Origin of the sequence: Cytobacillus oceanisediminis, from assembly GCF_007830235.1 — a bacterium.
Lineage (GTDB): Bacteria > Bacillota > Bacilli > Bacillales > Cytobacillaceae > Cytobacillus > Cytobacillus oceanisediminis.
This window is the reverse complement of sequence record NZ_VLKI01000006.1, coordinates 152,015-244,190: the sequence shown is the minus strand read 5'-3', so window position 1 is coordinate 244,190 and position 92,176 is coordinate 152,015. Positions and strand designations below refer to the sequence as shown.

Genomic DNA, 92,176 nt, shown 5'->3' with positions numbered 1-92,176 from the left:
GGAAGCGTCTATTCTTCCTATGCCTATCAAAATCGAATAAAAGAGAAGGATTTAGTCAGTAGTATGTCGCGCAGAGGAAACTGTTGGGACAACGCAGTAATTGAGTCTTTTCATTCGAACCTAAAATCAGAGGAATTTCAGTATGTTAAATTTAATTCTTTATCTTTAGAAGAAGTAAGAGAACGTGTAGATCAATTTATGAGGTATTATAACGAAGAGCGTATCCAAGAAAAATTAGGCTACCACACACCAATAGAGTTTGGTGATATGGCAGCCTAAGAAGGTGTTTTATTACTGTCTCAAATGACTAGGTCAGTCTAAACGGATGGCTTTTTACTTTTTGCTGCCTGGTTAAAATACAGAGTAAAAGCATTTACAAGTTGCTTATGGAATAATCTTGTATTCAAAGAATTAGGGTGGAATAACTTTGAGTGCAATCGGCAGCTTAATTAAGAGCAGCCTTTTTTTTACTGGCTTTTTTTATTTATAAACAAACTGTCCCCGGTGATTCTGTTATTTTAATAGCTCTATTGGTACATCAAGCATATTCCATAGGAAAAAGATCCATAAAAAACCGATTCCGAGAGCCACCAGAGGCCTTTTGTAATGTACCCTAAAAATAATAAACATAAATATATTAAAGAGAAGGGACCATCCCATCGTCCATCCATTTGAATGTTCTATTAAATTTAAATAATGAAGATTGACAAATTCTATCGAGCTGTAGAAAAACACCCATAAAGCAATCCATATAGCCTGTTGGCGGCATCCCTTGGGATAATGGCCAAGAAAGATTAGGATTGTAGCAGGATAAACGATTGCCATGATCATTAAGTTAATAACAGGGTGCCCGAACAAAATATTTTCCGCAAAAACAGTCTCTTTGTATTGCCACATAGGATAATTCCGAAATAGAAAGTTTTTTAACAAGTCTCCGCCAATAAAAAATAAAATGGTTGGATAGTATTCACGCCAGTTCTTCCAGTCACCCCATTTCCATCCCGCCAATAAAAAGAGAAAATTAAATAGTAAGTGCATCAAATCCCTCTTTCTTTGTGGCTGCCCGATTGGCAGCATCAGTACACTTCCCTAAAATTCCTTTTAAGTAGTTTGCCTAATCGGCTTCCTTCTATGAATAAAAATAAGAAGGTATTTAATTAAGAAAGCTGCGGGATAATAATTTATTAAAAGACTAAAACATTTAGGTGATTCAATGGCGCTTCCGGCAGCAATCGTTATATCCTTATACACGGTACTTGTTTTTTATTTCCAAAAAAAACCTTTATCATTCCTGCAAAACTCAATAGTTTTTATGATCATAACTATAGCAGCAAAAAATTATACAACCATTATGACTTTGCAGCTGAAATTGTTTAAACTTACAGAAGATTCTTTGTTATTTCTGTTTTTTTTACTGCATCGGGATATAATTGGACCTGTAATTGTACTTATTTTTATAAATGTTTTTTTGGGGACAGCAACATGGAAAAAGAAAGTTTTTATCTTCATTGGTATGTTTTTGTCCCTGCAGCTAATGGATATTTTAAGTTTGTTATTTGCGGTCGTTACGTATACAAAGTGGAAATTATTATACGCCGGGATTGCCAATAGTGCTTTTCTGATATTTGGCCTGGGATTGGCCGGGGGAGTAAAGTATCTTAATCGGGAGCATTCTGTATGATAACAGTATATGAAAAAACTTTTGATGCTAATGAATGGTTTGTCATTGCTAATCTTATTTTGTCTGGAATCCTTATTTGGAAACTGCCTAAGGTTATATCTGCAATAGAGTCAGCAGCCCACTTCACATACGGAATATTTATAGGGATGTTTTTCGATCATACAATCAGTATAAAACCATGGGATTTTTATGATGTAAATGATACTTCTGCATACCAATTTATAGATTTTCTTAGTTACGTTATGTATGGGCCCTATAGTTATTTTTTTATCTACCTTTATGTAAAATTCCGTATAGCAGGGTATAAAAACATCTTTTACGTCACTGCCTGGACATTGTTTGCTGTGCTAATAGAATGGTTTGCAGTTAAAATCGGCGTGTTTCATTACGATAAAGGGTATCATATGGCATGGTCTTTTCCGGTCTATATGTCTATGCAAACAATACAGATCATTTTTTATCATGTTCATATTAAATTAGAAAAAAGCCGCTGAATAACGGCTTTTCTTCGTCAATATTTTGTTATGTCCATTGTATTAACGACTTCAGTCAGGTTGTTTTTATATTCTTGGCCTTTTTGAACATAAGTATTGATGGAAAGCTGGATGAGTTCCAGATCCTTCTCGGCCAGTTCCCTGACCACTTTTCCCGGCGAGCCGACAAGAAGTGATCGGGCAGGGATTTTTTTGCCTGCTGGTATAAGGGTGTTTGCACCGATTATGCACTCTTCGCCGATTTCGGCGCCATCTAGTATGGTTGACCCCATTCCGACAATGGTTCGCTTTTTTATCGTACAGCCGTGCAGAATTGCATTATGGCCAACTGTCACCTCATCTTCAATAACTAATGGAGAGCCTTCATACAAGTGGCATGTCACATTATCCTGAATGCTGCAGCGGTTTCCGATTTTGATTGCATCTTCATCGCCTCTTAAAACCGCATTGAACCAGATGCTCGATTCTTCGCCAATTTCCACATCCCCAATTACATAACAGCCTGGAGCCAAAAACACAGTTTGCCCAACCCGCGGCTTCTTGTCATTGTAAGCTAAAAGCATAAACATCCCCCTAACAATAAATTAAAAAGAACTGAACCTTTTCTTAATTGTCAAACTATTAAAATTAGTATAACATTATTTTTACGAAGGGGGAATTTTATTGAATATATTAACAAGCATTTTAAATATTAAATATCCGATCATTCAGGGCGGGATGGGGAATATAAGCAATGCGATTTTAACAGCAGCCGTTTCTGAAGCTGGCGGGCTGGGGACAATAGGAGCGGGAACTATGGTACCCCAGGAAGTCGAGGAGATTATCGTTGAGACAAAAAGGCGTACTGAAAAACCATTCGCTGTGAATGTGGCCTTAAGTGTCTCTCCATATGTTAAGGAAATACTTTCGCTTGTTATCAAGCATAAGGTTCCCGTTGTTTCCCTTTCGGCAGGCAATCCGGCTCCTTTTATACCAAAGCTGCATGAAAACGGTTTAAGGGTTATAACAGTTGCAGCATCTGTTAGACAGGCAATAAAAGCAGAGGCTGCCGGTACGGATATCATTGTAGCCGAGGGATACGAGGCTGCCGGGATAAATTCTTCACTTGAAACGACAACGCTTGTACTGATCCCGCAAATCGTTAATAAGGTGTCAGTTCCTGTGGCTGCAGCAGGAGGAATTGGCGATGGAAAAGGGCTAGCTGCCATGCTGGCCCTTGGGGCTAGCGGCGTGCAAATGGGTACGAGATTTATTGCCACGAAAGAGGCGCCATTTCATACAGAATATAAAAAGAAAATTATTGAAGCGACCGACCATGAAACAGTTATAATTGGGCGTTCCGTTGGAAGAATCAGAAGGGTGCTTTCAACAGGATACGCCCAAAAGCTTTTGAATAATGAAAAAGAAGGCATTAGTTTAGAGAAATATAATACTTTGACTTCAGAGGATTATCATAAGAAAGGTGCGTTAGAAGGCAACGGAGAAGAAGGGTTTATGAATAGCGGGCAAATTTCCGGACTGATTGCCGATTTGCCAACTGTAAAGGAACTGCTGGATAAGGTGATGGGGGACGCTAACCTTCAGTTGCAAAACGCTGCAAAGTTATTAAACTAGCATGCAGGTTCTATAATCTGCATGCTTTTTTTATAAATAAAAGCATGAGGGGCAATCAGAGAAATAGGTAAATCTCCACTTATCAAAATATATTAAATTTTTGGAATATTATTGACACTCGCTTAACTCTGGTGATAATATAACGTTGTATTTACGATAATGAATGTAAATATCATATAAATGTTAAAAAACAGGTTAGGCAGGCTATTTCCCAGTTTTTATTACCACAACATGTAAGCGCATACATAATAGGGTTTTGCTATCAGATCTAACTGATAGTTAACATTTTAATTCAGGGGGTTTTTCAATGAAAAAATCGTTAAAGGCTTTCTCCTTAATAATGGCTGCAGGGATGCTTGTTATGAGTGGCTGCGGAAAGGAGACTTCTAAAGGTTCCTCTGCGGAGGCAGATGAAAAGAAGCAATATACCATAGGGATCACTCAATTTGTGGAACATCCGTCACTAGACGCAGCTACTGATGGATTTAAGAAAGCCTTGGAGGATGAGGGGTTTAAGGAAGGCGAAAATGTAAAGTTTGATTTTCAAAATGCCCAAGCAGATATGAACAACACACAAACTATTGCTAATAATTTCGTTGGCGACAAAGTGGATATGATTTTTGCCAATGCAACCCCTAGCGCTGTCAGTGCCTTAAATGCGACAAAGGATATTCCCATTTTATTTACTTCTGTAACAGATCCTGTTGGAGCAGGGCTGGTAGAGTCATTTGATAAACCAGGTGATAATATCACCGGCACTACAGATAACCATCCGGAAGGAACAGCTAAAACAATTGACTTTATGATTGATGAAGTTGGTGTTCAGAACATTGGAATCATTTATAACTCTGGAGAACAGAATTCTGAAGTGCAGGTACAACAGGTAAAAGAATTAGCTGAGCCAAAAGGCGCCAAGATTGTAGAAGCATCTGTTTCAACTTCTGCAGAAGTAAAACAGGCTGCTGATTCCCTTGTAGGCAGGGTGGATGCCATCTATATTCCTACTGATAATACAGTTGTTTCGGCACTGGAATCTGTTATTTCAGTAGCTAACAGTAAAAAAATCCCTCTATTTGTAGGAGAGTTGGACTCTATGAAGCGCGGGGCAATCGCAGCCAGCGGATTCAGCTATTTTGACCTGGGATACCAAACCGGGAAAATGGCTGCCGAGGTTTTAAAAGGGAATAAAAAACCGTCTGAAATTCCAGTTGAGCTTCCAGGCAGCCTTAAGCTGGTCATCAACAAAAAAGCAGCTGAAGAACAGGGGCTGGAAGTAAAAGATGCATGGTCAGAAATTGCAGAATTCCATGAGGAATAAATATAGGGCTAAGGATTTGCCGGCTGAGTATGGCATATTCAAGAAAAGTTATAACTGGCCGGCTGCCTTTGATTTAAAAAACTGCTTAGAAGCCTTCTGTTACTGCTTAATAAAAAAAAGGGTGTGATTCTTAGTGTTTACAGCCATATTCGGTGCGTTCGAATCAGGGATCATTTACGCAATCATGGCACTTGGCGTGTATTTATCATTCAGAGTACTGGATTTTCCCGATTTAACGGTTGATGGAAGCTTCGTAACCGGTGCTGCCGTAGCAGCAACCATGATTGTCAGCGGGGTTAATCCTTTCGCTGCCACGATCATGGCGATGTTCGCCGGGTTTATTGCCGGCTGTCTTACAGGCATAATTCATACTTTTGGAAAAATCAATGCCTTGCTCTCAGGGATATTGATGATGATTGCTTTGTATTCTATTAATCTCCGGATTATGGGCAAGTCAAATGTTCCGCTATTAAATACAGAAACGGCTATGACACATGTTAGGGATTTCTGGGACAAAACAGGAATTGATGCCTTTTTCAACAGTATTTTATCAATAATTGGACTTGGAGACAGTCTCCCAAGAACCTGGGGAATCATTCTGTTTATGGTCCTTGTGACCTTTACGATTAAATTCCTAGCGGACCGCTTCCTGCAGACAGAGGTTGGCTTAGCTTTACGGGCTACAGGAGACAATAAAAGGATGATCCGGAGCCTTTCAGCCAATACCAATTTAATGGTCATATTGGGTTTGGGATTGTCTAATGCAATGGTTGCTTTTTCGGGAGCGCTTATTGCCCAGCAAGGCGGATTTGCCGATGTTGGGATGGGGATAGGAATGATTATTATTGGGCTCGCGTCTGTCATCATTGGAGAAGCTTTATTTGGCACCAAGACGATTTCCAGAACAACCCTTGCTGTAATTGGCGGCGCAATTATCTACCGAATTGTGGTGACAATGGCACTACGCGTAGAATTTCTTGAACCGGGCGATATGAAGCTGATCACAGCAACAATCGTCATACTTGCCTTAATTATGCCAAAAGTGATCGACCGGACAAAAGAGAAAAAGCGCAAAGCGAAAAGGCTGGCAGAAAACATGACTCTAAGCGAATTGCCTTCAGGCGGAAAGGGGGAAGCTGGTGCTGCAATTAAATCAGATTCATAAAGTTTTTAATGAAGGGACACCGGATGAAAAAATTGCACTTGATACGATTAATCTTACTTTAAATGAAGGTGACTTTGTCACTGTAATTGGAAGCAATGGAGCAGGGAAGTCGACTTTGATGAATATCATTTCGGGCGTTATGATTCCTGATGTAGGGTCTGTTTATATTGACAGCCAAAATGTAACGGCCATGTCAGAATATAAACGGGCAAAGCTTATTGGACGTGTGTTCCAGGATCCAATGGCAGGTACCGCTCCTTCGATGACAATTGAAGAGAATCTTGCAATGGCCTATTCAAGGAATAAATCAAGAACGTTAAGAAAAGGGGTTACGAAGAAGCGTAAGGAATATTTCCGTGAAGTACTCGAAACCCTTCACCTGGGTCTTGAAAATCGCTTGAATGCAAAGGTTGGATTATTATCGGGAGGGGAAAGGCAGGCGCTTTCTTTATTAATGGCGACTTTCACAGAGCCTTCCATTCTATTATTGGATGAACATACGGCAGCCCTTGACCCGGCCCGTGCAGAGCTCATTACGAACTTGACAAAGGAAATTGTAGAAAAATATAATTTAACAACCTTAATGGTTACCCACAATATGCAACAGGCCTTGGACTTGGGAAACAGGCTGATTATGATGGACAAAGGCCAGATTATCCTTGAGGTAGACGAGGATCAGAAGCAGCATCTAACAATTGAACAGCTGCTGAATGAGTTCCAGCGCATTCGCGGAACAAAAATGGCAAGTGACCGTGCACTTCTTTCATAGACTAATAGAAAAAGGATTAACCAAAAAAGGCAGATGGTTAATCCTTTTTTCGCGCTAAGAATACCCAAAGAATTTTTGAACTCTTCACAATTTATTGACTATTCATTTAACGTAATGATATTATATCGTTAAATATACGTCATACATATTACTGTAAGAACGGGGAGGAATGTTATGAAACCTGGGCTGAATACTGGACATCAGGCTGTCATCCATGCCGTAGTAACCCCTGAAATGTTTGCTCAATTTGATGGGGAAATCGTCCACCGGGCGTATTCAACCGTGACCATGATCTATCATATGGAATGGGCATCACGCTTGCTGATCCTGCCGTTCCTGGAAGAAGAGGAGGAGGGAATGGGAGGGGCAGTTTCTGCCACGCATCTTTCTCCTTCAGCAGAAGGATCTTCCTTAACCATCACAGCAACAGTTGATAAGCTTGATGGGAAATCGGTTCACACCTTTGTGACAGTTCATAATGGAACTAAACTAATAGGCCAGGGAGAAGTCAAACAGGTAATCCTGCCTAAAAGCAAAATTTCCCAAATGCTAAAAAAAGAATAAAAGATTCATATTGATTAGTGAAAGATCAGCCTTTAAATCAAGGCATTTTTAATAAAGTTTTTTGTAAGCGCTATCATTAGTAAAGGGGAGAAGGAAATGGCTGATATGTTTCAAAAAATAAAAGACCATGAACAAGTTGTCTTCTGCAATGATGAGTCTACAGGATTGAAGGCGATCATTGCTATTCATAGCACAAGGCTTGGACCTGCATTGGGAGGCTGCCGTATGTTTCCTTATAACAGTGTCGATGATGCACTTGAAGATGTCCTCCGATTATCTAAAGGCATGACCTATAAATGCGCGGCGGCAGATGTTGACTTTGGCGGCGGGAAAGCCGTCATTATTGGAGATCCGGCAAGGGATAAGACGCCTGAATTGTTCCGTGCATTTGGGCAATTTGTTGAATCATTGAATGGGCGTTTCTATACCGGGACGGACATGGGCACATCAACAGAAGATTTTGTACATGCGCTAAAAGAAACCAATTGCATTGTAGGTGTTGATGAGGTGTACGGGGGCAGCGGAGACTCTTCTGTTCCGACTGCACAAGGCGTTATTTACGGGCTGCAGGCCACAAATAAAGCGTTGACAGGATCTGAAGACCTTTCAGGGAAAAGTTATTCGATTCAGGGGCTTGGCAAAGTTGGTTATAAGGTTGCAGAAAGATTGCTTGAAGAAGGTGCTGATTTATTTGTAACAGATATTAACCAGAATGCGATTGACCAGCTGCTCACAAAAGCGAAAGAACTAGGTGCGGGAGTTAAGGTATTATCCAGTAATGAAATTTATGGTGCCAACGCTGATGTTTTTGTTCCATGTGCGATGGGAGGAATTATTAATGATGAAACAATTGGGCAATTAAAAGTAAAAGCAATCGTTGGTTCTGCCAACAATCAGCTCCTTGAAATGCGCCATGGACAAATCCTGAGGGACAAAGGCATCTTGTTTGCTCCCGATTATATTGTTAACGCAGGCGGTTTAATACAGGTGGCTGACGAACTATATACACCTAACAAAGAAAGGGTACTCCGCAAAACAAAGGCTATCTACAATTCTCTTCTAAACATCTATGAACATGCCGAAGCAAATGGAATTACAACAGTTGAAGCATCCAATCAGTTCTGCGAAAGCCGGATAGAAGCACGGACACGCAGAAACAGCTTCTTTTCTCATATGAAGCGCCCGAAGTGGGCAGTAAGAACATAATTTTTTTGGCGGATTAACTACATTTGTACCTTATTTAAGTTCTTTAACAATATTAAAAAATCATAGCCAAAGGGTGAGAAAATGGAAAATCACTTTCCGATCCAGCGTATACTGGACGAAAACGGAAATATCGTTTCCCCTGAGTACAAAGGAAAGCTAACTGAAAAACTTGTACAAGAATTTTACAAACAGATGACGAGAATACGCATTTTTGACCGCAAAGCCATCTCGCTTCAGCGGCAGGGCAGGATTGGAACTTATGCGCCTTTTGAAGGCCAGGAGGCTTCACAGGTCGGGACTGCTGCGGCACTTGAGCCAAATGACTGGATGTTCCCGACCTATCGCGACCATGGAGCGGCCATGACATTCGGCCACTCATTAAGGAACATCCTGCTGTTTTGGAACGGCCGGAATGAGGGCTGTATCCCCCCGGATGGAAAAAAAATCTTTCCGCCGGGCATTCCGATTGCAACACAAATCCCTCATGCCGCCGGCGCTGCTTTTGCTGAAAGGAAAAAAGGCACAGCTAATGCAGCTATTGCTTATTTTGGGGATGGAGCTACATCAGAAGGGGACTTCCATGAAGGCCTGAACTTTGCAAGTGTATTCAAGGCGCCTGTTGTCTTTTTTAATCAAAATAATCAGTATGCCATTTCCGTGCCAATCCATAAACAAATGAATTCAAAAACAATAGCTCAAAAAGCGCTTGCATATGATATGCCGGGTGTAAGGATAGACGGCAATGACATCTTTATCGTTTACTTTGAAACGTTAAAAGCCTTGGAAAGGGCAAGAAACGGAGAGGGTCCGACTCTTATAGAAGCTGTTACCTGGAGATACGGTGCCCATACAACAGCTGATGATCCATCGAAATATCGTGATCAAGCGGAAAGCATCAACAGAAGGCAGGAGACCGATCCGATTCTAAGACTGGAAAGATGGATGAAAAACGAAGGAATCTATAATGAAAAATGGATGCAGGCAGCAGAGGAGGAAGCCTCTGCAGAAATAGATCAAGCTGTAGCTGAAATGGAGAACTTTCCACCTGCAGATCCTGCAGCTATATTTGACCATGTCTTTGCTGAGCCGACCTGGCAAATTCAACAGCAAAAAGAAGAGTATCTAAAGCAGATTGGAGGAGGCAAATAATGAAAACCGCAGTTGGAACAAAGACATTGACGCTGGTTCAGGCCATTACAGATGCTCTCGATACAATGCTTGAAAAGAGAGAAGAAGTTTTGCTGCTTGGTGAAGATATCGGGAAAAACGGCGGAGTGTTTCGTGCCACGGACGGACTCCAGGCAAAGTTTGGAGAAAACCGGGTCATTGATACTCCATTAAGCGAGGCAGGGTTTGTTGGAGCAGGGATAGGCATGGCAGTGAACGGCTTTTTGCCTGTAATCGAGATTCAGTTTCTTGGATTTATTTATCCCGCTTATGAACAAATAATGACACATGCTTCAAGGCTGCGGATGAGGACGATGGGCCATTTTACAGTTCCGTTGGTTATCCGCGCCCCTTATGGTGCAGGAGTCAGGGCTCCGGAAATCCACTGTGACTCAACGGAATCTATTTTTACCCATATGCCGGGCATTAAGGTTGTTTGTCCTGCAAGCCCCTATGATGCCAAGGGTCTGCTAATTGCAGCCATAGAAGACCCGGATCCGGTTCTGTTCCTTGAGCCGATGCGCTGCTACCGCTCCATGAAGGAAGAAGTGCCGGAAGGAAAATATACCGTTGAAATTGGAAAGGGCAAAAAGATCATGGAGGGCGATGATGTTACGGTTATTACTTGGGGCGCGATGGTTCCCGAGGCGATGAAAGCTGCCAAGATGATGGAGGAAAAGGGAATCCATTGTGATGTAATTGACCTAAGGACGTTATTTCCAATCGATAAGGATATTATTGCAGAATCTGTGCAAAAAACAGGCAGAACTGTTATTGTCCATGAAGCGCATGCTACTGGGGGAGTAGGAAATGATGTACTTGCCATTATCAATGATACATCCTTTTTATATCAAAAAGCCCCTGTAGAGCGAGTGACAGGCTTTGATGCCCCAGTGCCGTATTTCGGTTTTGAGGACCATTATTTGCCCACCCCAAAGCGAATCCAGCATAGCATTGAAAAAGTAATGAAGTTTTAGGAGGGTAAGCCGTGGAAGTTAAACTGCATGATATTGGAGAAGGCATGACAGAGGCAGAAATAAATTGTTTTTTAGTCAAACCAGGAGAGGCAGTTAAAGCTGATGACCCTCTCGTCGAAGTACAGACCGATAAAATGACTGCAGAAATTCCGGCACCCAGAGCTGGAATAATAAAGGAGTTTACAGTCCAGCCCGGCGATACGGTTTCGGTAGGGTCCACATTATTAATTTTGGAGGTGGGTGAGCAAGCCGGTGTCCCAGTTAAAATCGAGAAAAACCTCCCTAAGCCTGCTGTTGCTGAATTACAAGCCGAACGGCTGCAATCTTTTGCAGCAGTAAAACGAAAAAGGGTTCTCGCTTCCCCATTTACAAGAAAGATTGCCCGTGAGAATGGAATTACTATAGAAAATGTAGCAGGAACTGGCCCTGCAGGCCGCATTTTGGATGAAGATATCTATAAATTTATGGCGGCTGCACAGCAAAAGCCTAAACTGCCTGCTCAGCCGGCTCCTAAGGAACCGGCAAAAAGGAATGATAAGGTAACGAGTACAATTCCTTTAAGAGGCAGAAGAAAGCAGATTGCCAAAAAAATGGTACACTCACTTAATACGATTCCTCATTGCACCCACTTTGAAGAAATTGATGTTACAGAGCTGATTACTTTCAGAAATGAGCTGAAAGACCAAAACCAGACCATATCTGCAACGGCATTTTTCCTTAAGGCACTATCTATTTGCCTGAAGGAATTTCCTGTGTTCAATGCGGAGCTTGATGAAGAAAAGGAAGCAATCCATTTGCTTAAGGATCATCATATTGGCATCGCGGTGGATACCGAGGAGGGGTTAATCGTTCCGGTCATCCAAAATATTGAGAAGAAATCCATCCGTGATATCCACAAAGAAATGAAGCAGCTGACAGATAAAGCTCTTGAAAACATGCTGACAGTAAAAGAAATAACCGGCGGCACTTTTACCATCAGCAATGTGGGACCGCTTGGAGGAAGCTTCGGTGCTACACCGATCATCCAGCATCCGCAGACAGCTCTTGTGTCTTTCCATAAGACTAAGAAAATGCCTGTGGTTACGGAAGATGACCAAATTGTCATCCGGTCGATGATGAATATTTCAATGTCCTTTGACCATAGAGTGGCAGACGGGGCGACAGCAGTACGCTTTACAAACCGCTTTGCCGAACTGATTCAAAATCCGAAAATGCTTGTTCTGGAGATGGTATAGATGGTAGTTGGCGAACTTGCACATGAACGCGATGTCATGATTATTGGCGGGGGCCCTGGGGGATACCATGCGGCGATCCGTGCTGCGCAGCTCGGACGTACTGTTACGTTAATTGAACGTGGACAACTGGGCGGTGTTTGTTTAAACAAAGGCTGTATTCCATCAAAGATTCTTACACAGTCTGCTGAGAAATTAGTTTCCTATCAGGAGGATGAAAACTGGGGAATTGAACGAGAAGCCGTCTCTTTTAACATGAAAAAACTTCAGCAATACAAACAGAAGACGATTGAGCAGCTTCGGACAGGAATCGAGGGACTCTGCAAAGCAAATAAGGTCGAGATGGTTGTGGGGTCGGGATTTTTTTTGGCTGAGGATAAAATAGGCGTAGAGAATGGGGAGAAATATGAGGTTTTTCGATTTAAGGATGCAATCATTGCAACGGGAAGCTCTCCGGTTCTCCCTACATGGCTGCAAGAAAAAAGTGAAAGGCTCCTGGATACTCATACCATTGCAAATTTAAATGAAATTCCCGAAAAGCTGCTGGTTTACGGAAGTGACTATATCGCCCTGGAGATGGGGATGGCTTATCAGGCACTTGGTTCGGATGTGACGCTCATCCTTGATGAAGGAAAAGCAGAGTTTGAATTTGATCAATCTATCTGCCGGGAGCTGAAAAGAATTTTAAAAAAGAAAGGACTAAATGTTGTAAGGAATGTGGATGTATTGGAATTACAGCTCTATGAGAACAATGTATCACTAATTCTTGAAGCAAAGGGAAAGACAGAAACCCTTTCAGGAACATACTTATTTTCATCCACATCCATAAAGCCAAATACAGACCAGCTCGGTCTTAACCGCATAGGAGTAGAAACAAGCACAGCTGGTTTTATCAAGGTGGATCATCAAAGCCGGACTTCCCGGGAGCATATATATGCGATCGGCGATGTTACAGAGGGACCAGCTCTTGCAGTAAAAGCCATTAAACAAGGGAAAACAGCTGCTGAAGCGATTGCTGGAATCGCATCGGAATCTGACTTTCGTTTTATTCCGGTAGTAGCCCACACGCAGCCTCCTATTGCAAGTACTGGTTTGACGGAAGAAGAAGCTAGTGATCTGGGGTATGAAATTGAAATTGGTCATTATCCATTATCCTCTAATGGTTATAGCACTTTAACCGGGAAAAAAGATGGGTTTATCAAAGTCATTAGTGATAAGGAACAATGTGTGCTGCTTGGTATCCATATGGTAGGCCCTGGTGCGGTTGAATTGATTTCAAGCGGAATCACAGCTTTGGAAATGGCAGCCAGGGATGAGGATTTAATTTTCCCTAACTATCCGCACCCAAGCATGAATGAAGGGCTGCTAGAAGCAGTAGAGGCACTGAAAAAACAGGCTATCCACATCCCGCCGAGCTTGAAAAAAGAGAGATTAAAAGTGTAGGAAATTTACCCCGTCTTAACGCCAAAAAACGCTTGCTGGAAGAAGTTTCGCTTTACCGCAGAAGTGCATTATAGCTTTAACTTGAACTCTTGAGAACGTTTACAAGTTTAATATATTATAAATTCAAAATATTAATAATTTTATTAATGGAGGGGTTCGCGTGCATGAAGAAAAAGTGCTGAAAGAACAAAAGGCAGAGGATTTCTTCCCTGTTAAGGAAGTGGACTATTTAGAAATATACTCCGGCAATGCGAAGCAGTCATGCCATTATTTTTGTACAGCATTCGGATTCAAACCAGTTGCATATTCTGGTCTTGAAACAGGCAGCAGAGAAACTGTTTCATATGTGCTCCAGCAAAGAAAAATACGCCTGGTAATCACAGGAACATTGAATGATAGCTCGAGAGTATCAGCTTTTATTAAAAAGCACGGTGATGGAGTTAAAGATATTGCTTTAACGGTTGATAATGTTGAAAAGGCTTATCAAGAGGCAGTAAAAAGAGGCGCTATTGATATTCAGCCGCCATATGAAATAAAGGATGAGCATGGAACTGTGAAAAAAGCCGTAATCGGAACATATGGAGATACGATCCACACACTAGTTGAGCGCAATAATTACAAAGGTATTTTCATGCCTGGATTTGAGCCTTACGAAACAACCGTTCCGTTTGAAGATGCAGGGTTTATTGGCATTGACCATGTTGTCGGCAATGTGGAAAGAATGGAAGAATGGGTGAACTATTATGCGAATGTAATGGGCTTTAAAGAAATGAAGCACTTCACTGATAAAGATATTACAACAGAATATTCCGCTTTAATGTCTAAAGTAATGCATAATGGCGGCAGAATTAAATTCCCTATCAACGAGCCTGCTGAAGGAAAGCGCAAGTCACAGATTGAGGAATACCTCGAATACTATAACGGGGCTGGCGTGCAGCATCTGGCCATCCTGACTGAAGATATCGTCAAAACGGTCAGCGTTCTGCGTAAGAATGGAGTAGAGTTTTTAAACACACCTGATTCTTATTATGACATGCTTTCAGAACGTGTAGGAGAAATTGATGAAGAGATTGATAAGCTAAAAGAGTTAAGCATATTAGTAGACCGTGACGATGAAGGCTATTTGCTGCAAATCTTCACGAAACCAATTGTTGACCGGCCAACCCTTTTCATCGAAGTGATTCAGCGTAAAGGGGCAAGAGGATTTGGTGAAGGAAACTTCAAGGCACTATTTGAATCGATTGAGCGCGAGCAGGAAAGACGCGGAAATCTATAAGACCGAAAAAGGGAGATGCTTTCTCCCTTTTTTAATAAGTGTAATAATCAACAAGAACCTTGGCGTAAAGGAGGCAAAGGCTATGGCTAAAATCCAGACGAGAAGTGCTGTCGAGAAAATTGTATCTTATCCGCTTGGCGATTCCCCGGAGGAGATTAAAACAAAATTCAATCTAAAAGCTATCAGGAAAATGTCTGATAATGAAAATGTATACGGCTGTTCCGCAGAAGTAAAGGATAGCATCACCAAAGCGATGAACAGCCTATATTTTTATCCGGATGGCACTGTTTCCCTATTAATTCGCAAAATAGCGGATTTTTACAACTTAAGCGAAGACAGAATTCTGGCTAGCAACGGATCAGAAGAAATAATCCGTCTTTTGACTAGAGCATACATAAGCCCTGGCGATGAAGCTGTGATGGCGCAGATTACCTTTCCAAGATATGAAACAAATGTAGTTATTGAAGGCGGCAAAGCTGTTTCCGTCCCACTCCGAAATGGAACCCATGATTTGGATGCTATGTATGAGAAGATTGGCCATAAAACAAAAATGGTGTTTGTCTGTAATCCCAACAATCCAACAGGTACGATTGTCGGGAAAGATGAGCTTTACCGGTTCATAGGAAAAATCCCTCCGGACATCCTGATCATTTTGGATGAAGCCTATTACGAATACGTTACCTCAAAGGAATATTTGGAATCTCTTCCGCTGCTCAAACAGTATCCAAATCTGATCGTCCTAAGAACTTTTTCAAAGATTTATGGCCTTGCCGGGCTTCGCGTCGGTTATGGAATAATGGACCCTGAAATCGTTAAGGAGCTTCATAAAGTGAAAGATGTTTTTAATGTAAACCATCTTGCCCAGGCAGCTGCGGCAACCGCTTTGGCTGATCAAGAATTTGTAAAAAATTGTTCGAAAAAGAATGCTGTCGAACGGGAATTTGTTTGTGAAAAACTCGCAGAACTGAACATTGGTTTCTTTCCTTCGCAAACCAACTTTGTTTATGTTTTCAGCCAGCATCCAATCGCGGCGAGTCTCATTGCGAACGGGTTGGTTGTTCGCCAAATGAAGCTACCGGGATATGCAGATGCTTTTAGGATGACTCTTGGAACAAGAGGGGATAACGAACCGGTTATAAGCGTGATCAGCGAGCTTTTAAATAATAAGGGCGGTGTAAGATAAATGGAAATTAATCCTGGAAGTCTTGAATGGAAGGACGCATATAAGTTAATGGTCGGTTCAATCCTCCCCCGTCCCATTGCGTTTGTCACAACTGTTGATGAAAGCGGCAATGTAAATGCTGCACCATTCAGCTTTTTTACAGCGGTTTGTGCAGACCCGATGCTAATCTGCTTCTCTCCTATGAGAAAAGGGACGGATGGATCGAAAAAAGATACCCTTGCTAATATTGAATTGACAAAAGAATTCGTCATCAATATTGTCAGTGAGGATTTTACCGAAAAAATGAACATTTGCGCAGCTGATTACCCTGCTGGCACAGACGAGATGAAGGCTGCCGGGCTGGAGAAAGAAAAAAGTGCAGCCGTAAAGCCGCCAAGGGTGAAGGAATCAAAAGTTCATCTGGAATGCAGCTTATATCAGGTTCTGCATTTTGGAGAACATGCCGGTTCCGGAAGCCTGGTGATTGGAAAAGTCGAACACGTGCATATTGCTGAAGAGCTTTATGAAAATGGCCGGATCAATTCTGAAAAGCTTAAACCGGTAGGACGTATGGCAGGACATATCTATACAAGGCCAATGTCGGATGTCTTTGAATTAATCCGAAAAACGGAACCGAGGTGATGCTATGAAATTTATAACCTTTCAAAAACAAGATGGATCCATTAGAGCTGGTTGGCTGAAAAATAATGAGTATGCTGTGGATATGCATGAAGCCACAAACGGAGTGCTGCCCAAAACCATGCTTGCATTTCTGGAAAATCATGCGTTTTTTATGGAGTTTTTATCAACAGGCAAAAAGCTGAAAAACACAGATAAAGGTGTATATCCGCTGTCAGAAGTAATCTTAAAAGCCCCTCTGCCAAATCCGAAAAGCTTCAGGGATTTCTATGCATTTGAAGAGCATGTAAAAACCGCCAGAGGAAACCGCGGACTTGATATGATACCTGAATGGTATGACATTCCCGTTTTCTATTTTTCAAATCATCTCAGCATAAAGGGGCCTGAAGAAGAGATTTCCCGTCCGAAAAATTGTGAGTGGCTTGATTATGAATTGGAAATAGCATGTGTGATCGGGAAGGAAGGCAAGGATATCAAAGCTTCGGAAGCAGAAGATTATATTTTTGGCTATTGTATCCTGAATGACTGGAGTGCAAGGGATATTCAAAGGAAAGAGATGAAGGTTGGCCTTGGACCTGCAAAAGGGAAGGATTTCGCAACCACGATTGGTCCTTATATTCTTACAAAAGATGAATTGGAAGATTATCGCGTTGAAAATGGCTATGACTTACCGATGACTGCGAAGGTTAATGGCACCCTTCTATCAGAAGGGAATATGCAGGATATCTATTATTCTTTTTACGAGATGATTGAACGTGCTTCGGATGGTGCAACTTTATGCCCTGGCGAATTAATTGGTTCAGGAACAGTTGGGAGCGGCTGCATTTTGGAACTTGGCACAGATGTACACCGCTGGCTTGAGCCCGGGGATGAAGTGGAGCTTGAAATAGGCTGTCTAGGTACTTTAAAAAATAAGATTGCTATAGAGTGAGGTGGAAATATGTATTATCGCCAAATGGGTAAAATCCCGCATAAACGCCATACAACTTTTAGAAAGCCTGATGGCACCCTTTTCAGGGAGCAAGTTATGGGCACAAAAGGCTTTTCCGGGACACAATCGATTCTGTATCACCATTATATGCCTACAGAAGTGGCGCGTACGGAGCTGATTGGTAAATATCTTCCAGAATATGAGGATCAGGAAAGTTTGAAGCACCGCCATCTGCTGACTGACCGAATTGAAAAAAAAGGCGATGCACTAAAGGCAAGAGAGTACTTGCTTGGAAATGATGATCTATTGATAGGAACCGCTAATATTTCCGAGCCCATGAAAAGTTTTTACCGGAATGGCGATGGAGATGAAATGATCTACATCCATTATGGAAGCGGAAAAGTTGAAACCATGTTTGGAACACTAACCTATGGCCCTGGTGATTACGTGATCATTCCAATAGGTACCATTTACCGGGTCATTCCAGATGAACATAAAACGACGAAAGTGCTGTTTGTTGAGTCTTTTAGCCAGATCACCACTCCGAGGAGATATCGCAATGAATATGGCCAGTTATTGGAACATAGCCCCTTCTGTGAGAGAGATATCCGCGGTCCGGAAACATTGGAAACTTACGATCAAAAAGGGGAATTTGAAGTTATTACGAAAACAAGGGGATACTTGCATTCTCATATTCTCAATCATCATCCGCTAGATGTGGAAGGCTGGGATGGCTATCTTTATCCTTGGGCATTTAATATAGAAGATTTTGAACCTATTACCGGCAGGGTCCATCAGCCGCCTCCAGTCCATCAGACTTTTGAAGGGCATAATTTCGTAGTGTGTTCATTTGTGCCAAGACTGTATGACTACCATCCGGAGGCGATTCCGGCACCTTACTACCATAGCAATGTAAACAGTGATGAACTTCTCTATTATGTAGAGGGGAATTTTATGAGCCGCAAGGGAATCAAGGAAGGTTCGATAACCCTTCACCCGAGCGGAATCCCGCATGGCCCTCATCCTGGTAAAACCGAAGCGAGCATCGGAAAAAAGGAAACGCTTGAACTTGCTGTGATGATTGATACCTTTAAGCCTTTAAAACTGGTTAAGCAGGCAAAAGCAATTGAAGACGAAAAGTATATGTATACATGGGTTGAATAGAAAAAAAGCACTTTCCTCTACGGAAGGTGCTTTTTTATTACTTTTCATTATGCCAAATGACCGCAAGCGTGCCTTCACCGGCATGTGCAGCAATCGTGGAACTGATTTCCCCGATAAAAATGTCGAGGCGAGGATAAACAGATTTAATCTCTTCTGCCAGTTCATTAGCTTTTTCCAGTACATTTCCATGCATAATCTGTACCTGTGGAATGGTATGCTTGCTATAGGAATCTCCCAGCAGTTCAATCATTCTTTTAATTGCTTTCTTTTCAGAACGAACTTTATCAAATAACTCAAATGCACCATCCCGGTTAATGCGGATAATCGGCTTGATCTTTAAAATGCTTCCAAGCAAATACTGTGTACCTGACATTCTCCCGCCTTTGTAAAATTGCTCAAGGCTCCCAAGCAGAATGTAATTCTCTGACTTGTCGGCTTCTTTCTGCAGGATTTCAGCTATTTTACGAGAAGGCATGTCATTATTGGCCAACATGAATCCTTTTTGGATCAGTGTTGTTATAGCATACGACATACACTTGGAATCCACAGCCTCAACAGGGAATCCGGCAAGTTCTGCCCCAGCAAGGCAGCTGTTGAGTGTACCGCTCAATTTGCTTGAAATATGGACAGCAATCGCTGAATCATATTCTGATTTTAACTTTTCAAACAATTCAGCAAATCTTCCCGCTGAAGGCTGAGATGTTTTCGGTACTTCTTTTTCAGCACGTATGCGGCTATAGAGCTGATCTGTTGTCAAATCAATTCCATCTTCAAAAGACTCCTCACCGAAAGTGATTGTAAGAGGGACCACATAAACATCGGGGTGGTCCAGCAATTCATGGGTCAAAAAAGCTGTGCTGTCTGTAATCCAGGCAATCTTTTTATTAATCATGTATATATTAGTCCTTCTTTTCAATATTTTTGGTAATAATAAACCGTTTCCATTTCTGCAAATTCATCTTATTATACACTATGTAACCCTAACCCGTATTGCTTTTTATGAAGCCATTTAAAGGAAATAGGGGAGAACTCTAAAAAAAGGTGATTAAATGGCACTGTTTTCATTTAGAAAAAGAAAAGAGAAATATGAACATTTTGTGAACAAAGCTTTTAAATACGATAAACCATCTTCAAGAGACATAGCGATTGCAATCATGAAGGAAGCTGTCCAACAGCCTTTTCCTGTTAAAGAAATTGCCAGCGGCTATTTTTACCTGGGAATCCTTTATGAGAACAGCAGAAATTAGATTTGGCAGCCTCTCATTTTGAAAAAGCATTTCAGCTAGTTGCTGATGAAGATATACCCTATGACAGCGGTTATAAACGTGCTATTAGTGTATTTATTAAGAATGGGGATAAGGAACAAAGGAAGAGACTAATGGGCTGACCTTAACAATCTATAATGGAGGATTTGCTCTTGTAAAAGAGAATCGTTCAGTCAACAGCAATGAAGCTATTGATCACATTCAATACATGGACGTGGCTGAAAAAATAGAAACAGATTCCATCATTATTTCAGGAGTCAATATCCTGGAAACGAATTATGAATAAGATTTGGTCAGCAAAGAAAAATTGATGGAAAAGTATATAGGTTCCAATGTGTATCTTTATGATAAACAAAAGAATACACGGGAGGAATACCGGCTTTTAAGCAGCATGAATGGAATTGTCCTTGAACATACAGAAACGAAAGAGATAATGATTAATCCTGAGGGCGAAATCATTTTGCCAAAGCTGCCCGGCGGTTTGCTTGTCCGGCCGGCTCTTGTTTGGAAGGTAAAACCCGGACCTGTGAAAGATATGACAGTATCTTATCTGACAAAGGGCATATCTTGGGGTGCCAATTATGTAATGGAATTGACAGACGAAGGCTTTCAATTGGCAGGGTGGGTGAAAATCGATAACCATTCCGGTGCGACTTATCAAGATGCTCAGATAAAAGTGATTGCTGGAGAGGTTAACCGGATAGAGGACAACTGGAGGATCGAAGAAGATGACATGATTTTGTACACCAATACAGAAAAAGCTTCCCCGGAATTTACGGAAAAGAGCTTTGCCGATTACCATCTATACAAACTGGAAAGGCTGGCCACTTTGAAAAATAATCAGACCAAGCAAATTAACTTTCTTCAAGTTGAAAAGGCTAATTTAAAAAGATACTTTGAATGCACCAAATGGTCTGAGGATGTTAAGATATTAATAGAATTTGAAAACAGCCAGGAAAATAGGCTTAGCCTTCCACTGCCTAAAGGAAAAGTTAAGGTTTATCAGAAAGACAGCGAAGACAGCTCACTCGAATTCATCGGTGAAGATTCAATTAGCCACACTTCTAAAAACGAAAAGGTAAAGCTCCAGCTTGGTACAGCTTTTGATATCAAATGTACTCATATTGAAAAGAACAGCTACCGAAAAGGAAGATATGAATATAAGGAGCATAAATACATCATCCGAAACCATAAAGAAGAAGCACTTATTAGGATTAGCCATTATATTCATGAACCCAATTGGGAGATTATTGAGAGCAGCTACCAATATACAAAGGCAAGCAGCTCGGAGGTTGTCTTCTGGTTTTATGCTGAACCTGACAGCTTTGAAAAAGTAACATTTACGTATCGTGTCGATAGAGGCTTACATGTAAAAGTGGAAAAAGAATAGAATTTATAAGGCCTCATCCTTTTGGTGCGGCTTTTTTGCATTTTTTGAAGCAAAGATGCAGAAAAGCAATAAAATTTCTAAAATAACGATCTAATTAGCAATAATTTCCCTGAGAAAATGTGGGTATTCAAATTTATCGGCCAAAAAAAATACCCTGCAAGGCAGGGGATCATCTTAGTTAATTAGGATTCAGCTGCTGTGACCATTCTTCGACATTCCAAACTTTTGTTACCCAATCTTCATAAAAGTCCGGTTCGTGGCAAACGAGTACAATGGTACCTTTATAGGCTTTCAGTGCACGCTTTAATTCTTCTTTCGCCACAACATCAAGGTGGTTAGTCGGTTCATCGAATAACAGCCAATTGCTTTCATTCATTAGTAGCTTGCAGAGACGGACTTTGGCCTGCTCTCCACCGCTTAGCTGGTTCATCGGACGAGAAATATGTTCGTTTTTCAAACCGCATTTTGCCAGAGCTGCACGAACCTGATGCTGGTCCAATCCAGGGAATTCACTCCATACGTCATCGATCGGCGTAATGTTTTCGGCTTTTACTTCCTGTTCGAAGTAGGAAGGGTATAGGAAATCACCTTGTTCAACTTTGCCGCTGATTGGCTTGATTTTGCCCAGCATCGTTTTTAACAGAGTTGATTTTCCGACACCATTGCAGCCGACAATGGCGATCTTTTCCCCGCGCTCAATGGTCATTGACATCTTTGGCAATAGAGCATTTGTATACCCAATTTCGAAATCTTCGCCCTGGAACACATACCGGCTGCTGCCGCGAGATTCTTTGAAGTCGAATGTCGGTTTCATTGCTGTTTCAGGACGGTCAATTCTTTCCATGCGGTCAAGCTGCTTTTGGCGGCTTTTCGCACGGCCAGTCGTTGAGTAACGAGCTTTGTTTTTGGCAATGAAATCTTCCTGCTTTTTAATGAATTCTTTCTGTTTTTCATAAGCATTGATATGCTGGTTCTTATTAATTTCTGCCAGCTCAAGGAATTTATCATAGCTAGCCGTATAGCGGGTTAGCTTTGAAAATTCCAAGTGGAAAATCGTGTTTGAGACCTGGTTCATGAATTCAGTATCATGGGAAATCAGCATAAAGGCGTAAGGATACTCTTTTAGATAGTTTGTCAGCCAGCGGATATGCTCGACATCCAAATAGTTGGTCGGCTCATCGAGCAGCAATACCTGCGGCTGCTCCAAAAGAAGTTTGGCCAAAAGAACCTTTGTACGCTGTCCGCCGCTTAGGGCTGCAACGTCACGGTCAAGCCCTATTGCATCCAGGCCAAGCCCGCGAGCCGCTTCTTCAATTTTTATATCAAGGGAATAGAATCCGCCAGCATCAAGGCGGTCCTGTATCTCACCCATTTTTTCAAGAAGCTCTTCCAGTTCTTCCGGTGTGGCATCTGCCATTTTCGCTGTTACTTCGTTTAATTCCTTTTCCTGTTCAAAAAGAGGAAGGAACGCATCCTTAAGGACATCACGCATCGTTTTGCCAGGTGTAAGCACAGTATGCTGATCAAGATAACCATATTGCACGGTCGGCGTCCAATCGACGCGGCCGGAATCATGGATAAGCTGGCCCGTGATAATATTCATAAGAGTTGATTTTCCAACCCCATTGGCTCCTACAAGCCCTACATGATCTTCTGCCAGCAGACGGAACGAAACATCTTTGAAAAGTGTCCGGTCACCGAATGTATGGCTCAATTTATCTACAGTTAATAAACTCATTGTTTTTAATCCTCACTTTGTCCATAAATAATCCATCTCTACATGATACTAGATTTTTACCAGTTAGACTAGACGGAAACCGCTGGAGGGAGGGGGAATTTTTACGAGATCATGTATCCATATCAGAAAGCGCAGTCCTGCCCGGAAAAAATCTTGTGTTTTCATTCAGTTCATTTTTTTTAGCAGTTACACTTTCGGGAACTATTTTAAAAACTGCTGTCTTACTTCCCAGTGAAGAACGGTATTTTTCAACATGCGTGCTTGCAAGCTTATTCGCATAATATCCGGGCACATATTTATCCAGCATGCTCTGCATAGCTGTTGTTGCTTCATCCAGATCTTCCACTCTTTCTGTTCTTCCAAAAACCATGACGCTCATATAGGCTGTGTCTGTTTTGGCCGGGACCGGATTTGACATGGTTCCAAGCTCCTCGCATATGGTGAAGCAGACCTGCTGGTTTTTCGCCATAATATCAATCTTTCTTCCTTCAGAAGCACCGTGAAAATAAATAAAACCGTTATGCCAGGTGAAGTTTAAAGGGATGACATACGGAAAACCATCATCCGATAAACCTAAGTGACCAACCTTAACCTTTGATAAAAACGCTTCTGTCCTTACTTTATCCTTCCACTCCATCGTTTGTTGTCTCATTGAATACATCCGATTTCCTCCTTAGATATGGTAAAATCATTTTAAAAAAGCTTTGACCTGATTAACAGTGACAGTTTTGATTTTTTTATAAGGGTCAGATGGAGGAATAATGGAGATAACCCCATATTTTGATAAAAATAAAAAAGATCCGGTATATTCACAGCTATATTCCTATATTAAAAGAGAAATTGAGAGCGGCCGTTTATCATCGGGCTCTAGACTTCCATCGATCCGCCAGCTTTCAAAATATTTAAAAGTCAGCAAGAATACGATAGAAGCAGCTTATCAGCAGCTCATTGCAGAGGGATATGCAGAAAGCCGACCTAAAAGTGGAATTTTCGTTTTGCCAATAGATGAAGTTCTAAAACCTAAGCAGCCGCTGACTTTAGAATCAATGAACTCCAAAGAACAGCCTAAGGAAACTTTTAAATATGATTTTCAATATGGGGATATCGATATTCCTAGTTTTCCAATGAAAAATTGGAGGAAGTATTTAAATGAAACCCTTGATGCATTGGATTACGATGGCTTTAATTATGGGGATAAGCAAGGGGACGCAGAGTTACGAAAACAGATAGCTTTATATTTATATAGAAGCAGGGGTGTAGAATGCAGGCAAGAGCAAATAGTGATTACATCGGGTACACAGCAATCAATTAATTTGCTGATTCATCTCTTGTGTCTCAGAAAAGAAATGATAGGTTTCGAGGATCCCGGTTATGATGGAGTCCGATCGGTCTTTTCCTATGAAAATTGCAAAATCATTCCCATCCCTTTGCAGGAGGATGGCATTGATATAGAGACTTTGCCAATTGGCACAAAGGCTGTTTATGTTACGCCATCCCATCAATTTCCGATGGGCATGATTCTTTCGATTCAAAAGAGAAAAAAGCTGCTGAATTGGGCGTATCAATCTGGCGGGTATGTTATCGAGGATGATTATGATGGAGAATTCCGCTATCAGGGTATGCCTATCCCTCCATTAAAAGCTTTGGATGAAGGAGAAAAGGTAATATATCTGGGGACTTTTTCGAAATGCTTTCTTCCATCTGCCAGGCTGAGTTTTATTGTACTGCCGCCTGAGTTGGCTGTTAAATACAAGAAAGGAAACCAGCTGTACCATCAAAACGTTCCTTCTGTTATTCAGAAGGCGGCCAGCCGGTTTATGGCTTCAGGAGAATTTGAACGCCATATCCGAAAAATGCGGAAAATTTATCATGGCAAACATAGGGCCCTTCTTTCTAGCATTGAAATTTACATGGGAAATAAAGTAGAAATAATCGGAGAAAAGGCAGGACTGCATATTTTGCTTAAGGTGAAAAAACGCAATGACGTTGAACTTATTGAGGCAGCAGGGTTAAAAGGAGTAAAGGTTTATTCTGCATCAGCATATCTATTGAACAACGATGTGATTACTGAGGATGCAACGATTATGCTGGGGTTTGGCGGATTATCAGTAGAGGACATTGAAAGTGGAGTAAGACTTTTACATGAAGCGTGGTTTATTTGAGAAAAAAGGCATCCATTGAGACACTATGGATGCCTTTTTAAATGATAATTTTAGAATGAAAATGAGAATGGAAGGGGATTTCCCCCAATATTTTAGTCTATTATTTTACGCCTTGAGGTACAGCCAGGCCGAGTCCTTTGGCAATGCGTGTACCGTATTCAGGGTCTGCTTTATAGAAGTGCTGAATCTGGCGCAGCTTAATTTCTTCTTTTTCCACTGGCTTCATTGCTGCCACAATATTTGCTACAAGGCGGGAGCGTTCTTCTTCGCTCATTAAGCGGTATAAGTCACCCGCTTGGGTATAGTGGTCATTATGGTCATATGCCACGCTTTCTGCCAACCCGGAAACAGGGTAGGCAGCCTGCTTATGCTCTGATACTTCTGTTGGACCTCCAAAGCTGTTTGGCTCGTAGTATACAGACCCTCCGCCGTTGTTATCAAAACGCATTTGGCCATCACGCTGATAGTTTTTAACCTCGTTGCGAGGGCGGTTAATTGGAAGCATTTGATGGTTCGCGCCTACACGGTAACGATGTGCATCATGGTATGCAAATAGGCGTCCCTGAAGCATTTTGTCAGGCGATACATCAATACCCGGTACTAAAGTTCCGGGAGAGAAGGTAGCCTGCTCCACTTCTGCAAAGTAGTTTTCAGGGTTTTTATTCAGAACCATGCGGCCTACCTCGATCAATGGGTAGTCCTTTTGTGACCATACTTTTGTTACATCGAATGGATCGAAACGGTAAGTGTTCGCATCTTCTAGTGGCATAATCTGCACACATAGTTTCCATGATGGAAAGTCTCCATTTTCAATCGCATTAAATAAATCCTCGGTATGATAATCAGGGTTTTCTCCAGCCATTTTAGCTGCTGCTTCAACACTAAGATTTTTAACGCCTTGCTCTGTTTTAAAGTGGTATTTTACCCAAACGCCTTCTCCTTCAGCATTAACCCACTTAAATGTATGGCTTCCGAAACCATGCATATGTCTAAGTGTTGCAGGAATGCCGCGGTCTGACATTAAGATGGTTACCTGGTGCAGTGATTCAGGTGAAAGGGACCAGAAATCCCATACTGCTGTCGGGTTTTTCAGGTGTGTTTTAGGGTCGCGTTTTTGTGTATGGATAAAGTCAGGGAACTTGATTGCATCACGAATAAAGAATACAGGTGTGTTGTTTCCAACCAGGTCATAATTTCCTTCTTCTGTATAAAACTTGACCGCAAAACCACGCGGGTCACGGACTGTATCAGCTGATCCAAGCTCTCCTGCCACAGTAGAAAAGCGGATAAACATTGGAGTGCGTTTTCCTATTTCAGATAAAAAGGATGCTTTTGTATATTTTGTGAGGTCATTAGTTACTTCAAAATAGCCGTGTGCGCCAGCACCTTTGGCATGGACAACACGCTCAGGCACACGTTCTCTGTTAAAGTGGGCCAGTTTTTCAAGCAAATGTACATCCTGGATTAAGGTTGGCCCGCGTGTGCCGGCAGTCATTGAATTTTGGTTATCGCCTACAGGTGCGCCCCAGCTAGTAGTAAGGTCGTTGTTTTTCGTCATTCTTTAATCACCTCATAAATAGTTTAATAGGTTACTTACAAAAGTAATGATAACATTTATCAATATAAAATCAATACTTTTTTATAATAATTATAAATAAAAATACATTATTAAGAGGAATCTTTTATATATACAGGGGAAAAGTATTAAATGATGCTTGTTTTAAGGGACATTAGTATATTTATATTTAGGTTATTCTTTAAAAGAACTGCTTTTAGAAATTTGGCTTTGATAAAGCTCAATGTTGATTTTGGCACTTTGTTGATTGGAGCGGAAATCAACAGGCAAATTTAATAGAGCCAAAAATTTAGAACAATACCATTTAATTTGTGAGGTGGAAAGGTAAATGAGTTTTCATGAAAGTCCGGTTACGTTCGTCAGCAAAATTGAGATATTGGTTATGGATATAGAACGATGCAGATCTTTTTATAGAGATATATTAGGACTAAAGCTTTTAATGGGAACTGAAAGCAAAGCTGTATTTAGTGCTGATGGAGAAGCGCCTCTTTTAACAATTGAGAAAGCCGGCGAGGTTGTTGAAAAAAAAGCCGGAAGTGCAGGTCTTTATCATATGGCACTGCTCTTGCCTGAGCGGGCTGACTTGGCAAGGTTTCTTCGTCATATGCTAAAAAGGAATTATCCGCTTCAGGGAGCATCAGACCATTATGTCAGTGAAGCCATTTATTTAGCTGATCCAGAGGGAAATGGCATTGAAGTGTATATTGACCGCCCTGCAGATATTTGGCAAAGGGACGAAGGTGAAGTACATATGACAACGGAACCTTTGGATGCCAACGATTTATTAAGTGATGGAAATGACAAAGATTGGGAAGGGATGCCTGCCGGAACTGTTATGGGTCATATCCACCTGCAGGTCTTAGAATTAAAAGAAACAGAGAGATTTTACTGTAAAGGCCTGGGGTTTAATCTTGTGAACCGATATGGCAGCCAGGCCATCTTTGTCTCCAGCGGTGGCTACCACCATCATATTGGCCTTAATACATGGCAAAGCAGAGGGGGAGAACCAGCCGAAAAAAAGAGCCCGGGCCTAAAATATTTTACCCTCGTTTTGCCAAATGAGGCTAAAAGAGACAATACACTGCAAAGATTAAAAGAAATGGGTACTTCTATAGAAGAAACGACCGGAGGGATATTTGTCCAAGACCCGTCAGGCAATAGAATTAAACTCGCAACTGCTTAAGAGTCAATCGACAAAATTCGGGTGGTACCTGGTACCACTCGAATTTTTTAGCTGATATTTTCCCGCAATATTGGCATGCTCATGCATCTTGGGCCGCCGCGGCCTCTTGATAGCTCCGAGCTTAGGATTTCGATGACTTCCACGCCGTTTTGGCGGAGGATGTCGTTGGAGACGTAGTTGCGATCATAGGTGACAACAACGCCTGGTGCAATCGCGAGCGTGTTGGAGCCATCATTCCATTGTTCCCTTGCCGATGCGATTGGACAGCCTCCTCCACATGGTATTAATACTAGCTCAGCAAGATTCAATACTTCTTTTAGCGTTTCTGTAAGAGAGTTTTTTTCTGTGATTTTCAGATGATCAGAATTATTTTCCTGTTCCAGTATGTAAATCTTCATACTGCCGTCACTGTCCTCAATAGCGGGATGGTAGGTAAATTTATCGTAATCAATCATAGTAAACACAGTATCGAGGTGCATAAATGCCCTGATTTTCGGTATTTCAACTGCGACAATTTTTTTTATGGATTCCTGTCGGCGGAATAATTCGTGCGCAAGCTTTTCAATGCCCTGTGCGGATGTTCTCGCACTTACTCCGATTGCAACAACCTCATCACTAAGGACAAGTTCATCCCCGCCTTCCAGCGAATAAATATCATCCCGCTTAAAATATGTTGGTATTTCATGTCTTTTAAAACGGGGATGATGATTCATGATGTAGTCCATAAAGATGGATTCTCTTCTCCTTGCCGGTTCATGCATACGATTAATGGTGATGCCCTCTCCAATAACCGCCGCGGGATCCCTTGTAAAATATAGATTTGGCATCGGATCCAAATAAAATGGATAGTGATCCGGCATCAGCTCATGAAGGTGGACTTTCTTATCCTGTTCAATATCAGATTTCACAACACCAGCCATTACTTTGCTGACTAATTCATCGGCAGGAAGAGATAGCAAGTATTCCTTTACAGTTTCATATGATCCATTAATATTTGACTGGCTTTCCAATAAAACTTTTTCAATAAAAGAAAGACGGACTTCTTCCTTTTGAATAGCTTCTGTCATAAGCTTATCGAGATACAAAACCTCAATCCCCCGATTGCTTAAAATGTTTGCAAAGTAATCATGTTCTTTTTGGATTGCAGGCAAAAATGGAATATCATCAAATAATAGCCTTTTTAAATATTGGGGAGTAAGATTTTCAATTTCTTTCCCCGGCCTATGCAGAAGAACCGTTTTAAGCTCTCCGATTTCCGATGTGACATTTAACGGGTGTTTCATTCTATAACCTCCATAGGCTTTAAGCCTGATCGAATTATACTATGTAGAATTGGTTCCCTTGGATTTGATAGAGTAAACAGCTCATCTTTGTGTATATTTATTCACCATGAAGAAAACAAGGTTTAGAGTTCAAAAAATTATATGAAATCAATACTCTTAACCAATTATGAAACACTTTTGGATTAAAGGGACAAACTAATAAAACGGGAAACCTATTTAAAGAGGAATTTTTAAAATGTGTCCTCCATAAGTGTACAAATTCAAAAAATGTGATAAAGTAATGAATGAGAAACCTTTACATAGCCTTATCTAATCAGTAAATTCAATGTCCGCTCTGGAAATACAATTGTTTATGAGTTAGCGACATTTTTAAAAAAATGTATAGGAGGATTTTAGATGACAAGCAAAACTTTAGATTCTTTTTTAAAAGAAAACCTTGAGGATTTGAAAGGAAGAGGACTTTATAATGTGATTGACCCTCTTGAAAGTCCAAATGGGCCTATTATTAAAATCAACGACAGAGAGCTAATCAACCTTTCCTCTAATAACTATTTGGGATTGGCCACAGATGAAAGGCTCAAGAAGATTGCGATCGAAGCAGTAGAAAAGTATGGAGTTGGAGCAGGCGCGGTCCGGACAATCAATGGAACACTTGAGCTGCATACAAAGCTTGAAGAAAAGCTTGCCCAGTTTAAACATACAGAGGCAGCTATCGCTTACCAGTCAGGATTCAATTGCAACATGGCTGCGATTTCCGCGGTTATGGACAAAAACGATGCCATTCTTTCTGACGAATTAAACCATGCTTCCATTATTGACGGCTGCCGCCTTTCCAAAGCAAAAATTATCCGGGTCAATCATTCAGATATGGACGACCTAAGAGCAAAAGCGAAAGAAGCCAAGGAATCCGGCCAATACAACAAAGTCATGGTTATCACTGATGGAGTCTTCTCAATGGATGGAGATATTGCAAAGCTTCCAGAGATTGTGGAAATTGCTGAAGAATTTGATCTTATCACTTATGTAGACGATGCACATGGTTCTGGTGTGCTTGGAAAAGGCGCAGGAACGGTTAAGCATTTTGGACTTTCTGATAAAATTGATTTCCAAATCGGGACACTTTCAAAGGCAATCGGTGTTGTCGGCGGATATGTAGCCGGCAAGAAGGATTTAATTGATTGGCTGAAAGTAAGCAGCAGACCATTCTTGTTCTCAACATCGCTTACGCCTGCTGATGTTGCTGCCAGCATAAAAGCCATTGAACTGTTAATGGAAAGTACGGAGCTGAATGAAAAGCTTTGGGAAAACGCCAACTATTTAAAAGAAGGTTTGAAGAAATTAGGATTTGATATCGGTGACAGCGAAACCCCAATCACTCCTTGCATTATTGGGGATGAGGTTAAAACCCAGGAATTCAGCAAAAAGCTAAACGAAGAAGGTGTATATGCGAAATCAATCGTATTCCCTACAGTACCCCGGGGAACAGGACGCGTGAGAAATATGCCGTCTGCAGCACATACGAAAGAGATGCTGGATAACGCAATTGCTATTTATGAAAAGGTCGGCAAAGAAATGGGTATTATTTAAGCTGGGTTTATTAATAAATCGGCTGTGTTAAAACTCAATGTTGATTTCAGCACCCTGTTGATTAGAGCGGAAGGTGCGAGATCCTCGAAAACGCATCGCATTTTCTTTATGCGGTGTTTATTCGAGGATGCGTATCAGAGGGAGACCCCGCAGGCTTAGTGCTTGAGGAGCGTCGGGCCGCCCGCGGTTCGCTGAGTGTTCTGAAGCAGAAATCAACAGGCAAGTTTAACAGAACTAATAAAAAAATTTCTAAAATAAAGCTTTATAGGCAAAGAGGAAAAGTTGGAGGAAAACAATGAAACGAATTATGATTACAGGTGCTTTAGGGCAAATCGGCTCTGAACTCACCTTAAAATTAAGAGACATCTATGGAACAGATAATGTTATTGCCACTGATATCAGAAAAAGTGAGTCAGAAGCTGCCCAATCAGGCCCTTTTGAAATGGTTGACGTAACCGATGCAAAAACCATGCTTGAAACAGCAAAAAAACATGATATTGACACAGTCATTCATATGGCTGCTCTTTTATCTGCCACAGCTGAAGCCAATCCAGTATTTGCTTGGAATTTGAACATGGGCGGACTGATGAATGCCCTGGAAACAGCGAGAGAATGCAAAGCACAATTCTTTACGCCAAGTTCCATTGGCGCATTCGGACCTTCCACGCCTAAAGACAATACACCACAGGATACCATCCACAGGCCGACTACCATGTATGGCGTAAACAAAGTGGCCGGCGAATTGTTATCAGACTACTATTACCACAAATTCGGTGTTGATACGAGAGGATTGCGTTTCCCTGGCTTAATCTCTTACGTTACTCCTCCGGGGGGCGGAACAACGGATTACGCTGTTGAAATCTATTATGAAGCCATTAAAAATGGCCGTTACACCTCCTATATCGATAAAGGCACCTATATGGATATGATGTATATGCCGGACGCATTAAATGCGATCGTAGACTTAATGGAAGCGGACGCTGATAATTTGAGTCACCGAAATTCCTTTAACGTGACAGCAATGAGCTTTGAACCGGAGCAGATTGCCGCGGAAATCCGCAAGCATATCCCTAATTTTGAGATTTCTTACGATGTTGATCCTGTCCGCCAGGCGATTGCTGACAGCTGGCCAAATTCGATTGACTCATCGGCAGCAAAAGAAGAGTGGGGCTTCAAAGCAGAATATGATCTGGCAAAAATGACAGCAGATATGCTTGATAAGCTAAAGACAAAATGATAAAACACAAAAGGACAGCCTATAAAGCTGTCCTTTTATATTTTGATTTGAAATTGTTCCTGCAGATATTCGCGTATTTCATTCTCATTTAATTCTAATTTCTCTTTCTGTCCATTTACAGATTTAGTGACAATATGTCCCGCAAGAGTGACGCGGCCATTTTTGGTTGCAATAGTAGCAAGATCGCCATGAGTGAAATGTGATTCAGGTGAAGTTTGATTAAAGAGGCAAGCTTCAGCAAAGTCATGGAGCTGTTTAGGCTTATCGGAAAAACGGTAAAGGGTTTTCCAATTTTCATTCTCCATTCTTTCAAGGTTAAAAATGCCCTTCCCGATCTCTTTTATCCTGTAAGATCCGCTTACATCTGACTTTTCTTCACCGGATAAAGGCATCGGCTGGCGGACAGAATCTCCAAAACCAACATCTACCAAGTAAGGAAAATGACCTATCGAAACAAGAATGGCTGCATGGGAATCTTCTCTAACCCAGCCATCCGGCTTTTTTACGGTGCAGGATATTAAATGGGCTTGAAAGCCAAGCTCTGACAGCAGCAGTTGGAAGAGACCGTTTAATTCATAACAAAAGCCCCCACGGTTCCGCACCATAATTTTTTCATAAAAAGAATCAACGTCAAGCTCGATAGGAACCTTTCTAGTTACATCAAGGTTTTCAAAAGGGATACTCTCCATATGGCTTTGCTGCAGTTGAGTCAGATACTTTAAATCCGGGTTTTTTTCTGCTGGTACAGATAAACGGTTTAGGTATTCGTGTATTTTCATAAAATCACCTCATAATTACGCAGTACATTTTTATCTTGCTTTATTTTCAAAGTAATGGCAAGCCGTACCCCCTTTAAAAATTACGGTTTGCACTGAAAAGCTGTTTGTACTAAAATGTCAATATATTTACATTTTAAGCAACTATACATACGGGGGAATTAACATGAAGACATTTGAAGTAACTGTTGAATTTTGCATGATGTGAAACTACGCGCCAAAAGCCGCGAGTTTCGCGGAGGAACTATTTTCTCACTTCCGTACTGATATTGTGAAAATGGAGCTGATTCCTAGCTCAGGCGGAGTGTTTGAAGTGACAGTTAATGGTGAAAAGCTTTATTCCAAACTGGATACAGGCGTATTTCCAAAATCAAAATATATTATAGAAAAAATGCAAGGTTAATTCGTAAACCTTCTCCAATAGGAGAAGGTTTTTTTACCGGTCAAAAGAGACTATAATAATATTATGTAAACATTATTTTTAAAATAGGCATACTCAAACTCAGCTCGATCAAGGAATCGCTATATTTCTATTACAGCCAGGCCCAGCTTCGTTTTTGGCAATAAAAATCTCCAGGATTCCATTTGAATAGGCGGCTGTTACTCTTTTATTAATCACCTTAAAAGGCAATTCTACCTTCCGCATACAGGGTTGACCACTTTTTCCCAAGGGAAGTTCCCTTTTAACAGCTTTAATGAAGACCTTATTTTCTTTTAAGGAAACGGTTACATCTTTCTGAACACAGTCTGTCAATAACGCTTCTATGATGATTTCGTTCTCTGTCTCAAATAAATCAATGCGAAAAGTCAACTGATCCATATAGGATGTAATAGGATCAAGGAAAAAATTCTCCATCCATTTCTCCATTTCGCTTAAATTAAAGGAGTGCAAATCTTCCTTTTTATTCATTCCATTACCCCCTTGCTTCTTTCTATAGTATTCATTCCATGCTAATTAGTGAAAAATGGTATAATAAACAGGCTAGTGCTGGAGGGATACTTTTGAGAAATATACTTAGAAACATACCATCTGTACATGAATTGCAAAAGGAAGACAGGTTCAATGAGCTAATGGCCCAGAATGGGCTGGATTTTATACATATGACAAACATCCTGAAAGAAGTTATTTCGGATATTAGACAGGATATATTGGGTGCCCGGTGGGAGAATGATGATCCTGGTACGAAGGGATTCACGGATACACTTTTTAAAAGGGTACAGGAAGCGATCCTATATCGTTATGGCTACACGCTAAAAAGGGTAATTAATGCGACAGGAACGATCCTGCACACTAATCTTGGACGCGCGCGTCTAAGCAGTAAGGCTGCCGCACACATGCTTGAAACAGCCATGAATTATTCCAATTTGGAATACAAACTGGCGGAAGGTGAACGCGGTTCGAGGCATAGCCATGTTGAAGGCCTTGTAAAGGAGTTAACAGGTGCGGAAGCCGCCATGGTTGTTAATAATAACGCTGCGGCAGTTTATTTTATCTTAAAAGCCCTTGCAGTTGATAAAGAAGTTATTGTATCCAGAGGCCAGCTTGTAGAAATTGGCGGATCCTTCAGGATATCAAGTATTATGGAAGAAAGCGGTGCAAAGCTTGCCGAAGTCGGAACCACGAACAAGACTCATTTGTCAGATTACGAAAAAGCCATTAACGAAGAAACTGCGATGATTCTAAAAGTTCATACGAGCAATTTTAAAATTATCGGATTTACAAAAGAAGTTGATACAGAAGAGCTTGCTGACTTATCGAAAGAAAGGAATATTATTTTTTACGAGGATCTTGGCAGCGGAGCCCTTTTTGATTTTAAAAGTAGGGGAATCGGAGACGAACCGGCTGTCAGCGAGGTCATCAAATTGGGGGCTGACATTGTATCGTTTAGCGGCGACAAACTGCTGGGCGGCCCGCAGGCTGGCATTATAGCCGGCAAAAAGGATTTAATCAATAAATTAAAGAAGCATCAGCTTGCCCGAGTACTGCGTGTGGACAAAATGACGCTTGCAGCCCTTGAAGGGACACTCCTTGATTATTTAAAAGGCGAGGCTGGCCTGAAAAATATTCCTGTTGTTCGGGATGTGTTGACAACCAGGGAAGAACTTCAAAAGCGAACAGAACATTTCCTTCATAAACTAGAAAAGCTCTCGGAAAATTATCATTTTTCAATGAAGGAAAGTGCAGGACAAGTTGGCGGGGGGACAATGCCTGATGTGGAGCTGCCTTCCTGGATTGCTGTCTTAAAGCATAAACAATACTCAGCTGAGCATGTAGGACGGCAGTTAAGAACGGGCTTCTCTCCTTCGATTATTGTCAGGATTCATAAAGAAGAAATACTAATTGATCTGCGCACGGTTACTGCAGAAGAAGAGGAGAACATTTTAAACGCATTATCTTCTATATAAAGAAACGACAGCTGCCGCTAAAAACGGCAGCTGTTTTATAATTAGGCTCTGTATAAGAAATGACCTTAAACACAGCCCATATTAAAAAATTTACATATCATGATGGGAATTATGCTTTTGTCTTGTATGGTTGCGGTTTTTCACTTTTTTGGATCCGCTTAAAGGCTCAGGCTGGCCATCGTTATGGCCTTTAGGCGCATTCTTTCTCATGTCTTTGCCATTGTTTTTGTTCATCTCAATCCCTCCTCATGATTAAAGAAATAAGGTGAATTTCACCTGTATTTCTTGTGTTAGTTTGGCTTTTTTTTCGATAAAATTGCCTTGCAAAATGTGGCTATAATTGAACATTTGCTCCTAAACCATTTTGCGGAATATTTTTAACGGCTAATGCGCAATTTAATGGTACAAATTTTTATTAGGAGTGAACAAGGTATGCCATACCATAAAGATAAACAGCAAGCATTCCAGGCAGCACAGCAGGGAATGGAGGACGCACAGGAGCTATATGCTGAAATTGTTAGAGATTCAGCAAGCTACGGCCACCAGCTTAAACATCTTAAGCAGGAAGTAAATGAAGCATATGCGCAAATTGAAAATGCACTGGAAGTTGCCTCTGAACACCAGCGTGCACAGCTGGAACGATTCCAACAGGACTTAAAGTCCATGGTGGATGATGTAAACCAGTATTAAAAGCAGGAAATAAAATGGAGAACCCGGCTAACTCTTAGCCGGGTTATATTATTTATCATTAAATTACTGGTTTTTCTTCCGCTTTTTATTATTTTGTTTTTGCGCTTCGGTTAATGGTTCATTGGAGAATTCTTCATTGTATCCAGTACCCATGCCCTGCCCCTTTGCTGCATTCATGCCCTCAATGATATGATTTACTTTTCGTTTAGCCATAGAAAATCACCTCCGTAGAAGGTATTTTTCCTTGGATTATGACAAATTATGATGAAATTCCAAAGTAGAGCTAATGTTTTATTTATTTTTTCAGCATAATAACCTAGAATGGAAAATTTAAGTCCCTAATTGAAAAACGCTTTCATTTATCGCATTTTAACCATTAAAATGGTTAAAATGAAAATTACTATAAGAAAAACTTATCAGAAACAATAACTTTCTTGTTATTTACTTATATAAAAGGTTGTATTAATATAGAAATTGTGAGAAAAGTGAGGATGGATGAAAATTCAAACTTTTCGACAATTACCTATCACTTGGTATATGATGTTTAATGAAAGAGGGGGTAATACATATGGCAAAGAATGATGTGTTCAATTCCCGCAAATCCTTTGAACTGGACGGGAAGCGCTATCATTACTATCACTTAGGTGCTCTGGAAGAAGCTGGAGTAGGTAATGTTTCCAAATTGCCGTACTCCATTAAGGTATTATTGGAATCAGTACTTCGTCAATATGACGGCCGTGTAATTACTAAAGAACATGTTGAAAATCTGGCAAAATGGGGAACTTCCGAAGTTAAAGAGGTTGACGTTCCTTTCAAGCCGTCACGCGTTATTCTGCAAGACTTCACTGGCGTTCCTGCAGTAGTTGACTTGGCTTCACTGCGCAAAGCAATGGCAGACATGGGTGGAGACCCAGATAAAATCAATCCTGAGAAGCCGGTTGATCTTGTTATCGACCACTCTGTACAGGTTGACAAATATGGCACTCCTGATTCGCTTGAAGCGAATATGGAACTTGAATTCGAGCGTAATGCTGAGCGTTACCAGTTCTTAAGCTGGGCTCAAAAAGCATTTGACAACTACCGTGCGGTTCCGCCGGCAACTGGGATCGTTCATCAGGTAAACCTTGAATTCCTCGCAAATGTAGTTCATGCTCTTGAAACAACTGAAGGCGATTTCGAAACTTTCCCTGATACACTTGTAGGTACTGACTCCCATACAACGATGATCAACGGGATCGGTGTTCTAGGATGGGGTGTTGGCGGTATTGAAGCTGAAGCAGGAATGCTTGGACAGCCATCATACTTCCCTGTGCCTGAAGTTGTAGGGGTTAAGCTTACTGGCGAGCTTCCTAACGGAACAACTGCTACTGACCTTGCATTGAAGGTAACTCAAGTACTTCGCAGCCAGGGAGTAGTTGGCAAATTCGTAGAATTCTTCGGTCCTGGTGTTACACAGCTTCCTTTGGCTGACCGTGCTACAATTGCCAACATGGCTCCAGAATACGGTGCTACTTGCGGATTCTTCCCTGTTGATGCGGAAGCGCTTGATTACATGCGCCTGACCGGCCGTCCGGAAGAGCAAATCAAAATTGTTGAAAAATACTGCAAAGAAAATGGAATGTTTTTCGATCCATCTCTAGAGCCAGTATATACAAATGTAGTTGAAATCAATCTTTCCGAAATCGAAGCGAACCTTTCAGGCCCTAAGCGTCCGCAGGATTTAATTCCGCTATCTGCTATGAAAAAGGAATTTAATGATGCTATCACAGCTCCACAAGGCAACCAGGGCTTCGGCTTGGATAAGAAAGAAATCGACAAAGAAATTACTGTTGAATTTGCAAATGGCGATTCAACTAAGATGAAAACGGGTGCTGTTGCGATTGCGGCGATCACTAGCTGTACAAATACTTCAAACCCATACGTTTTAGTTGGGGCAGGATTAGTTGCGAAAAAGGCAGTTGAGCTTGGAATGGAAGTTCCTAAGTTCGTTAAAACTTCTTTGGCTCCAGGGTCAAAAGTTGTTACTGGCTACCTGCGTGATTCAGGCCTTCTTCCATACATGGAGCAGCTTGGATTCAACCTTGTAGGTTATGGTTGTACAACATGTATCGGTAACTCTGGTCCATTAAGAGAAGAAATCGAAAAGGCTGTAGCTGAAAGCGACCTTCTCGTAACTTCAGTTCTTTCCGGCAACCGTAACTTTGAAGGCCGTATCCATCCGCTTGTAAAAGCAAACTACCTGGCTTCTCCGCCATTAGTGGTTGCCTATGCATTGGCAGGAACAGTCGATATCGATCTTCAAAAAGAACCAATCGGCAAGGATAAGAATGGCAATGATGTCTTCTTTAACGATATCTGGCCATCAACTGCTGAAGTTAATGAAGTTGTTAAACAGTCTGTTACACCTGAATTGTTCCGTAAAGAATATGAGCATGTGTTTGATGACAACGCTCGCTGGAATCAAATTCAAACAAGCAATGAGCCTTTATATTCATTTGATGATAATTCAACATATATCCAGAACCCTCCGTTCTTTGAAGGCTTAACTCCTAATGCTGATGTAGTTAAACCTTTATCAGGATTGCGTGTTGTCGGCAAGTTCGGTGATTCTGTAACAACTGACCATATTTCTCCGGCAGGTGCGATCGGAAAAGATACACCAGCAGGAAAATATCTTCGCGAGAACGGTGTTGAACCACGCGACTTCAACTCTTATGGATCCCGCCGTGGAAACCATGAAGTTATGATGCGCGGTACATTTGCAAACATCCGTATCCGGAACCAAATTGCTCCTGGCACAGAAGGCGGATTTACTACTTACTGGCCTACTGGCGAAGTAACTTCTATCTATGATGCTTGCATGAAGTACAAAGAAGATGGAACAGGTCTTGTGGTTCTTGCCGGCAAAGACTATGGAATGGGATCTTCCCGTGACTGGGCTGCTAAAGGTACGAACTTACTAGGAATTAAGACAGTTATTGCTGAAAGCTATGAGCGTATTCATCGTTCAAACCTTGTTTTAATGGGCGTACTTCCGCTTCAGTTCAAGGAAGGCGAGAGTGCAGAGGTTCTTGGCTTAACTGGTAAAGAAACAATTGATGTACAAATCGATGAAAATGTAAGACCACGTGACTTTGTAAAAGTTACAGCTACAGATGAAGACGGCAACAAGACTACATTTGAAGCTCTTGTACGATTCGATTCTGAAGTTGAAATTGATTACTACCGTCACGGCGGAATCCTGCAAATGGTTCTTCGTGATAAATTAGCAAACTAAATGCTTCAAACCGCTATGTGATTCGTCACATGGCGGTTTTTTATTTTACAAAAGATACGGGATTAGGTATGTTAGCTGTAGATGAGTTTATTGGAGGGTTAACATTGGGCGCTTTTTTGCTTGGACCATTATTAATTAAGTATAAATGGGTTCTTATTTTGATGGCAGGTATTATATCTTATTTTGTAGTAAGACAGGCTTTGAAAAAAGACGAGGATTTTAAAAAGGACTTTTTAAATGACATCTTCAATGCTGTCTTAATCGGTATTTTTACATACAAGTTCAGTTCAGTTCTCTTCCAGACAAAAAATATTATAAATAACCCTATTGGAATTTTATATTTTTCCGGGGGAACGAAGGGATTGGTTTTAGGGCTTATTCTTGCCCTTGCCTTTATTGCATGGAGAATTAGAAAGAGCCATTATAGGGTACAAAGCTGGTTAAGCGGGATTATTTATGGAACTGTCACATTTCTGTTATCTTTTTGGCTGTTCAGAACCTTATTTATTTTACTTTTCTAGGTTACAATACAAACAAGAAAGCAAAAGGCTGTTTAACCTGTTAGCTGGAGGGAATGTCAGTATGTTCAAGAAGATGATTGCAGCAGCGGTATTGTTTGTATTGGTCACGACAGGCATTGTTCAGGCAGTTGAGAAAGATGAAACAAAGACAGAACCAGTAAATCAAACGGGGCTTGGAATAGGCTTAAAGGCGCCTGAGTTTGAATTAAAAAATCTTCAGGGAGAAACGGTGAAGCTCTCGGATTATGAAGGAAAGAAGGTCATGCTAAATTTTTGGGCAACCTGGTGCCCTCCTTGCAAAGCTGAGATGCCGGATATCCAAAAGTTCTATTCCGAAAAAGGGGATGAAATTGCCATTTTGGCTATTAACATTGATCCTCAATATGATGTGGCCGGCTTTGCCAAAGAAATGCGTGTTAATTTTCCAATTCTTCTGGATGAGGAAGAGAAAGCAGCAAAAGCATATCAAATCTTAACGATTCCCACGACATTTTTTATTGATGAAAAAGGGATTATTAGGAATAAATACTTAAGTGCCATGTCTATAGATATAATGAGACAATATACAGATGAAATGTAACATGAAAGCATCCGCTAACGGGAGGGATGCTTTTTTATATGAAAAAAAATAAGTTCCAAAGTAGTTAAGGTTGTCTGCAAGTTTGAATGACGATAAGACTGGGAAAAGTTTTAAAGGAAGTTTTTACAGTCTTGATTTTTCTGAATGTTTTGTTAATATTAATTCAAATGATGAAACATATGAACTTTTTTCACATATGATGAATTAGCGGATTAAATTTTCAAAAAGTTGTAATAATTTAAACGGTTTCTGGACATAATGACTGTTACAATGTTGTTAAAGGAAGGTGAATGATTTATGAGAAAACTTAGAAAGCGCTCCTTTGCTGAATTAGTATTAGAAAATAAGCGTCAATTACTTAGGGATCAAGATGCAATGGATAAAATTGAAGAACGCCTTGAAAAAAAGCGTCTCGATAAAGCTGAATAGCAGTACTTCCCATTCATGAAACCCTCTTCATCGGACCATACTTTAAATGAGGAGGGATTTTAATGAGCAATCCGAAAAGGCATCCGGAGCATTTTGTTCCCAATCATATCGGCACACAATCACGTGGTTTTGGCGGAAATAAAGGCAAGAAAATGCAGGATACATCCGGTAAGCATGCACAAGTGATACAAACAAAAGGTGAATAATAAACAGGTAATTTGCCTGCCGCTTCCCCCTGCGGCGGGTTTTCTGTTTTTTTTGGATAGATAATCAAGTTCTCTAAAGGCAAGATACCCACACTTTTCCGCAGATAAATTTTCTGCTGATTCACAAACTAATTTTGTACCATCACTCATGTAAGGGAGGAACTTACTATGGCACATAACAAACCCAATCCAGATGACCGAAGCGATAATGTAGAAAAGCTTCAATCCATGATTGTCCATACGATTGAAAATATGGACGAAGCGGAGGAATCGATGAAGTTTGCAAATGCCGAGGACCTTGCCAGAATCGAAGCAAAAAATGAGCGCCGCCGCGAAAGCCTTGCTTCGCTCCGATCCGAGATAAAAGATGAATATCAGGCGCAGCAAAACGGGTACAACGAAGACAACTATTAATAAAAAATCTGCCGAAAAGACCTGATCAAATTTGATTGGGTCTTTTCATCTCAAAAAAAGTTTAAAAGAGCGCTTCCTTATAGATTAGAGAAGAAATATGGTAAGATAAGTTGTGGAAACTAAGAAGAGAAGTGATGAATAGTGGCACAACAGTATAGACAGCAAAAAACAGCCGATGAGCAGGTTCAGGAATGGAAAAATGAACTTGATTATAAGGGATACATACAGAATGAAGCGGATTTGCTTTATTTTATTAAAAACTTGAATGAAGAGAAAGAGCCTAAGCTCCTTTCTGAATTATTAACATTAGCAGGGCTTTCAAGATGCCATAAATTCATTGGCGATAATCTTGGGACTGCGTGGCTTCAAAAGGCAGTCGATCTGGATCCTGAAAATCTTAAGGCTGTTGCTCAATTGGGAAAATCAGAATGGAAAACCAAGTCAAATGTTCTGGAGGGACTGACTTTTCCTCCGATCCGAGAAACGGACAACAGGGCTGCAAAAAAGAAAACGGCAGAACAGTTTATCGAAATTTGCCGCAGTTTTATAAATAAGGCTGATGATGAGCAGGATGATCTCAATAAGAAAATTAAAGCTTATCAGGGTCCTGAGTATCACAAACTTTCTGCAATCCTAGAGAAAGCAATTGAAGAAACAGCTTTGCTCTTAAAGGCATCAGAAGAATATGAACAATCCATCTCTGGCGTATTTCATACTTCTACTTACTACACAGATATGAAAAAGCATCTCATGGAGATTAAACAGCTACAGGAAGAATGGAAAGAAGTTTTTGAAGCTGATGAAGATGAAACGGATTCAGAAAAAGATCCACTGGATGAGTTAAATGAAATGGTTGGGTTAAAGACGGTTAAGAGCAGGGTCCATGACTTTTACCGTTTCTTAAAATATCAAAATGAACGGAAATCACTTGGTTTTCAAACCAGAGATGAACTTAGCCTTAATATGATATTGACCGGCAATCCGGGAACAGGAAAAACAACGATTGCACGGCTTCTGGCTAAAATTTACCACAGTCTTGGTGTACTGCCGCGTGAAGAGGTAATCGAGGCTGACCGCTCACAGCTAGTGGGCGGATTTGTCGGTCAAACAGAAGAAAATGTCAGGTCAGCAGTTGAAAAAGCAATTGGAGGAGTTCTGTTTATCGATGAAGCCTATAGTTTAAAACGGGAGGGACAGACTGGAAGCGACTACGGGCAAACCGCAATCGATACACTCGTTTCACTCATGACAGGGACAGAGTACGGAGGCAAGTTCGCGGTTATTATGGCCGGCTATCCTGAAGAAATGAGGCAATTTCTGGACAGCAATCCCGGTTTGCGTAGCCGTTTTCCGGAATCAAACTTTATTGCACTGCCTGATTATTCAAATGAGGAGCTTCTCTTGATTGCAGAAAAGCTTGCCGCTGATAATGACTATGTTCTGACAGAAGGTGCAAAAATAGAGCTTGGCAAACGGATTGAAAAAGAGCGGGTGGATGACACGTTTGGCAATGCCCGGACTGTCAGAAATATAGTTTTGGATGCCATTTTTAAAAAAGGATCCCAATCAAAAACCGATCAAAACATCATGGCATATACACTTCTGGAGAAAGAAGATTTTGAAAGCGAAGATGAGGAACAACAAATGGATCCTCATGAGCAGTTTGATCAATTAATTGGCCTCGAGACGGTTAAAGCAGAGGTTAAGAATCTTGTTTCTTTTGTAAAAATGCAGCAGATACGTCGCGAGAAAGGACTGCCTGTCGTACCGATTCAACTGCATTCCGTATTTACAGGGAATCCAGGGACGGGTAAAACAACAGTTGCAAAAATATATGCAGAACTGCTGAAGGATTGCGGCTTTCTGAAAAGAGGGCATCTAATGGTTGCTAGCCGGGCAGATTTTGTGGCTGGCTATGTCGGCCAAACAACGATAAAAACAAAGAAAAAGATAAGAGAAGCTTTGGGCGGCGTTCTATTTATAGATGAGGCCTACTCGCTGTTATCCCAAACTTCAGGAGATTTCGGGAAAGAAGTCATTGATACATTAGTGGATGAAATGACAAAACATAATGAAAACCTTGTCGTTGTTTTAGCAGGATATCCAAATGAAATGGAAAGGCTGCTGAACAGCAATCCAGGGTTAAAATCCCGGTTTAAAAATTTTTTTCATTTCAATGATTATTCAACCGGTGAGCTTTTGGAAATCATCGTATCTTACGCTGACCAGTACGAATACAGGCTAACGGAGCGGGCAAAGGATTATCTGATGAGCACCTTATCTGAAATAACGATTAATGGGAACGGCCGTTTTGCTGCAAACCTTGCGGATGAAGTGATCCAGGCACAGGCCATGAGAATGGTTTCAGAACTGAGCATCGATCAAGATCATGAGCAGGTTAGCATACTGGAGAGAGAGGACTTCGAGACAGCTTTAAATAAGATGAGAAAAGGGGACTAGCAATGTTAATATCAACAAAAGAAGTGGAAGTCAGATATGCAGAAACAGACCAGATGGGCGTCGTTTATCATGCGAACTACCTGATTTGGATGGAACTCGGTCGGACCCAGATCATTAAAGACCTGGGATTCAGCTATGCCGAAATGGAACAGGATGGAATCATTTCTCCAGTACTGGATATTCAGGCATCCTACAAAAAGCCGCTCCGTTATGGACAAATAGCTACAATTAAGACATGGATTGAAGAATATGACGGCTTCCGTGTCAGCTATGGCTATGAAATTTTTAATGACGAGGGAGAGCTTGCTGTCACAGGCTCTTCGAAGCATGTATGCGTCAAAAAGGATTCCTTCCGCCCGATATCAATCAAAAAGAAGTATCCGGACTGGCACGAAGCATACGAAAAAGTTAAAAAGCAGCCAGAAGAGGCTATAAGCTAATAGTGGATTGCTGTTTATGTAAAGGATGGAGAATGACATGGCTTTCGGCCTTCGGAAAAAAGAGCTTCGTGAATGGAAAATGAAAATAGACCAAGGAGAAATTGCCTTCCTGACCCATTATTGGATTGATGATCGCTTCCCTGGATGTAAAACAGTCACAAAGGTCGGCTGTTCTGATATGGAGAAATTAATCGCATGGGGTGAAAAACATGGCCTAAAGCCAGAGTGGATCGACCGCCGAAAAGATGGTTACTCACACTTTGATTTAATCGGTGAAAGACAAGCAGAAATTTTAAAGAAGGAACAGCTCATGGATCATTTAAAACGATTTAAGGAATTTGGAAATGACGAGGCGGCACGCTGAAAAAACGTCACTGATTTAAAACATAAGAATAGAAGCAGACTTGGTCTGCTTCCGTCCTTACTTATCGTATTTAAATTCTGGTTCCTTCGCTTTTTCATTAAATTCTACGAATAGATCATGATTATCGAAATACCAAAGGTCTTTTTCTTCTATAAAATAAGTGATTCCGTCTTTTTCAGTTTGTACACCTGCATTGTGGGGCTGTTCGTTGGAGACGCCCAGTGAAAATCCCTGCTGGACGGTGCTGCAGCCACCGTATCTTGCAAAAAAGCGGACGTAGTCACCCTTGTTTAAGAGCATTTCTTCTTGATACCATGCGGCAGCCTGATCGTTAATATGTATTTTCATTTTGAAACTCCTCCTCTTGGGTGATAGTAATAGTATAGGCTAGATTTTATTTAAGTGCGAATGATTCAATTTGAACAGTCCATCCAAGTTTCATGGTAATTCATTTAATTCTTTATAGAGGTGATAAGATGATTTCCTATCGGTTTTTTAATTTTTTGGGTGCCATATTGTTTGCGGGGATTGCCCTGCAGATGTTTATCCAAACCAGCGGTGTAAAAAAACTAATAGAAGCAGGGAGCTTTGTAGCAGTTTCTGCACTTTTGTATTTTATCCTCGTTTCTGTTTTTCATAAAAATAAAAATCTTTTTGTCCCGTTGATGGCAGTATTGGTTTTGCTTTCTGTCGGAATGATTTTTCTGCAGGAAATGATTTTCGGAGGAGCGCACTAAGATAAAGTAGGAGTACTTGCATAAAAACTGCAAGTACTCCTTTTTTTATCCTGAAAATGGGATGAAGCCGCTAAGGATCATTAATACGTTGATTACGGCATGCCAAAGTATAGCGGGGATCATGCTGCCAGATTTGACTGTTATGGCTCCATAGAATACCCCTCCTATGGCAAATAAGAGACATACAGCAAGAGAGTAACCAAGCATCAAATGGGAAAATCCAAAAGAAATTCCGGAGAAAATGACAGCGGCTTTTTCTCCTGCCAGGTCTGCCATCCTAGTTAATAGAATACCCCTCCATAAAAGTTCCTCCATAAATGCATTTACAACGGAAAAGCCAATTAGGAATACAAATAAATCAGTCACAAAAGGAATATCAGCTGATAAAATGGCAGGGGCTAAAATAACGCTATTCATAATCAGAGCTATAATCAAAAATCCTTTAGTTGAAAGCGAATGAAACCCTCTCCATATAAACGGAAAATAAATTCGGGCATCCCAGCTAGGTTTTTGCCAATAGCGATTTGCAGACTTATTAAATTTCTTACTAACATATATAAGAAGCAGGATAGGTATTATTAACAGAACACGGTTAAGGATCAATAATATATAAGTGTGAAAAGGCAGTTCATCAAGCAGCCTGTCTCCATACAAAAATAAAAGATTGCCGGTCAAATAAGCGGCAATGGTCCAGGAAAATACACGCTCTTGCCGTGAAGTAAAAACTAAAAAAAGAATAAGTGCAAAAGTGAGGAGAAAAGCAAAAATAAAAAGCTTAAATTGAAAAAGCAGAAGAACAGCCAGAAAAATGCTCAGCTGTAAATAGACAAATTCTTTTTTCTTCATATGAGAGACGTCCATCATCATCACCCTTTTGACCTATAGGTTATTTTACATTTTTCTCACATTAAAAAGCGCCTGGTCAAGGCGCTTTAGTGCAGCTTTCCAAGCATATGTTTCTGAATTTCGTTGTACTTGGATTCTGCATTTTTCATCCCATAGCTGCCAGCTTCCTTTAAAGGGACGATTCGATAATTTTTCAGCTGTTTATTGCTCACATAGGTTGGAAAGAAACTTGGATTGGAAAGTTCGATTTTGACGCCCTTTTGGTCAATATATTTAGTTATATGCACTGTTGCCAGGCCGCCGATATCTTTATAATCATGCATTTGGCCTGACAGGAAATTGCCAAGGGAATATACGATGAGGGATTTTCGTCCATCTTTAGCTTCAATCCATTCCATGGGCTGGAGTACATGCGGGTGGTGGCCAAATATAATATCAACACCTTCATCAACAAGATACTTCGCCAGCTCCTTTTGCTCATCCGTTGGCTGGAGCTGGTATTCATTTCCCCAATGCAGGCTCATGACAACGATGTCTGCTTCATTTTTAGCCCGGTGAATTTCCTCCTGCATTAAAGGTTTATCAATTAAATTAACAAGATAATCTTTTCCTTTTGGGACAGGAATGCCATTTGTACCATAGGTATATGATAGATAAGCGGCTTTAATGCCGTTTATATTCATGATTTTTAATGTTTGCCGCTCGTTTGCAGACCTGCTTGTTCCCACATGGGGCAATCCAATTTGATCCATATAGTCCAGTGAAGCTTTAAGGCCTTCTTCACCTTTATCCAGTGAGTGATTATTTGCTGTTGAAACAATATCAATTCCCGCATTCATCAGGGCATCTCCCACCTCCTGGGGACTGTTGAACATCGGGTAACTGGAAACACCAATGGCCGTTCCGCCCAAAATGGTTTCTTGATTCGCTAGAAGAAGGTCAGGCTCTCCCAGTATTGGTTTTATATGTTCGAACATTGGCTTGAAGTCATAGCTGGCTTGTGTTTTTGCATCTTTATACACCCAGTCATGGATGAGAATATCGCCAATTGCCCCAAGAGTTGCCTCCTCCTTTAGCCCTTTGCTTACCATGACAGATTCCCGGGCCTGGAAATGAAATTGAGCAGGTTTTTTGGCTGCAGCAGCAGCTTTATTTTCTGTATACATTTTAAAAATCAAAAAGAATGAAAGTAATACTAATGCAGAGCAAAAAAGTGTGGAAAACAATAATGTTTTTTTTATTTTCATAAAAGTAATCCCCTTCATGTGTAGGCATAAAAATATATCAATAGGCTTAAATTTAATATAATATAAATTTATACATTTTTCCTTATATTTTTAAAATTTATTTTTTTATGGCGATTCTTGTCGTTTCTTTTACTCAATCATGGGTAAAATAAAGAAAAATATCTTAAAAGAGGTGAATCAAATGTTAAGATGACTGCCAATGCAATTAATGTGATTTTTAATGCCATTGAAAATGAAAAGAAAGGCAAGCCTGCGGAACAATTGTATGTCCGTCTTTCAATGGGTATTGGTTGAGGCGGTCCTCAATTAAAGCTGTCTCTGGAAGAGCAGCCGTTAAGTGAAGATAAAGTGCTGGAGATAGAAGGGGTCGAGGTGCTTATCCATGAGCGTGACTATATACATTTTGATAGCACCAAGCTTGATTATGTGGAAGATGTCTTTGGAAGAGGCCGCTTTCAGTTATTAAAAATTTAGCTCTGTTAAACTTTCCTGTTGATTTCCGCTTCGATCAACATAGTACCAAGATCCACTATAAGCTTTAACATAGCCAAAAAATTATGATTTACGGTTTTCATAGATCAAAAGCGATGCCGAATGGCATCGCTTTTTTAATTCATCTTCATTTCTTCAATGAAATCAATCAGTTCATCAAAGTCTTTCTCAACTATTATTGGTAACCCATCACAGTTCATATTAGGACAAAATTCAAAAAGTTCAACTAAAAAATCCTCTTTCGGAGAAGCCTCGGTGACAGAAGTAGTGAAGATATAGCTTTGCTCTTTTATCATTTCTGTATTTTTCATTTGACTCACCTTCCGCTAAGACAATTCTTGTTCCACTATTAGTTTACTATCTAACCGAAGGGGATTTTTTTTATTTCTTGACAAATTAACGAACAATTAATCAACTATTTTTCTTGTTTGAAAATAGTGGAAGTTCAATCTTAAATACAGTTCCAGCACCAGGCTGAGAATAGAGGAGTATGTTGCCCCCATGTTCCTCTACAATTTTCTTGCAAATAGACAGGCCAATGCCTGTTCCGTTTTCTTTTGTTGTATAAAAAGGGACGAATAATTGGTCAATAGTCTCCTGTGACATTCCCGGACCGTTATCCTCGACAATTATATAGGCTTTTGCTTGTTTTGTTTCAGCTGATAGTCGGATCCTGGCATCTGACCTGTTAACATTTTGAAGTGCTTCTAACGCGTTTTTTATAATGTTCACCAATACCTGTTTAATCTGTTTGTTATCACCAAAAACTGATGGAATGACATCGCAAGGTTGTATGGAAAAATCAATATTATGGAGATGTCCTTCGCTTTCAAATAATATCGTCATTTCTTTGATGAGTTTATTGAGCGATATTTCTGTTTTTTTCTTCTCCGGCGGCTTAGCGGCATTTAAAAATTCGTAGATAATATCATTGGCACGATTAATCTCTTCTAATGCAATTTCAGCATATTGCTCTTTGCCGATCTCGTTTAAATACGGTTTTAACAGCTGAATAAAACCTTTTACAGTGGTTAAGGGATTTCTGATCTCATGTGCAATGCCAGCGGCAAGCTGCCCAACGTTGGCCATATAATCAGATTCGAGCGAAGCTTCATGAATTTCTTTTGCTGTTTTTTCAAAGAACTTCTTTTTTTCCATCAGTTGAAGATTAAATTGCAGCAGCTTCTTTTCGACACGATCAGCAGTTTTCTTGAATTCCTGGTCTTCTATAGATAGAGGAAAACAGAATAAATGATGGCGATTTTCTTCTTCTTCTACCAGATAAATTCTATGAGGCAAGTACCTATTACCTCGTTTTAATTTTAATACTGTATATCCGTTCCCGTTTAAGTGAACTTTAAAGCTGCTAATTTCATCAGATGCCAAAAAGTTTGTAAATAATTGGCCTGTCCACTTATCATCTTCATTTAAGGAAGCAGACAGAATCTCGTAATTTCCATTTATTAAAAAATAGGGAAACGGCATTTTTTCTAATAAACTTTCTGTTAAATACATTTATTAACCATCCTAACTATAAAAGTGTTTTGGCTGAAACAGCTTTTTATTAAAGTTTACAAATATCATTTTGTGGTAAGTAAAAAGTGATTTAACAGCCCTAAACTAATGTATGGCGAAAGATATCAGATTATGTTTATTTATGTATAAAAAAATAAATAAAATTCGCAGGTCTCAAATTAGGGTAGATGATAAGGTGTAGGTCTATAGAACTAGTATAATATTATTGAAAACTTAGAATCAACAAAACGATACGGCATTGAAGGAGCAAAAAGAATGACAGCAAATGATAAACTAAAAAACTATCTTCTTGAAAATAGCGATACCGTCACTGAAAAATGGTTATCTATAAGGCGGGGGAAGGATGACTCATCCATCTTTTCCAATCATATGCCGCAAAAAATTGTAAAAGAGCTTATTGATTCCAACCATGAACTTATTAGAGTCATTGCTAGTAGTCTTACCCATGAGCATGATGAGAACCTGGAAACGTGGGGCAGGGAAGCGGGTGAAAGAAGGGCAAGAATTGATATAGGGCTTACCAGATCCATTTCCCAATTTCATGTTTTTCGAGATGTACTCTGGGATTATCTTGAGCAGTTTTTTCTGGAAAATAAAATTGAGATTGCAGAAGCAATAAAGCTGGGAAGGAAGGTAGATACTACCCTTGATGGAATAATAGAAGGATTTTCTGCATCATATAGTGCTTATACAGTCAAACGAATGCGTTCCCAGCAGGAAATGATTGATGAATTAAGTACACCAATTATAACCATAACGGATGGAGTGGCTGTACTTCCGCTTATTGGTGATATCGATACACACAGGGCAAAAAAACTTATGGAGCACTCTTTAAGGGAAAGCAGCCAGAAGGAGGTTAATTGCTTAATTGTTGATTTATCTGGTGTCCTGGTAGTAGATACGATGGTTGCGCAAGAATTGTTTAAAATTATTGATGCCCTTGAGCTGACCGGGGTTGAAGTGTCTTTAACCGGGATGAGGCCCGAGCTGGCACATTCCATCGTCACGTTGGGGATCCGCTTTGACCATGTGAAAATGTACAATAATCTTATGCAGGCTTTAAAAGAATTTGGTATTGCACGAATAGAATAGTAAAAGCAGCAGAAAAAAATTCTGCTGCTTTTACTATTCTAGATTTGCTTTAACCGAGCCATTTAATTTTAGGTTCTGTTTTGTTCCTGATCCGCTTTATATTTGCCCTATGTCTGTATATGACGAAGAAGCCAAGGATGGATACAACGATAATCAGGGGTATATCCCAAATAATCAGCGCGTAAATAATCGAGACAATAGCAGCCATGATTGAAGATAATGATACGTACTTCGTTATGTATAGGCTTAAAAAGAAAACTCCCAGTATAATCAGAAACATAAGAGGTACATAGGCCAATAATACGCCGCCTGAAGTTGCGACTGCCTTTCCACCCCGAAATCCTGCAAACAGAGGATACATATGCCCGACTACTGCAAAAACTCCGGCCATTAATGGATGCATGTCCGATCCGAAGAAAAAAGGAAGAGCAGCTGCCAGCGTACCTTTCAAAATGTCAGCTATTGTAACGATCATCCCAGCCTTGATGCCAAGTGTCCGAAATGTATTCGTTCCTCCTAAGTTACCGCTTCCATGCTCCCGAATGTCCACTCCATAAAATGCTTTCCCGACAATTAAACCGGAAGGAATGGAGCCCAGCAAATAAGCTAAAATGATAATAATTCCATAAATCATGAAAACTCTCCTTCACACATTCTTCGTTACTATATTGTACCATGCCAGCAAAGCTGCATACCATGTGCAAATGAAAAGTTATCCATATATTTTTCATTAAACGATATCTTAAAGCTCAAACTCTCTGCAAATTGTTTGATATAGGAATATAAGGGTAATTATTAACTGTCACAGCAATCAAACCCATTAAAAGGAGAGATGCAGTATGGAACAAAACATGAATAATACTAATGGACAAGCAGAAAACGTGGAACAAAAGCTTAACAATATGGGAAGTGAAAAGAAAGAAGAAATTCTTTCTAATTTTGGTGAATTTAAAGAATATCTAAGTGGAAAAGTTTCAATGGGCAAAAAGATGGGCATGGGTGAAGAACAATTAGCCAACACAGCTCAAAAAGTGGGAGACTATTTATCTACCAAAGAAGAACCTCGTAATCGTGAAGAGAAGCTGCTTCAGGAACTTTGGAAGGTAGGCACTGAAGAGGAGAAACATAAGCTGTCACATATGCTTGTTAAGCTTGTAGGATAAATGGCAACCAAGCCAATGGAACAGTTTTTAAGGCGGAGGCACAATCTTCCGCCTTTTTATTTTGCTTTGAGAAGCATAGCAGCGTTTACGATGGTCAAAAATGGTCTATATATAGGTATCTGACTTTAGGGGGAGTCTTAGTGCAAAAGGTTCAGGGTTTTATTAAAAGAAAAAGGGTATGGATTCCCATTTTGAGCCTGATTCTTATTTTAACAGCAACGATTATCTATCAAAGCAATAAACCATTGCCAAATGGCCTTTCTTTCGAGGGGGACGTTTACTCTGTCGAAGACATTCAATTTTTATATGACCTTACTTATGAAAAGAAAAATGGCAAGAGGGAAAGTGATCAGCAGATATTTCAGCGGATAACTGAAGCAATTGGAGAAGCAGAAGATTTCATTGTGATGGATATGTTTTTATTTAATGGCTACCATGATGGCGATCAGGATTTTCCGAATATCAGCGGCAAGATAATGGACAAAATTATTGCCCAAAAGCAAAAACACCCTGATCTGGAGATCACTGTTATTACGGATCGCATAAACAGCACTTATGGATCTCATAGGGTGCCGGAACTTGAGGAACTTAAAGAGAATGGAGTAAATGTTGTTTATACTGCACTTATACCTTTAAGGGATTCAAATCCTATCTATTCCGCTTTCTGGCGCGTGTTTTTACAATGGTTCGGCCAGAGCGGAGAAGGGTGGCTTCCTAATCCGCTAGCCAAGAATGCACCAGATGTAACATTCCGCTCCTATCTGGATCTTATGAACATTAAAGCAAATCATCGAAAGGTATTTGTAACAGAAAAAACAGGGATTGTTACATCCGGGAATCCGCATAATGCCAGCGGGTTCCATTCAAATATAGCCTTTGAAGTGAAGGGGCCCATTTTGTCTGACCTGGTTAAATCGGAACAGGCAGTTGTGGACTATTCTGCATCCGGCAATCTTCCACCTTTTAAGTCCCGGACAAAAGGAGAAAACAGTTCAGTGAAGGCTCAGGTACTGACAGAAGGCAAAATATATAAACATATTGTCAAAGAGATTAATGAAGCGGAGCAAGGTGAATCCATCTGGCTGGGCATGTTTTATCTCGCAGACCGGGGAGTCGTTAATGCCTTAAAAGATGCTGCTGACCGGGGAGTAAAGGTTAAAATGATTCTCGATCCCAATCAGAACGCATTTGGATCGGAAAAGGTTGGCCTTCCTAATATCCCAGTGGCAGCAGAACTGGACAAGCTCGGCCAAGAGAATATTAAGATCCGCTGGTATAACACAGGTTTTGAACAATATCATCCGAAACTTATGTATATAACTGGAAAAGGAAATAGCATTATAATTGCAGGGTCAGCTAATTTTACGAGAAGAAATTTGGATGACCTGAATTTGGAAACAGATTTGAAAATTATCGCTCCGGCACAATCGAAAGTCATGCAGGATGTGGATGCTTATTTTCATAAGCTATGGGAAAATAAAGGAGCGGTATATACAAATGATTATAAATCGAATGAAAAGCTGCCGACTTTAAAATATATTACCTATAGGCTGCAAAAACTCACTCAATTTACAACCTATTAAGAGAATTGTTGCTAAATTGCACTAATATCCAAACTTTTCTTATATTTCTTTCGTTATATAAGGGGGCAAGAAATTAGTGCGAACCTGCCAGCCGTTCTAAATTTCCTTCCCATTTTCTGAACATTTCGATACGATGGTTATAAGGGAGGAAATGGCAATGGCTCATATTGAAACAAACCAGCAAAAGCCTCCAGCAAAAAAGCTTATTTTTGCAGGGCTTTTGTTTGCTTTTATACTGATGCTTTCCAGTGTGTTTATGCTGATATATCCTTTTGCTTCAAAGGAAAAAGCACCCTATTTTAAAGGTGAAAATCCAATTTTATTTGAGGGAAAGCAGCAGGGCAATGCACTTATTGAAGGAGAAGCAGTTTATTTGCCGCTATCTTTTTTAAACGGGTTTATCGATGAGAATATCATTTTTGACGAAAAATCGCAGTCTATTATTATAGCAACTAAACATAAAGTGGTGCAGATGCCTTCTGAATCTCTTACTTATTACGTAAACGAGAAACCAGTCGAGCTGCATTTTAATGTTTTTAAGCAAAATAGAGAAGAGAAATATCTGGCGATTGAGCCTCTTTTAACTTATTACCCGATAACATATTCGATTCTTCCGGATTCAGGAACTGTATGGGTGCAAAAAGACGGAGAGGAGCTGGCTGCCGGAAAAGTAGCTGATAAAAAAATTCATGAAGAAATGCTCCGCCTTCGCACTGATGCCAGTTTGCAGTCAACGTATACAGCTTCTGTTTCTCCAAAAGAGGAAATTCTGGTTGAGGATGTTAAAGAAGATTACTATTTTGTTAGAAAAAAAGACGGGACAGCTGGTTATCTAAACAAAGAATACATCGTAAAAGGAAAGACAGAGCATGTTTCCATTGCTTTAGAGGAAGAGGTGAAACCTGTGCCAAGAATTGAAGGGCCTATCCAGCTGACCTGGGAAGCCGTTTATTCACATAATCCCAATACTTCGCAGATTCCAAAGATGCCTGGCGTCAATGTTGTATCTCCAACCTGGTTTGAACTTTCTAAGGAAGACGGCTCTATTAAGAACCGCGGCTCGATTGAATTCTCAAGATGGGCACAGCAGCAGGGTTACCAAGTATGGGGCTTGTTCTCAAATGCGTTTGATCCGGTTTTGACCCATGAAGCGTTCCAGTCCTTCGAAACAAGGCAGAACATGATTCGCCAGCTGCTTCATTTCAGCAAGCTGTATGAATTAAACGGAATCAATCTTGATATTGAAAATGTCAACCCTGGGGATGGGCCCCTTATTACGCAGTTTGTGCGTGAAGCAACCCCTTATTTTCATGAAGCTGGTTTGATTGTGTCAATGGATATTACGTTCATTTCATCCAGCGGGAATTGGTCAGCTTTTTATGAACGGGATGAACTTGCCGAGATAGCGGATTATATGGTGGTCATGGCTTATGATGAACATTGGGGAAGTTCTCCGGTTGCAGGGAGTGTGGCGAGCATTCCGTGGGTGGAGGAAAACCTGAAAAATCTTCTGGAGGTAGTACCTAATGAAAAACTAATATTGGGAGTTCCTTTATATGCAAGGCTATGGGAACAAAAACAGTCAGGAGAAGTGTCATCCAAGGCTTTATCCATGAACAAAGTAAAAGAATGGCTTAGCGAGAACAAGATTAATCCAGCTTATGATCATGCAAGCGGACAAAATTATGCGGAGCATTATTCGGAAGAAGATCAAACCACGTACAGGATATGGCTCGAAGATGAATTATCTCTGAAAAAACGCGCTGATTTGGCAAGAAAATACAAATTGGCCGGCGTTGCAAGCTGGAGCCGGTATTTTGCAGACGAATCAGCGTGGACGGCATTGTCTTTAGGCGATGAGCAAGTTACTAAAAAATAGAATGAGGCCGGGAGCTAATCCGGGCCTCATTTTTTAATGCAGAGTCTGTTCAGCAACCGATATGTGGCGGAATGTTTTTACTGAAAACAATCCTTTATCGGTCAGCTTTAGTTCCGGTATAACGGGGAGCGCCAAAAACGAAAGTGTCAGAAAAGGGTTGAAGAGCATACTGCAGCCGATTTTCCGCAGTGCCTGATTCAATTCTGATAACCGATCGTAGATGAAGGCTGAATCCCGATCTGTCATGAGGCCGGCTATGGGCAGGGCAAGGTCAGCGAGGACTATGCCATCCTGTACAACAGCCAGGCCTCCTTTTATTTTTGCAGTATGATTAATCGCCACAAGCAAATCTTCGTCAGAGGTGGCGGCAGCGACAATATTATGGGAATCATGTGCAACAGTTGAAGCAATCGCACCACTGCTGATGCCCAGGCCCTTTATGATGCCGAGGCCAAGGTTGCCGGTGTTTTTATGCCTTTCAAGGACGGCAAGCTTCAAATAATCTTTTACAGGGTTGGGCTGGAAATAGCCATTAAGGCTATCCGGCTTTTCCACCAAGTGTTTGGTAACTATACTGTTAGGTATAATGCCAATCATATTGGCATTGCCTTCTCCAATGTCTATTTTAAGATCCTCAAAATTTAAGCTATTAATCCTGACACTGTCTATAATAGAAGGGGCTGGAGCCATATTGGTCTTTGCTGGGTGTTTGATGGCTCCGCCTTCAGCTGCAAGTTTTCCGTTTTTCATTACCCTATCAATATTGACGGTATTCAGATCACTTAGAAACAGTAGATCAGCTTCATAACCTGGAGCGATTGCGCCCTTATGCTTGAGACCAAAGCATTCTGCAGCGTTCAGAGTGGCCATTTGGATAGCAAGCATGGGGTCCACGCCCTCGTTTATAGCCATTCTGACATTATGGTCAATGCTTCCTTCGTTCATAAGGTCGTCAAGATGCTTGTCATCGGTCACAAATAAACAGCGTCGTGCGTTTTGTTCGTTGACTGCTTTTAGGAGAGCGATTAAGTCTCTGGCAGCAGATCCCTCTCTCAGCATGACATGCATGCCTCTGCGAAGACGAACCAGTGCTTCTTCAGCATTTATGCATTCATGGTCGGTCCTAATCCCTGCTGACATGTATACATTGATGCCGTCAGCATTCAGTCCAGCCGCATGGCCATCAATATACTTGGCTTTGCTGCTTGCGCCCTTAAGCTTTTTTAACATTCCTTCATGATTTTGCATAACGGCGGGATAATCCATAACCTCGCCAAGACCGATCACTCTCGGGTGGGCGTAAAGGTCTTCAAGATCCGTGGAACTTAGTTCAGCACCGGCGTTTTCAAATGGTGTGGCGGGTACACAAGAAGGAAGCATAATAAACACATCAAGCGGAATATCTTCTGAAGCTTTGAGCATGAAATCGATGCCTGCTAATCCGCTGACATTTGCAATTTCATGAGGATCCGCGATAACGGTTGTTACACCATGTGGGAGGACAACATTGCTGAATTCAGCAGGCGTAACCATCGCGGATTCAATATGGACATGCCCATCAATGAAACCGGGGACAATGTAGTTGCCCGCAGCATCAATGGTTTGCTTCCCCTCATAGCTGCCCAACCCTGCGATATAGCCATCAACAATCGCTATATCTTCTTGGAGTACCTCTCTGGTAAAAACATTTATAACTTTCCCATTTTTTATAACGAGATCGGCAGGAGTCCTTTTGACTGCCACGTCAATTCTTCTTTTTAAAACCTCCAATGTTAGCTTCATTTAAACTCCTCCCTTTTTAAAGTTAGGCTGTGTTAAAGCTTATTGTTGTATTCGGCACCCTGTTGATTGGAGTGGAAGGTGCTAATCCCGCGAAAATGCATTCGCATTTCCTTCGTGCGGTGTTAATTCGGGGATGTTTAATCAACGCCCAGCGAAGAGGAGCGAGTCAAAGGAAGACCCCGCAGGCGCGAATGCGCCGAGGAGGCTTCCGGACCGCCCGCGACAGCTTGAGCGACTGGAGCGGAAATCAACAGGCCAATCTAACAGAGCCTAAAATTAATGGCCGCCCATGATAAAGTTGATTATAAAAGCTACGCTGACAAAATACATAATCCAGTGGATTTGATCGCGCTTGCCTGTTAAAAGCTTTAATAGAGTATAAGAGATAAAGCCAAAAGCCAGACCCTGCGCAATGCTGAAGGTTAGTGGCATTAAAACAATTGTTAAAAATACGGGTATGACATCTGTAAAATCATCAAAGCTGATATGCTTAATTTCACTAAGCATTAAGGCTCCGACGAGAATGAGTATAGGCGCGGTTGCTACGGATGGAATGAAATAGATTAACGGAGCGAAGATAAGTGAAAGAAAGAATAGCAAACCGACTATTAAAGCGGTTAAACCTGTACGCCCTCCTTCGGAAATACCGGTTGCGTTTTCGACGTATGCATTTAGAGCTGTACTTCCAAAAGTTGCGCTGGCCATGGTTCCAACCGCATCAGCCTGAAGGGCGCGGTCAAGGTTTTCGATTTTGCCGTTTTCGTCTGTAAGGCCGGCTTTTTTGGATAATCCGATCAATGTGGCTAAATTATCAAATAATTCAACAATAGTGAAGGAGAAAATGACAGAAATAATACCATATTGAATTGCCCCCATGATGTCCATTGCCATAAAAGTCTGAGACATGCTGGGCAATGAAAGAGAAGCAACATCGCTGATAGCTTTTGGATAGGCGATAAAACCTACTATCATGGCCAATACGCTAGTGCCCAAAATGCTGATCAAAAGGGCGCCTTTCACTTTTTTAGCCATTAATAGAGCAGCAGTAATCAGTCCGAATAGAGCAAGGAGGGGACCTGTGCTTGTGATATCTCCAAGGCCCACGAAAGTGGCTTCATTTGCTACGACAAGCTCAGCATTTTTCAGGCCAATAAAGGCGATGAATAAACCAATACCGACTCCTATGGCTGATTTCAGCACACCGGGGACGCCGTCGACTATTTTTTGCCGGATACCGGTAACGGTCAGGATTAGGAACACTATACCCGATATAAAAACTGCACCTAAGGCTGTCTGCCAGGATAGTCCCTGCCCCAGCACAACCGTATAAGCGAAAAATGCATTCAATCCCATTCCCGGTGCAACTGCTACAGGGAAGTTGGCCCAAAGTGCCATTAAAAGTGTACAAAATACACTTGCATAAATGGTTGCAGCTAATGCAGCTTCTTTGGGAATTCCTGCATCAGCCAATATGCTCGGGTTCACGAAAATAATATAGCTCATCGTCATAAATGAAGTAATGCCAGCGAGAATTTCTGTTTTTACGTTCGTTTTCCGTTCAGACAGCTTAAAAATCTTTTCTAAAAGGCTTGCCTGGGAGGAGGGAGGGAGACCGGACCCTAAATCCTTTTCAATCATCGACATGTATGATCACTCCTTGCTTAAATTTGCATTCCGAGGTCAGCAAGTCCTAGTGCAAATAAGCTAGAACCGATAAAGATTCAATATTTTTTGTTAAAATATAAAATTTTATAATAGGAACTCTGTTTAATTTCTGGATTAATAGGCGGAAAGTACAATTTGACTGTTAAAATAGCTTAATTCATCTCCGAGAAATAATTAATTATAAACTTATCCGGGAAAAAATTGATATAAACCGTGAAAATTCCGTTTTATCCGCGAAATCGGTTTAACACCATAAATCTGATAAAAAAGTATTACAGTGGTTCAATAAAGACATCCATAATGCCGCCGCATATTCCGCCATCTTCATAAAAGAGGCCTTTTGTGAGATCGACACGCTGCTGGCTGTGCCTGTTCGTCTTAATCACTTCAAGTGCTTTTTCTATTACTTCTGCCTCCCCGCAGCCTCCCCCAATGGTTCCCTCAATTCTTCCGCAAGGGTAAACAATCATTTTGCTTCCTGCTTTTCGGGGAGTAGACCCTTTCGTACGGATAATGGTTGCCAGTGCGGCTTTTTCACCCCCTTTCATGATTTCCAGAGACCGCCTTATGAGGTGCATTTGTTCCATGTGCCGCCCCCCTCATGAAAACCTTTTTTGGCATACTTTTTGATTTTCTCGCTCAAGGAGCTGCCAGATTTTTGATTTTTAACTTTTAAAATTTCGGCCATCACGCTGACCGCAATCTCGGCAGGTGTTTCTGCACCAATATCGAGGCCGACAGGAGTATAAAGATGATCAAAGCTTTCATTTGGGTATTCCTGGCGGATCTCCTCAAAAACTCCGGAGATTCGCCTGCGGCTGCCAATCATCCCGATATAAGCAGGCTGTTCATTGCGATTTAAAAGTTCGGTTAAACTTAAAACATCAAATTTATGCCCTCTGGTCAAAAGAAGGATATAAGTTTTATCCGTAATGTCTATGTTCTTGAAATAGTTTATATAAGATTCGCAAACTACCTCATCCGCTTCGGGAAAACGAATTCTGTTAGCAAATTCAGGCCGGTCATCAATGACTGTGACATAGAAACCGAGCATTTTTCCCATTTCAGCCATCGGTTCACAAACATGGCCCGCACCTGCGACGATGAGGTGAAGAGGGGCTGGGAAGTATTCTGCAAAGCATTCTACAGATGCATCATTGCTGAAAAATCTAACTGAACCCGAGTGTTTTTTGCGTATGAATTTATCGCAGTTTTCAATTAATCTTTGTTTTAAATTAGCAGGAAGGTGGTAATTCGTAAATAGTTTTCCATCGGTATGCAGCAGTGCTTTGGATCCGATCAGCTTGCTGTCCGGATGATCGGTAATTGTCAGCAGGAAAATATCTTTTCGGCTTTTAATCGTATCTTCTAGTTTTTTATACATATCAGGGTTCATCAATTGGATCACCTTGCAGATTGGGTCTTTTTATTTTTAAGAGATTTTAACGCGTTAAATACCCTTTCAGGGGTAGCGGGCAAATGATAAATTCTAGCGCCTGTTGCATCATGGATTGCCGACATAATGGCGGCGATAATCGGAATCATCACTACCTCACCGATCCCCTTAGCCCCAAAAGGTCCTGTTGCTTCCGCTTCCTCAACTGGGAAGGTCTCTATTAGAGGGGTTTCCCGAATCGTTGGAATGATATAGTCAGTAAAATTGCGGGTTTTATGATAGCCATCCTCAATCAAAATATCTTCAAAAAGTGTATAGCCAATCCCCATAACGGCTCCGCCCTCCGTTTGCCCTTCAAGTCCCTGCGGGTTCATCACTTTTCCTGCATCCGGAATGGAAACGACACGAAGGACATCCGTTTCTCCAGTGAGCGTATCTACTTCAACCATCACGACATGAGTTAAATAGCCGTACAAATGATGGGGAGCTCCGCCTGATCCTTCGATCCCTTCTTTTTCTTTGGGAAGGTAAAAATGCCCTTCAACCCTAGTAGTTTTACGATTATCAAAAAGGTATTGATAGATGGATTGATAGGTTAATTTTTTTCCTTCTGCTGATATATAATTTGTGTTGATTGTTACTTTAGAAGCAGGTAAATTAAGCATTTCTGCTGCTGTTTGCGTCAGCAGTTTCACCATATTGGGGGCAGCAGTGGCTACGGCGCGGCCGCCTGTATAGGTAGAACGCGAGGCAGTGACGGTGCCTCCATCCAATGTGCGGGAAGTGTCACCCTGAACCACATGAATATTTGAAATATCACAGTTGAGTATTTCCGCAGCCACCTGGGCATAGACGGTACTGTTGCCTCCACCGATTTCTTCACACCCCACACCAACTAGAAATTTCCCATCCTGCAGCAATTCGATTGATGCTGCACCATAGTCCGGCAGGCCGATTCCCATTCCGATCCCGTGGAAGGAGGTAGCCAATGAGACGCCTCTCTTTTTCCAGGGTTCACTTACTTCGGTTTTATACTTTTCTCTGTTCCTCCACAAGTCGCAGTTTTCCGCTGTTTCCAGTGTCTTAAAAGTCCCGACGCTCGATTTGACGACATGCCCAACACTTGAAACTTCACCCTGATGGTAAACATTTTTTTTGCGCAGCTCTATTGGGTCAACACCCAGTTTTTCTGCAATCATGTCCATATGGGTTTCGATACCCATGCAAACCTGATTAACGCCAAAACCTCTGAAAGCCCCTGCAATTCCATTATTTGTATAAACACAAAATCCTTCTAGATCAACATTCGGAATCTTATATGGGCCGCAAGAATGTTCTATGGCAAGTGCTATAACAGCTCCGCCAAGGGAAGCATAAGCGCCCGTATCACCAACTGCCCTAACCTCGTTTGCAAGGAGTGTTCCGTCACTTTTGGCCGCTGTTTTCATCTGGACTTTAAAAGGATGCCGCTTTATTCCGGCAATCACCGACTCTTCACGGCTGTAATGGATTTTAACAGGCCGGCCGTTCGTATGCATGGCTAATAACGCAAGATAAATTTGAACCGTTATTTCATCTTTCCCGCCGAAAGCACCGCCAATAGGGCTGGAAATCACCCGAATGCGTTCAGGATTATAGGCAAGCGAACGGGCAATCTGCATCCGGTCCCGGTATGCATACTGGCCTGGGCAGCGAATCGTAATAAATCCTTCCTCATCCATAACTCCCCACCCGCCTTCCGTCTCAATAAAAGCGTGCATTTGCCGCGGGGAATAAAAGGTATTTTCAACAATAATATCTGCTTCCTGAAACGCTTTTTCGGTATCCCCATTTTTGATGATTACTTGACTGTGAATATTCCCGTCAGGATGAAGCCGGGGAGCGGAAGGTGTCATAGCAAGCTCTGCATCTGCCACAACCTCCAATGGTTCGTAATCCACTTTAATTAGAGAGAGAGCCTGTTCGGCAATTTCCAGGGTTTCTGCTGCCACAAGCGCAACAGCATCGCCCGTGCAGCGGACCACCTTAGAGCAAAGGACTGGCTGATCGGGCACTACGATTCCAAATCCGTTAAATCCGGGAATGTCCTTGTGTGTCAAAACACATATTACTCCAGGAAGCTTTTTGGCTTCTTCCGTGTCAATATGGTTGATTTTTGCATGTGGATATTCGGACTGTAATACTTTTCCCCATACCATGTTATCGAAATGGTAATCCGTCATATATTTTAATTCCCCTGTTACTTTCTCAGGGCCGTCTATTCTCTTGACTCTTTTTCCAACCCACTTAAAGGATTCAGGATTGGTTTGGTTATCGGTCATCGATTTTCCCACCTCCTGATCAATCGGTATAATCCTCTTTCCAGCAGAGCACTCGCCATATCCCGCCGATAGGTTGCAGTCGCTCTGACATCTGTGATTGGCATGACTTCTTTCCAGGCAATCTTGGCGATATTCTGGATTAAATCTTCTGTCAGCGGTCCCTGGGAAAGAAGGGATTCACATTTTTTTGCACGGATGATCGTTGGGCCGACCGCTCCAAAAGCAATTTTCCCGCCTTGGCAGTGCCGGCCTTCGATCATTCTTAAGGAAATCGCGACATTCACAATAGAAATAGATTGGGCTTTCCTGGGGCCGAGCTTTTGGAAAATACCGATCTCGTTTGGCACTTGCGGCTGAATCAAGATGTTCGTAATCATTTCATTCACTCTTAAAACAGTCCTTCCCGGACCAGTGAAAAACTGTTCAATGGGAACGAGCCTTTTGGTGTCTAAGGAGCTGATTTCTAGTATGGCTCCAAGGACATATAAAGCCGGGATTGTATCTCCTGCCGGGGAAGCAGTTCCGATATTGCCGCCGATTGTTCCCATATTTTGCATTTGCGTAGCCCCAACCTCGCGGGACGCCTCAACCAGAACATCCGCTTTTTTCTGAAGCAGGGGAGATCGGACAATGTCTGTATGTGTAGTTAAGGGGCCGATATGGATGCAGCCTTCTTTTTCTTCGATATAGCGCAGTTCTTTTAAGTTCTTTATATTAACCCAAACCTCAGGGCGCCAATTTCCTTCCTTCATCCTTACTGTTGCATCTGTTCCGCCTGCAAGCAATTTATGTTTTTTATTCGTTTGGGCAAGAAATGCAAGGCATTCAGAAAGAGAGGAAGGTGTGATCATATCAATTTCAGAAACAAGCATGGGCAAACCTCCTTATTTAATTTTTTGGCTCTGTTAAAGCTTATTGTTGTTTTTTAGCACCCTGTTGATTGGAGCGGAAGGCACGAGCTCCTCGAAAATGCATTCGCATTTTCTTACGACGAGGTGTTTATTGAGGACGCTTATTCAACGTCCTGCCAAAGGGAGACCCCACAGGAGCAAAGCGACGAGGAGCGTCGGACCGCCCGCGGAAAGGGAGCGCCTCGTGCTGAAATCAACAGGCAAATTTAACAGAGCCAATTTTTTAATGCATGTAAATAATCTTCCGGAGTATTTAAATTTAAATGGATAGAAGAATCATCTACAGGAACTTCTTTTACGAGGCTTTTATGCTTTTGAAAAACACTTCTCAGCCCCTTAGTTTCTTCTTTGATGGCTGAAAGCTCTTCACGCAAAACCGAAGAAAAGACAACGGGATGTCCTCTTTTACCCTGAAAGACTGGGACAGTAATTAGGCTGTTTTCTTTGATTTGTACGTTATAAAGCCGGCTTAATGTCTGGGCTGATGACGGCTGGTCAACCGCTGTAATTAAAATGTTTGATGAGGAATCGTTTGCTGTATTAAGGCCCGCAATGATGGAGGAACATTTCCCAGTATGAAATAAGTTATTTTTAACGACTTTGACCGGATAGTTTTTTGCAATCTTTTCTAATTCTTCAGACCTGTAGCCTACAACAGCGATAACATCTGAAAAAGGTGATTCAAGCAGTGTCTGCAGCTGGTATTCAAATAATGTCCGTCCATGCCAGGGGAGCAATCCTTTTAATTTCCCCATCCGAGTAGACTGTCCTCCTGCCAAGAGAATGGCCGCACCCGCCATTAGCCTGTAATGGTTTCCTTTTTGGAATTATTTTTGGCTGCGGCTGATTGGACAGCTTTGATAATTTTGGTATAGCCTGTGCAGCGGCAAAGGTTCCCGCCTAGTGCTGTTTTTATTTCATCCGTAGTTGGAATGTGGTTAATTCCGTTTAAAAAAGCTTTTGCAGAAACAATAATTCCAGGTGTACAGTAACCGCACTGTGTAGCACCTTCTTCAACAAAAGACTCCTGAATTACATCCAGGTTGGGAGTTAGCCCCACACCTTCGCATGTGATAATGTCCTGACCTTCTGCCTGGCCGGCAAGGACAAGACAAGAACAGGCAGCCTCGTTATTGATTAGTACAGAGCAGGAGCCGCATTCTCCTTTTCCGCAGCATTCTTTGCTTGCAGTCAGCCCGAGATCTTCTCTAAGGACATCGAGAAGAGTTTTGGCAGGCGGGCAGGTAATCGAGCACTGTACTCCATTAACTGTTAATTGAATGGTTTTCAATTTTATGCCTCCTTATCGAAAGGGAATCTATAGGAATTCCCATTGTCAACCTATTAATTTTTTGGAAGGAACAGAGCTGGATAGGCAGTTAGTCCTTTTTGGCAGATTTGAATATTGGAGTATTGTAGTCTGGAAGTTTTGGTGTTTTTAACTAAGATATTATGCCTTTTCTTCTAAATAGACTAAAAAACATAAAAAAATTCCCAAATACGAAAAGAGTCTTGTGCAGATATAGCACACATCTCTTTTCGTAGTCAGGAATTTACGGTTCCTAGTAGAGACCCTCAAACCAATTTTTGAGGTTATACGAAAATCAGGTAAATATTTTTTTTCATAGAGAGGATTATGGCCAATTTTTATAGAAATTAGGGGTGAGTTGCTTTGAAGTTTAATAGCTCCCTTAATATTTTGTCAAGTCTAAATTTTCTGAAAAATAATATTGACGCATAAAACCTGTTTGTTTAATATAGTGTATAACAGGAGGACATTATGACTTTTACCTCATCCCATTTTCATCCAACTTTTAAAAAAGACCTTGCTCACCTATATAACCGTATTAACCAGGAGATATATGGTGTGGGAGTGAAAAAACAGCGGATTGAAACCATTGATGACAGAGTGATCATTTTTGCACAGCATAAGCGTGTACAGGCACTGAAGATGCTAAGCAAAAACTTTCATCACCTAACCATTTCGGTTGATTCTGCATTGATTGCAGAGTTTAAATCATTGTTTAAGGTGCATATTGAAGCAACTCTTGATCTCGAAGTAAGGACCATTTTAAAAGATTATGATCCTGTTACAGAAGAAGCATGCACAATCATATATTTTAAAGAGTAAAAGATTATATTTGGGATAGCTGTGTATGACGCATTTATCTTAAATCCATATGAAGGCGGTTCCTTCAGCTTTTGTTTACCGAAAGCTTTATGAAACCGCAGCAATAGATCATCCGTTTGTGATGTGTTCTATTGCTGCGGTTTTTTTTATATCTTTTTTTAGGGAGGTGATTTGGACATTCGTTGTTGCTGGTCCATGCAAAAGAAAACAAAAGATAAAACCTGGAGGGGAAGCTTTTGGGAAAATTAAATCCTTGGAAGGTAGGGACTTTGGGGTTTCAGCATGTTCTGGCCATGTATGCGGGAGCTGTGATTGTACCTCTAATCGTAGGCCCTGCAATTGGTCTAAACGCTCAGCAGCTTGCTTACTTGATTTCAATTGATTTATTTACTTGCGGGATTGCCACTTTGCTTCAAGTGATAGGAGGGAAGCATTTTGGCATAAAACTGCCTGTGATCCTGGGATGTACGTTTACAGCTGTGGGGCCGATGATCGCCATTGGCAATCTGCAGGGGATTACTGCCATTTACGGCGCCATTATCGCTTCGGGCATCATCGTTATGATTTTGTCCCAGTTTATGAGTAAAATCATGCGCTTTTTCCCGCCTGTTGTTACAGGTTCGGTTGTGGCGATAATAGGGGTCTCGCTTATTCCTGTTGCGATGAATAATGCAGCAGGAGGACTTGGATCACCGGATTATGGAAGCGGAAAAAATCTGTTTCTTGCCGTATTTACCCTTGTGCTGATTATTGTCATGAACCGTTTATTTAAAGGGTATATGAGAGCCATTTCTGTCTTGCTTTCACTCATCGCAGGCACCATTGCTGCTTATTCTATGGGACTGGTAAACTTGTCGGAAGTTTCGGATGCCTCCTGGTTTCATGTTGTCCAGCCATTTTATTTCGGCTTTCCAACCTTCAATGCATCTGCCATCCTTACCATGACCCTTGTTGCCATTGTAAGCATGATAGAGTCTACGGGGGTATTTTTGGCGCTTGGTGATGTGTGTGATAGAAAGCTAGACTCCAAAGATATTAAAAAGGGACTTCGGGCTGAGGGGCTTGCTGTTGCAATAGGAGGCGTTTTTAATGCTTTTCCATATACTTCTTTTTCACAGAACGTCGGCCTTGTTGCCCTCACGAAGGTAAAGACCAGGAATGTCGTTATCGCTGCTGGAGTAATTCTCATGGTTCTAGGGCTTTTGCCTAAAGTAGCTGCTTTAACAACGATTATTCCTATGGCTGTTCTGGGCGGGGCCATGATCCCAATGTTCGGTATGGTTATATCTTCAGGTATTAGAATGCTTTCATCCGTAGATTTCTCCAAAAATGAAAACTTGCTGATTGTGGCCTGTTCAATAGGTATCGGACTGGGCTCAGCCGTAGTTCCGCAAATCTTCGAAAGTCTCCCTACTAGTGCCCGTTTGCTAGTGGAAAATGGAATTGTACTAGGAAGTATTACGGCAATTTTATTAAATTTGGTATTTAATCACAAAGATTTAAATATAAGTGATAGAGAAAGAATCGAACAGCTGAAGACTGATCACTCAGCTGAAGCGATTTAATAGAATGATTTCTTTCAATCTGCCTTGAAGCAGAAATCCAAATAATAGATAGGAGCAGGGTAAATGGATTTAATTTTGAAAAACGCAAATATTCCTCAGGGAGATCGTCAAGTATTAACAAACATTCTGGTAAACGAAGGGAAGATTGTAGGCTACACCAATGATATCAGCTTCCTTAATGCCAAAAAAGTGATTGATATTGATGGAAAGCTCGTTGTGCCAGGCTGTATCGATCCACACACCCATTTCATGGATCCTGGTTTTACTCACAGGGAAACTTTCGCGACAGGCAGCCGGTCTGCTGCAGCCGGCGGTTTAACTACTATTATCGATATGCCTTGCTGCAGTAAACCTTCTGTCCGGGATGGTGAGAGCTTTAATAAGAAAATAGCGCCTATCCGGGGCCAGGCTTATATAGATTATTGCTTCTGGGGCGGAATGACTGGTGAAGATGCCCGTGAAGGATGGATTGACAATATATATCCTCAAATTGATCAAGGGGTTGTTGCATTCAAGGTTTATATGACACCTTCTGTGCCAACTTTCCCTAAAGTCTCAGATGCTGAAATGCTGGAGATTTTCAGCAATGTAGCCAAAACAGGCCTGCCCATTGGCGTCCATGCTGAAAATTATGATATATGCACCTTCTATTCAAAAAAGCTTGAAAAAGAAGGCAGGATGGATGGTCCTGCATGGGCGGAAGCGCGTTCCAGCCTTGCTGAAAAAGTGGCAATCGAGTTAATCCTGAGTTTTGCAGAAGCAACAGATGCTCGTGTTCATGTAGTACATATGAGCACAAAGGAAGGCGTCGAGCTTGTAAAGGCAGCAAAGAAACGCGGTGTGAAAGTAACTGCAGAAACTTGCCCTCACTATTTAGTCCTAAATGCCAAGGATGCCATGACTGAACGCGGGGCATATGCAAAAATTGCACCTCCATTGCGCGGAAAAGAAGACAATGAGTCTCACTGGCAGGCACTTGCTGATGGAACGATTGATTTTGTTGGAACTGACCATGCCCCATATGAAATTGCTACGGAAAAAGACTATCCTGGAGCGACAATCTGGAATACATTCCCAGGGATACCTGGCGTAGAAACAATGGTTCCGATCCTTGTGAGTGAAGGATTAAACAAAGGCCGTTTATCCCTTTCCCGTTTTGTAGAGGTTACAAGCCGAAATGCAGCAATCCATTATGGTATCTATCCGAAAAAAGGTTCCATGGAAATTGGGGCAGATGCTGACTTCACGGTCATTGATCTAAACAAAGAATATGTGATTGATGAGCAGAAAACAGAATCCATGGCTAAATATAATCCGTTGCATGGCATGAAGCTTAAAGGAAAGCCGGTACAGACGATTGTCCGCGGAAATATTGTCTTTGAAGAGGATAAAGGTATTACGGGCGAAGCCGGATACGGAGAATTTGTACCGCGCCAAAGCATTCAGCGCCTGGAGAGAACATTTAAATATGAAAAATATAATGAAGTGAAAGTAACTTCCAAAGAAACAGTTAAACAATAAGGCTCTGTAAAAGCTCATTGTTGTTTTTTCACTCAGTTGATTGGAACGGAAGGCGTAAGGCTCATCGAAAATGCATCCGCATTTCCTTCGCGGGTGTTGATCGAGGATACTATTCCAATGGCTTGCGGGAAAAGGGAGTTAAAGGGAGACCCCGCAGGCGCACTGCGCCGGAGCACCCGCGGTTTTGAGCACCTGGAGCGGAAATCAACAGACAAGGATAACAGAGCTAATAATAAAGAGAGAGGTTGGGTTTGGATGGAACTAAGAGGAAATAAGCATTGTGTGGTTATTATTGATATGCTGAATGATTTTATCGGGGAAAAAGCCGCTTTACGATGCGAAAACGGGGAAAAAATCGTTCCAAAAATTCAGGAACTCATTGAGTTTGCCCATGAAAATAATATTCAGGTGGTACATGTCCAGGAAGCCCACCGGAAAAATGACCGCGATTTCCGGGTGCGGCCTGTTCATGCTGTAAAAGGTACGTGGGGATCCCAGTTCATTCCTGAGCTGCAGCCTGATGAAAGCAAAGGTGACTACGTTGTGCAAAAAAGACGTCACAGCGCATTCAGCTACACAGATTTCGACCTTTTCTTAAGAGAGGAAGAAATTGATACGGTCGTGTTAACAGGTGTTTGGACGAATGTCTGTGTACGCAGCACGGCTTCGGATGCTTTATATCATGGCTATAACGTCATCTGCATATCAGATGGAACTGCCTCCCAGGATGATGATATGCATGTATCCGGTTTGCGTGATATTGACATCTTTGGCGACATTTTAACTACAGAAGAATACAAGGAAATGGCTAAAAAGAAGTTCTCCCAAGACAATAAAGTTGTCTAAATCACACACATCCGAAAGAAAAAAGCGGATATTAGTGGGAATTACCGGGGCAAGCGGATCGCTGTACGGATATACATTGATCCGCGCCCTCCATCAACTCGGAATAGACACGCATTTAATTGCAACGGAGATGGGAGAAAAGGTCATGCAATTTGAATGCGGAGTCAAGATGGAGGAGCTCAAGGAATATGCCACTATACATAGCAACCGAAACCTTTTTGCCTCGGTTGCGAGCGGCTCTTTTCAGACAGATGGGATGGTGATTGTTCCTTGTTCCATGAACACATTGGGCGCGATTGCAAATGGTGTAGGCGACACTCTTCTAAGCAGGGCAGCGAGTGTTGTACTTAAAGAAAACAGGAAGTTTATTATTGTTCCGCGTGAAGCCCCTTTCCATTTAATCCATTTGCGCAACATGACGGCCCTCGCTGAAAGCGGAGCGTGCATCATGCCTGCATCACCAGGGTTTTACCATAAGCCTACGGAAATATGGGAGCTGGCCAATTTTATGGTCTCCCGTATTCTGGATATGCTGGATATTGATCATCAGCTTTTGGAAAGATGGGGGGAAGCACAATGAACCCAGTAACAATGAGGGCACTTTTGGATAATTGGGAAGGAAGAGGCTTGCTTCACCGGGTTAGAAAAGAAGTTAATCCTTTATATGAGCTTGGTGCTGTGGTTAATGCCAGAAATGGAAGAGAACCTTTTTTATTTGAAAAGATAAAGGGCTATCACACCCCGATGGCTGCCGGTCTTGGAGGTGACAGAGATCTGCTTGCGGATAGCATGGGGATCAAGGCATCTGACCTGGTCCCGAAAATAATCGAATCGATCGTCAATCCAATACCAACCACTTTAAAGCAAACCGGACCCGTACAAGAAAATCTGGTAACAGGCGATTTTGATCTGGCAGATTTGTTTCCGATCCCAACCTATCATGCGGAAGACTCCGGTGCTTACTATGTTTCAGGCATTCTCGTGGTGAAAGATTTATCCGGCCAGAAACGCTATACCTCAATCAGAAGGATGCAATACTTAGGTGGAAACCGCACCAATATCCTCATAACTTCTCCGGAATTAATGGAACAGTATGCACATTTTGAAGAAATGGGGGAACCAATGGAAGTGGCAGTTATGTTCGGTGTTGTGCCTGCTGTTGTCTTGAGTTCCCAGATCAGTACCCATCTCTACCATACAGATAAATTGGATGTGGCAGGTGCATTACTTGGACAATCCCTGGATGTGGTTCAATGCAAAACAGTAGATTTGGAAGTTCTAGCTGAGGCAGAGATTGTTCTTGAAGGCCGGATGCTTCCTCATGAAAGAGAAATGGAAGGCCCATTTGGCGAACTGGCCGGCTATTATGGAACCCAAACTCCTCAGCCAATTGTTGAATTTTCGGCTGTTACGTACCGCAATGACGCGATTGCACAGACCATTTTCCCTTCAAGCTATGAAGAAAAGCTGCCAATGGCGCTGGTCAGGGAGGCAACCCTATTCAGTACGGTCAGGCAGGTTGTTCCCAATATAAAAGCAGTCCATATCCCCATGGGAGGCGTGGCCCGTTATCATGCAGTGATCCAAATCGAAAAAAAGCATGAAGGGGATGGAAAACAGGCTGCACTGGCCGCTTTTGCCAGTGATAAAGATTTGAAGCATGTGGTAGTTGTGAATGATGATGTGGACATTTTTGATTCGGACGATGTGGAATGGGCCATTGCAACCAGGGTCCAGGCTTCTGATGATGTCTTTATTGTCCCTGGTGCAAAAGGATCGCCGCTGGAATCTTCTCACCATTTAAAGGGAGTCACCGACAAAATGGGAATCGATGCTACTTTTCCGCTTGGAAAGGAAGAGTTATTTAAGAGAACATCGATTCCATTTGAAGTGAATCTTGAAGACTATTTATAGGAAATTATAAATATCAAAACTTTTAAGTTTAAAAAATAGCACCTTCCGCTGTCTCTATAGAGGAGGATTAAAATGAAAGCAATTGGCATGATCGAAACAAGGGGGTTAACAGCCGCAATCGAAGCGCTCGATTCAATGGCTAAAGCTGCAAATGTAAGTTTAGTTGATATGAAACGCGTGGGTTCAGGACTGGTGACAGTAATCGTTGAAGGGGATGTTGCAGCCGTAACAGCCGCTGTAGAGGTGGGGAAAACCGCCCACAGCAAGACTGGCGGAGAACTCGTTTCAGCTAATGTCATCCCTCGCCCCCACTTTGAACTGAGCAAGATCCTATAAAGGAGGTGGAAATGGAGTGTCGGATTTCATAAAAAGCGTGGTCCAAGAAGTCATGAAGCCGTATCAAAAGCCAAAGGTGAATCCTATTATGGCAAAACCTCCTCAAGCAAAGAAAACTGAACAGCCGCCTATGAATGAAATGAAGAGTAAACAGGCAATACCGGGGATCAGCCGCCCGAATTATCAGCGGGCAAAAATGGATAAGAGGCTTTCGGTTGCAGCCGCTGCTCCACCTTCTCATCAAAGAACGCATATGTCTAAACAAGTAAAGCCGCAACAGCATTCGAACGTCTCTACTAATAGGGCAAAAGGATACTCAAAAGAGCCTCTCGCACAGCTGCAAACCATTTCCTTAATCCAGGGCAAAAAGCCTGCAGGCTCCAATGAATCTTTTTCTTCACAACAGCAGCGTTCAGCAAGAGAAAGCAAACTAATAGGTCAAACAGCAGATGGCATTAAAGCATGGCTTTTCAATGACTTGCACTCAAGCCTTGAAAATAACTTTCAGCGATCATTAAAGTCAAATTCAATCGGCGTCATCACTTCTGAAAAATGTACGGCAGGACAACTTTTTTTCTTAAATGACCTTTTAAGAGAATACCCTTCCATGAAGTATTGTTTAACGTGGGATAAGGAAAGCCGGCAGAGCTTTGTTTTGGAATTGTATGAAGACAACGAACAAGCGCTTCTTGAAGCGGTAAAGGTTTTTTATAAAAAGGTTTCTCAAAGAACGTATCAAACCATTCACGTTTATAAAGCCAATTCTCCGAGCCCATGGCTAACGAAACAGCTTGATATTCAGGCATCCGTGAGCGGAGCAGCAGTGATTGAAGGATTCGATTATTATACAGGAGTTTTATTGGCTGACCGTTATTTAAAAAGGAATCCGGCCATAACTGCAGGATTCTCCTTTGAAAAAAACTACCTGCTGATCTATGGAGAATATGATTCAGTTTCCAAGATTTCAGAGGATCTAAAAAAAGAAGCAGAAAGAATTAAATAATAATAAAGAGTTTATTGCGGTAATTCCCCTGGAAGGAGGCATCATAATTGCAGGCATTGGGACTGATCGAAACAGTTGGCTATACTACCGCGGTTTCGGCTGCAGATGCTGCAGTAAAGGCAGCTGATGTAGAAATTGCAGGCATTGAAAAAATAATTGGTGTCAACGGATATCTTGGTGTAACAATTCACTTTAATGGAGACGTTGCTGCCGTAAAATCGGCGGTTGATGCCGGTGTAAATGCAGCTGAAAGAGTTGGAAAGGTGATATCATCGCATGTTATACCAAGAGCCCATAGTGAGGTTTCCGGGAAGCTTCTTCCCCAGTTTAAGCTGAATGAGGAGAATGCAGAAGACACAGAAACCAAGCCGGAACAAAAGGCGGATCCCCAAGCCGATAGCGGAAGCAAAACCAAACAAAAAGGGGCTGCGAAAAAGAAAGACAAGAAAAAAAGCAATAACGGGGCGGATGGAGATAAAGATTAACAAACATTATTTAAGGAGGAATTATCATGGGAGAATCATTAGGGTTAGTTGAGACAAAAGGTCTTGTCGGAGCTGTTGAAGCTGCTGACGCAATGGTTAAAGCAGCGAATGTAGAGATTTGCGGATACGAAAAAGTAGGATTCGGACTTGTTACAGTAATGGTCAGAGGGGATGTTGGGGCCGTTAAAGCCGCAACAGATGCAGGAGCAGAAGCTGCAAGCCGTGTTGGTGAACTTGTATCCGTACACGTAATCCCACGCCCTCACAGTGAAGTTGAAAGAGCATTGTTATCCAAAAAGATCGGTGAATAAGCATGGATAAAGCTGTGCAGAGTGAAATGGTCAATCACACTCTGCAAGAGATTTACCACCGTGGAGGCGGATTCCCTAGAAGACCATATGTCCTGGCTCTATTAACCTCTCATATGATTGGAATGGAACCGGGATTTTCTTACTTAAAGGAAATGAAAAAGGATTCTATTACTCTTCGACTAACGGGTGAAAACTCACTCCTGGCCAAGATGGAGCTCGGTGAACTTATTAAGGCTGCGGGGAGCGATGATTGGATCCCCGAATTATGTCTGAGTGAAGAAATTTTAAGAGAGATAGATGGAATTTTCCTCCCCATCCTTTCTTTTTCCTTAGTAAATGACCTCTTATCGTTTAATGAACAAAGGCCATTTGTTCGCCTGATTCTGGAAGCTCTTTTTAAAGGGAAAAAGATTGTGGCCTTAAAAACCGGCGCAGATCCCCATGATCCTTATTGGAAAATGAAAGGAATAGACAAAGGGCCTGCGCTATTGAAAAGAACAATGCTGCAGCAGCTTGTTCAGCTGAAGTCAATGGGCATTATTTTGATTTCCAAGAATGAAAAAGCCGATTTCACACCGGAAGAGAATAAAAAAACCGTCATTTCAAAGGAAACAATCCGGTATGCACATCTGCAAAACCAAACTGAGATACGAATTCAAAGTGGGAGCATCATTACGCCTCTAGCGAGGGATATGGCCAAGGAATTAAATATATTGCTCAAAACATTTTAATGATTGCTCAAACAGGAAGGCTCTAAATTCCGGACTTTTGAACAATCTTTTTAAGGGAGAAGATTAGTATGCAAATGGGAATGGTGGTGGGCCGTGTAACTGCCACAAGGAAAGACGAAAATTTAACGGGCACCAAACTATTGATCACTCAGCCTATCGGATTGGATGGCAGCATGTTACCGAACCCCATTATTACCGTTGATACTGTTGGAGCCGGAATTGGAGAAAAGGTGATTTATGTGACAGGAAGCATGGCTTCAAGAGCTGTCCAAAACAAAGAGGCTCCCATTGATGCTGCGATAATCGGAATTATTGATAGTGTGGAAGGAACGAAGACAGGGGGATAAAGAAAAATGGGCGCAAAAAGAATCAAAGAAGCGATCCAGCATCGCAAGCTGATTGATGTATTGCTTGATAGCCATTTACATGCAGATCTGGTTCTAAAGGGCGGGTATTTTATCAATGTTATAACCCGTGAAATCTATGAAGCGGATGTTGCCATTAAGGGTGAATATATTCTAATGGCCGGGGATGCAAAAGACTTAATCGGACCGAAAACAAAGGTTGAAAATGTAAAAGGAAAGTTCATCTGTCCCGGCTTTATTGATTCACATATGCATTTTGAAAGTGCCATGCTGACTTGTACGGAATTTTCCAAGCTCTCCATTCCAACCGGAACAACTACTTTAATCGGGGACCCGCATGAGATCGGGAATGTTCTTGGTGTAAAAGGCATGCAGGCCATGATTGAAGAAGCAAAAACGCTTCCAAACAGGATTTTGTTTACGGTACCTTGCGCTGTACCGGACGCCCCGGGTCTTGAAACCTCAGGGTTCGATGTTACATCCAAAGATATGAAGGAGCTTCTCTCGGATGACTATGTCCAGGGAATCGGCGAGATTCAAAGTTTCAGCAATATTAAGCCAGTTTACGAACATGCTCCAGAATTGATTGATGACCTCGTTGCTGCCGTCTCTTATGCAAATTCGATCGGAAAGACCGTGGAAGGGAATGCCCCAGGGTTGTTTGGAAAGGAATTGGCCGCGCATATCATTAGCGGAGGAACACATGTGTCTTGCCATGAAACGACCACGAAAGAAGAAACAGTGGAAAAGCTCCGTTACGGTGTGAGCGTATTTATGCGTGAAGGCTCCTCACAGAGAAATATGGCAGATTGCATTCGTGCCATTACGGAAGACGGCCTTGATTCAAGAAGAGCCATACTTGTTTCGGACGATATGGTTCCTGCGGATTTATTGAATTACGGCCATATGAACGATATTATCCGGCGTACGATTGGTGAAGGAATTGATCCTGTTGAAGCCATCCAAATGGCAACGATCAATCCTGCCTCGCACTTTGGGTTTAAGGATGTGGGGGTTATTGCTCCTGGTAAAAGGGCGGATGTAGTGGTCATTAGCGATTTAACTAATATGACCGTTGACCAGGTTTATCTGGCTGGTAAAAAAGCGGCCGAAAAAGGCGAGCTAACGATGGAAATTGCTCCTTACATATATCCGGAAAGTGTAAAGAAATCAGTGAAGCGCAAGCCGGTTACTGTTAAGGATTTGGCAATTGAAGCATCAGGCAGCCGTGCCAGGGTGAGGGCGATTGATGCAATCCCATATCAGAATTTAACTGGCGGGCGTGAATTTACCCTAAATGTGAAAGAAGGCATTGTCCAGCCATGCCTGCAGCAGGATGTTCTTCCGCTTCTTGTAGTGGAGCGGCACGGGAGAACAGGTAAGATCGGCAAGACGTTCCTTCACGGTTTTGATCTAAAAAGTGGAGCTATAGCCGAAAGCGTAGCCCATGATACACACAACATTATTGTAACTGGCACAAATTATGAAGATATGGTAACTGCCGTTAATCGCGTAATCGCCATGGATGGCGGAATTGCGATGATTAAGGACAGCAAAGTTGTGGGCGACCTGCCTTTAAGGATCGGCGGTTTAATGACAGATGAATTAACAGGCAAAGAAATGAGTGAAAAGGTAGACGAATTATCGCAGCTTGCTAAAGAGGTGCTGGGCTGCGGCATGGATGTTCCGTTTATGCACTTATCTTTCTGGTCACTCGTCACAAGCCCTAAATGGAAAATTACTGATATGGGCTTAATTGATGTAGATAAATTTGAAATTATTCCGACCATTATTACTTGATCATAAAAGCGGCGTCCCCTCCGCTTTTCATATATAAACAAAATTTTATTTTTATTTAAAGGAGGAAAACCATGGGAGTTAAACTAGTCGATTTAACACAGGAAATTTATCAAGGGATGCCTGTTTTTCCCCTCCACCAAAAAACAATGATATTCCCAAACATCTCCCACGAGGATAGTGAAAAGCAAATTGGCTTCATGTTTGCCACCAATAATCTACTAATCAACGAACACGGTCCTACCCACAGTGACGCCACATATGAATACGATCCAAATGGGAAATACATTGATGAAATGCCGCTTGAATTTTTTTACGGGCCTGCTGTTTGCCTGGATGTGTCGCATGTTCTGCCTGACCGTTATATTACAAGCAGGGATCTGGAGGATGCACTGCGGAATTCGCAGCAGTTTATTGAAAAAGGCGATATCGTTCTCCTTTATACAGGTCACTATAACCGTTCATATGGAACCGAAGAATGGCTTACAACCTATACAGGCCTCGATTACCAGGCCGCTAAATGGCTCGCTGACAAAGGTGCTGTAAATATTGGCATTGATGCACCGGCCATTGACCACCCGGATGATCCGAAATATTCAGGCCATCTAATTTGCCGTGAATATGGAATAACCAATACTGAAAACTTATGTAATCTTGATCAAGTTGCGGGGATGCGGTTTTTATATTTTGGCCTGCCGCTCCGCATCCGAAAGGGCACCGGCTCCCCAATAAGGGCAGTAGCTGTATTTATTGAATAGGCTCTGTTAAACTGGCCTGTTGATTTCCGCTTAAGAAGCTCAGCGAACTGCGGGCGGTCCCGAGCTCCCCGGCGCATTCGCGCCTGAGGGGTCTCCCTTTGAGCGCTCCTCCCGCTGGACATTGAATGAGAATCCTCGAATAGTCACAGCGCACGAAGGAAATGTGAATGCATTTTCGAGGAGTCTCGCGCCTTCTGATCCAATCAACAGGGTGCCAAAATCTAAAACGAGTTTTAAAACAGCCATTGAATAATAACCAAAGGAGGAGATCGCTTGGGAGAAGTTTTTAAAAAAGAAAGGATACGTGAGGAAATCATTATTCCTCCTTATGAAGGCAGAAGTGCCAGGCTCTACAAAGGTGAGGAACTGATTATTATTGATATGGAAGGAAAACAGGTGGGCGATTTTGTCTGTTTCAGCTATGAAGACCCGTCCGAGCATGTATCTCCCGTACATATGCGGGCTTCATTAAGCAGCATCCGGTTAAAAACGGGCGATTTGCTTTACAGCAATCGGCGCCGCCCGTTGATGCAGCTGGTCGAGGATACTGTCGGAAAACATGATTTCTTTTTCCCAGCCTGCGATTATTACCGTTATAAAGTGGATTTTGGCAAAGAAGACCATCCGAATTGCCATGACAATCTTGAAAGTGCTTTGAGAGCTTTCCATATCCAACCCCCCATTATCCCAGATCCTATCAATCTGTTTATGAACAATGTGCTTGATGATTTGGGCGATTATAAAATTGCAGAGCCCTTTTCCAAACCGGGTGACTATGTCAGGCTGAAAGCACTTTGTGATGTGGTCATTGCCTGTACCACTTGCTCTCAGGATATGGCACCTGTAAACGGGTTTAAGGTTACCCCGTTAAAAATGCAAATCGTGGAGGTTGATTGATGAATGACATCCAATTTCTTCAGCAGCTGCTCCAAATCGACAGCTCTAATCCGCCAGGAAATGAACATCGAGTTACAGAAGCATTTATAGCCCGATGCAAACGAAAGAGTCTTCCATATAAAGTTACTTTTCTTGATAAGAACAGAAGCAATTTTGAGGTAACCCTTCAAGGGAAAAGCGATAAACAGCTATTTTTATGCGGCCATATGGATACCGTTTCTCCAGGTTCAGGTGAATGGAATTACTCACCGTTTTCCGGTGAAATCGTTGATGGGCGGATCTATGGGAGAGGCGCATCTGATATGAAAAGCGGTCTGGCCGGGATGTTTTTGGCGTTGGAGGAAATATTCCTGACAGATGCAGTTCCTCCCGCTACCGTTACGTTTCTCGCGACAGCCGGTGAGGAAGTCGATAGCTGCGGGGCAAGAGCATTTTTAAAAGATAATGAAAAAAGAAAGGTTGATGCGCTTGTCATTGCCGAACCAACTGATGAAAAAATTGTGATTGGCCATAAAGGAGCCCTCTGGCTCGAAATTATAACGTTCGGAAGGACCTCTCATGGCTCCATGCCGGAGCAGGGAATCAATGCAGTGGACCATATGCTTAAGGTCATCCAAATACTGAATGAAATGAAGGTTGAATGGAGGGCTGAAAAAGAACCCCTCGGTCAGAGCAGCCTAGCTGTTACCATGATTGAGGGCGGAGTGCAAACGAATGTGATTCCTGATAAATGCAGGATTAGAGCAGATATTCGTACGGTTCCGCCCCAATCCCATTATAACTTTACTGAATTGCTGAAGAGCAAGCTGGATCTGTTAATTGAACAAGATGAAATTTTCCAATATCGTGTTGAAATAATATTGGACCGCCCGTCTATACTCACACAGCCTTCAGAAGATATCATTCAAATAGCGCAAATGTTAAAAAGAGAATCCAATACAGATCACTTCGGCGTCTCTTACTATACAGACGGGGCTGTCCTGAATCCCAAAAGTGATATTCCGACCCTAATCTACGGACCAGGAGACGAAAAGCTTGCCCACCAGCCGAACGAATGGGTCAGCATTGAAGCTTACCGGCGGTCCATCCAGTTTTACAAACAGCTTATATTGAATTACGGCAAACAAAAGGTTATACAGTCAAGCCCACTTAAAGGAGGCGGAGTATAATGAGCAGCATCCTGATCAAAAATGCCGAAATCATTACGATGAATGCGAAAGAAGATATTCTCCTCGGGGATCTCTATATAGTCGATGACCGAATTGCAGAAATAGGACCGAACTTAAGCGTTTCAGCTGATAAAGTAATAGATGCTTCAGGGAAAACAGTCATCCCCGGTTTTATTCAGACACATATCCACCTCTGCCAGACCCTATTCCGCGGGCAAGCCGATGACCTTGAATTGCTGGATTGGCTTAAACAAAAAATCTGGCCGCTCGAAGCCTCTCATGATGAAGAATCCATTTATTACTCTGCCATGCTTGGAATCGGAGAGCTGCTGCAAAGCGGTACGACAACTGTGGTGGACATGGAAACGGTCCATCATACAGAATATGCTTTTCAGGCTATTGCCGAGAGCGGCATTAGAGCTCTCGCAGGCAAAGTCATGATGGATAAAGGCGACGAGGTTCCCGTTCTATTAAGAGAAAAAACATCGAGTTCCATTCAGGAGAGTGTGGACCTTCTGGAAAAATGGCATAACCATGATAATGGCCGTATTCAATATGCTTTTTGCCCCCGCTTCGTCGTTTCCTGTACTGAGGAATTGCTTACGAATGTAAGGGACCTTTCAGCCGGCTACAATGTAAGAGTTCATACACATGCTTCTGAAAATGCAAACGAAATTCTGCTTGTTGAAAGAGAATATGGAATGAGGAATGTTGTTTATTTGGACAGCATTGGACTCGCCAATGACAGGCTGATTCTAGCCCATTGTGTTTGGCTGGATGAGGAAGAAAAGAGAATTATAAAACAGCGGGGAGTGAAGGTAAGCCATTGTCCAGGTTCCAATTTAAAGCTGGCATCGGGTGTGGCTGAAGTACCTTCTTTATTGGAGAAGCAGGCATTTGTCAGTTTGGGGGCAGACGGCGCTCCTTGCAATAACAATCTCGACATGTTCAATGAAATGAGATTGGCAGCGATTATTCAAAAGCCGGTTCATGGGCCTACAGCCATGAATGCCCGAACGGTATTCAGAATGGCTACGATTGGCGGGGCAAAAGCTGTTGGAATGGAGGGTGAGATCGGGAGCCTTGAACGTGGCAAGAAAGCTGACCTTGCCATCCTAAATTTAAATGATTTCCATGTCTATCCTTCGTTTGACATAGATACTATTTCTAGAATCGTTTATTCCGCAACTCGAGCGGACGTGGAAACAACCGTAGTAAACGGAAAAATTTTGATGGAAAATAGAAAGCTAAAAACAGTTAATAAGGACATTGTGTTAAAAGAAGCGAACAAAAGTATAAAAAGATTAATCAATAGACTGGAAACAGTAGTATACTAATTAGTTATTTCGGCTGATCAACAAGGCAGCCGATTTTTTATTGTTATATAATTAGGTATGAAGGAGTAGAAATGTGAAGATAACAATGATGGAAAGTGCAGATTTAAAACAAACTGTGAAGTATAATGATGAGCATTAAAGCAATTAAATAGTACACTTTAGGAAATTTAGGTAAAATAGATGTAGACTATAAGTTTTGGGAGGGAAAAAGATGCCTATTAAAAATCCAAGCAGGGAAGAAATCGGCGTTCTTTTAAAAAAGTCAAAGCGCATTGCGGTTGTCGGTTTAAGCGGAAATCCCGATCGTACTTCATATATGGTTTCCGAAGCAATGCAAAATGCAGGTTATGAGATAATCCCGGTGAATCCAACCGTTGATGAAGTTCTTGGCGTTAAAGCCGTTTCAAGCCTTAAAGAGATCGAGGGACATATTGATATCGTAAATGTTTTCAGGAGATCCGAGTTTCTTCCGGAGGTTGCAAGGGAATTTGCAGAAATTGATGCAGATATCTTCTGGGCACAGCTGGGTGTAGCAAATCAGGAAGCATACGATTTTCTTAAAGAAAAGGGATACACTGTCATCATGGACCGCTGCATTAAAGTTGAACATGCATTAACGAAGTAAAATCAGCATGAGGTCTTGAAAAGATCTCATGTTTTTATTTTTGTCTGACTTCGCAAACTTTGTTGCTTTTTAAACAAGTATTGTGGAGAGGTTGATTTCCGCTCCAGGATACTCAGCGAACCGCGGGGTGGGCGGTGAGCCTCCTCGGCGCGCAGCGGCTGTGGGGTCTCACCTGTCCCGCTCCTCCCGCTGGAGTCTCGTACCTTATGCTCCAATCAACCAAACTTATTTATCAATGTTTCTATTCACAAATCTATTCAAAAACAACAATCTTTTAGAAAAAAGCCTTATTTTTATAAGAAGCCCGTAAATAAAGGGTTTAGCTAATGGAAATAATCTTTAAAAATCCCGCAACACTCAAGAACTTATTTGCCAAAACCAAATAAATAGATAAAATAAAGCATAGACCTTATTAAATTATATGGTAAAATATGAATGTGGAACACCTGTTCTCATATCGGGATTTATCTAATTTTTATAAAGGAAAAACGATCTTTGAGCCGAATGCTTATACGGGTGTTCAAGAGCCGCAATTGGCGGCCAGTGTTGCTGCAAGATATGAAAGGGGTATGTTCGTGGCAAAAAATCAGGAAGCTTTTGACTACAATGATGATGCCATACAAGTACTCGAGGGGCTGGAAGCAGTAAGAAAGCGCCCTGGGATGTACATTGGAAGTACGGATGCAAGGGGTTTGCACCATCTTGTATATGAGATTGTCGATAACGCTGTTGATGAAGCGCTGGCGGGTTACGGGGATCATATCATTGTCAAAATACATAAAGACAATTCAATAAGTGTTCAAGATAAAGGACGCGGTATGCCAACCGGGATGCACCGGATGGGCAAGCCAACGCCTGAAGTTATATTGACCGTTCTCCATGCCGGGGGAAAGTTCGGCCAGGGTGGCTATAAAACAAGCGGAGGGCTGCACGGTGTCGGTGCCTCGGTTGTTAACGCCCTTTCCGAATGGCTGGTTGTAAAAATTAAGCGGGATGGATTTGTATACGAACAGCGGTTTGAGCATGGCGGAAAACCTGTCACCACTCTTGAAAAAGTAGGCAAGACAAACCAAGCGGGCACAACAATCCATTTTAAGCCTGACCCGACGATTTTCTCCACTACTACTTATAATTATGAGACTCTATGTGAACGTCTTCGTGAGTCAGCGTTCCTCCTAAAGGGAATGAAAATTGAGATCCTTGATGAACGGAATGATTTTCATGACGTTTTTCATTATGAAAACGGCATAGAGGCTTTCGTTGAATATTTAAATGAGGAGAAGGATGTCCTTCACCCGGTAATAAGCTTTGAAGGAGAAAGCAATGGAATTGAAGTCGATTTCGCTTTTCAATTCAATGACGGCTATTCGGAAAATGTATTGTCCTTTGTCAATAACGTCCGAACAAAAGACGGCGGAACACATGAAGCGGGTTCAAAAACAGCTATGACACGCGCCTTTAACGAATATTCACGAAAGGTGAATTTGTTAAAGGAAAAAGATAAAAATTTGGATGGGGCCGATATCCGTGAAGGATTCACTGCCATTGTCTCTGTTCGGGTGCCTGAGGAACTTTTGCAGTTTGAAGGACAGACGAAAGGCAAACTCGGAACAAGCGAAGCACGCTCGGCTGTTGATTCTGTTGTTTCTGAGCATTTGTCGTATTTTCTTGAAGAAAACCCTGAGACAAGCTCCCTACTAATCAAAAAAGCGATCAAGGCCTACCAGGCCAGAGAAGCTGCCCGCAAAGCACGTGAAGAAGCCAGGAGCGGAAAAAAACGGAAGAGATCAGAAGCGGTACTATCAGGCAAACTGACTCCAGCCCAATCACGCAATCCGCAAAGGAATGAAATATATTTAGTAGAGGGAGACTCCGCAGGCGGATCAGCCAAGCAAGGAAGGGATAGACGGTTCCAGGCTGTGCTTCCGCTAAGAGGTAAAGTTATCAATACAGAAAAAGCGAAACTTCAGGATATCTTTAAAAATGAAGAGATTAATACGATTATCCATGCGGTCGGAGCAGGCGTTGGAGCTGATTTTAATCTGGATGATGTCAATTACGATAAGGTAATTATCATGACAGATGCCGATACAGATGGAGCGCATATACAGGTGCTGCTTCTCACTTTCTTCTACCGTTATATGAAGCCTCTTCTTGAAGCTGGTAAAGTATTTATTGCTCTTCCCCCTTTGTATAAAGTCAGCAAAGGATCAGGCAAAAAAGAAGTGGTTGAGTATTCCTGGAGTGATGATGACCTTCAGGACACCATTAAAAAAGTTGGTAAAGGCTATATGATTCAGCGATATAAGGGTCTTGGCGAAATGAACGCAGACCAGTTATGGGAAACGACGATGGATCCTGAAACACGTACGCTGATTCGCGTGAAGATTGATGATGCAGCAAGGGCGGAGCGCCGCATTACCACATTGATGGGCGATAAGGTAGAACCGCGACGCAAGTGGATTGAATCCAATGTTGCATTCGGACTTGAAGAAGACGGAAGCATACTTGAAAATGAAAATATTTCTGTTTTAGAGGAGGAGGTTGAATCTTGAGTTCTGCAGAAAAATTCCGCGACCTTCCTCTTGAAGATGTACTGGGTGACCGTTTTGGGCGCTACAGTAAATATATTATCCAGGACCGTGCACTTCCTGACGCGCGTGACGGCTTAAAGCCGGTTCAAAGACGTATTTTGTATGCCATGCATGTTGAGGGGAATACCCAGGATAAAGGCTTCAGAAAATCAGCAAAAACAGTAGGAAACGTAATCGGCAACTATCATCCGCATGGTGATACATCGGTATATGATGCTATGGTGCGGATGAGTCAGGATTGGAAGGTCCGAAACCTTCTCGTTGAAATGCACGGGAATAACGGAAGCATAGACGGAGATCCACCGGCAGCCATGCGTTACACGGAGGCCCGGCTTTCTGCCATTTCATCTGAATTGCTGAAGGACATCGAAAAAAGGACAGTTGATTTTATCCCTAACTTTGACGATACGTCCAACGAGCCAACAGTCCTGCCTGCCAGGTATCCTAACCTGCTTGTTAATGGTTCCACAGGAATTTCAGCGGGGTATGCTACTGAAATTCCGCCTCACCATTTAAATGAAATCATTGACGGTGCTATTTTGCGCATGGAAAAACCGGACTGCTCAATTGATGAGCTGATGGAGCATATTAAAGGACCTGACTTTCCTACCGGAGGCATTATCCAGGGCGTTGATGGCATTAAAAAAGCCTACGAAACAGGCAAAGGCAAAATCATTATCCGCGGAAAATCCGAATTTGAAGACCTGCGCGGAGGGAAAAAGCAAATTGTCATCACCGAGATTCCTTTTGAAGTGAATAAAGCCAATCTCGTGAAGAAAATTGATGAATTCCGACTGGACCGCAAAGTGGAAGGCATTGCCGAGGTCCGCGACGAAACGGATCGCACAGGTCTCCGCATTGTAATAGAACTGAAAAAGGATGCGGATCCTGAAGGCGTTTTGCATTATTTATACAAAAACAGCGATTTACAGATAACATATAATTTCAACATGGTAGCCATTCACAACAGGCATCCAAAATTAATGGGGCTCAGGGAGCTTTTGGATGCATACATCGGCCACCGTAAAGACGTTGTAACCCGCAGGTCACAGTTTGACCTGCATAAGGCAGAAGCCCGCCAGCATATCGTAGAAGGCTTGATGAAGGCACTCTCAATTCTGGATGAAGTAATAGCGGCCATCCGTGCTTCTAAGGATAAACGGGATGCAAAGGATAATTTGATTGCCAAGTTTGAGTTCACAGAACCACAGGCAGAAGCCATCGTTTCTTTACAGCTATATCGCTTAACAAATACAGACATAACGGCTTTGAGAGCAGAGGCTGAAGAGCTTGCCAAGCAGATCCAGGAGCTGAAGGCCATTCTGGAAAGCGAGAAAAAGCTTTACTCTGTGATTAAAAAGGAACTTAAAGATGTTAAAAAGCGTTTTGCTGATGAACGCCGCACCAGAATTGAAGCGGAAATTGAAGAAATAAAAATCAACCTTGAAGTGCTGGTGGCAAGTGAAGATGTCATCGTCACCGTAACAAAGGAAGGCTACGTCAAGCGTACAAGCCAGCGATCCTTTGCCGCCTCAAACGGACAGGATTTCGGCATGAAGGATTCCGACAGGCTGATTGCCCAGCTGGATATGAACACGACCGATGTTCTCCTTGTATTCACGAATAAAGGAAATTATTTATATTGTCCGGTTCATCAGCTGCCAGACATACGATGGAAGGATCTTGGCCAGCATATTGCCAACATCATTCCGATTGACCGGGATGACTCCATTGTTCGGGCTATACCAGTAAAAGATTTTGAGACCGAGGCATTCCTGCTCTTTATGACGAAGAACGGAATGGTGAAAAAAACTGAGCTGAAGCAATATAAAGCACAAAGGTATTCCAAACCGCTCGTTGCCATTAATGTAAAGGGCAATGATGAAGTTCTGGATGTCTATCAGACCGATGGCACGAAAGAAATATTCCTTGCCACTCATCAGGGTTATGGGTTATGGTTCCATGAGGAAGAAGTAAGTATTGTCGGTGCCAGGGCTGCTGGTGTGAAAGGAATTAATCTAAAAGACGGCGACTTTGTAACCGGCGCCCAGCTCATTGAAGATCCAAAGGAACAAGCTGTAGTCATCGTTACACAGCGTGGATCCATAAAGAAAATGAAACTAAGCGAATTCGAGCGTACTTCCCGTGCCAAGCGCGGGGTAGTCATGCTTCGTGAATTAAAATCCAATCCTCATCGCATTGTTGGATCCGTCATTATCAGAGGCAGCGATGCTATATTCATTGAAACCGAGAAAGGCCATATAGAAGCTGTCAAAGGTTCAGCAATCCGATTTAATGACAGGTACTCAAATGGATCATTCATTATTGATGAATCTGAGAGCGGAAAAGCGAAAGGTATTTGGAAGACGGAAGATCAACCAGATGATCCTAACGGCCAATCGGCAGAATAAGGCTAATGAACCCCCTGCATTTGCAGGAGGGTTCATTTTTTTTAGGTGATGTTTCCCTCCTGTCTAAACTTCTGACACCTGGTTATAGGAATTTAAATTACCTAAATTAAGCAAACTAACCAAAAATGTTCAGTAGAGGTGTGCATGCAATGTGGTTTAGGAAACCTTCAAAAAATAGTAAACCGATCGCAAAACCTCAAGATGAAAAAACCCCTTTGATACATAGCGGAGTTATAGATAAGTTAAAGCATACTGAAGACTTAAAAGAACGGCATATTACAGCAGTCGGGCAAGATTATGTCATTATTTATATTCAGACCCTTGTGGATCAGGAAAAACTGGAAATGGCTGTCATTGAGCCATTGACAAAATCTAAATGGACGAATTGGCAAAAAAAAATTGATACAAATTGAAAATTTAAAGAATCACCCAGTATATCAACAATATGGCCAAAATGTGGAAATAGTCGGCTGTTTGCTCCATTTGGAGACAGGGCAACTTGAGCAGGTAAATGGATGAATCTTTAGTAAAGCATCACTGGACTGTTCAGTGATGCTTTTTTGTTGTGAACAGGAGAGAGTGTTAATGTTATTCTAAGTAAAGTTTTTTGTATAAAAAACTAATAGAAAATTATATGAAAACGTTTGAAAATATTGGATAAAGGGAATAAAAAGTTTGGTACTTTCCTTTTTACCAAGCGTTTTTTCCCTTTTTTTATGCCTTGGAATGAATATACGGCTTGTCTATTAAAAATTCTTCTGATAGATTAGAAAGGGTATTCCTTTTGTAAAATAGTAAAATGCCGCAATTTAAAAAAACACAACTAGGGGGGAAATGCATGGATTTATTCTTACAAGGATTAAATTCAGCCGTAGGCTTTCTAAATGATTTGGTCTGGACTTATATTCTAATCGCAGTATTAATCATTTTAGGTCTTTATTTTAGTGTTAAAAGCAAGTTTGTCCAATTTCGTTACTTGGGGGAAATGTTCAGAATTCTTGGAGATAAAAGAATGGTATCCGCGGAAGGCAAACGGGGGATATCTTCCTTCCAGGCTTTCACAGTCAGTGCTGCTTCCCGTATTGGTACGGGTAACATGGCAGGTGTCGCTACTGCGATTGCAGCGGGCGGACCAGGTGCAGTTTTTTGGATGTGGGTGATCGCCTTTCTAGGCGCAGCATCTAGTTTTGTAGAAAGTACTTTAGCTCAGATTTATAAGGTTAAAGATAAAAATGGCTTTCGAGGCGGCCCTGCTTACTATATGGAAAGAGGGCTAAAGAAACGCTGGATGGGCATTCTGTTTGCTGTTATTATCACATTTTGTTTCGGTCTTGTGTTTAATTCAGTCCAATCCAATACCATTTCTTTAGCTTTCAATGAAGCGTTTGGAACAAGCCGCTTGATGATCGGCTTGATTCTCGCAGCATTAACTGCCCTTATCATCTTTGGCGGTATCAAGAGAATCGCCTACGTATCTCAGATAATCGTTCCAATTATGGCTGTTATTTATTTAATTGTTGCAATTGTCATTGTAGTACTAAATATCACTGAAGTGCCTAGCCTTATCGCGACGATCGTAAAAGGCGCATTCGGCATGGATCAGGCATTTGGCGGAGCAATGGGCGCTGCTGTTATGATGGGGATTAAAAGAGGCTTATTCTCAAATGAAGCAGGTATGGGTAGTGCTCCGAACGCGGCAGCAACAGCAGCTGTTACCCATCCTGTTAAACAAGGATTAATTCAAACGTTGGGTGTTTTTGTTGATACGATTTTAATCTGTTCTGCGACTGCATTCATGATAATCCTTTCAGGAGCCTATACAACTCCTGATTTATCTGGAATTCAGTTAACACAAACAGCTTTATCTTCACATATTGGCTCTTGGGCACCAATTTTTGTTGCTGTTTCGATTTTCCTATTTGCATTCAGTTCAGTAATCGGCAACTATTATTACGGTGAAACAAATATTGAATTCATTAAAGAAAGTCGAGTGGCTATATTTATATACCGCCTGGGAGTAATCGGCATGGTTATTTTCGGTGCTTTGGTTGACCTGGCTACTGTTTGGGGCCTTGCTGATTTATTCATGGGCATCATGGCGTTAATCAACTTGATTGCCATTACTATGCTCGGTAAGATTGCCTTTGCAGCTCTTAAGGATTATAGGGCCCAGCGTAAAGAAGGAAAAGATCCGGTATTCTATGCTGATTCTATCTCTGGACTTGATGGAATTGAATCATGGGAGACAAAGGAAAGTGCTTTAAAGAAAACAGGTAAATAATCATTTTTATGAAACCTCCTATCCTTTGTGATAGGAGGTTTTTTTATGCTTTATTACATTAAATTTCCATATATGGGGAAGCTAATAAAAAAATAGGGGAGGATTCATTATGAAAAAGGAATTGCTCTTTGCGTTTGCCGCGTTCTTTTTTATGTCTTTATCGGCTATAACAGGTGTGTACGCTGGTGAAGAGGAAGAAAAGATCATTACGATTTCAAAAGAAAAAGTGGACGTGTCCGGTGATAAGAAGAAAGATACCGTTTACATAAAGGGCGTCTATTATGAGGAGGGTGCTGCTTTTTTTAAGGAAGTCTTTTTGGAGATAGCGGCCTCTGACGGGAAAACCTATAAAGCGGAACTAGCAGGCGGGTATGAACCACAGGTACAATTTGAAGATTTAAACCGAGATGCCATTAAGGATATGTATATAAGCATTCCGACTGGAGGAAGCGGGGGATTATCCAATTTTTATTTGTATTCCTTAAAAGATTTCAAATTGAGTGACCTAACGGTTCCACCCCCTTTAATAATCAATAGCCAATTTGAAAATGGATATAAAGCATCTGTAAGCATTCAAGATACCAGCCAATCGTATTCCTTTGATTTAAGGGACCGCGGGGAGGAGTATGAGCGTCTTGGTTTATATGTAAATGGGAAGCTTAGTGAACCAACTGAGCTAATGGTAAACCCTTATAGTACATTAAAGATAACCCCTGTGGATGGCGAGAAAGGATTGCTAGGGGTACAGAGAATCAGCGGGGCTTATAATGCCGATACGATCGCTTTTGTGGAATCCTTCTGGCTATATGAACAAGGAAAATGGGTCTTGAAAAACACGAAGGTTATGAAAATGAATCCGCGCAGCTCCAATAAGAATTAGGCAACTGTCACGTTTATAGGCGGATATCATACACTAACATAAGTATATTTGCTTAGGGGGCGCTTATATGAGTAAATTTAATCCATCTAAGCTCGCAGTCAAGTATTTGCCTCCTGCGACTGAATTCAGGCCAGTAGATCGCAGGAAATATACGCTTACACATTCAGATGCTACAGGAGACTTATTTCTGGCGATAGGCGGCTATTACGATCTAAATGCCATCAACCCTAAATTTCGTGATGAAGTGTTTGCAGAGTGGCAGCCGCAGATGGGCCAGTATGTCCTGAGCGGGAAGGTGTATATCAGCGGAGGGGAATTTGATGAACAATACTCCAAAATAAGGTTCATGATTTTCCAGAAAGAGTTGGATTTGGCTTTAACAGCAATGGTTTATGGTGATAGATGCTTTTACTCGAACTATCCCTGGCTCCTCGATTCACCGATCTTTATACATTTTGAATCGGTATATCCACAATTCAGCAAAATACTCTATTACGATACTCCAAGAAAGTATCTTCAAGCGGCTTTGCAGCTTGTTTGACAAAAAACACAGGATAACCTGTGTTTTTTGTTTTTTTGAATAAAAATGAAAACAAAACAAATCATAGGAGCAAAGGAGTGATAACGTTGAAGAAAAACGAGGAAAATACTTATAAATTGAGCTATGAATCGGATGGGAAAATGGGGAAGAAGGGTAAAAATAAAGAGAAAAAAAAGGATGAGGCAGAAATGTTCTTTAACAACACCCAGGATAGTGAATAAACAAATTGAGGGTTATGAAAAAAGTTATTGGTAAATCTGATTGGATGAAGGATAGATCTAGTTACTAATAATTATGTTATGTAAACTAAATTGAAAGCCTTTGAAAAGAGGGGAATAGTAAAATTTTAATTGGCTATTTAATGTAAAAGTGTTTCCGAATGAAAGATTATAGTCGAAGAAATTTATTAATGATATTGGCACAAAATTGCAGATCATTATAAATAATAATGATGTTTAACTTAGCCTTGTGAAATCCCAAAAAAATTTATGAGATCATAAAATCGGAAATCTAAATATAAAATTACTTGATTTAAATTTTTAAATAATGAATGGCAAAGCATAATTAGAATAAATTCAGATGTTTTAAGTTATAAAAACCAATTTCAGTAAAAATTTTCATTTTGTCTCACTATCTTAAGTATACTTAGATAATGAGACCTTTTATTTTGTTTTCTTTATTACTTCCTATAATATATATTATGTAAACTAAAAATAATTATTAAGGTTAATAAAATTTTCCCCCTCTCCTATGAAAAAATTCTCCCTTCAGGAGTGAGAATCACGACTTAATAATAGATGTATGAGCTTATTCCCTTTTATGGTCTGGAATTGGGTAAATGATTATCTAATTTTAGTTTAAGATTGCTCCGCTAATCAATAATTCTAGTTATTCATTTTGGTCTTATTAATAAATGCCATATTTTTCTATAGGTAACTTACCCAAAAACATAAACCTTGCCTCAGCACTTTTCAGAGGAAAGGTTTATGGTCTAAATTTCGGGTTTGATCATTTTCTGATTAAAACTTTTCATTTATCTCCCATGATTCAACTGTTTTATAAGCTATTTGCGGATCATAGCCTTTTCCAATCAAATAAGCCATAGCCGCAATTTCTGTCATGGCATGGGAAACTGAAGTAAATTTTGCTTCTGATAAACCATAGTTCACGAATGGTTTTATAATCGTTAACGTCTCACTTTTTAAATCTCTGTATGGAATATAATATCCATAATTCATGTTTGGATCATAGTGCATTAACTTTACCTTCCTCTCCTTTTTTACTCGATGTTATTTTATGTTGGATTTTAGAATATGTTTTTGTCCATTTTAATACATTTCCTTACGAAAAAATAAGCATACTGATAGTAAGGTTTTGGAAAGGTAAATTGAGAAAAAATTAAGGGCTTTTATGTTAGGAGCCATAATAAAATGCGAAAATGGTGGATTGTAATAGCCTATATCAATATTTTGATTATCGGGTTAACCAAAAAAGATTATATATTAAATTGGCTGCAAAACAGTGACTCTTCCTGGCTTCCAGTTATGTTTTTCTTTTCTGTTCTAATTGCATCAATTCCATTCTTGCCTTTTACTCTATTTGCCGGATTAATGGGAGTGAAATTTGGTGCGATTATTGGTTTGCTGATTAATTGGTTTGGCATTCTCTCTGCTTCTCTTATTTACTTTTTTTTATCACGTTATTACTTTAGGGATTATTTCACTGCCTTTTTGATAAGGTATAAAGGAATTAAAAAATTTCAATCCCTCTTTGAAAAAAATGCATTTATTGCTATTCTATTTGGACGAATGATCGCTATTATTCCTCCTCAGGTGATTAACATTTATTGTGGAGCATCTGAAATTCGATTTAGGTATTTTTTTATGGCAACTGCCATTGGAATGCTGCCACCTATGTTTTTGCTTGCTTACAGCGGAGAGCAAATTTTTTCGTCAGGTCATAATCTGCTACTGGGAGTTATATCATACCTTTTCTTTCTAGTCTGTTTAATCCTTTTTTATAAACTATGGTTCAATAACAAGTTACAGCAATCTAATAAATAATCTACTCGAAAACGAAGGTGAAATTATATGATAATTCTTTGGATTCTTATAATCCTTATTTCAATAATAATTATCGGCTTCATAATTAGCAGAAATAAAGCAAACGAACAGAGAAAAATACCAAAGGCTTTTTTAACAGACAGTCATTCCCCGCCTAAAATTATACTTCTGGTTTTAGA

General features: G+C 41.3%; 95 protein-coding genes and 1 riboswitch (1 of these 96 only partly in view). Of the genes, 69 read left to right on the top strand and 26 right to left on the bottom strand.

Annotation, left to right across the window (positions count from 1 at the left end; all coding sequences use genetic code 11):
* On the top strand, positions 1-279 hold a 279-nt coding region (locus IQ19_RS13080), incomplete at its 5' end, for an integrase core domain-containing protein (protein ID WP_144542830.1).
* Between the two features lie 234 nt (positions 280-513).
* Here the strand turns inward: IQ19_RS13080 and IQ19_RS13075 are convergent.
* Positions 514-1,077 carry a CBO0543 family protein gene (locus IQ19_RS13075; RefSeq protein WP_242020988.1) on the bottom strand — a complete coding sequence of 188 codons (564 nt, stop codon included), beginning with the start codon at positions 1,075-1,077 and terminating at the stop codon, positions 514-516.
* 136 nt (positions 1,078-1,213) lie between these two features.
* On the opposite strand from IQ19_RS13075, the gene IQ19_RS13070 reads away from it, so the two are divergent.
* Together IQ19_RS13070 and IQ19_RS13065 are read left to right on the top strand one after the other, a co-directional pair.
* Positions 1,214-1,681, top strand: a complete 468-nt coding sequence (locus IQ19_RS13070; RefSeq protein ID WP_144542829.1) for a hypothetical protein — start codon at positions 1,214-1,216, stop codon at positions 1,679-1,681.
* Positions 1,678-2,175, top strand: coding sequence for a hypothetical protein (locus tag IQ19_RS13065; RefSeq protein WP_144542828.1), 498 nt, complete (start codon positions 1,678-1,680; stop codon positions 2,173-2,175). The genes IQ19_RS13070 and IQ19_RS13065 overlap by 4 nt, the downstream gene beginning before the upstream one ends.
* 17 nt (positions 2,176-2,192) lie before the next feature.
* Here IQ19_RS13065 and IQ19_RS13060 read toward each other — a convergent pair whose 3' ends face one another.
* Positions 2,193-2,738, bottom strand: coding sequence for a gamma carbonic anhydrase family protein (locus IQ19_RS13060; RefSeq protein ID WP_144542827.1), 546 nt, complete (start codon positions 2,736-2,738; stop codon positions 2,193-2,195).
* 100 nt (positions 2,739-2,838) lie between these two features.
* Here IQ19_RS13060 and IQ19_RS13055 point away from each other — a divergent pair, with 100 nt between their 5' ends.
* From IQ19_RS13055 to IQ19_RS12985, 15 genes are all read left to right on the top strand, one after another.
* Positions 2,839-3,789, top strand: a complete 951-nt coding sequence (locus IQ19_RS13055; RefSeq protein ID WP_144542826.1) for an NAD(P)H-dependent flavin oxidoreductase — start codon at positions 2,839-2,841, stop codon at positions 3,787-3,789.
* A 307-nt stretch (positions 3,790-4,096) separates the two neighbouring features.
* A complete protein-coding gene (locus IQ19_RS13050; RefSeq protein ID WP_144542825.1) occupies positions 4,097-5,107 on the top strand; it encodes an ABC transporter substrate-binding protein in 1,011 nt (336 codons plus the stop codon).
* 133 nt (positions 5,108-5,240) lie between these two features.
* Positions 5,241-6,272: an ABC transporter permease gene (locus IQ19_RS13045; RefSeq protein ID WP_144542824.1), complete on the top strand. Its 1,032-nt coding sequence runs from the start codon at positions 5,241-5,243 to the stop codon at positions 6,270-6,272.
* On the top strand, positions 6,247-7,041 hold the full coding sequence (locus tag IQ19_RS13040; RefSeq protein WP_144542823.1) for an ABC transporter ATP-binding protein: 795 nt from the start codon (positions 6,247-6,249) through the stop codon (positions 7,039-7,041). Before IQ19_RS13045 ends, IQ19_RS13040 begins: the two co-directional genes overlap by 26 nt.
* A gap of 174 nt (positions 7,042-7,215) precedes the next feature.
* A complete protein-coding gene (locus IQ19_RS13035) occupies positions 7,216-7,605 on the top strand; it encodes a thioesterase family protein (protein WP_144542822.1) in 390 nt (129 codons plus the stop codon).
* Positions 7,606-7,701: 96 nt separating this feature from the next.
* Positions 7,702-8,811 carry a Leu/Phe/Val dehydrogenase gene (locus IQ19_RS13030; RefSeq protein WP_144542821.1) on the top strand — a complete coding sequence of 370 codons (1,110 nt, stop codon included), beginning with the start codon at positions 7,702-7,704 and terminating at the stop codon, positions 8,809-8,811.
* An 81-nt stretch (positions 8,812-8,892) separates the two neighbouring features.
* On the top strand, positions 8,893-9,960 hold the full coding sequence (pdhA, locus tag IQ19_RS13025) for a pyruvate dehydrogenase (acetyl-transferring) E1 component subunit alpha (RefSeq protein ID WP_144542820.1): 1,068 nt from the start codon (positions 8,893-8,895) through the stop codon (positions 9,958-9,960).
* Entirely contained in the window at positions 9,960-10,955 is a 996-nt protein-coding gene (locus tag IQ19_RS13020) for an alpha-ketoacid dehydrogenase subunit beta (RefSeq protein WP_144542819.1), read from the top strand. Before pdhA ends, IQ19_RS13020 begins: the two co-directional genes overlap by 1 nt.
* 11 nt (positions 10,956-10,966) lie before the next feature.
* Positions 10,967-12,190, top strand: a complete 1,224-nt coding sequence (locus tag IQ19_RS13015; protein ID WP_144542818.1) for a dihydrolipoamide acetyltransferase family protein — start codon at positions 10,967-10,969, stop codon at positions 12,188-12,190.
* The gene (gene lpdA / locus IQ19_RS13010) at positions 12,191-13,630 is read left to right on the top strand and encodes a dihydrolipoyl dehydrogenase (RefSeq protein WP_144542817.1); all 1,440 of its coding nucleotides are present in this window, start codon (positions 12,191-12,193) and stop codon (positions 13,628-13,630) included.
* 160 nt (positions 13,631-13,790) lie between these two features.
* Positions 13,791-14,906: a 4-hydroxyphenylpyruvate dioxygenase gene (hppD, locus tag IQ19_RS13005; protein WP_144542816.1), complete on the top strand. Its 1,116-nt coding sequence runs from the start codon at positions 13,791-13,793 to the stop codon at positions 14,904-14,906.
* Between the two features lie 82 nt (positions 14,907-14,988).
* Entirely contained in the window at positions 14,989-16,089 is a 1,101-nt protein-coding gene (hisC, locus tag IQ19_RS13000) for a histidinol-phosphate transaminase (protein ID WP_144542815.1), read from the top strand.
* Entirely contained in the window at positions 16,090-16,710 is a 621-nt protein-coding gene (locus tag IQ19_RS12995) for a flavin reductase family protein (RefSeq protein WP_144542814.1), read from the top strand.
* Between the two features lie 4 nt (positions 16,711-16,714).
* Positions 16,715-17,638, top strand: a complete 924-nt coding sequence (locus IQ19_RS12990; protein WP_144542813.1) for a fumarylacetoacetate hydrolase family protein — start codon at positions 16,715-16,717, stop codon at positions 17,636-17,638.
* A 9-nt stretch (positions 17,639-17,647) separates the two neighbouring features.
* Positions 17,648-18,802 carry a homogentisate 1,2-dioxygenase gene (locus IQ19_RS12985; RefSeq protein ID WP_144542812.1) on the top strand — a complete coding sequence of 385 codons (1,155 nt, stop codon included), beginning with the start codon at positions 17,648-17,650 and terminating at the stop codon, positions 18,800-18,802.
* A 37-nt stretch (positions 18,803-18,839) separates the two neighbouring features.
* On the opposite strand, the gene IQ19_RS12980 is transcribed toward IQ19_RS12985, so the two are convergent.
* Complete coding sequence (locus tag IQ19_RS12980) at positions 18,840-19,694, bottom strand: DegV family protein (RefSeq protein ID WP_144542811.1); 855 nt, start codon at positions 19,692-19,694, stop codon at positions 18,840-18,842.
* Between the two features lie 157 nt (positions 19,695-19,851).
* Between IQ19_RS12980 and IQ19_RS12975 the strand changes: the two genes are divergently transcribed.
* Positions 19,852-20,049, top strand: a complete 198-nt coding sequence (locus IQ19_RS12975) for a hypothetical protein (RefSeq protein WP_144542810.1) — start codon at positions 19,852-19,854, stop codon at positions 20,047-20,049.
* Positions 20,050-20,377: 328 nt separating this feature from the next.
* Positions 20,378-21,457: a DUF4139 domain-containing protein gene (locus IQ19_RS12970; RefSeq protein ID WP_144542809.1), complete on the top strand. Its 1,080-nt coding sequence runs from the start codon at positions 20,378-20,380 to the stop codon at positions 21,455-21,457.
* Between the two features lie 178 nt (positions 21,458-21,635).
* Here IQ19_RS12970 and IQ19_RS12965 read toward each other — a convergent pair whose 3' ends face one another.
* Both IQ19_RS12965 and IQ19_RS12960 read right to left on the bottom strand, forming a co-directional pair.
* Positions 21,636-23,195, bottom strand: coding sequence for an ABC-F family ATP-binding cassette domain-containing protein (locus tag IQ19_RS12965; protein WP_144542808.1), 1,560 nt, complete (start codon positions 23,193-23,195; stop codon positions 21,636-21,638).
* A 109-nt stretch (positions 23,196-23,304) separates the two neighbouring features.
* On the bottom strand, positions 23,305-23,856 hold the full coding sequence (locus IQ19_RS12960) for a pyridoxamine 5'-phosphate oxidase family protein (protein ID WP_199749463.1): 552 nt from the start codon (positions 23,854-23,856) through the stop codon (positions 23,305-23,307).
* Between the two features lie 100 nt (positions 23,857-23,956).
* Between IQ19_RS12960 and pdxR the strand changes: the two genes are divergently transcribed.
* Entirely contained in the window at positions 23,957-25,357 is a 1,401-nt protein-coding gene (pdxR, locus tag IQ19_RS12955) for a MocR-like pyridoxine biosynthesis transcription factor PdxR (RefSeq protein ID WP_144542807.1), read from the top strand.
* Between the two features lie 100 nt (positions 25,358-25,457).
* Here pdxR and katA read toward each other — a convergent pair whose 3' ends face one another.
* On the bottom strand, positions 25,458-26,915 hold the full coding sequence (katA, locus tag IQ19_RS12950) for a catalase KatA (RefSeq protein WP_144542806.1): 1,458 nt from the start codon (positions 26,913-26,915) through the stop codon (positions 25,458-25,460).
* Positions 26,916-27,261: 346 nt separating this feature from the next.
* On the opposite strand from katA, the gene IQ19_RS12945 reads away from it, so the two are divergent.
* Complete coding sequence (locus IQ19_RS12945) at positions 27,262-28,116, top strand: VOC family protein (protein WP_144542805.1); 855 nt, start codon at positions 27,262-27,264, stop codon at positions 28,114-28,116.
* A 47-nt stretch (positions 28,117-28,163) separates the two neighbouring features.
* Here IQ19_RS12945 and arcA read toward each other — a convergent pair whose 3' ends face one another.
* Positions 28,164-29,399 carry an arginine deiminase gene (gene arcA, locus IQ19_RS12940; RefSeq protein WP_144542804.1) on the bottom strand — a complete coding sequence of 412 codons (1,236 nt, stop codon included), beginning with the start codon at positions 29,397-29,399 and terminating at the stop codon, positions 28,164-28,166.
* 396 nt (positions 29,400-29,795) lie between these two features.
* On the opposite strand from arcA, the gene IQ19_RS12935 reads away from it, so the two are divergent.
* Both IQ19_RS12935 and IQ19_RS12930 read left to right on the top strand, forming a co-directional pair.
* On the top strand, positions 29,796-30,986 hold the full coding sequence (locus IQ19_RS12935; RefSeq protein WP_144542803.1) for a glycine C-acetyltransferase: 1,191 nt from the start codon (positions 29,796-29,798) through the stop codon (positions 30,984-30,986).
* Between the two features lie 295 nt (positions 30,987-31,281).
* Positions 31,282-32,223, top strand: a complete 942-nt coding sequence (locus IQ19_RS12930) for an L-threonine 3-dehydrogenase (protein WP_144542802.1) — start codon at positions 31,282-31,284, stop codon at positions 32,221-32,223.
* Positions 32,224-32,258: 35 nt separating this feature from the next.
* Here the strand turns inward: IQ19_RS12930 and IQ19_RS12925 are convergent, their stop codons facing one another.
* On the bottom strand, positions 32,259-33,002 hold the full coding sequence (locus tag IQ19_RS12925; protein ID WP_144542801.1) for an arylamine N-acetyltransferase family protein: 744 nt from the start codon (positions 33,000-33,002) through the stop codon (positions 32,259-32,261).
* A 163-nt stretch (positions 33,003-33,165) separates the two neighbouring features.
* Here IQ19_RS12925 and IQ19_RS28990 point away from each other — a divergent pair, with 163 nt between their 5' ends.
* Positions 33,166-33,402: an Rdx family protein gene (locus IQ19_RS28990; protein WP_338422654.1), complete on the top strand. Its 237-nt coding sequence runs from the start codon at positions 33,166-33,168 to the stop codon at positions 33,400-33,402.
* Between the two features lie 108 nt (positions 33,403-33,510).
* Here the strand turns inward: IQ19_RS28990 and IQ19_RS12915 are convergent, their stop codons facing one another.
* Positions 33,511-33,909, bottom strand: a complete 399-nt coding sequence (locus tag IQ19_RS12915; RefSeq protein WP_144542800.1) for an Hsp20/alpha crystallin family protein — start codon at positions 33,907-33,909, stop codon at positions 33,511-33,513.
* A gap of 92 nt (positions 33,910-34,001) precedes the next feature.
* Between IQ19_RS12915 and selA the strand changes: the two genes are divergently transcribed.
* Positions 34,002-35,405, top strand: a complete 1,404-nt coding sequence (gene selA / locus IQ19_RS12910; RefSeq protein WP_144542799.1) for an L-seryl-tRNA(Sec) selenium transferase — start codon at positions 34,002-34,004, stop codon at positions 35,403-35,405.
* 90 nt (positions 35,406-35,495) lie between these two features.
* Here the strand turns inward: selA and IQ19_RS12905 are convergent, their stop codons facing one another.
* Entirely contained in the window at positions 35,496-35,639 is a 144-nt protein-coding gene (locus tag IQ19_RS12905) for a small acid-soluble spore protein P (protein WP_144542798.1), read from the bottom strand.
* Between the two features lie 198 nt (positions 35,640-35,837).
* On the opposite strand from IQ19_RS12905, the gene IQ19_RS12900 reads away from it, so the two are divergent.
* Complete coding sequence (locus IQ19_RS12900; RefSeq protein WP_144542797.1) at positions 35,838-36,095, top strand: hypothetical protein; 258 nt, start codon at positions 35,838-35,840, stop codon at positions 36,093-36,095.
* Positions 36,096-36,158: 63 nt separating this feature from the next.
* Here the strand turns inward: IQ19_RS12900 and sspO are convergent, their stop codons facing one another.
* A complete protein-coding gene (sspO, locus tag IQ19_RS12895; protein ID WP_144542796.1) occupies positions 36,159-36,308 on the bottom strand; it encodes a small acid-soluble spore protein O in 150 nt (49 codons plus the stop codon).
* A gap of 355 nt (positions 36,309-36,663) precedes the next feature.
* On the opposite strand from sspO, the gene acnA reads away from it, so the two are divergent.
* The 9 genes from acnA (at position 36,664) to IQ19_RS12850 (ending at position 44,786) form a co-directional block, all read left to right on the top strand.
* A complete protein-coding gene (gene acnA / locus IQ19_RS12890; protein WP_144542795.1) occupies positions 36,664-39,372 on the top strand; it encodes an aconitate hydratase AcnA in 2,709 nt (902 codons plus the stop codon).
* 29 nt (positions 39,373-39,401) lie between these two features.
* Positions 39,402-39,893 carry a prolipoprotein diacylglyceryl transferase gene (locus IQ19_RS12885; RefSeq protein ID WP_242020987.1) on the top strand — a complete coding sequence of 164 codons (492 nt, stop codon included), beginning with the start codon at positions 39,402-39,404 and terminating at the stop codon, positions 39,891-39,893.
* Between the two features lie 61 nt (positions 39,894-39,954).
* Positions 39,955-40,473 carry a peroxiredoxin family protein gene (locus IQ19_RS12880; protein WP_144542794.1) on the top strand — a complete coding sequence of 173 codons (519 nt, stop codon included), beginning with the start codon at positions 39,955-39,957 and terminating at the stop codon, positions 40,471-40,473.
* 297 nt (positions 40,474-40,770) lie between these two features.
* The gene (locus tag IQ19_RS12875; protein ID WP_144542793.1) at positions 40,771-40,902 is read left to right on the top strand and encodes an FbpB family small basic protein; all 132 of its coding nucleotides are present in this window, start codon (positions 40,771-40,773) and stop codon (positions 40,900-40,902) included.
* Positions 40,903-40,964: 62 nt separating this feature from the next.
* Positions 40,965-41,108, top strand: coding sequence for an acid-soluble spore protein N (locus tag IQ19_RS12870; protein ID WP_144542792.1), 144 nt, complete (start codon positions 40,965-40,967; stop codon positions 41,106-41,108).
* 168 nt (positions 41,109-41,276) lie between these two features.
* Entirely contained in the window at positions 41,277-41,522 is a 246-nt protein-coding gene (gene tlp / locus IQ19_RS12865) for a small acid-soluble spore protein Tlp (RefSeq protein WP_144542791.1), read from the top strand.
* Positions 41,523-41,663: 141 nt separating this feature from the next.
* Positions 41,664-43,982: an AAA family ATPase gene (locus tag IQ19_RS12860; RefSeq protein ID WP_144542790.1), complete on the top strand. Its 2,319-nt coding sequence runs from the start codon at positions 41,664-41,666 to the stop codon at positions 43,980-43,982.
* Between the two features lie 2 nt (positions 43,983-43,984).
* Entirely contained in the window at positions 43,985-44,422 is a 438-nt protein-coding gene (locus tag IQ19_RS12855) for an acyl-CoA thioesterase (protein ID WP_144542789.1), read from the top strand.
* Between the two features lie 37 nt (positions 44,423-44,459).
* Positions 44,460-44,786, top strand: coding sequence for a hypothetical protein (locus IQ19_RS12850; RefSeq protein ID WP_144542788.1), 327 nt, complete (start codon positions 44,460-44,462; stop codon positions 44,784-44,786).
* Between the two features lie 57 nt (positions 44,787-44,843).
* On the opposite strand, the gene IQ19_RS12845 is transcribed toward IQ19_RS12850, so the two are convergent.
* A complete protein-coding gene (locus IQ19_RS12845) occupies positions 44,844-45,134 on the bottom strand; it encodes a HesB/YadR/YfhF family protein (RefSeq protein WP_144542787.1) in 291 nt (96 codons plus the stop codon).
* A gap of 128 nt (positions 45,135-45,262) precedes the next feature.
* On the opposite strand from IQ19_RS12845, the gene IQ19_RS12840 reads away from it, so the two are divergent.
* On the top strand, positions 45,263-45,523 hold the full coding sequence (locus IQ19_RS12840) for a hypothetical protein (protein WP_144542786.1): 261 nt from the start codon (positions 45,263-45,265) through the stop codon (positions 45,521-45,523).
* 45 nt (positions 45,524-45,568) lie between these two features.
* Here IQ19_RS12840 and IQ19_RS12835 read toward each other — a convergent pair whose 3' ends face one another.
* Positions 45,569-46,369 carry a CPBP family intramembrane glutamic endopeptidase gene (locus IQ19_RS12835; RefSeq protein ID WP_158638767.1) on the bottom strand — a complete coding sequence of 267 codons (801 nt, stop codon included), beginning with the start codon at positions 46,367-46,369 and terminating at the stop codon, positions 45,569-45,571.
* A gap of 86 nt (positions 46,370-46,455) precedes the next feature.
* Positions 46,456-47,616: a CapA family protein gene (locus IQ19_RS12830; RefSeq protein WP_144542784.1), complete on the bottom strand. Its 1,161-nt coding sequence runs from the start codon at positions 47,614-47,616 to the stop codon at positions 46,456-46,458.
* 348 nt (positions 47,617-47,964) lie between these two features.
* Here IQ19_RS12830 and IQ19_RS28985 point away from each other — a divergent pair, with 348 nt between their 5' ends.
* Complete coding sequence (locus IQ19_RS28985) at positions 47,965-48,090, top strand: hypothetical protein (RefSeq protein ID WP_277875339.1); 126 nt, start codon at positions 47,965-47,967, stop codon at positions 48,088-48,090.
* Positions 48,091-48,224: 134 nt separating this feature from the next.
* On the opposite strand, the gene IQ19_RS12825 is transcribed toward IQ19_RS28985, so the two are convergent.
* Together IQ19_RS12825 and IQ19_RS12820 are read right to left on the bottom strand one after the other, a co-directional pair.
* Entirely contained in the window at positions 48,225-48,419 is a 195-nt protein-coding gene (locus tag IQ19_RS12825) for a hypothetical protein (protein ID WP_144542783.1), read from the bottom strand.
* A gap of 100 nt (positions 48,420-48,519) precedes the next feature.
* Positions 48,520-49,623, bottom strand: a complete 1,104-nt coding sequence (locus tag IQ19_RS12820) for a sensor histidine kinase (RefSeq protein WP_144542782.1) — start codon at positions 49,621-49,623, stop codon at positions 48,520-48,522.
* A gap of 276 nt (positions 49,624-49,899) precedes the next feature.
* Here IQ19_RS12820 and IQ19_RS12815 point away from each other — a divergent pair, with 276 nt between their 5' ends.
* Positions 49,900-50,736: an STAS domain-containing protein gene (locus IQ19_RS12815; protein WP_144542781.1), complete on the top strand. Its 837-nt coding sequence runs from the start codon at positions 49,900-49,902 to the stop codon at positions 50,734-50,736.
* Positions 50,737-50,785: 49 nt separating this feature from the next.
* Here the strand turns inward: IQ19_RS12815 and plsY are convergent, their stop codons facing one another.
* Positions 50,786-51,370 carry a glycerol-3-phosphate 1-O-acyltransferase PlsY gene (plsY, locus tag IQ19_RS12810; protein WP_144542780.1) on the bottom strand — a complete coding sequence of 195 codons (585 nt, stop codon included), beginning with the start codon at positions 51,368-51,370 and terminating at the stop codon, positions 50,786-50,788.
* 205 nt (positions 51,371-51,575) lie between these two features.
* Between plsY and IQ19_RS12805 the strand changes: the two genes are divergently transcribed.
* From IQ19_RS12805 to IQ19_RS12795, 3 genes are all read left to right on the top strand, one after another.
* Positions 51,576-51,899 (top strand): DUF3243 domain-containing protein, encoded by a 324-nt coding sequence (locus tag IQ19_RS12805; RefSeq protein WP_144542779.1) that lies wholly within the window; start codon positions 51,576-51,578, stop codon positions 51,897-51,899.
* 140 nt (positions 51,900-52,039) lie between these two features.
* Positions 52,040-53,482, top strand: a complete 1,443-nt coding sequence (locus IQ19_RS12800) for a phospholipase D family protein (protein WP_144542778.1) — start codon at positions 52,040-52,042, stop codon at positions 53,480-53,482.
* Between the two features lie 157 nt (positions 53,483-53,639).
* Positions 53,640-55,361 (top strand): glycosyl hydrolase family 18 protein, encoded by a 1,722-nt coding sequence (locus IQ19_RS12795; protein WP_144542777.1) that lies wholly within the window; start codon positions 53,640-53,642, stop codon positions 55,359-55,361.
* Positions 55,362-55,394: 33 nt separating this feature from the next.
* Here IQ19_RS12795 and ade (IQ19_RS12790) read toward each other — a convergent pair whose 3' ends face one another.
* The 8 genes from ade (IQ19_RS12790) to IQ19_RS12755 form a co-directional block, all read right to left on the bottom strand.
* Entirely contained in the window at positions 55,395-57,143 is a 1,749-nt protein-coding gene (ade, locus tag IQ19_RS12790) for an adenine deaminase (protein WP_144542776.1), read from the bottom strand.
* A gap of 276 nt (positions 57,144-57,419) precedes the next feature.
* The gene (locus IQ19_RS12785; RefSeq protein WP_144542775.1) at positions 57,420-58,787 is read right to left on the bottom strand and encodes an NCS2 family permease; all 1,368 of its coding nucleotides are present in this window, start codon (positions 58,785-58,787) and stop codon (positions 57,420-57,422) included.
* A 293-nt stretch (positions 58,788-59,080) separates the two neighbouring features.
* Positions 59,081-59,395, bottom strand: a complete 315-nt coding sequence (locus IQ19_RS12780; RefSeq protein ID WP_144542774.1) for an XdhC family protein — start codon at positions 59,393-59,395, stop codon at positions 59,081-59,083.
* Positions 59,374-60,204 (bottom strand): XdhC family protein, encoded by an 831-nt coding sequence (locus IQ19_RS12775; RefSeq protein WP_144542773.1) that lies wholly within the window; start codon positions 60,202-60,204, stop codon positions 59,374-59,376. The genes IQ19_RS12780 and IQ19_RS12775 overlap by 22 nt, the downstream gene beginning before the upstream one ends.
* An 8-nt stretch (positions 60,205-60,212) precedes the next feature.
* Positions 60,213-62,525: a xanthine dehydrogenase family protein molybdopterin-binding subunit gene (locus IQ19_RS12770; protein WP_144542772.1), complete on the bottom strand. Its 2,313-nt coding sequence runs from the start codon at positions 62,523-62,525 to the stop codon at positions 60,213-60,215.
* The gene (locus IQ19_RS12765; RefSeq protein WP_144542771.1) at positions 62,522-63,397 is read right to left on the bottom strand and encodes an FAD binding domain-containing protein; all 876 of its coding nucleotides are present in this window, start codon (positions 63,395-63,397) and stop codon (positions 62,522-62,524) included. Before IQ19_RS12765 ends, IQ19_RS12770 begins: the two co-directional genes overlap by 4 nt.
* Positions 63,398-63,642: 245 nt before the next feature.
* Positions 63,643-64,236 (bottom strand): nucleotidyltransferase family protein, encoded by a 594-nt coding sequence (locus tag IQ19_RS12760; RefSeq protein ID WP_144542770.1) that lies wholly within the window; start codon positions 64,234-64,236, stop codon positions 63,643-63,645.
* The gene (locus tag IQ19_RS12755) at positions 64,236-64,727 is read right to left on the bottom strand and encodes a (2Fe-2S)-binding protein (RefSeq protein ID WP_144542769.1); all 492 of its coding nucleotides are present in this window, start codon (positions 64,725-64,727) and stop codon (positions 64,236-64,238) included. The genes IQ19_RS12760 and IQ19_RS12755 overlap by 1 nt, the downstream gene beginning before the upstream one ends.
* Before the next feature lie 231 nt (positions 64,728-64,958).
* A riboswitch (purine riboswitch) is annotated at positions 64,959-65,057 on the bottom strand.
* 159 nt (positions 65,058-65,216) lie between these two features.
* On the opposite strand from IQ19_RS12755, the gene IQ19_RS12750 reads away from it, so the two are divergent.
* The 25 genes from IQ19_RS12750 to IQ19_RS28980 all read left to right on the top strand — a co-directional run bounded on the left by IQ19_RS12750 (position 65,217) and on the right by IQ19_RS28980 (position 90,155).
* Positions 65,217-65,567: a Na-translocating system protein MpsC family protein gene (locus IQ19_RS12750; protein ID WP_144542768.1), complete on the top strand. Its 351-nt coding sequence runs from the start codon at positions 65,217-65,219 to the stop codon at positions 65,565-65,567.
* A gap of 236 nt (positions 65,568-65,803) precedes the next feature.
* Positions 65,804-67,132 (top strand): nucleobase:cation symporter-2 family protein, encoded by a 1,329-nt coding sequence (locus IQ19_RS12745; RefSeq protein WP_144542767.1) that lies wholly within the window; start codon positions 65,804-65,806, stop codon positions 67,130-67,132.
* Between the two features lie 63 nt (positions 67,133-67,195).
* Positions 67,196-68,653 (top strand): allantoinase AllB, encoded by a 1,458-nt coding sequence (gene allB / locus IQ19_RS12740; protein ID WP_144542766.1) that lies wholly within the window; start codon positions 67,196-67,198, stop codon positions 68,651-68,653.
* 117 nt (positions 68,654-68,770) lie between these two features.
* A complete protein-coding gene (locus IQ19_RS12735; RefSeq protein ID WP_242020985.1) occupies positions 68,771-69,499 on the top strand; it encodes a cysteine hydrolase family protein in 729 nt (242 codons plus the stop codon).
* Between the two features lie 34 nt (positions 69,500-69,533).
* Positions 69,534-70,079, top strand: coding sequence for a UbiX family flavin prenyltransferase (locus tag IQ19_RS12730; protein ID WP_144542765.1), 546 nt, complete (start codon positions 69,534-69,536; stop codon positions 70,077-70,079).
* Positions 70,076-71,413 (top strand): UbiD family decarboxylase, encoded by a 1,338-nt coding sequence (locus tag IQ19_RS12725; protein WP_144542764.1) that lies wholly within the window; start codon positions 70,076-70,078, stop codon positions 71,411-71,413. The genes IQ19_RS12730 and IQ19_RS12725 overlap by 4 nt, the downstream gene beginning before the upstream one ends.
* A gap of 72 nt (positions 71,414-71,485) precedes the next feature.
* On the top strand, positions 71,486-71,749 hold the full coding sequence (locus IQ19_RS12720; RefSeq protein WP_199749462.1) for a BMC domain-containing protein: 264 nt from the start codon (positions 71,486-71,488) through the stop codon (positions 71,747-71,749).
* 16 nt (positions 71,750-71,765) lie between these two features.
* Complete coding sequence (locus IQ19_RS12715) at positions 71,766-72,752, top strand: hypothetical protein (RefSeq protein WP_144542762.1); 987 nt, start codon at positions 71,766-71,768, stop codon at positions 72,750-72,752.
* Between the two features lie 47 nt (positions 72,753-72,799).
* On the top strand, positions 72,800-73,237 hold the full coding sequence (locus IQ19_RS29125; RefSeq protein ID WP_144542761.1) for a BMC domain-containing protein: 438 nt from the start codon (positions 72,800-72,802) through the stop codon (positions 73,235-73,237).
* A 26-nt stretch (positions 73,238-73,263) separates the two neighbouring features.
* Positions 73,264-73,548 carry a BMC domain-containing protein gene (locus IQ19_RS12705; protein ID WP_026581688.1) on the top strand — a complete coding sequence of 95 codons (285 nt, stop codon included), beginning with the start codon at positions 73,264-73,266 and terminating at the stop codon, positions 73,546-73,548.
* 2 nt (positions 73,549-73,550) lie between these two features.
* Positions 73,551-74,279, top strand: a complete 729-nt coding sequence (locus IQ19_RS12700; protein WP_144542760.1) for a hypothetical protein — start codon at positions 73,551-73,553, stop codon at positions 74,277-74,279.
* Between the two features lie 68 nt (positions 74,280-74,347).
* On the top strand, positions 74,348-74,626 hold the full coding sequence (locus IQ19_RS12695) for a EutN/CcmL family microcompartment protein (protein WP_110066515.1): 279 nt from the start codon (positions 74,348-74,350) through the stop codon (positions 74,624-74,626).
* A 6-nt stretch (positions 74,627-74,632) separates the two neighbouring features.
* Complete coding sequence (gene ade / locus IQ19_RS12690) at positions 74,633-76,444, top strand: adenine deaminase (RefSeq protein ID WP_144542759.1); 1,812 nt, start codon at positions 74,633-74,635, stop codon at positions 76,442-76,444.
* Between the two features lie 71 nt (positions 76,445-76,515).
* Positions 76,516-77,199, top strand: coding sequence for a cyclase family protein (locus IQ19_RS12685; protein ID WP_144542758.1), 684 nt, complete (start codon positions 76,516-76,518; stop codon positions 77,197-77,199).
* Between the two features lie 273 nt (positions 77,200-77,472).
* Complete coding sequence (locus IQ19_RS12680) at positions 77,473-78,096, top strand: DUF1989 domain-containing protein (RefSeq protein WP_144542757.1); 624 nt, start codon at positions 77,473-77,475, stop codon at positions 78,094-78,096.
* Positions 78,096-79,265, top strand: coding sequence for a M20 family metallopeptidase (locus IQ19_RS12675; RefSeq protein ID WP_144542756.1), 1,170 nt, complete (start codon positions 78,096-78,098; stop codon positions 79,263-79,265). The genes IQ19_RS12680 and IQ19_RS12675 overlap by 1 nt, the downstream gene beginning before the upstream one ends.
* Positions 79,265-80,602, top strand: a complete 1,338-nt coding sequence (locus tag IQ19_RS12670) for a 5'-deoxyadenosine deaminase (protein ID WP_144542755.1) — start codon at positions 79,265-79,267, stop codon at positions 80,600-80,602. The genes IQ19_RS12675 and IQ19_RS12670 overlap by 1 nt, the downstream gene beginning before the upstream one ends.
* A gap of 211 nt (positions 80,603-80,813) precedes the next feature.
* On the top strand, positions 80,814-81,227 hold the full coding sequence (locus IQ19_RS12665) for a CoA-binding protein (RefSeq protein WP_144542754.1): 414 nt from the start codon (positions 80,814-80,816) through the stop codon (positions 81,225-81,227).
* Positions 81,228-81,802: 575 nt separating this feature from the next.
* Positions 81,803-83,782: a DNA topoisomerase IV subunit B gene (gene parE / locus IQ19_RS12660; protein WP_144542843.1), complete on the top strand. Its 1,980-nt coding sequence runs from the start codon at positions 81,803-81,805 to the stop codon at positions 83,780-83,782.
* A complete protein-coding gene (gene parC / locus IQ19_RS12655) occupies positions 83,779-86,232 on the top strand; it encodes a DNA topoisomerase IV subunit A (protein ID WP_144542753.1) in 2,454 nt (817 codons plus the stop codon). Before parE ends, parC begins: the two co-directional genes overlap by 4 nt.
* Positions 86,233-86,381: 149 nt before the next feature.
* Positions 86,382-86,645 carry a spore germination protein gene (locus IQ19_RS12650; protein ID WP_144542752.1) on the top strand — a complete coding sequence of 88 codons (264 nt, stop codon included), beginning with the start codon at positions 86,382-86,384 and terminating at the stop codon, positions 86,643-86,645.
* Positions 86,646-87,070: 425 nt separating this feature from the next.
* The gene (locus tag IQ19_RS12645; protein ID WP_144542751.1) at positions 87,071-88,513 is read left to right on the top strand and encodes an alanine/glycine:cation symporter family protein; all 1,443 of its coding nucleotides are present in this window, start codon (positions 87,071-87,073) and stop codon (positions 88,511-88,513) included.
* A 109-nt stretch (positions 88,514-88,622) separates the two neighbouring features.
* Positions 88,623-89,393, top strand: coding sequence for a hypothetical protein (locus tag IQ19_RS12640; RefSeq protein ID WP_144542750.1), 771 nt, complete (start codon positions 88,623-88,625; stop codon positions 89,391-89,393).
* Positions 89,394-89,460: 67 nt separating this feature from the next.
* Positions 89,461-89,934, top strand: a complete 474-nt coding sequence (locus tag IQ19_RS12635; RefSeq protein WP_144542749.1) for a staygreen family protein — start codon at positions 89,461-89,463, stop codon at positions 89,932-89,934.
* An 86-nt stretch (positions 89,935-90,020) separates the two neighbouring features.
* Positions 90,021-90,155: a hypothetical protein gene (locus IQ19_RS28980; RefSeq protein WP_277875337.1), complete on the top strand. Its 135-nt coding sequence runs from the start codon at positions 90,021-90,023 to the stop codon at positions 90,153-90,155.
* 798 nt (positions 90,156-90,953) lie between these two features.
* Here IQ19_RS28980 and IQ19_RS12630 read toward each other — a convergent pair.
* The gene (locus IQ19_RS12630) at positions 90,954-91,190 is read right to left on the bottom strand and encodes a hypothetical protein (RefSeq protein WP_144542748.1); all 237 of its coding nucleotides are present in this window, start codon (positions 91,188-91,190) and stop codon (positions 90,954-90,956) included.
* Positions 91,191-91,364: 174 nt separating this feature from the next.
* Between IQ19_RS12630 and IQ19_RS12625 the strand changes: the two genes are divergently transcribed.
* Together IQ19_RS12625 and IQ19_RS12620 are read left to right on the top strand one after the other, a co-directional pair.
* A complete protein-coding gene (locus IQ19_RS12625; protein WP_144542747.1) occupies positions 91,365-91,997 on the top strand; it encodes a TVP38/TMEM64 family protein in 633 nt (210 codons plus the stop codon).
* A gap of 27 nt (positions 91,998-92,024) precedes the next feature.
* Positions 92,025-92,176 carry the start of an alkaline phosphatase family protein gene (locus IQ19_RS12620; protein ID WP_144542746.1) on the top strand. The gene runs 1,414 nt beyond the window's last position, so 152 of the gene's 1,566 nt are visible here — the first part of the coding sequence; it begins with the start codon at positions 92,025-92,027; its stop codon lies beyond the right edge, outside the window.

Excerpts from the sequence above, each read along its gene's own strand:
- IQ19_RS13075 (WP_242020988.1), bottom strand. The coding sequence starts at position 1,077 with ATGCTGCCAATCGGGCAGCCACAAAGAAAGAGGGATTTGATGCACTTA.
- IQ19_RS13070 (WP_144542829.1), top strand. The coding sequence starts at position 1,214 with ATGGCGCTTCCGGCAGCAATCGTTATATCCTTATACACGGTACTTGTT.
- IQ19_RS13065 (WP_144542828.1), top strand. The coding sequence starts at position 1,678 with ATGATAACAGTATATGAAAAAACTTTTGATGCTAATGAATGGTTTGTC.
- IQ19_RS13060 (WP_144542827.1), bottom strand. The coding sequence starts at position 2,738 with ATGCTTTTAGCTTACAATGACAAGAAGCCGCGGGTTGGGCAAACTGTG.
- IQ19_RS13050 (WP_144542825.1), top strand. The coding sequence starts at position 4,097 with ATGAAAAAATCGTTAAAGGCTTTCTCCTTAATAATGGCTGCAGGGATG.
- IQ19_RS13035 (WP_144542822.1), top strand. The coding sequence starts at position 7,216 with ATGAAACCTGGGCTGAATACTGGACATCAGGCTGTCATCCATGCCGTA.
- IQ19_RS13030 (WP_144542821.1), top strand. The coding sequence starts at position 7,702 with ATGGCTGATATGTTTCAAAAAATAAAAGACCATGAACAAGTTGTCTTC.
- pdhA (WP_144542820.1), top strand. The coding sequence starts at position 8,893 with ATGGAAAATCACTTTCCGATCCAGCGTATACTGGACGAAAACGGAAAT.
- IQ19_RS13020 (WP_144542819.1), top strand. The coding sequence starts at position 9,960 with ATGAAAACCGCAGTTGGAACAAAGACATTGACGCTGGTTCAGGCCATT.
- lpdA (WP_144542817.1), top strand. The coding sequence starts at position 12,191 with ATGGTAGTTGGCGAACTTGCACATGAACGCGATGTCATGATTATTGGC.
- hisC (WP_144542815.1), top strand. The coding sequence starts at position 14,989 with ATGGCTAAAATCCAGACGAGAAGTGCTGTCGAGAAAATTGTATCTTAT.
- IQ19_RS12995 (WP_144542814.1), top strand. The coding sequence starts at position 16,090 with ATGGAAATTAATCCTGGAAGTCTTGAATGGAAGGACGCATATAAGTTA.
- IQ19_RS12990 (WP_144542813.1), top strand. The coding sequence starts at position 16,715 with ATGAAATTTATAACCTTTCAAAAACAAGATGGATCCATTAGAGCTGGT.
- IQ19_RS12985 (WP_144542812.1), top strand. The coding sequence starts at position 17,648 with ATGTATTATCGCCAAATGGGTAAAATCCCGCATAAACGCCATACAACT.
- IQ19_RS12980 (WP_144542811.1), bottom strand. The coding sequence starts at position 19,694 with ATGATTAATAAAAAGATTGCCTGGATTACAGACAGCACAGCTTTTTTG.
- IQ19_RS12975 (WP_144542810.1), top strand. The coding sequence starts at position 19,852 with ATGGCACTGTTTTCATTTAGAAAAAGAAAAGAGAAATATGAACATTTT.
- IQ19_RS12970 (WP_144542809.1), top strand. The coding sequence starts at position 20,378 with ATGGAAAAGTATATAGGTTCCAATGTGTATCTTTATGATAAACAAAAG.
- IQ19_RS12965 (WP_144542808.1), bottom strand. The coding sequence starts at position 23,195 with ATGAGTTTATTAACTGTAGATAAATTGAGCCATACATTCGGTGACCGG.
- IQ19_RS12960 (WP_199749463.1), bottom strand. The coding sequence starts at position 23,856 with ATGTATTCAATGAGACAACAAACGATGGAGTGGAAGGATAAAGTAAGG.
- pdxR (WP_144542807.1), top strand. The coding sequence starts at position 23,957 with ATGGAGATAACCCCATATTTTGATAAAAATAAAAAAGATCCGGTATAT.
- katA (WP_144542806.1), bottom strand. The coding sequence starts at position 26,915 with ATGACGAAAAACAACGACCTTACTACTAGCTGGGGCGCACCTGTAGGC.
- IQ19_RS12945 (WP_144542805.1), top strand. The coding sequence starts at position 27,262 with ATGAGTTTTCATGAAAGTCCGGTTACGTTCGTCAGCAAAATTGAGATA.
- arcA (WP_144542804.1), bottom strand. The coding sequence starts at position 29,399 with ATGAAACACCCGTTAAATGTCACATCGGAAATCGGAGAGCTTAAAACG.
- IQ19_RS12935 (WP_144542803.1), top strand. The coding sequence starts at position 29,796 with ATGACAAGCAAAACTTTAGATTCTTTTTTAAAAGAAAACCTTGAGGAT.
- IQ19_RS12930 (WP_144542802.1), top strand. The coding sequence starts at position 31,282 with ATGAAACGAATTATGATTACAGGTGCTTTAGGGCAAATCGGCTCTGAA.
- IQ19_RS12925 (WP_144542801.1), bottom strand. The coding sequence starts at position 33,002 with ATGAAAATACACGAATACCTAAACCGTTTATCTGTACCAGCAGAAAAA.
- IQ19_RS12915 (WP_144542800.1), bottom strand. The coding sequence starts at position 33,909 with ATGAATAAAAAGGAAGATTTGCACTCCTTTAATTTAAGCGAAATGGAG.
- IQ19_RS12905 (WP_144542798.1), bottom strand. The coding sequence starts at position 35,639 with ATGAACAAAAACAATGGCAAAGACATGAGAAAGAATGCGCCTAAAGGC.
- IQ19_RS12900 (WP_144542797.1), top strand. The coding sequence starts at position 35,838 with ATGCCATACCATAAAGATAAACAGCAAGCATTCCAGGCAGCACAGCAG.
- sspO (WP_144542796.1), bottom strand. The coding sequence starts at position 36,308 with ATGGCTAAACGAAAAGTAAATCATATCATTGAGGGCATGAATGCAGCA.
- acnA (WP_144542795.1), top strand. The coding sequence starts at position 36,664 with ATGGCAAAGAATGATGTGTTCAATTCCCGCAAATCCTTTGAACTGGAC.
- IQ19_RS12885 (WP_242020987.1), top strand. The coding sequence starts at position 39,402 with ATGGCGGTTTTTTATTTTACAAAAGATACGGGATTAGGTATGTTAGCT.
- IQ19_RS12880 (WP_144542794.1), top strand. The coding sequence starts at position 39,955 with ATGTTCAAGAAGATGATTGCAGCAGCGGTATTGTTTGTATTGGTCACG.
- IQ19_RS12875 (WP_144542793.1), top strand. The coding sequence starts at position 40,771 with ATGAGAAAACTTAGAAAGCGCTCCTTTGCTGAATTAGTATTAGAAAAT.
- IQ19_RS12870 (WP_144542792.1), top strand. The coding sequence starts at position 40,965 with ATGAGCAATCCGAAAAGGCATCCGGAGCATTTTGTTCCCAATCATATC.
- tlp (WP_144542791.1), top strand. The coding sequence starts at position 41,277 with ATGGCACATAACAAACCCAATCCAGATGACCGAAGCGATAATGTAGAA.
- IQ19_RS12855 (WP_144542789.1), top strand. The coding sequence starts at position 43,985 with ATGTTAATATCAACAAAAGAAGTGGAAGTCAGATATGCAGAAACAGAC.
- IQ19_RS12850 (WP_144542788.1), top strand. The coding sequence starts at position 44,460 with ATGGCTTTCGGCCTTCGGAAAAAAGAGCTTCGTGAATGGAAAATGAAA.
- IQ19_RS12845 (WP_144542787.1), bottom strand. The coding sequence starts at position 45,134 with ATGAAAATACATATTAACGATCAGGCTGCCGCATGGTATCAAGAAGAA.
- IQ19_RS12840 (WP_144542786.1), top strand. The coding sequence starts at position 45,263 with ATGATTTCCTATCGGTTTTTTAATTTTTTGGGTGCCATATTGTTTGCG.
- IQ19_RS12835 (WP_158638767.1), bottom strand. The coding sequence starts at position 46,369 with ATGAAGAAAAAAGAATTTGTCTATTTACAGCTGAGCATTTTTCTGGCT.
- IQ19_RS12830 (WP_144542784.1), bottom strand. The coding sequence starts at position 47,616 with ATGAAAATAAAAAAAACATTATTGTTTTCCACACTTTTTTGCTCTGCA.
- IQ19_RS12825 (WP_144542783.1), bottom strand. The coding sequence starts at position 48,419 with ATGAAAAATACAGAAATGATAAAAGAGCAAAGCTATATCTTCACTACT.
- IQ19_RS12820 (WP_144542782.1), bottom strand. The coding sequence starts at position 49,623 with ATGTATTTAACAGAAAGTTTATTAGAAAAAATGCCGTTTCCCTATTTT.
- IQ19_RS12815 (WP_144542781.1), top strand. The coding sequence starts at position 49,900 with ATGACAGCAAATGATAAACTAAAAAACTATCTTCTTGAAAATAGCGAT.
- plsY (WP_144542780.1), bottom strand. The coding sequence starts at position 51,370 with ATGATTTATGGAATTATTATCATTTTAGCTTATTTGCTGGGCTCCATT.
- IQ19_RS12805 (WP_144542779.1), top strand. The coding sequence starts at position 51,576 with ATGGAACAAAACATGAATAATACTAATGGACAAGCAGAAAACGTGGAA.
- IQ19_RS12795 (WP_144542777.1), top strand. The coding sequence starts at position 53,640 with ATGGCTCATATTGAAACAAACCAGCAAAAGCCTCCAGCAAAAAAGCTT.
- ade (WP_144542776.1), bottom strand. The coding sequence starts at position 57,143 with ATGAAGCTAACATTGGAGGTTTTAAAAAGAAGAATTGACGTGGCAGTC.
- IQ19_RS12785 (WP_144542775.1), bottom strand. The coding sequence starts at position 58,787 with ATGTCGATGATTGAAAAGGATTTAGGGTCCGGTCTCCCTCCCTCCTCC.
- IQ19_RS12780 (WP_144542774.1), bottom strand. The coding sequence starts at position 59,395 with ATGGAACAAATGCACCTCATAAGGCGGTCTCTGGAAATCATGAAAGGG.
- IQ19_RS12775 (WP_144542773.1), bottom strand. The coding sequence starts at position 60,204 with ATGAACCCTGATATGTATAAAAAACTAGAAGATACGATTAAAAGCCGA.
- IQ19_RS12770 (WP_144542772.1), bottom strand. The coding sequence starts at position 62,525 with ATGACCGATAACCAAACCAATCCTGAATCCTTTAAGTGGGTTGGAAAA.
- IQ19_RS12765 (WP_144542771.1), bottom strand. The coding sequence starts at position 63,397 with ATGCTTGTTTCTGAAATTGATATGATCACACCTTCCTCTCTTTCTGAA.
- IQ19_RS12760 (WP_144542770.1), bottom strand. The coding sequence starts at position 64,236 with ATGGCGGGTGCGGCCATTCTCTTGGCAGGAGGACAGTCTACTCGGATG.
- IQ19_RS12750 (WP_144542768.1), top strand. The coding sequence starts at position 65,217 with ATGACTTTTACCTCATCCCATTTTCATCCAACTTTTAAAAAAGACCTT.
- allB (WP_144542766.1), top strand. The coding sequence starts at position 67,196 with ATGGATTTAATTTTGAAAAACGCAAATATTCCTCAGGGAGATCGTCAA.
- IQ19_RS12735 (WP_242020985.1), top strand. The coding sequence starts at position 68,771 with ATGGCTTGCGGGAAAAGGGAGTTAAAGGGAGACCCCGCAGGCGCACTG.
- IQ19_RS12725 (WP_144542764.1), top strand. The coding sequence starts at position 70,076 with ATGAACCCAGTAACAATGAGGGCACTTTTGGATAATTGGGAAGGAAGA.
- IQ19_RS12720 (WP_199749462.1), top strand. The coding sequence starts at position 71,486 with ATGAAAGCAATTGGCATGATCGAAACAAGGGGGTTAACAGCCGCAATC.
- IQ19_RS12705 (WP_026581688.1), top strand. The coding sequence starts at position 73,264 with ATGGGAGAATCATTAGGGTTAGTTGAGACAAAAGGTCTTGTCGGAGCT.
- IQ19_RS12700 (WP_144542760.1), top strand. The coding sequence starts at position 73,551 with ATGGATAAAGCTGTGCAGAGTGAAATGGTCAATCACACTCTGCAAGAG.
- IQ19_RS12695 (WP_110066515.1), top strand. The coding sequence starts at position 74,348 with ATGCAAATGGGAATGGTGGTGGGCCGTGTAACTGCCACAAGGAAAGAC.
- ade (WP_144542759.1), top strand. The coding sequence starts at position 74,633 with ATGGGCGCAAAAAGAATCAAAGAAGCGATCCAGCATCGCAAGCTGATT.
- IQ19_RS12685 (WP_144542758.1), top strand. The coding sequence starts at position 76,516 with ATGGGAGTTAAACTAGTCGATTTAACACAGGAAATTTATCAAGGGATG.
- IQ19_RS12675 (WP_144542756.1), top strand. The coding sequence starts at position 78,096 with ATGAATGACATCCAATTTCTTCAGCAGCTGCTCCAAATCGACAGCTCT.
- IQ19_RS12670 (WP_144542755.1), top strand. The coding sequence starts at position 79,265 with ATGAGCAGCATCCTGATCAAAAATGCCGAAATCATTACGATGAATGCG.
- IQ19_RS12665 (WP_144542754.1), top strand. The coding sequence starts at position 80,814 with ATGCCTATTAAAAATCCAAGCAGGGAAGAAATCGGCGTTCTTTTAAAA.
- IQ19_RS12650 (WP_144542752.1), top strand. The coding sequence starts at position 86,382 with ATGTGGTTTAGGAAACCTTCAAAAAATAGTAAACCGATCGCAAAACCT.
- IQ19_RS12645 (WP_144542751.1), top strand. The coding sequence starts at position 87,071 with ATGGATTTATTCTTACAAGGATTAAATTCAGCCGTAGGCTTTCTAAAT.
- IQ19_RS12640 (WP_144542750.1), top strand. The coding sequence starts at position 88,623 with ATGAAAAAGGAATTGCTCTTTGCGTTTGCCGCGTTCTTTTTTATGTCT.
- IQ19_RS12635 (WP_144542749.1), top strand. The coding sequence starts at position 89,461 with ATGAGTAAATTTAATCCATCTAAGCTCGCAGTCAAGTATTTGCCTCCT.
- IQ19_RS12630 (WP_144542748.1), bottom strand. The coding sequence starts at position 91,190 with ATGCACTATGATCCAAACATGAATTATGGATATTATATTCCATACAGA.
- IQ19_RS12625 (WP_144542747.1), top strand. The coding sequence starts at position 91,365 with ATGCGAAAATGGTGGATTGTAATAGCCTATATCAATATTTTGATTATC.